At 36.0% G+C, this 115,343-nt stretch carries 101 protein-coding genes and 6 tRNA genes (2 of these 107 cut by a window edge); 50 read left to right on the plus strand and 57 right to left on the minus strand.

Annotated elements, in window-relative coordinates:
- The 5 genes from EV197_RS03015 to EV197_RS03035 form a co-directional block, all read left to right on the plus strand.
- A protein-coding gene (locus tag EV197_RS03015) for a tryptophan 2,3-dioxygenase family protein (protein ID WP_130285258.1) crosses the window boundary here: on the plus strand, window positions 1-17 show its 3' portion. Its footprint begins 949 nt before the window's first position; only the last 17 of its 966 coding nucleotides appear in the window; its start codon lies off the left edge, out of view; it ends in the stop codon at window positions 15-17.
- Window positions 18-25: 8 nt separating this feature from the next.
- Entirely contained in the window at window positions 26-1,273 is a 1,248-nt protein-coding gene (locus tag EV197_RS03020; RefSeq protein WP_242610683.1) for a peptidoglycan DD-metalloendopeptidase family protein, read from the plus strand.
- A 1-nt stretch (window position 1,274) separates the two neighbouring features.
- Window positions 1,275-2,912, plus strand: coding sequence for a glucose-6-phosphate isomerase (gene pgi, locus EV197_RS03025; RefSeq protein ID WP_130285259.1), 1,638 nt, complete (start codon window positions 1,275-1,277; stop codon window positions 2,910-2,912).
- Window positions 2,913-3,088: 176 nt separating this feature from the next.
- Window positions 3,089-5,692: a TonB-dependent receptor gene (locus EV197_RS03030; protein WP_130285260.1), complete on the plus strand. Its 2,604-nt coding sequence runs from the start codon at window positions 3,089-3,091 to the stop codon at window positions 5,690-5,692.
- A 100-nt stretch (window positions 5,693-5,792) separates the two neighbouring features.
- Window positions 5,793-6,233, plus strand: a complete 441-nt coding sequence (locus tag EV197_RS03035) for a hypothetical protein (RefSeq protein WP_130285261.1) — start codon at window positions 5,793-5,795, stop codon at window positions 6,231-6,233.
- Here the strand turns inward: EV197_RS03035 and EV197_RS03040 are convergent.
- Window positions 6,230-6,652 carry a secondary thiamine-phosphate synthase enzyme YjbQ gene (locus EV197_RS03040; RefSeq protein ID WP_130285262.1) on the minus strand — a complete coding sequence of 141 codons (423 nt, stop codon included), beginning with the start codon at window positions 6,650-6,652 and terminating at the stop codon, window positions 6,230-6,232. The genes EV197_RS03035 and EV197_RS03040 overlap by 4 nt on opposite strands.
- 109 nt (window positions 6,653-6,761) lie before the next feature.
- On the opposite strand from EV197_RS03040, the gene EV197_RS03045 reads away from it, so the two are divergent.
- Window positions 6,762-7,568: an HAD family hydrolase gene (locus EV197_RS03045; RefSeq protein ID WP_130285263.1), complete on the plus strand. Its 807-nt coding sequence runs from the start codon at window positions 6,762-6,764 to the stop codon at window positions 7,566-7,568.
- On the opposite strand, the gene EV197_RS03050 is transcribed toward EV197_RS03045, so the two are convergent.
- Window positions 7,563-8,930, minus strand: a complete 1,368-nt coding sequence (locus EV197_RS03050) for a carboxypeptidase-like regulatory domain-containing protein (RefSeq protein WP_165388985.1) — start codon at window positions 8,928-8,930, stop codon at window positions 7,563-7,565. The genes EV197_RS03045 and EV197_RS03050 overlap by 6 nt on opposite strands.
- Before the next feature lie 89 nt (window positions 8,931-9,019).
- Window positions 9,020-10,816, minus strand: coding sequence for a translation elongation factor 4 (gene lepA / locus EV197_RS03055; RefSeq protein WP_130285265.1), 1,797 nt, complete (start codon window positions 10,814-10,816; stop codon window positions 9,020-9,022).
- Between the two features lie 264 nt (window positions 10,817-11,080).
- On the opposite strand from lepA, the gene dusB reads away from it, so the two are divergent.
- Window positions 11,081-12,073: a tRNA dihydrouridine synthase DusB gene (gene dusB, locus EV197_RS03060; protein ID WP_130285266.1), complete on the plus strand. Its 993-nt coding sequence runs from the start codon at window positions 11,081-11,083 to the stop codon at window positions 12,071-12,073.
- 92 nt (window positions 12,074-12,165) lie between these two features.
- On the opposite strand, the gene EV197_RS03065 is transcribed toward dusB, so the two are convergent.
- Entirely contained in the window at window positions 12,166-13,374 is a 1,209-nt protein-coding gene (locus tag EV197_RS03065; RefSeq protein ID WP_130285267.1) for an ABC transporter permease, read from the minus strand.
- 58 nt (window positions 13,375-13,432) lie between these two features.
- Window positions 13,433-13,825 (minus strand): 30S ribosome-binding factor RbfA, encoded by a 393-nt coding sequence (gene rbfA, locus EV197_RS03070; protein ID WP_130285268.1) that lies wholly within the window; start codon window positions 13,823-13,825, stop codon window positions 13,433-13,435.
- 109 nt (window positions 13,826-13,934) lie between these two features.
- Here rbfA and mce point away from each other — a divergent pair, with 109 nt between their 5' ends.
- Entirely contained in the window at window positions 13,935-14,336 is a 402-nt protein-coding gene (mce, locus tag EV197_RS03075; RefSeq protein ID WP_130286179.1) for a methylmalonyl-CoA epimerase, read from the plus strand.
- A 2-nt stretch (window positions 14,337-14,338) separates the two neighbouring features.
- Here the strand turns inward: mce and EV197_RS03080 are convergent, their stop codons facing one another.
- The 23 genes from EV197_RS03080 to EV197_RS03190 form a co-directional block, all read right to left on the minus strand.
- Window positions 14,339-14,581, minus strand: coding sequence for a hypothetical protein (locus EV197_RS03080; protein WP_130285269.1), 243 nt, complete (start codon window positions 14,579-14,581; stop codon window positions 14,339-14,341).
- A gap of 65 nt (window positions 14,582-14,646) precedes the next feature.
- Entirely contained in the window at window positions 14,647-15,510 is an 864-nt protein-coding gene (locus EV197_RS03085) for a thiopeptide-type bacteriocin biosynthesis protein (RefSeq protein WP_130285270.1), read from the minus strand.
- Complete coding sequence (locus EV197_RS03090) at window positions 15,500-17,683, minus strand: lantibiotic dehydratase family protein (protein ID WP_165388986.1); 2,184 nt, start codon at window positions 17,681-17,683, stop codon at window positions 15,500-15,502. The genes EV197_RS03085 and EV197_RS03090 overlap by 11 nt, the downstream gene beginning before the upstream one ends.
- A 110-nt stretch (window positions 17,684-17,793) precedes the next feature.
- Window positions 17,794-18,279 (minus strand): hypothetical protein, encoded by a 486-nt coding sequence (locus tag EV197_RS03095; protein ID WP_130285272.1) that lies wholly within the window; start codon window positions 18,277-18,279, stop codon window positions 17,794-17,796.
- A gap of 123 nt (window positions 18,280-18,402) precedes the next feature.
- Complete coding sequence (locus EV197_RS03100) at window positions 18,403-19,587, minus strand: hypothetical protein (protein ID WP_130285273.1); 1,185 nt, start codon at window positions 19,585-19,587, stop codon at window positions 18,403-18,405.
- 72 nt (window positions 19,588-19,659) lie between these two features.
- Window positions 19,660-21,219 (minus strand): type 2 lanthipeptide synthetase LanM, encoded by a 1,560-nt coding sequence (gene lanM / locus EV197_RS03105; protein WP_130285274.1) that lies wholly within the window; start codon window positions 21,217-21,219, stop codon window positions 19,660-19,662.
- A 112-nt stretch (window positions 21,220-21,331) separates the two neighbouring features.
- Window positions 21,332-21,511, minus strand: a complete 180-nt coding sequence (locus EV197_RS03110) for a hypothetical protein (RefSeq protein WP_242610684.1) — start codon at window positions 21,509-21,511, stop codon at window positions 21,332-21,334.
- 107 nt (window positions 21,512-21,618) lie between these two features.
- Complete coding sequence (locus tag EV197_RS03115) at window positions 21,619-21,975, minus strand: class IIb bacteriocin, lactobin A/cerein 7B family (protein ID WP_130285275.1); 357 nt, start codon at window positions 21,973-21,975, stop codon at window positions 21,619-21,621.
- Window positions 21,976-22,005: 30 nt separating this feature from the next.
- Window positions 22,006-22,347, minus strand: a complete 342-nt coding sequence (locus EV197_RS03120) for a class IIb bacteriocin, lactobin A/cerein 7B family (protein WP_130285276.1) — start codon at window positions 22,345-22,347, stop codon at window positions 22,006-22,008.
- Between the two features lie 89 nt (window positions 22,348-22,436).
- Window positions 22,437-22,787, minus strand: a complete 351-nt coding sequence (locus tag EV197_RS03125; protein WP_130285277.1) for an NHLP leader peptide family RiPP precursor — start codon at window positions 22,785-22,787, stop codon at window positions 22,437-22,439.
- Window positions 22,788-22,827: 40 nt separating this feature from the next.
- Window positions 22,828-23,178, minus strand: coding sequence for an NHLP leader peptide family RiPP precursor (locus tag EV197_RS03130; RefSeq protein ID WP_130285278.1), 351 nt, complete (start codon window positions 23,176-23,178; stop codon window positions 22,828-22,830).
- 114 nt (window positions 23,179-23,292) lie between these two features.
- Entirely contained in the window at window positions 23,293-23,493 is a 201-nt protein-coding gene (locus tag EV197_RS03135; protein ID WP_130285279.1) for a bacteriocin, read from the minus strand.
- Window positions 23,494-23,638: 145 nt separating this feature from the next.
- Window positions 23,639-25,642, minus strand: a complete 2,004-nt coding sequence (locus tag EV197_RS03140; RefSeq protein ID WP_130285280.1) for an adenylate/guanylate cyclase domain-containing protein — start codon at window positions 25,640-25,642, stop codon at window positions 23,639-23,641.
- 48 nt (window positions 25,643-25,690) lie between these two features.
- The gene (locus EV197_RS03145) at window positions 25,691-25,984 is read right to left on the minus strand and encodes a TOMM propeptide domain-containing protein (RefSeq protein WP_130285281.1); all 294 of its coding nucleotides are present in this window, start codon (window positions 25,982-25,984) and stop codon (window positions 25,691-25,693) included.
- Between the two features lie 121 nt (window positions 25,985-26,105).
- Window positions 26,106-28,253 (minus strand): adenylate/guanylate cyclase domain-containing protein, encoded by a 2,148-nt coding sequence (locus EV197_RS03150; protein WP_130285282.1) that lies wholly within the window; start codon window positions 28,251-28,253, stop codon window positions 26,106-26,108.
- Window positions 28,250-29,401, minus strand: a complete 1,152-nt coding sequence (locus tag EV197_RS03155; RefSeq protein ID WP_130285283.1) for a DUF7005 family protein — start codon at window positions 29,399-29,401, stop codon at window positions 28,250-28,252. The genes EV197_RS03150 and EV197_RS03155 overlap by 4 nt, the downstream gene beginning before the upstream one ends.
- A gap of 13 nt (window positions 29,402-29,414) precedes the next feature.
- On the minus strand, window positions 29,415-32,327 hold the full coding sequence (locus tag EV197_RS03160; RefSeq protein ID WP_130285284.1) for an NHLP bacteriocin export ABC transporter permease/ATPase subunit: 2,913 nt from the start codon (window positions 32,325-32,327) through the stop codon (window positions 29,415-29,417).
- 10 nt (window positions 32,328-32,337) lie between these two features.
- Entirely contained in the window at window positions 32,338-34,566 is a 2,229-nt protein-coding gene (locus EV197_RS03165; protein WP_130285285.1) for an NHLP family bacteriocin export ABC transporter peptidase/permease/ATPase subunit, read from the minus strand.
- Between the two features lie 17 nt (window positions 34,567-34,583).
- Window positions 34,584-35,846, minus strand: coding sequence for an NHLP bacteriocin system secretion protein (locus EV197_RS03170; protein WP_130285286.1), 1,263 nt, complete (start codon window positions 35,844-35,846; stop codon window positions 34,584-34,586).
- Window positions 35,847-35,867: 21 nt separating this feature from the next.
- Window positions 35,868-37,448 carry a TolC family protein gene (locus EV197_RS03175; protein WP_130285287.1) on the minus strand — a complete coding sequence of 527 codons (1,581 nt, stop codon included), beginning with the start codon at window positions 37,446-37,448 and terminating at the stop codon, window positions 35,868-35,870.
- Between the two features lie 10 nt (window positions 37,449-37,458).
- Entirely contained in the window at window positions 37,459-37,971 is a 513-nt protein-coding gene (locus tag EV197_RS03180) for a cyclic nucleotide-binding domain-containing protein (RefSeq protein ID WP_130285288.1), read from the minus strand.
- 287 nt (window positions 37,972-38,258) lie between these two features.
- Window positions 38,259-38,636 (minus strand): NHLP leader peptide family RiPP precursor, encoded by a 378-nt coding sequence (locus tag EV197_RS03185; protein ID WP_130285289.1) that lies wholly within the window; start codon window positions 38,634-38,636, stop codon window positions 38,259-38,261.
- Between the two features lie 182 nt (window positions 38,637-38,818).
- A complete protein-coding gene (locus EV197_RS03190) occupies window positions 38,819-39,502 on the minus strand; it encodes a helix-turn-helix domain-containing protein (RefSeq protein WP_130285290.1) in 684 nt (227 codons plus the stop codon).
- Between the two features lie 413 nt (window positions 39,503-39,915).
- On the opposite strand from EV197_RS03190, the gene EV197_RS03195 reads away from it, so the two are divergent.
- The 19 genes from EV197_RS03195 to EV197_RS03265 all read left to right on the plus strand — a co-directional run bounded on the left by EV197_RS03195 (window position 39,916) and on the right by EV197_RS03265 (window position 57,767).
- Window positions 39,916-41,664: a helix-turn-helix domain-containing protein gene (locus tag EV197_RS03195; RefSeq protein ID WP_130285291.1), complete on the plus strand. Its 1,749-nt coding sequence runs from the start codon at window positions 39,916-39,918 to the stop codon at window positions 41,662-41,664.
- A gap of 133 nt (window positions 41,665-41,797) precedes the next feature.
- A complete protein-coding gene (locus EV197_RS16975; RefSeq protein WP_165388987.1) occupies window positions 41,798-41,968 on the plus strand; it encodes a hypothetical protein in 171 nt (56 codons plus the stop codon).
- Between the two features lie 71 nt (window positions 41,969-42,039).
- On the plus strand, window positions 42,040-44,190 hold the full coding sequence (locus EV197_RS03200) for a prolyl oligopeptidase family serine peptidase (RefSeq protein ID WP_130285292.1): 2,151 nt from the start codon (window positions 42,040-42,042) through the stop codon (window positions 44,188-44,190).
- Window positions 44,191-44,575: 385 nt separating this feature from the next.
- Window positions 44,576-46,180, plus strand: a complete 1,605-nt coding sequence (locus tag EV197_RS03205) for a helix-turn-helix domain-containing protein (RefSeq protein WP_165388988.1) — start codon at window positions 44,576-44,578, stop codon at window positions 46,178-46,180.
- A gap of 203 nt (window positions 46,181-46,383) precedes the next feature.
- Window positions 46,384-46,866 carry a hypothetical protein gene (locus tag EV197_RS03210; RefSeq protein WP_130285294.1) on the plus strand — a complete coding sequence of 161 codons (483 nt, stop codon included), beginning with the start codon at window positions 46,384-46,386 and terminating at the stop codon, window positions 46,864-46,866.
- Between the two features lie 396 nt (window positions 46,867-47,262).
- Window positions 47,263-47,820: an RNA polymerase sigma factor gene (locus tag EV197_RS03215; RefSeq protein WP_130285295.1), complete on the plus strand. Its 558-nt coding sequence runs from the start codon at window positions 47,263-47,265 to the stop codon at window positions 47,818-47,820.
- 459 nt (window positions 47,821-48,279) lie between these two features.
- Window positions 48,280-49,017 (plus strand): hypothetical protein, encoded by a 738-nt coding sequence (locus tag EV197_RS03220; protein ID WP_130285296.1) that lies wholly within the window; start codon window positions 48,280-48,282, stop codon window positions 49,015-49,017.
- A 340-nt stretch (window positions 49,018-49,357) separates the two neighbouring features.
- Window positions 49,358-49,837 (plus strand): hypothetical protein, encoded by a 480-nt coding sequence (locus tag EV197_RS03225; RefSeq protein ID WP_130285297.1) that lies wholly within the window; start codon window positions 49,358-49,360, stop codon window positions 49,835-49,837.
- Between the two features lie 776 nt (window positions 49,838-50,613).
- A tRNA-Lys gene (locus EV197_RS03230) sits at window positions 50,614-50,687 on the plus strand.
- A 6-nt stretch (window positions 50,688-50,693) separates the two neighbouring features.
- Window positions 50,694-50,780 (plus strand) — tRNA-Ser (locus EV197_RS16980).
- 4 nt (window positions 50,781-50,784) lie between these two features.
- Window positions 50,785-50,874: transfer RNA gene (locus EV197_RS16985), tRNA-Ser, on the plus strand.
- Between the two features lie 166 nt (window positions 50,875-51,040).
- Window positions 51,041-51,114 (plus strand) — tRNA-Leu (locus EV197_RS03235).
- Between the two features lie 142 nt (window positions 51,115-51,256).
- Window positions 51,257-51,327: transfer RNA gene (locus EV197_RS03240), tRNA-Gln, on the plus strand.
- A 70-nt stretch (window positions 51,328-51,397) separates the two neighbouring features.
- Window positions 51,398-51,568 carry a hypothetical protein gene (locus EV197_RS16990; RefSeq protein WP_165388989.1) on the plus strand — a complete coding sequence of 57 codons (171 nt, stop codon included), beginning with the start codon at window positions 51,398-51,400 and terminating at the stop codon, window positions 51,566-51,568.
- 1,317 nt (window positions 51,569-52,885) lie between these two features.
- Window positions 52,886-53,986, plus strand: a complete 1,101-nt coding sequence (locus EV197_RS03245; protein ID WP_130285298.1) for a slipin family protein — start codon at window positions 52,886-52,888, stop codon at window positions 53,984-53,986.
- 139 nt (window positions 53,987-54,125) lie between these two features.
- Entirely contained in the window at window positions 54,126-55,169 is a 1,044-nt protein-coding gene (locus tag EV197_RS03250; RefSeq protein ID WP_130285299.1) for a sensor histidine kinase, read from the plus strand.
- Window positions 55,166-55,888: a LytR/AlgR family response regulator transcription factor gene (locus EV197_RS03255; RefSeq protein WP_130285300.1), complete on the plus strand. Its 723-nt coding sequence runs from the start codon at window positions 55,166-55,168 to the stop codon at window positions 55,886-55,888. Before EV197_RS03250 ends, EV197_RS03255 begins: the two co-directional genes overlap by 4 nt.
- Before the next feature lie 90 nt (window positions 55,889-55,978).
- Window positions 55,979-57,310, plus strand: coding sequence for a PD40 domain-containing protein (locus tag EV197_RS03260; RefSeq protein WP_130285301.1), 1,332 nt, complete (start codon window positions 55,979-55,981; stop codon window positions 57,308-57,310).
- A 1-nt stretch (window position 57,311) separates the two neighbouring features.
- Window positions 57,312-57,767 (plus strand): toxin-antitoxin system YwqK family antitoxin, encoded by a 456-nt coding sequence (locus EV197_RS03265; protein WP_130285302.1) that lies wholly within the window; start codon window positions 57,312-57,314, stop codon window positions 57,765-57,767.
- A gap of 71 nt (window positions 57,768-57,838) precedes the next feature.
- Here EV197_RS03265 and EV197_RS03270 read toward each other — a convergent pair whose 3' ends face one another.
- The 20 genes from EV197_RS03270 to EV197_RS03365 all read right to left on the minus strand — a co-directional run bounded on the left by EV197_RS03270 (window position 57,839) and on the right by EV197_RS03365 (window position 85,380).
- Window positions 57,839-58,591 carry a hypothetical protein gene (locus tag EV197_RS03270; RefSeq protein WP_130285303.1) on the minus strand — a complete coding sequence of 251 codons (753 nt, stop codon included), beginning with the start codon at window positions 58,589-58,591 and terminating at the stop codon, window positions 57,839-57,841.
- Between the two features lie 2 nt (window positions 58,592-58,593).
- On the minus strand, window positions 58,594-59,415 hold the full coding sequence (locus EV197_RS03275; RefSeq protein WP_130285304.1) for a HEAT repeat domain-containing protein: 822 nt from the start codon (window positions 59,413-59,415) through the stop codon (window positions 58,594-58,596).
- A 426-nt stretch (window positions 59,416-59,841) separates the two neighbouring features.
- On the minus strand, window positions 59,842-60,153 hold the full coding sequence (locus tag EV197_RS03280) for a GIY-YIG nuclease family protein (protein ID WP_130285305.1): 312 nt from the start codon (window positions 60,151-60,153) through the stop codon (window positions 59,842-59,844).
- Between the two features lie 109 nt (window positions 60,154-60,262).
- Window positions 60,263-60,652: a GIY-YIG nuclease family protein gene (locus tag EV197_RS03285; protein WP_242610685.1), complete on the minus strand. Its 390-nt coding sequence runs from the start codon at window positions 60,650-60,652 to the stop codon at window positions 60,263-60,265.
- Window positions 60,629-60,702: transfer RNA gene (locus EV197_RS03290), tRNA-Ile, on the minus strand. The genes EV197_RS03285 and EV197_RS03290 overlap by 24 nt, the downstream gene beginning before the upstream one ends.
- A gap of 161 nt (window positions 60,703-60,863) precedes the next feature.
- Entirely contained in the window at window positions 60,864-63,215 is a 2,352-nt protein-coding gene (locus tag EV197_RS03295; protein WP_130285307.1) for a T9SS type A sorting domain-containing protein, read from the minus strand.
- Window positions 63,216-63,370: 155 nt separating this feature from the next.
- On the minus strand, window positions 63,371-65,686 hold the full coding sequence (gene bglX / locus EV197_RS03300) for a beta-glucosidase BglX (protein WP_130285308.1): 2,316 nt from the start codon (window positions 65,684-65,686) through the stop codon (window positions 63,371-63,373).
- 41 nt (window positions 65,687-65,727) lie between these two features.
- Complete coding sequence (locus EV197_RS03305; protein WP_165388990.1) at window positions 65,728-67,362, minus strand: family 16 glycosylhydrolase; 1,635 nt, start codon at window positions 67,360-67,362, stop codon at window positions 65,728-65,730.
- Between the two features lie 10 nt (window positions 67,363-67,372).
- Window positions 67,373-69,511, minus strand: a complete 2,139-nt coding sequence (locus tag EV197_RS03310) for a hypothetical protein (RefSeq protein ID WP_207224189.1) — start codon at window positions 69,509-69,511, stop codon at window positions 67,373-67,375.
- Window positions 69,512-69,520: 9 nt separating this feature from the next.
- Window positions 69,521-70,978 (minus strand): RagB/SusD family nutrient uptake outer membrane protein, encoded by a 1,458-nt coding sequence (locus tag EV197_RS03315; protein ID WP_130285310.1) that lies wholly within the window; start codon window positions 70,976-70,978, stop codon window positions 69,521-69,523.
- A 16-nt stretch (window positions 70,979-70,994) separates the two neighbouring features.
- Entirely contained in the window at window positions 70,995-74,012 is a 3,018-nt protein-coding gene (locus EV197_RS03320) for a SusC/RagA family TonB-linked outer membrane protein (protein WP_130285311.1), read from the minus strand.
- A 253-nt stretch (window positions 74,013-74,265) separates the two neighbouring features.
- A complete protein-coding gene (locus EV197_RS03325) occupies window positions 74,266-77,076 on the minus strand; it encodes a helix-turn-helix and ligand-binding sensor domain-containing protein (protein WP_130285312.1) in 2,811 nt (936 codons plus the stop codon).
- A gap of 283 nt (window positions 77,077-77,359) precedes the next feature.
- Complete coding sequence (locus EV197_RS03330; protein ID WP_130285313.1) at window positions 77,360-77,902, minus strand: tetratricopeptide repeat protein; 543 nt, start codon at window positions 77,900-77,902, stop codon at window positions 77,360-77,362.
- A 7-nt stretch (window positions 77,903-77,909) separates the two neighbouring features.
- Window positions 77,910-78,602 carry a peptide chain release factor H gene (prfH, locus tag EV197_RS03335; protein WP_130285314.1) on the minus strand — a complete coding sequence of 231 codons (693 nt, stop codon included), beginning with the start codon at window positions 78,600-78,602 and terminating at the stop codon, window positions 77,910-77,912.
- A 239-nt stretch (window positions 78,603-78,841) separates the two neighbouring features.
- Window positions 78,842-80,233 (minus strand): RtcB family protein, encoded by a 1,392-nt coding sequence (locus EV197_RS03340; protein ID WP_130285315.1) that lies wholly within the window; start codon window positions 80,231-80,233, stop codon window positions 78,842-78,844.
- 891 nt (window positions 80,234-81,124) lie between these two features.
- Entirely contained in the window at window positions 81,125-81,994 is an 870-nt protein-coding gene (locus EV197_RS03345) for an aldose 1-epimerase family protein (protein ID WP_130285316.1), read from the minus strand.
- 13 nt (window positions 81,995-82,007) lie between these two features.
- The gene (locus EV197_RS03350; protein ID WP_130285317.1) at window positions 82,008-82,946 is read right to left on the minus strand and encodes a hypothetical protein; all 939 of its coding nucleotides are present in this window, start codon (window positions 82,944-82,946) and stop codon (window positions 82,008-82,010) included.
- A complete protein-coding gene (locus EV197_RS03355) occupies window positions 82,895-84,274 on the minus strand; it encodes an RtcB family protein (RefSeq protein WP_130285318.1) in 1,380 nt (459 codons plus the stop codon). The genes EV197_RS03350 and EV197_RS03355 overlap by 52 nt, the downstream gene beginning before the upstream one ends.
- A gap of 1 nt (window position 84,275) precedes the next feature.
- Window positions 84,276-84,584: a DUF6331 family protein gene (locus EV197_RS03360; protein ID WP_130285319.1), complete on the minus strand. Its 309-nt coding sequence runs from the start codon at window positions 84,582-84,584 to the stop codon at window positions 84,276-84,278.
- Between the two features lie 172 nt (window positions 84,585-84,756).
- Window positions 84,757-85,380: a hypothetical protein gene (locus EV197_RS03365; RefSeq protein WP_130285320.1), complete on the minus strand. Its 624-nt coding sequence runs from the start codon at window positions 85,378-85,380 to the stop codon at window positions 84,757-84,759.
- Window positions 85,381-85,575: 195 nt separating this feature from the next.
- Here EV197_RS03365 and EV197_RS03370 point away from each other — a divergent pair, with 195 nt between their 5' ends.
- The 5 genes from EV197_RS03370 (at window position 85,576) to EV197_RS16995 (ending at window position 89,572) form a co-directional block, all read left to right on the plus strand.
- Window positions 85,576-86,595 (plus strand): helix-turn-helix transcriptional regulator, encoded by a 1,020-nt coding sequence (locus EV197_RS03370; protein ID WP_130285321.1) that lies wholly within the window; start codon window positions 85,576-85,578, stop codon window positions 86,593-86,595.
- An 89-nt stretch (window positions 86,596-86,684) separates the two neighbouring features.
- The gene (locus tag EV197_RS03375) at window positions 86,685-87,950 is read left to right on the plus strand and encodes a phosphatidylserine decarboxylase (protein ID WP_130285322.1); all 1,266 of its coding nucleotides are present in this window, start codon (window positions 86,685-86,687) and stop codon (window positions 87,948-87,950) included.
- A gap of 172 nt (window positions 87,951-88,122) precedes the next feature.
- Window positions 88,123-88,824, plus strand: coding sequence for a GTP cyclohydrolase I FolE (gene folE / locus EV197_RS03380; RefSeq protein WP_130285323.1), 702 nt, complete (start codon window positions 88,123-88,125; stop codon window positions 88,822-88,824).
- A 21-nt stretch (window positions 88,825-88,845) separates the two neighbouring features.
- Complete coding sequence (locus EV197_RS03385) at window positions 88,846-89,289, plus strand: hypothetical protein (RefSeq protein ID WP_130285324.1); 444 nt, start codon at window positions 88,846-88,848, stop codon at window positions 89,287-89,289.
- Between the two features lie 127 nt (window positions 89,290-89,416).
- Window positions 89,417-89,572: a hypothetical protein gene (locus EV197_RS16995; protein WP_165388992.1), complete on the plus strand. Its 156-nt coding sequence runs from the start codon at window positions 89,417-89,419 to the stop codon at window positions 89,570-89,572.
- Window positions 89,573-89,585: 13 nt separating this feature from the next.
- On the opposite strand, the gene EV197_RS03390 is transcribed toward EV197_RS16995, so the two are convergent.
- Window positions 89,586-90,173, minus strand: a complete 588-nt coding sequence (locus tag EV197_RS03390) for a riboflavin synthase (RefSeq protein WP_130285325.1) — start codon at window positions 90,171-90,173, stop codon at window positions 89,586-89,588.
- Between the two features lie 86 nt (window positions 90,174-90,259).
- On the opposite strand from EV197_RS03390, the gene pdxA reads away from it, so the two are divergent.
- The 10 genes from pdxA to EV197_RS03440 all read left to right on the plus strand — a co-directional run bounded on the left by pdxA (window position 90,260) and on the right by EV197_RS03440 (window position 100,063).
- The gene (pdxA, locus tag EV197_RS03395) at window positions 90,260-91,324 is read left to right on the plus strand and encodes a 4-hydroxythreonine-4-phosphate dehydrogenase PdxA (RefSeq protein WP_130285326.1); all 1,065 of its coding nucleotides are present in this window, start codon (window positions 90,260-90,262) and stop codon (window positions 91,322-91,324) included.
- Between the two features lie 255 nt (window positions 91,325-91,579).
- Window positions 91,580-92,119, plus strand: coding sequence for a YceD family protein (locus EV197_RS03400; protein ID WP_130285327.1), 540 nt, complete (start codon window positions 91,580-91,582; stop codon window positions 92,117-92,119).
- 10 nt (window positions 92,120-92,129) lie between these two features.
- Window positions 92,130-92,327, plus strand: coding sequence for a 50S ribosomal protein L32 (gene rpmF / locus EV197_RS03405; RefSeq protein WP_024768393.1), 198 nt, complete (start codon window positions 92,130-92,132; stop codon window positions 92,325-92,327).
- A 170-nt stretch (window positions 92,328-92,497) separates the two neighbouring features.
- Window positions 92,498-93,496, plus strand: a complete 999-nt coding sequence (locus EV197_RS03410; protein WP_130285328.1) for a beta-ketoacyl-ACP synthase III — start codon at window positions 92,498-92,500, stop codon at window positions 93,494-93,496.
- A 32-nt stretch (window positions 93,497-93,528) separates the two neighbouring features.
- A complete protein-coding gene (gene accB / locus EV197_RS03415) occupies window positions 93,529-94,038 on the plus strand; it encodes an acetyl-CoA carboxylase biotin carboxyl carrier protein (RefSeq protein WP_130285329.1) in 510 nt (169 codons plus the stop codon).
- An 81-nt stretch (window positions 94,039-94,119) separates the two neighbouring features.
- On the plus strand, window positions 94,120-95,469 hold the full coding sequence (gene accC, locus EV197_RS03420) for an acetyl-CoA carboxylase biotin carboxylase subunit (RefSeq protein WP_130285330.1): 1,350 nt from the start codon (window positions 94,120-94,122) through the stop codon (window positions 95,467-95,469).
- A 66-nt stretch (window positions 95,470-95,535) separates the two neighbouring features.
- The gene (locus EV197_RS03425; protein WP_130285331.1) at window positions 95,536-96,651 is read left to right on the plus strand and encodes an NAD(P)/FAD-dependent oxidoreductase; all 1,116 of its coding nucleotides are present in this window, start codon (window positions 95,536-95,538) and stop codon (window positions 96,649-96,651) included.
- A gap of 467 nt (window positions 96,652-97,118) precedes the next feature.
- Window positions 97,119-97,577, plus strand: a complete 459-nt coding sequence (locus EV197_RS03430) for a GreA/GreB family elongation factor (RefSeq protein ID WP_341273009.1) — start codon at window positions 97,119-97,121, stop codon at window positions 97,575-97,577.
- 10 nt (window positions 97,578-97,587) lie between these two features.
- A complete protein-coding gene (locus EV197_RS03435; protein ID WP_130285332.1) occupies window positions 97,588-98,679 on the plus strand; it encodes a helix-turn-helix domain-containing protein in 1,092 nt (363 codons plus the stop codon).
- Between the two features lie 73 nt (window positions 98,680-98,752).
- Window positions 98,753-100,063: an amidohydrolase family protein gene (locus EV197_RS03440; RefSeq protein WP_130285333.1), complete on the plus strand. Its 1,311-nt coding sequence runs from the start codon at window positions 98,753-98,755 to the stop codon at window positions 100,061-100,063.
- 94 nt (window positions 100,064-100,157) lie between these two features.
- On the opposite strand, the gene EV197_RS03445 is transcribed toward EV197_RS03440, so the two are convergent.
- The gene (locus tag EV197_RS03445; protein WP_130285334.1) at window positions 100,158-100,508 is read right to left on the minus strand and encodes a DUF6686 family protein; all 351 of its coding nucleotides are present in this window, start codon (window positions 100,506-100,508) and stop codon (window positions 100,158-100,160) included.
- 56 nt (window positions 100,509-100,564) lie between these two features.
- On the minus strand, window positions 100,565-102,253 hold the full coding sequence (recJ, locus tag EV197_RS03450) for a single-stranded-DNA-specific exonuclease RecJ (RefSeq protein WP_130285335.1): 1,689 nt from the start codon (window positions 102,251-102,253) through the stop codon (window positions 100,565-100,567).
- 141 nt (window positions 102,254-102,394) lie between these two features.
- On the opposite strand from recJ, the gene EV197_RS03455 reads away from it, so the two are divergent.
- Complete coding sequence (locus EV197_RS03455; RefSeq protein WP_130285336.1) at window positions 102,395-102,985, plus strand: carboxymuconolactone decarboxylase family protein; 591 nt, start codon at window positions 102,395-102,397, stop codon at window positions 102,983-102,985.
- Between the two features lie 6 nt (window positions 102,986-102,991).
- The gene (locus EV197_RS03460) at window positions 102,992-103,537 is read left to right on the plus strand and encodes a Yip1 family protein (RefSeq protein WP_130285337.1); all 546 of its coding nucleotides are present in this window, start codon (window positions 102,992-102,994) and stop codon (window positions 103,535-103,537) included.
- Between the two features lie 422 nt (window positions 103,538-103,959).
- Here EV197_RS03460 and EV197_RS03465 read toward each other — a convergent pair whose 3' ends face one another.
- From EV197_RS03465 to EV197_RS03475, 3 genes are read right to left on the minus strand one after another with little or no spacing between them, the layout of a single operon-like run.
- Window positions 103,960-104,661, minus strand: coding sequence for a M50 family metallopeptidase (locus EV197_RS03465; protein WP_130285338.1), 702 nt, complete (start codon window positions 104,659-104,661; stop codon window positions 103,960-103,962).
- A gap of 27 nt (window positions 104,662-104,688) precedes the next feature.
- Window positions 104,689-105,360 (minus strand): 16S rRNA (cytidine(1402)-2'-O)-methyltransferase, encoded by a 672-nt coding sequence (rsmI, locus tag EV197_RS03470; protein WP_130285339.1) that lies wholly within the window; start codon window positions 105,358-105,360, stop codon window positions 104,689-104,691.
- 7 nt (window positions 105,361-105,367) lie between these two features.
- On the minus strand, window positions 105,368-106,093 hold the full coding sequence (locus tag EV197_RS03475; protein WP_130285340.1) for a hypothetical protein: 726 nt from the start codon (window positions 106,091-106,093) through the stop codon (window positions 105,368-105,370).
- A gap of 104 nt (window positions 106,094-106,197) precedes the next feature.
- On the opposite strand from EV197_RS03475, the gene EV197_RS03480 reads away from it, so the two are divergent.
- From EV197_RS03480 to EV197_RS03505, 6 genes are all read left to right on the plus strand, one after another.
- Window positions 106,198-106,860 carry a thymidine kinase gene (locus tag EV197_RS03480; protein ID WP_130286182.1) on the plus strand — a complete coding sequence of 221 codons (663 nt, stop codon included), beginning with the start codon at window positions 106,198-106,200 and terminating at the stop codon, window positions 106,858-106,860.
- Window positions 106,853-107,962: an alanine racemase gene (gene alr, locus EV197_RS03485; protein ID WP_130285341.1), complete on the plus strand. Its 1,110-nt coding sequence runs from the start codon at window positions 106,853-106,855 to the stop codon at window positions 107,960-107,962. The genes EV197_RS03480 and alr overlap by 8 nt, the downstream gene beginning before the upstream one ends.
- A gap of 106 nt (window positions 107,963-108,068) precedes the next feature.
- Window positions 108,069-108,482: a large-conductance mechanosensitive channel protein MscL gene (gene mscL, locus EV197_RS03490; RefSeq protein ID WP_130285342.1), complete on the plus strand. Its 414-nt coding sequence runs from the start codon at window positions 108,069-108,071 to the stop codon at window positions 108,480-108,482.
- A 233-nt stretch (window positions 108,483-108,715) separates the two neighbouring features.
- Window positions 108,716-109,708 carry an aspartate-semialdehyde dehydrogenase gene (locus EV197_RS03495; RefSeq protein ID WP_130285343.1) on the plus strand — a complete coding sequence of 331 codons (993 nt, stop codon included), beginning with the start codon at window positions 108,716-108,718 and terminating at the stop codon, window positions 109,706-109,708.
- Window positions 109,709-109,928: 220 nt separating this feature from the next.
- Window positions 109,929-112,097 carry a prolyl oligopeptidase family serine peptidase gene (locus EV197_RS03500; RefSeq protein WP_130285344.1) on the plus strand — a complete coding sequence of 723 codons (2,169 nt, stop codon included), beginning with the start codon at window positions 109,929-109,931 and terminating at the stop codon, window positions 112,095-112,097.
- Between the two features lie 75 nt (window positions 112,098-112,172).
- Entirely contained in the window at window positions 112,173-113,138 is a 966-nt protein-coding gene (locus EV197_RS03505) for an ABC transporter ATP-binding protein (RefSeq protein ID WP_130285345.1), read from the plus strand.
- A gap of 22 nt (window positions 113,139-113,160) precedes the next feature.
- Here EV197_RS03505 and EV197_RS03510 read toward each other — a convergent pair whose 3' ends face one another.
- The 3 genes in view from EV197_RS03510 to EV197_RS03520 are tightly spaced (each overlapping or abutting the next) and all read right to left on the minus strand, a layout consistent with a single transcriptional unit that may run on beyond the window.
- A complete protein-coding gene (locus EV197_RS03510; protein ID WP_130285346.1) occupies window positions 113,161-114,072 on the minus strand; it encodes a YARHG domain-containing protein in 912 nt (303 codons plus the stop codon).
- Window positions 114,069-114,701 carry a DUF2306 domain-containing protein gene (locus tag EV197_RS03515; RefSeq protein ID WP_130285347.1) on the minus strand — a complete coding sequence of 211 codons (633 nt, stop codon included), beginning with the start codon at window positions 114,699-114,701 and terminating at the stop codon, window positions 114,069-114,071. Before EV197_RS03515 ends, EV197_RS03510 begins: the two co-directional genes overlap by 4 nt.
- Window positions 114,698-115,343, minus strand: partial view of a UDP-2,3-diacylglucosamine diphosphatase gene (locus EV197_RS03520; protein ID WP_130285348.1) — the 3' portion only. 110 nt of this gene lie beyond the right edge of the window; the window shows 646 of its 756 coding nt (coding positions 111-756); the start codon falls outside the window, past its right edge; the stop codon is at window positions 114,698-114,700. Before EV197_RS03520 ends, EV197_RS03515 begins: the two co-directional genes overlap by 4 nt.

A 115,343-nucleotide genomic window follows, 5' to 3' on the forward strand; every position in this document is an offset into this window, starting at 1 on the left:
TTAACACCACAAAATAATTGATCAGTTGAAGAAAATTGGTTTCCTACTACTTGTAGTAGTATTGTTTTCGTGTCAGAAAGAAAAAGAAAAAAAGAAAGTTGAACCCTCACCTAAAGTGGAACAGCCAAAACCACCTGTAGTAAAGGAGTTTGGTTTTAATGTGGATGATTTTACCGTGGTAAAAGACACAATAAAACCTGGCGATAGTTTTGGGGAAATCCTAGACAATCACGGGGTTAGTAGAGGTAAAGTTTTTGAAATAGCTACTAAAATTAAAGATACGTTTAATGTAACCCGTATCCAGGCAGGAAAACCTTACGTGCTTTTTAAATCTAAAGACACTTCTCAGACTGCACAGATATTTGTTTACCAGGATAATGAAATTGATTATACCGTAGTTGATTTTAGAGATAGCATTATAGCCACTAAAAATAAGAAGCCAGTAACACTTGTTGAAAAGGTAGCTTCAGGTGTCATAGAGAGTAGTTTGTTGCAAACTTTTGATGATATTGATGTCAATAGTTTAGTAGCTTATCGAATGGCTGATATTTACGCTTGGACGATTGATTTTACACGGTTAGAATCTGGGGATGAATTTAAAGTTATTTATACCGAGAAGTATATCGAAGATACGATCCCTGCTGGTATCGATCAGATCAAAGCTACCTATTTTAAGCATAGAGGCAAGCCTATTTATGCCTTTAGGTTTGAACACGATTCTTTAGATCAAGGATTTGATTTTTATGATCATGAGGCGGATAATCTCCGAAGAGCATTTTTAAGAGCACCAGTTAAGTTTAGTAGAATATCATCCAGGTATAATCTAAGGAGGCGGATTAAATATTATGGCAATAGAATTAGACCCCATAAAGGAACTGATTTTGCAGCCCCTATAGGTACGCCAATATTGGCTACCGCAGATGGAATTGTCACCAAATCCGAGCGTAAGGGAGGTAATGGTAAATATGTGAAGATAAGGCATAATGCTACTTATGATACACAGTATCTTCATATGAGTAGGCAGGCTGTAAAAGTAGGTCAATACGTTCGTCAAGGTGATGTCATAGGCTATATTGGAATGACTGGAAATACTAGTGGACCCCACGTTTGTTATCGCTTTTGGAAAAACGGAAGGCAAGTAGATCCATTTAAACAGGACTTACCGGCATCGAAACCCTTGTCCGAAAAATTAAAACCAGAATTCTTTGAAATGATAAAACCTATTCGCCAAAAATTGGATAGTATACAACTCAAAAAACAAGAAATTTTATAACATGGCATTACCAACTATAAACCCAACCACCACCAAAGCCTGGAAAAAATTATCAGACCACCACGAGATAATAAAAAGGAAACACCTCAAAGAACTTTTTGAAACCAACCCACAGCGAGCAGAGCAATTATCCATTTCTTGGAATGATTTCTATGTAGATTTTTCAAAAAATCGAATAGACAATACAACTATGGAATTGTTGCTTCAATTGGCCGAAGAAACCAAGCTAAAAGAAGCAATGACAACTTATTTCGGTGGAGAAACTATTAACCAGACCGAAGGAAGAGCTGTTATGCATACTGCCTTACGAAATAGTACAGCTCAAGAAGTTTTGATAGAAGAAATTAATGTGATTCCTGAGGTAGCACAGGTAAAGCAAAAAATTAAAACCTTTAGCGAGCAAATTATCAATGGTGAACTAAAAGGACATACCGGTAAAGCCTTTACAGATATTGTTAATATTGGAATTGGAGGTTCGGATTTAGGACCAGCGATGGTAACCGAAGCCTTGGAGTTTTATAAAAATCATTTGAACGTACACTTCATCTCTAACGTAGATGGGGACCATGTGCATCAAAATTTAAAAAAGTTAAATACAGAAACTACCTTGTTTATTGTCGTTTCTAAAAGCTTTGGTACTCAAGAAACCTTATCTAATGCCATCACTGCAAGAAATTGGTTCATCGATAAAGTATCAAAGGATGCTGTAGGAAAGCATTTTGTTGCGGTGTCTAGTAATATACAGAAGGTTGTAGATTTTGGAATTGAAGAGGATAATATATTTCCCTTATGGGATTGGGTAGGTGGACGATTTTCATTGTGGAGCGCCGTTGGATTGTCAATTAGTATTTCATTAGGCTACGATAATTTTGAAAAACTGCTAGAGGGGGCATACCAAATGGATGTTCATTTTAAGGATACTCCTTTTAAAGAAAACATCCCAGTTGTACTGGCTTTATTGAGTATATGGTATAATAATTTCTTCGAAGCAGAAAGCGAAGCCATAATTCCGTATTCTCAATACTTACATCGATTGCCGGCATACTTGCAGCAGGGAATTATGGAAAGCAATGGTAAAAGTGTAGACCGCAACGGAGATAGGGTCGATTACCAAACCGGTACCATTATTTGGGGCGAACCAGGTACAAACGCACAGCACGCTTTTTTTCAGCTAATTCACCAAGGAACTAAATTGATACCTGCAGAATTTATTGGCTTTAAAAAGTCGCTTTTTGGCGATCAAGAACATCAGGATAAGTTAATGGCTAACTTTTTTGCTCAAACCGAAGCCTTGATGAACGGCAAGTCAAAAAAAGAAGTATTGGCTGAACTCGAAACAAAAAATCTTTCCCAAGAAAAGATAGAACAACTGCTCCCGTTTAAAGTTTTTGACGGTAACAAACCCACCACTACCTTGTTAATAGATCAACTTACTCCAGAATCTTTGGGTGCCTTAATTGCGATGTACGAGCAACGCATTTTTGTACAGGGTATAATCTGGAATATTTTTAGCTATGACCAATGGGGCGTAGAATTGGGCAAACAATTGGCAGATACCATCCTTAATGAAGTTGATAAAAAGGAATTAGGCAAACATGATGATTCTACAATAAATCTGTTAAAATATTATCTAAGCTAAAATAAATCGGTTAATAACTTTTTGATAACAACAAAATGCTTAAAATCAATTAAGTATATAGAAATTGTAATTTTATACCCTCAAATGTTTACGTTAAAATTTTAACGTTAAGATAAAGTATAATTGCACAAAGATTTGTTCTTTTGCGGCGAAATTATTAACTCAATAACTATATAATGAAGAAAATTACACTTCTATTAACTGTAATTCTAATGGCATCGGTTGCACAGACCTTTGCGCAAGGAACAGTAACAGGAATCGTATTAGATGGTGAGTCCAATGCTCCTCTTCCTGGTGCTAACATCAAACAAATTCGTACAGCAAACGGTACGGCAACTGATTTTGATGGTAAGTTCTCTCTTAAAGTAGACCAACCAACAGGTACGATCAATATCTCTTATGTTGGATTTGGATCAAAAAACATTCCTTTTAACGTAACCAACGGAGATCAGGATTTAGGAACTATTGTACTTAATTTAGATAACTCTTTAGAAGAAGTTGTTATTGTTGGTACAGGTATTATCGACTTAGCTGAGGACAGAAAAACTCCAATTGCTGTGTCTACTATCAAAGGAGATGATATTCAATTAAAAACAGCAGGTAACGTAGAATTTACGGAGTCTATGAGTAATACGCCATCGGTTTATGTTGCAAACCAAGCAGGTGGTTTTGGAGACAGCCAGATTTTCTTAAGAGGTTTTGACGATACTAATACAGCATATCTATTAAATGGTCAGCCAATCAATGGTCAGGAAGATGGAAGAATGTACTGGTCTAACTGGGCAGGTATGGCAGATGTTGCCAATGCAGTACAGGTTCAGAGAGGTTTAGGTTCTTCTAAATTAGCGATCTCTTCTGTAGGTGGTACGGTAAACATCATTTCTAAGTCTACTGAACAAACTGAAGGTGGATGGGCGAGATTAATGGGTGGTAATGATAGCTTCGGAAAAGCGACAGTAAGCTATAACACAGGTCTAAGCGATAGTGGATGGGCTTTTTCTGTATTGATAGACCACTGGCAAGCACATAGAAAATATTCTGAAGGAACTGCAGGACAAGGACAGAATTATTTGTTCTCAGTAGGATATAATCCTAATGAGCAGCACTCATTCAACTTTTTAATCACAGGTGCACCACAATGGCACGATCAAAATTTTTCTCAAGACTTAGAAGTTTATCAAAGATTTGGAGAAAAGCATAATAGAAACTCTGGTTTCTTAGATGGTGAGCGTTATACTGAAAGAAGAAACTATTACCATAAACCAGTTGCTAACTTGAACTGGGATTTTGATATCAATGAAGGCATGGAATTGTCAACTGTACTTTATGCTTCTTGGGGTCGTGGTGGAGGAACCGGAGGACTTGGAAGAGGAAGAATACGTGTGGACAATGATAATGATAGAGAAATCGATTTTGACGCAATCGTTGAAAACAACATTGCAAATGCAGATAGCAATGGATATGCTGGATTCGGAAATTCTTATATCAGAAGATCTTCTGTAAATAACCATAACTGGTATGGATTATTATCAAATATTAACATTACTTCAGTTGAAAACTGGACATTCAACTTAGGATTTGATAGTAGATTATATCACGGAGATCACTTTAGACAAGTAAATGATCTATTAGGATTAAATGGTTTTACTGATAACTTTAGAACTGATAGACCAAGTGATTATGTATTTACACAAGAGTATGAAGCAGATCCTTGGGCTGCAATTTTTGATTTTGCAGACGAAGCTAATAGAACACAATTTGATTATTCAGAAGATATCAATTATCTAGGTGGGTTTGGTCAGGCCGAATATGCTACTGATAAGTTTTCTGTTTTTGTTCAGGGAGCTGTATCAACTCAATCTTTCCAAAGAGAAGGACGTTTCGTAGGTACTGGAAATGGTCTTGGAAAATCAGAAAAACTAAACAAAACTGGATACAATGTAAAAGGTGGTTTTTCTTATAACCTTACAGAACAGCACCAGGTATTTGTTAATGCTGGTTTCTTCTCTCGTCAGCCTTTCTTAGATAATATCTTTAGAGACATAAGAAACTCTAATGATTTAGCTGAACCAGAAGTAGATAATGAAGAAATTACTTCTTTTGAAGGAGGATATAGATTTAGAGGGGGTAACTTTGCGTTGAGTATCGATGTTTACAGAACGGAGTGGGCTAACAGATTCCTTTCTACTTTTGGTCCAGAATTACCAAACGGTGACTTCACAACTTACAGATTAACAGATGTAGCTCAGGTACACCAAGGTGTTGAATATGATTTTGAATACAGACCAGATGGTGGAAAATGGAGGTTACGTGGTTTTGGATCTATTGGAAATTGGGAATTTGATGGAAGAACTCCATATACCTTAGCCAATAATCAAACAGCTACGATCATAGAAGAAGGTAATATCGATATTTCTGGTACTAAAATCGGTAGAGCTGCTCAAACATCATTTGGATTTGGTGGTTTTGTGAAACTTTTACCAAATTTGACTGTTGACGCAGATTATAATATTTATACTGATCTTTATGGTTTAGTTGATCCAGAAGATGTTGTTCAGGCAAGACTTGATGGAGAAACATACCAAGCAGAAAGATTACCGGCTTATGATCTAGTAAATGCAGGTCTTACCTATAAGTTTAATTTTGGTGAGCAGCGATTTACACTAAGAGGAAACGTACGTAATTTATTTAATTCTTCTTACATCAGCCAGAGAGATGCTTTTGGTTATTACTTAGGTATCGGAAGAACTTGGAACGCATCTTTACGTTATAATTTCTAAGAAAACTTAGTTTTTAAGATATAGAAAACCTCATCTAGTTATAGATGAGGTTTTTTTATGGAATATGATTACCTTTGAGAATACTTAAACACACTAAAATATGTACGAAGCAATTCAAATCGTTCACTCTTACTGGGCTTATCTGGTAGTACTTATCGTAACTTTAGCAACACTAAATGGAGTTTTTGGTTTTTTTACAAAAAAAGAATATGCGCCAAAGGATTTTAGAATTTCTTTATTTGCCCTGATTGTAACGCATTTGCAATTATTGATTGGGATCATTATTTTTTTCGTCTCCCCAAAGGTAGTGTGGTTTACTGAGGGTATTGCGGTCAAAGACATAATGGGAGACCCTTTGTTACGATTATATAATGTAGAGCACCCCACCACGATGATCTTAATGGTGGTGTTTATTACCATGGGTTACTCCAAGCACAAAAAGAAACTGACTTCTACGCCAAAATTTAAGAGAATAGCCATTTTCTATACACTTGCCTGGATTTTAATGCTGAGCAGAATTCCTTGGGCAGAATGGTTTTAAATCCCATAAGCGGTTAATACCAATTTTCTAGACCCTCCGTTGTCTCTGTGTTCGCATACATAAACACCTTGCCATGTACCGAGGTTTAATTGTCCATTGGTTATGGGGATGAGTACAGAATTACCCAATAGCGAAGCTTTAATGTGGGCAGGCATATCGTCAGGGCCTTCGTAGGTATGAATATAATAGGGGGCATCCTCTGGTACGTAGGTATTAAAATGACTTTCAAAATCGGTTCTTACCGTTGGGTCTGCATTTTCATTTATGGTTACACTAGCAGAAGTGTGTTTGATAAAAATCTGTAATTGTCCAATCTGTATATTGTTGATCTCAGGAAATGCAGATATTATGGTTTCTGTAATTAAATGAAATCCTCTTTTGAAAGGTTGTAGTTGTACTTCTCTTTGGAAAAATTTCATGTGCAGCTTAATTATTGTATACAAGACACGAAATTAAACTAAATTTTACGTTTTATATAAGCACTATTCTCTTTTGTACGGTTACCTTTGTCACTTATAAGAGGGAAAAATGGATTTATCAAAGGTTAAATTGGTTGCTACCGATATGGATGGAACCTTGCTTAATGGGCAAGGTAGAGTGAGCGAACAGTTTTTTGAACAATTTAAAGAATTAAAGCGATTAGGAGTGAACTTCGTGGCAGCTAGTGGCAGGCAATACTACAGTATCATTCATAAATTAGACCGAATTAAAAATGACATCTACGTCATTGCCGAAAACGGAGCTTTGACCATGCAGAAGGAAAAAGAACTACAAAAGACAGCGATCGATAGAGCGATGTATCTGGAGTTGTTATCCCTCACTAAAGGCTTAGCAGGATCGCAGGTTATACTTTGCGGCAGGAAAAAGGGTTATATTGAAGATTATGGACAGGAGTTCATCAACATGTTTAGTGAATACTATAACCGTTATGAGGTTGTTGACAGATTGGAGGATGTGGTTGATGATTCATATTTAAAACTAGCCATTTGTAACCGCAATGGCTCAGAGGAACACTTGTATCCAGCACTTAAGCATCTCGAAGATCGTTTAAAGGTAAAGGTGTCCGGAGAAATCTGGCTGGATTTATCACATCTCGAGGCTAACAAAGGTAATGCTTTAAGCAAAATACAAACAGAACTGAATATTACCCCACAGGAAACTTTGGTGTTTGGCGACTATAATAACGATTTAGAAATGTTATCTATGGCAACGTACAGCTTCGCGATGGAGAATGCACATCCAAATGTTAAAAAGGCTGCGAATTATACTACCAAGAGTAACCAAGAAGCTGGTGTAGAATTTATTCTAGAGAAACTAATTCAAAGTAAATTATAATTCTACGAATAATTTAATTTTGGTTTTACTTAATTGATCCAGTTTAATCCGAAACATCTCAGCAGTGGGTTCTTTAGAAATAGCATCTTCATTATAACCACCCAAAACATAAAGGGAATCCTTAAAATAATGCATGGTTGCACCCTCAATGAAAAGATCAATTACATATTCTCGAAAAATTGAATTTTTGATATTATACATATATAAGTTGCCATTCCCTAAAAAATAAATATGCGTGTCAGAACTTGCTATTGCAGGATTAATTAATTCATCAGGTAGCTCACCTTTACTTGACCACTTACCGGTTTGCAGATCAAATAAATGTAAATAACTTTTATAGTTGTTAGTTCGTGATGCTTTTTCGATAATATATAAGACATTCTTGATACGTTCAACCTTCATTTCTCCTTTAAAAGGCATTTTGCCAATTTCATACCATAGTCCGGTTGTAAGGTTTAAACTATGAATTTTATCCGAGTAGGTTTTGTACCCGTTACTTTTAATTTTTGTGGATCCTCCTAATAAAATAATACGATCTTTATATAAGATTGCCCCAGGATTAACTGCTTGATGTGGATTCGTATCATCAATTGCTATTGAATTATCGGTTAAATCGACGATTTCTATTTTCGATTCGAGATATTCATATCTTTCGTTGGCAGCTAATCGCTTACCACCAATAATAAATAGTTTGTTTTGATAACCAAGGAGAGTATGATAGGCCCTTTTTCTTAAATCAATAGGAATATTGATCCATTTTTTTTGTTTAATATCAAAGGCTCTCAGGTCGTCCTTGTAGCCTTTAATGTTTGAGGCAACGTATCTAGAACGTTGTAGTATCTGTTGAAACGTGGGTTCTAAATTCATAAAGCCTGCATTAAGCTCAAAGGTCTTTAGAAACTGATCATTTTCAACAGAATAGTCACCACCAGATATATATATTTTATCATTTATAACAGCAGATCCAAACGCATAAATAGTAGCTCCAATATTTGGTAAGCGCTCAAATACTATTTTGGGACTAAGTTTCTTTTCTTTGATAACACTTACATTATCAAGCTCTTCAACCTTTGGAGTAAGCTCTATCGTAATTTTTTTACCATCGAATGCTGATAAACTTATCTTTTTTTGATGATATCCTATATGTGATAGATATATAGTATCATTTCCGTGCAGTTTATCAAGTACTAATGAAAATTTTCCTCTGAAATCGGAAACAGTTCCTTTTTTGGGCTCTACAGTATAAACATTGGCACCTTCAACGGGTTGTTTGGAATCTTTGCTTATAATAACACCCTTTATGGATTGTGCCGAGGATAAAGAACAAAAGAAAATGAAAACTAGTATAGCAAAAAATCTCATGTGAATAACGTTGAATTTAATCATTAAGTTACTACATAAATGCTTCCTAAAATAACACCTTAACCTGTCTTTAACTTATGTTTATGGTGCTAATCATTCAGCTTCAGTACAGCCATAAAAGCTTCCTGCGGGATTTCTACGTTACCCACCTGGCGCATGCGCTTTTTACCTTTTTTCTGTTTTTCTAGTAACTTACGCTTTCTAGAGATATCACCACCATAACACTTAGCCGTTACATCTTTTCGGAGTGCTTTAACGGTTTCTCTGGCAATAATTTTAGCGCCGATGGCTGCCTGGATCGGAATATCAAACTGTTGACGAGGAATCAGTTCCTTTAACTTTTCGCACATCTTTTTACCGATGTCGTAGGCATTGTCCTGGTGTAGTAAGGCAGACAAGGCGTCTACCGTGTTTCCATTAAGTAACACATCAACTTTAACTAACTTTGATGCTCGCATTCCGATTGGTGCATAGTCAAATGAAGCATAACCTTTAGACACTGTTTTTAAACGATCATAAAAGTCAAAAACAATCTCCGCTAGTGGCATATCAAAAGACAATTCTACCCGCTCTGTAGTTAGGTAGGTTTGATTGGTAATTTCCCCTCTTTTCTCGATACATAAAGACATTACCGGACCTACGAAATCCGACTTGGTAATGATAGTAGCTTTGATAAACGGTTCTTCTACCCGATTCATGGTAGAAGGATCAGGTAAATCCGAAGGATTATTTACGATAATAATCTCATCGGGTTCTTTATTGGTAAAAGCGTGGTAAGATACGTTAGGTACTGTAGTAATTACGGTCATATCAAACTCGCGTTCTAAACGCTCCTGAATGATTTCCATATGTAACATACCTAAGAAACCACATCTAAAACCAAATCCAAGCGCAGCTGAACTCTCCGGAGTAAATACCAATGAGGCGTCATTAAGTTGCAACTTTTCCATGGAGGCTCTTAGTTCTTCATAATCCTCAGTATCTACAGGATAGATCCCCGCAAATACCATAGGCTTTACATCTTCAAAACCGCCGATGGCATTTTTGGTAGGTTCTTTAGCATCCGTGATCGTGTCACCTACTTTAACCTCTCTGGCATCTTTAATACCTGTTATCAGATATCCCACATCACCGGTTTTGATGACTTGCTTCGGTACCTGCTTTAGCTTTAATGTACCAATTTCGTCAGCATAATAGGTTTTACCAGTATTTACAAATTTGATGTGCTGTCCTTTTCTGATTTCTCCGTTAACCACTCTAAAATAGGTTTCAACACCTCTAAATGAGTTATATACAGAATCAAATATCAGGGCCTGTAAGGGTTCATCTTCTACTCCTTTTGGAGGAGGAATACGTTCGATGATAGCCGTAAGAATGTCCTCAATACCAATTCCTGTTTTAGCACTAGCTGGTATTACATCTTCGGGATCGCAACCCAAAAGATCTACGATATCATCCGTAACTTCTTCGGGATTTGCACTGGGTAAATCTACCTTGTTTAAAACCGGAATAATTTCCAGATCATTTTCTAAGGCTAAATATAGGTTAGAAATGGTTTGTGCCTGTATACTCTGTGCCGCATCAACTACCAACAGAGCTCCTTCGCAAGCGGCGATAGATCGAGACACCTCGTATGAAAAATCAACGTGTCCCGGAGTGTCAATTAAATTAAGGGTATACTGCTCACCATTATGCATATAATCCATCTGTATCGCGTGACTTTTTATTGTAATGCCACGCTCGCGCTCCAAGTCCATATTATCCAGTAATTGCGCCTGCTTTTCTCTATCCGTTACCGATCCCGTAGAGTCCAATAGACGATCAGCCAGGGTACTTTTACCGTGGTCAATATGAGCAATGATACAAAAGTTGCGTATGTTCTTCATTCTAATTCATTTATACTTATGGGCGTGTCCCTTCGGGTCGGGCTATCCGCGCTACAAGGTAGCCAGCTACTATCCCTCACGCACACCAATAGTAATCTTACTAATTTAGGTGATTACTGTTTTATTTGACTTGCAAATATAGTTGATTTTATATCCATTATATCATCTGCGAACTTTATTTTTAGCGATAATTTTATTTCAAACTAAGGTACGTATGTCGCTGTTGGTTAAGAATTTGTATTTTTGCAAAAAATACTTTGTGCTGTGGCAAAAATTGGAGACATAGATGTAGGAGATTTTCCATTACTATTAGCCCCAATGGAAGATGTAAGTGATCCTCCATTTAGGGCGTTATGTAAGGAGCAAGGAGCGGATGTGGTATATACAGAATTCATATCTAGCGAAGGATTAATACGCGATGCGGCAAAAAGCGTAATGAAGCTGGATATTTATGAAAAGGAGCGGCCTGTAGGTATACAGATCTTTGGAGCTAACCTAGACTCGATGCTTAAGTCGGTTGAGATTGTTGAAGCGTCAGGACCAGATATTATCGATATCAACTTTGGGTGTCCTGTAAAAAAAGTGGTAAGCAAAGGAGCTGGAGCAGGGATATTGAAAGATATTGATTTGATGGTTTCTTTAACGGAGGCTATGGTAAAACATACCAAACTACCCGTAACGGTTAAAACCAGATTAGGCTGGGATCATGATTCCATTAAGATTGTAGAGGTCGCAGAGCGATTGCAAGATGTAGGTTGCAAAGCAATTTCTATTCACGGACGTACTAGAGCACAGATGTATAAGGGCTCAGCAGACTGGAGACCCATAGCCAAGGTAAAAAATAACCCAAGAATGCATATTCCTGTCTTTGGTAATGGGGATGTGGATACACCAGAACGTGCTGTAGAAATGCGAGATCAATACGGATTAGATGGTGCAATGATTGGTAGGGCTAGTATTGGCTATCCTTGGTTTTTTAAGGAAGTTAAGCATTATTTTAAAACCGGAGCACATTTACCACCACCAACAATTGAAGAACGAGTAGACGCTGCTCGTAGACATTTACAAATGTCTATTGATTGGAAGGGCGAAAAACTAGGTGTATTTGAAACACGCAGGCATTATACCAATTATTTTAAAGGAATTCCACATTTTAAAGAATATCGAACCAAAATGGTGACGAGTGATGATTCCAAAGATGTATTTGCCGCTTTTGATGAGGTTTTAGATAAATTCGCAGGCTATCAGTTTGTGTAAGTAATCTGGTTATATTTTATAGTTTCGCGTTAGGGATAGGAGCAAGCTACCTTGTAGCGCGGATAGCCCGACCTGTTAAGGTAACGCCCTAGTTACTTTTCGGTGATCAAACTTTCGCCAATTCTACTGGAGGCTAATAAGGATGCCACAAAACCAATGGTGGTTATTGTTAAAAATACAATGATAAAACTCCAAGCTGTGATACGGGTAGGATACGCTAATGTTGAGGTGATCATCAGCAGATTATAGTGTTGTTGCAGTAAAATTAGGGTTAATCCAAGTGCTAGTCCAAAAATGGTACCAAGCAGGGTCATTAAGGAGCCTTGTAATAAAAATACCCTACGGATCTTGTTGAGATTGGCTCCCAAGCTGTATAACGTCCGTATGTTCTCTTTTTTATCAATAATCATCATAATAATAGCTCCAGCTACATTAAACAGTGCAATGATGGCAATTAATGTAATGACTAGATAGGATACCAAATTTTCGGTATTGAGCATTTTATAAAGCGTATCGTTTAATTGTACCCTGTTTTTTATGATGATGTTATTATCGAAAATCTGTTGTAGTTTTTTGCTAACGTCTGCTTCATCGGCATCTGGTGCTAACTTAAGCTCTATATTGGTTACCGCATCTTTGGGTAATTTTAATAATTTTCGAGTAAGGTGTATGGATGAAAAGATGTATTTGTGGTTCAGCTCTTCATTGATGTTATAAATCCCTACATTAACCACCGATTCCTTAGAAAAAGCTTTGTTTATATTACTAGGTATTCCTTTACCAGGTCTGGGTACATAAATGTTGAGCAGGCTTACATAGGTTTGCTCAACCCCCATACTAAGCTCTCTACTTATAGCGTTCCCTGCTACCACATGAAAGTCGTTATTGCTCAGCCAATCACCATACACTAAAATACTGTCGGTATAGATCACTTTGGGATAATTGGCATCTACACCCTTAATGTAAGCTGTTTTTTGTTTGTCTTTATACTCCAAAAAAACGCGCTCCTCAATAATTTCCGAAAATTCTGCTACTCCGTCTAATTCTTGGAGCTTTTCTTTTTGAGCAGGGGTGAAGGTGAAGGTTTTACCTTCGGTTGGAAAAATTTTTAAATCTGGATCAAAATAGTTTGAAAATTTTAAGCTAAAGTCTTTTAACCCTGCAAAACCCGAGAGCACAACAAATAAAGACATGGCGCCAATAACCACTCCGGCTGCCGCAATACCTGCTATAATATTAATAGCGTTACTGCTGCCTGGAGAAAATAGATAACGTTTAGCGATGTAAAGTGAAAAACTCAAGGTCTACGTTCTGTGGGTTATTGGGTTTTAAATATACTAACATTTAGTACATCCCAAGCTATTTTTTCTTTCTTCTTTCTAATAAATCAGGATTGTCTACAGGATTTTCCTTTCCTTTCAGGGCTTTGTCGATATTATCAATGTACTCTAATGAGTCATCGATATAATAGCTTACCTCTGGCATTCGCCTAAGTTGATTCTTGGTTTTTTGTGCTACGAGGTGTTTAATTCTTGATTTAACGGCATTCACCTCTTCTAAAATTCGCTTACCCTGATCGTGTGGAAAAACGCTAAGGTATACCTTAGCGATGGACAGGTCTGAGGTAACATTTACTTTAGTTACAGAAACTAATATACCCGTAACTCCTGCTTCTCTTAAGGCTAATTGAATAACATCCGCAACATCTTTTTGCAGTACACCGGCTATTTTTTTTTGTCTGTTTGTTTCCATGGGTACAAAAATAGGCAATTATAGTATGTTGTTATTTAGTTTTGGACAAAAACCTTTGTCAAACTATTTGTAATTTAGCATTTCATAATGTAAACATCTCATGGATCATATTAAAAAGATTGAACACCTTGGTATAGCAGTTAAGGATATTGATGCGGCCAATAAGTTATATGAACAACTGCTTGGCGTACCAGCTTATAAACAAGAGGAGGTAAAAAGCGAATCGGTCATTACTTCTTTTTTTAAAGTTGGAGAAAGTAAGATTGAATTACTGGCAAGTACAGATGAAGAAGGACCTATAGGTAAGTTTATTGCTAAAAAAGGAGAGGGGATTCATCATATTGCTTTTGATGTGGAGGACATCTATAAGGAATTGGCTAGGCTTGAAGCAGAAGGTTTTCAGCTTATCAATAAAGAACCCAAAAGCGGTGCAGACAATAAACTAGTGGCTTTTGTGCACCCAAAAACTACAAATGGGGTTCTGGTAGAACTTTGCCAGGATAAGAAGTAGTCTTAAAGGCTCAAAACTTTAGAAAAATACGAAAAATAAGGTTCAGGTGTTTTTAAAGACAGGGAAAACGTCTTTTGATCCGTACAAAAATCAAAGTGCATATCATCTAACCCGTCCCAACCATTTTTATCCATTTCTAAGAGGATAAAGCGGGTTATTTTTTGTCTAAAATCAAATTCTAATTGAATTAAATCTTCGGTGAAGCTGGTTGTGCTATTCTGTTTATCTAACCAAGATACGTTCATTACTATGGGAAAATATGTTACTACAAAAGTAGTCAAATTTACAATTTCGAAACACAAAATTTACATTAAGTTTTCTTTGAAGTGTACTTCAAAGATTTGTAATGTTTTAGCAAGAAGTCATAGCAAACCAATTCAAAAAAACGTTGCTTTGACCTAAAAGCCCTATTGACCAACATATGCACATAGCTTGCTAATAAACTATCTTTAGCTTGCGTATTGGGCTTTTCAAGATATGCCTTACAATCATCAATGGCGTGTACCGTGTTTTCACTTTTAGTGCGCAGTAGATTGTCCAGTGGTGCTAATTCTACAACTTGTGTGGTCAAAAATTCGGTAAATGCTGTGTTATGTGCTCTGTATTTTTTATCCAGTTGTTTAGTCAATTGTTTGTTGCCTTTGAATTCACGCCAAAAAGCATCACGATTCGTGCTGGCAAATTTGATTTTCTCCTCTAAACGATACGAAAAATCATTTAATAGCGTGTCAATAGCCTTTAGTATGAAGTTAAAATACAAGGCATCGTCCTCTACTAAACCCATGGCTTGTACGAGCATATTACTTTCGTGATAAAAAAGCGTTTCAGAAGTTTCGATATTTTCTGCACCGTAGCGTTCTAATTCTCTATTATAAGTGTCTGTTTGAATTTTATAAATGATATCTTCTTCAAGATAGGGTGACATAGCATTTTGAAATCCAATCATTAGGTCTCCGAGCCTATTGATATCTGCTAACAAAAACCGAACGCGTAAATGAAAATCCGGGTCAGTATACCGAATAAAAAACCATTTGTTGATGATACCTTGTTTAACTAATTGCTGTGCAAAAGGTAAAATCGAATCCGTTAATACACGATCAGAGGTTCTGGCTCCACAGTATATTTTGTAATATACCCACTCTTGTCCTGGTATATATATTCTTTTAGTTGTCATACTGCTTCAATTTTTCTTGATTGTAGAAGCTGATTACAATTTGATTGGAAAATCCTTTGTTATTTTGAGTAACTAAGCTGTCTTCAGTAAACAAAAACTCTTCAAGTATAATTTGTTTTTTGTGTTTAATGGTATCCAACCACATTTTTATGGACAAAAGGTTTTTAAAATCAATTAGTAAGGTATTATCCCCTTCCACTAACTGTGCTAGGTTAGGAATGTTTAGTTCAGTACTCCAATCAGTGATTGATGCTATAAGATCTTCATCGGATAATTTTAAGAACGCTTTTATGTTTTTTTGAGGAATTATCCATCGCGCTTTAGCGAGTATAAAATCTTTATAAATGACTCTGGGTAAAAAGGGTCGTTTTTGTAATATAGGACCCCAGCTAAAGGCAAGTCCTGATCGTAGGTTCTGATGTTGTAAATCACATAAAAAATGGTAAATAGGTAAGGATTTAGCACTGTAATTATGCGCATTACTCAGTCGTGGTAGTATCCGTTTGTTTAGTTTTTTGGAACGCAGTATGATGGTATTACCTCGTACAGCAATCATTAGATCTTCAATTGGGATTTGTTTTGTATTCGCTACGCTAGACTTGCCCAAGTAGGGAATCTCATATGCTCTAAGATTCGCTCTGCGAATGACATTTCCTGTTCTGGATTCTGGGAGATGAATAATTTCCGCGAGGATACTATCAGGATTCATGTGTTGTTCTTTCTCCGTAATGTCTCGTACTAAACTGTAGATATCATCAGCACCAGTGGTAAAACGCCCTAATAAATTGGCCGCAGAGGACCCTCCGATAGATTCACATACCATTTTTTCTTCTCCATTTATAGTTACCAGTTCTGTCATCGTAGCCATAGTATCGGGTAGATCAGACCAGTCTGCTTCAAAATCAATCAGGTCTTCATCGGTTAACTCCAAAATTAGGTCTGCATCTTCGAGTTTTTTATATAATAATTCGTGAAATAAATTGGCCTGATACTGCTCACTAGTTGAAGGTGAAAAAGGAATATTAAGCCCCTGAAGAAAAGGAGTAGAATCCGATGCCTCCTGGTGCTGTAAATACCCGATTCCAATTTCGGTATCTAGGGCAGTCGTAAGTGGAACCTCTCTGGTTTCATACCGCTTGGTAAATGCCGAACGAAATCGGTCTATGTTTTTATCTTTAGAAGGGAATGTGATCTTATTTAATGCTGTAAGTAACCGCTGCGTTTTATATCCCCATTTTTGATCTAGTTGGTTGTTGATCGCTTTAGGGTAAAGATCGGCTTGAAATAAAAACTTTGGTTCGTAATCAATGCCTTTATCGGTAATGATTTTATTTGTTGTCAAATATTTTTCAATTGGATTTCCTATGGTACTGTCTATATCCTGTATAGCGCCATTGAGATCTTTTATAAAAGTTACATACGCATCCGTACCTTCTAACTGGTTAAGCGTGGTCTGTATTTGCATTAAAAAATCCTCACCAGTTAAGGTGGGTTCTAATTGACTTACCAAAATTTGATTATCGATGAGTTGGTCGATAAACTGCAATGCATCGTCTAAGGTAATCTCATCATCAACCAATAAGTCCGCCAATTCATTTACAGTAGTACCATTTTGTGCATTTTCAATAATTTTTTGCAGGTAGGGAGTGTGCGTAACAGCTTCGAGCGAATGCTCCCTACGATTGTGCTTGGTATAGGTGTATTCTACATAGCGATATTGGTCTCCGATTTTGTATAAACTATTGTTGGGATACCAGTGTAATTGCTTTTTAATATCTGGCTCTTTGGCCAATTGTTGTGCCCAGGCTACTACAAAATGCATATCGAATCGTGTTTGTCGATTATACCCCTTTACAGTAGCAAGTTTTAGGCTAGTTTCTTTAGAAAATTGTCCAACCGAACAGCCTGCGAACAGTCCAAAGGGGGTGCAACGATTGGTGATTCTAAGGATATACTTTAGTAAAGCATAACGCAATGATGCGTTCAATTTGTTTTGATCTAACCCCTTTTCAACTTCAGCATATAACTCAGGAGATGCTAAGTATAACGCTTCTTTAAAAACAGGATGCTGCCAATAGGTTTCGATGGTATGTTCAAGGGAACGATCTAATGGTAATGTAGGAGTTCGTAATACGTAAGAAGGGAAAAACGAATATGGGTTATTAGATTTCAAAATTAGCCTTTGTGAAAATAAAAATGGTTAACAGTGTGAAGCCGCAGTTTACAATTTTTTTTTAAAGGCTGCTAATTTTTATTTTGCCAAAATACAGTTACAAAAGGCATTTAAAAATTTAAAATAGCAAAACTTCCGGTAGCTGGATCCTTTTTTAAGGGATGGTATTCTGATAGATATCGTAACATGTAGGATTCTTCCGGTTTGTTTTTAAAAACATCTTTTAGATTAGGCTTGTTTAATTTAATGGCTTCGAGCGGATTGTATTTTGACTTAAAATAGTAAGAACTGAAAATTTTCCATTTCGGTAGATAACGATTATGTTCTCTATAAATATGAAGTTTATGATTACAGCCGACAAGTTCACAAAAGTTACCATTTGGCAGGATACTTATCTGAAACGGATCAATATCGATATCTCCGGCAAAGGGAGTCGTTTCCATTAATGCGTTATTATCATCAATATGTATAGGATTAGAGGCGTAGAATAAAAAGGTCTCTAATTTAGAAAGTATATCAAAGGCTTGTGCTTTATCGAGCCCGTAGAATTGCTTAACTATTTTTAAAAGAGTTTTATTGGTGTTTTTATATTTCATAGCATATTTCCGTATTGTGTTGTTACAAATGTATTATGCTAAGGGAATGTGTTTCTGACAAAAAATCGGTTAAAAGGGACCGTTTATTAAATAGGTTGTAATTTTTTAAAATTTTACTCTGGTTTAATTAATCGCATAGTCAATTACTTCTTTCATATCAAAAGTGGACATCGTATTTTCTATTTCGATTCGCAATTTTTCGATCATTTTATCATCTACTAATCTGCTTTGTTCAAATTGGTTTACTTTTTCAATAAAAATGTCCCAGTAATTGGGATTATCATCTGGATGAGGTATATGACCAGAAACACCTAGTTGTTGCAATCGTTGTGCTATATCTTCGCGATCATAGCATTGTGTTCCTATTGTTAATGAGGCTTTACCATTCATTATTGGGTAATGATACATACCAGAACCACATTGATGAAATACTAAATCTGATATACTGCATATGTAATGTAAAGGAAGAAGTTTATTAAAAAATACTGAATCTGGATAGGATTGATTAATTTCAGTATTGCAGGTTGTAATCACTGCATATCCTCTTTCTACAAAATGCTTAATAAAACTAGCAATAGGTGTTTTATCGACAGTACCAGTGGTAATAAATACGATTGGCTTATTTTTGTTGATCCTTAAAAAGCTATTAAGCCGAGTTGATAAACTTTTTGAAGGCTTGTCCATAACAATTAAAGGACCAGAGTAAAAATAGGAATCTTTATCTGCAATGTTATAAGGTAAACACTCTATTGATGGAATACCTGGAATTATTTTGACTTTTGGTTTATTATAGTTTTTGAGAAATTCAGAATCACTATTAATTGATCTTTCTGAGTTTAAATTATTTGTTATTGTAAAAACATCGGATTTATCGGTAAACCCTCCTTTTTGCAAAGAATGTACGTGCAATTGATTTCTATACTTTTTATCGATAGATCTAAAAATACCGGTGCGCTGTATTGAAATTCTTGGTATACCTTTTTTTTCAGCAATCAATGGGGAACTCGTTGCAGTATCTTCAATAATTAGATCTGGTTGAACTTTTTGGAATGCTTCCTCTTGCTTTGTTAAAAGATATTTTCTCATAAGCTCTTGGTCCTCTGTAAATAACAAGGAATCTTTTCCATCAAAATAATCCATTGAAACACATTCTACTCCCTGGTGTCTAAGAAAGTTTTGTAGATTATTACTTACAAAAAATTGATTTTTTATTTGCTTATCTTTTTTAATGTACTTATGGTGTAATACATAAAGAGGGATTAAATGAGAAAGTCCGCCAGCAAAATAAGGGATATTTAAAATGTTCATTTGATTCGTATTAGTTAACTATTTTAATAACAACAGATAAAAAAATTCTATTAAGAAAAATTATACAAAGCACTACTTTAACATTTTTATTGCCAACCAATTATGGATATATTCAATTTGCTCATTTTTATGCTTTGTTGATAAACTAGCAATTCGATTTTTTATATTTTCAATACAATTATTTTTGAAAATTTGAACTTCTTTTACTTCTCCTAGATGATAATCTTTACTATTCAAATCAAATAATGGAATATCCCCGTTTAGCATTTGTTCCATTTCAAAATTTAATATGAATTTATATGCTTTTGCACTTTCTTTTTTATAGGCCTTTGACATCAAATTATATAATTTGGTGTTATAGGTTTCAAAACTTGTAAGAAATTCTGGTTTACGCATATATTTTAATATTCTGAAATAGATAAATGTTGGTCTCCAAACATAGCGAATGGTATTATTGTCAAAAAAAGTTAAAGGTGAATCAGAGCCTAATAATTCCTCTTTAGCATTTATGAATGAATCATATGCTGAGGAGAAACCCTTAATAAAATCATCCTTGAATTTATTAGTAAAAACAGGGGCTTCTTTTAAAATAGGTATATTGTTTTTTATGTGTTTATTAGTTATAAAGCGGGTTGTTCTTTTAGAATCAATGGTGTTATGATTGGTAAACCTGGCTTCGTAACTTATACTTTCGATGTTACCTTCTATACCAAACCCTACACATTCTAAAAGAGCTCCAGTATCTCTATTGACGATAAGCATGCTTTCTAAGGTAGAGAAATAAGGAATTTTATGTTGTCCGTCCCAGGTGCGAATGGAGTGATCGTTAAGCACTGGTTGTATAATGGTTTCGTGATCAATTAGTACTGGATTTTTACCTGAAGCAATCACATTTTCACTATGGCAGTCTTTACTTCCTAATAATAAAGTGACTGCTAGGAGAATACCTGCCTTATGGTAATATTCTTTTAGCTCTTCCTTACACTCCACGGCTTGATAAGCAACAAATTCTAACCAGCCATAATGATCTCTACTTAGGCATTTAATTGTTTTTAGCGTTACATCAAGTTTTTTGTTGATCCATTCAATAAATGAATTGTAAGCGATTGAGGTTTCTATATTCCTTGGTTTGTATATAAGTTTTGATCCATCATCTAAGGTTATTAATGCTGTACTTTCACCTCCGTGTCCATCACCAAGACTCGTATCGATATCTTTGATGAATAAGGTACCATTGTTTTTTAAATCAAAAGTTTCAACAAGTACGTTAATATCGTTATAAAAATTCGTATATATTTTTTGAATATGTGCTGCATAATTGTTGACAATTCTTTTAAGAATATGGTCAAGGACTGGATATTTATAAGCTAAGGATAAACTAGTTATTTCAACAAAAGTGTCATATGAATTATTTCCATCAGCAATAAAATTCTCTAATTCATTTTGCAAAGCTATCTCCGCAGCATCACTTAATTCGTGCAAGAGAGAATACTGTAACTTGTCTTTTAATTCCAATGAGTGACACCTGTTTTCGATAATATCTAAGAAATATGTAGTGTAAGGTAGAATTATATCAATATAGGGAATAGTGTCAAACTTAGCTTTTGACGAACTAGTGGTAGAATTATTCATATAGGTAACGTTTAATAACCTTTGCAAAGCAAAGATTTATAAGACAAGAAGTACAATGCGAAAAAAAAAGTCAGATAGTTGATCTTTATTTAAATCATCATAAAAAGAAAAACTACTTGGCTTTTTTCTTTTTAAACAGTAGAAACAAGGAAACAATAAAAACTATGATATAAACGATATCTAACCATAAATTCTTAAAGGTTAGCGTGTTAAAATTAAAATCTTTAAATATCGCCACACCTAAAATAATTGCTATAATAAGTAATGGAAAACTTAAATATTTTTTATTCATAATTTTTTTCTTAGAAGTTTCTAAATGTAACAAAAAATCTTGAATAACAGCCACTCGAAAATTTTTGAGTGGCTGTTATTAAGAAATTTATATTCTCGATTGGAGTATTAGTCGTTGATATACTCATCAACAAGCCAGCATACCCCAACTCCAACTGCAACACCTGCCACGTAAGTAACAGTAGGTGTAATACCACCAGCTACTTGCTCAAGTTGTTCTTCAGTTAATTCCAACTCGTCCATATTTGGTTTTGCAGGAAGGTTGATGTATACTACATCTTCACTAGTTTGATCTGTTACCACAACTTTTTTACCCTTAAGATCTGACAAATCTTTTCCTGTAAACTCTTCAATGGTTGCAACTGGATCGTTGATTAATCTGTTTTTAAATTCTTCACTTTCCCACGCTTTTTGGGTTAAACTTTGTAAGAATTCTGCTCCTTTTTCTTGTTTCTCTAAATTCATGATTATTGTTTTTTGATTAATGATATTTATTTAGTCTGATGATGTAGCGGCGTATACAGCAACTCCTGCCATAAATCCATATCCAAATGCTATGAAAGTTGGTGTAATACCTCCTGCAACCATTTCTAATTGCTCTTCGGTAAGCTGTAAGCTATCTACATCAATTTTTCTTGGGATATTTAAATAGATTTTTGAGTCGTCTGATTGATCTTCTACTACTAGCTTCTCACCTTCTGGGATATTGATTTTTTGACCAATTTCAGCTTCTATAGTTTCAACTGGATTTGCAATTAAGTTTCTTTTAAAATCTGCATCGTTCCAAGCTCTTTCAATTACTTGAGCGTGTAACTGTTCTTCACGTGTTAATTCCATGATTTTGAATTGTTTTGATTAATGAATTAGTTTAATTTTTTGTGTCCTTATTTAACTCTTTACTGAATGAAGTATTTGATTAGTAAGACTTATTTAGGTCTATCTTCACCCGCTGGTATTGGAAAGCAATCGATTATAGGTAAGGTTAATTCACCAAAATCTATTATAGTTCCAACTCCGCCAGAAACCGCCTCAAGTTGCTCCTCGTTAAGCTCCATGTCATCTATACCTGGATTGGTAGGAATGTTTAGAAAAAGTTTAGAGGTGTCTGTTTGATCTCGTACTACAATTTGTTTACCTTCAGGAATATCCAATTCAATACCGCTAAAATTTTTGATTGCTTGTTTAGGATTGTTGATTAGCTCCTTTTTGAAGCTTTCATCATCCTGAGCTTTGGCGATTAAATTGTAAATCAAATTTTGTTGTTCTTCAAGTCTCATAAGGCGATTTTTAATGTTTTTGATTGATGATGATTATTGTTTATATAAATGGATCATCTATAGGAAATGTTGGAAAACATCCTTCTGGTGGGAATTTAGGTAAGATCAATTGATTATGTATTGAAGTACCCCCTGCAACGGCTTCTAATTGTTCTTCATTTAATTCCACATCATCTACCTCTTGTTTTACAGGAATGTTTATAAATAAAGTGCTATCATCACTTTGATCTCGTACTACTAGAGTTTTTCCTTCAGCTAAATTTAATTTAGCTCCGGTTAAGTTTTCAATTGTTGCTACTGGATTTGCCATCAACTCTTGCTTAAAAGCGGCATCTTCCCAAGCTTTTTCAATCACTGATTGAAATAATTGTTGTTCTTTAGTAAGTTCCATAATTAATTTGTTTAAGATTATTATTGTTATGAATTTCTTGAGGTAAAACTAGTTGGATATTAGTTGATAAAATTGCCAAAAAACCTGACGTTTTTGGTTTTCTACGTAATTTTTCTAATCACCAAATAAATCATCTACAGTGTCTACAATTTTTTGTGCGGCCAGTGATGCAAAAAGTCCAAGTTGAATTTCCCAGGCACCAGTGAAGCCTCCAGTAACTTTTCTAAGCTCCTTGTCATTTAGTACTGCATTCTCAAGTAACTCCTTATTAAGGTTACTTAATTTTTGATTGTTGATGTTTTTGTTGTTTTTCATAATGTTTTTGATTTAAATAGTTAATCATTAAAAAGCTTTGTAAAAAACTCTTTAGTAGTTGATTTTTAGTTTTTTAAAAGTAAATCGATTACATCTGAGAAATTTGCCAAAAGAACTGACAATTAGTATGTTAAAGAGGGGAGTGCTAAACTAATTCCTTTTTTCGATTAGTGTAGGTAAGTGGCACACTGGCTTTTCTGGCAACAAAATACATTTCCATCCCTCCTTTACCCTTCACACTAATCTTTCCTCTATGTTCAAAGGTAAAGTTGGGATCGTACATTACCATTTGATAGGTGTTTTCGCTAATATTAACCTTACCTACTTCACTATTACTTTCCATACGGCTGGCAATATTTACGGTATCTCCCCAGACATCATACTGAAATTTCTTTACGCCAACAATACCTGCAACTATTGGACCTACGTGTATACCAACACGCATCTCAAACGCTGGTTTTTTTAGCGATTTGTTTTCAATATTTCTTTTTACCATAAATTCTTGCATTTCTAATCCGGCCAGGATTGTTTTCTTAACCGCTGTTGCATCTGGTTTTGGTAATCCCCCTGCAGCCATATACGCATCACCAATGGTTTTTATTTTTTCAATTCCGTATTTTTCCATAATGGCATCAAAAGCTTTGAAACAGGCATTTATTTCTTGTACCAGTGCTTTGGGACTAAGCTTTGATGCAGTCTCTGTAAAAGACTTAAAGTCTGTAAAAAGGATGGAGGCTTTTTCAAAGTCCTGCGCGTCGACATAGCCTTTTTCTTTTAATTCGTCTGCAACTTCCACAGGTAAAATATTGTGTAACAAATGTTCTGAGCGATCTTTTTCAAGTTGTAATATAGCCTTTGATTTTTTGACATAGTTTAAGCGACTAAAAATGGCAACTGCGATAAGTATTGCAAAACAAACAGCAATGATAAAGATATTGCGTTGGGTTTCTTTTCGCTTGACTTCTTCACGATGCTTTAATTTAAGAACTCTTTCTTTTTCTGCAGTAGCAATACTGTCTAAAAGTTGCTCGCGTTCAAACTCCATACTTAGTAGTTTATCAGAGGTTGTTTTGAGATTTAAGCTATCTTTTAAAACATAATGTTGTTCATTAAAAAGCAATGCTTTTATAGGATTGTTAGCTTTTTTATAGGCAAGGTATAAACATTCGCAAGCCTCTTTTTGTTGAGATATTGAGCTAATTGTTTTTGCAATATTTAGTCCTTTTTCGCATAGTTGGATAGCCTGTTGCAAGAATCCTTTTTTATGTTGTATTTGCCCCAGAGCAATAAGTGCAGAGCTCTGGTGTCTACTACTTTTAACTTTTTTAGCAATAGTTAAGGATTGTTGGTAGTGTAAGGATGATTTTTTTAAATTTTGCTGGGCTTCAAACAACTTACCTAAGTTAAAAAGCACCTCAGCCTCGGTTTGCTTTACGTCATTATCTTTGGCAAGTTGTAATGATTTTTCTAAGTAGTGTAATGCTTTCGTATAGTTTTTTGTTTTAAGTTCTATATCTCCTAAACTACTTAGTACTAATGAAAGCGATTTATTATTGGCAGTTTTTAGATAAATATTTTCTGCTTTGACGTAATATTGTTTTGCTTTGGTATATTCTTTTAGAATTAAATAGATATTACCAATGTTTTGGGTAGTACCAGCTGCTTTTGCTTCATTATTCAATTCTTCGTGTAATTTTAATGCGATTTTATAATGGTCTAATGCCTTTGAATAGTTGCCGAGGTAATAGTGTATAGCACCTTTGTTGTTGGTTGAAGATGCCATGCCATTTTTAAAATTGGCTTTTTTATAAAAAGAGTTACTGTTTTCAAAATTTGCTAGGGCATCATAATAACTGCCTTGATAAAAGTAGATGGTGGCAATTTGATTAAAACAATCAGCAATGGATTTATCGATATTTATAGTCTGTGCTTCCGACAACCCTTTTTTTACTAAAAGCATAGCGCTCGAATAATTCCCCTTTTTGACTTCTGCCTTGCTTGCAGTAATTAAGCTATCAATAACTTCTTTTTTGGTTTCCACCTGTTGATGTTGACCTAAAAAAGTTGCTGATAAAAAAAGAAAAAAGAGAAACAATATGCTATTTTGCTTCTCTTTTTTTAGATAGGGTATGTTTGTAATTACATTCACTATATTTTAGTTTTATTAATTGCGAGCAAAACTTTGTAATTCATTAGTTTACTCTTGAATTATGGCGCCAGGATCCCCTCCTCCTGAAATAAAATCAAGCTGCTCTTCATTCAATTCCATATCTTCAATAGATGGTGTAGCAGGAATTTCAATTTCTATTGTTGAATTATCTGCAGGGTTCGTTAATACTAAGATTTTACGTTCAGTTAGCTTCAATTGCTCGCCCGTAAAATTTTCTATAGTTGGTACGGGTTGATTTATTAGTTTTTCCTTAAATGAAGAATCATTCATTGCTTTTTTGGCAATTTTCTGAAACAATTCTTCTACTTTGCGTGACTCCATTGTTTTTTGTTTTTAAGTAATTATTTGATTAAATATAAATTTTTATTCACTGTTAAAATTGTCATTTGTACTGACAAAACTTATGAATTGCTTGGGTGATTCGTCTATATTCTTAGCGTTATTATCCTGCAGGGATTGTTTTTTTTATGAAGGCTTCACAGCGTTTTATAAAAAGTTGGGTCGGACCATCTTGTGGCTGAAGGTCATACGCTTTTTTAAAGTTTTGTGATGCTTTTTCATAATACTTATTTTTATATGCCTTTAATCCAGCAGAAAAATAAGTGTTAAAGTCAGCAATGTCCTTACTTAATGCTTTTGTTTTGCGACTGTATACTGTATAGATCTTAACAGGAATTTGTTTCCCTTTGACCTGTAGTGTATCAATTTCTCTACAGTGAAAGCTTGATTTTACCTGGTTGTAGGTTTCTTCGCATATTAAAAGATCTACATTGTATATTTTGGTAGCACTTTCTAATCGGGCAGCAAGGTTTACAGCATCGCCAATCACGGTATATTCAAACCGCTTTTCAGATCCTACATTACCGGAAACTACATTGCCGGTACTAATGCCAATTCCTATATTTAGGATAGGTTGCTTTTCATTTTTTACATTAAGTTTCCTCAACATTTCAAACATATCCAACGCACTATGGATCGCGTTTGCAGGATCTTTTTGACCTGGATAAGGAATACCAAAAACCGCCATAATAGCATCTCCTATAAACTTGTCTAAAATTCCGTCGTATTTATAAACGGAAGTGATCATTGCATTGAAATACTTATTGAGTAATTCTACGATTTGTATAGCCCCTAGTTCCTCGGTTAAAGAAGTGAAATTTCGGATATCAGAAAATAAAATAGTAGATTTTCCATATTTACCCTTTAACATGGATAATTCATCTTTATTGATTACCTCATTAACCAAATGGTTAGGAATATATCTACTAAGGTTAGCACGAATTCTTTTTTCTTTAGAAATGTCTTGAAACACCTGAATAGCTCCGATGATATTTCCATTTAGATCCTGCATAGGCAGCACACTTAAATTAACAACTACATTTTTGGATGCGATTGTTTGTATCTCAATCTCGTCTTGATATTCTTTTTTACCAGTTGATATCGTATTTATATAATGCTTAAATAATGGGCTCAGCGAAGTGTGAAGTTCTTTAACGTGTTTATTAATAACATTTTCTGAACTATCCAAACCAAACATAGTATAAAAAGTCTGGTTGACCGTTTTAATGTGTCCGGATAGATCTACAGTAACTATAGCGTTGTCAAGATTTTGTACTAAAACATCTAAGTAATTTTTTACGTTATGAACTTCGTCAAATAGTTTAGCATTTTCAATGGCAATACGTATTTGACTAGCAAACCCCTGAAGTATGGACAGGTCTCTTTTATCAAAGTTTCCATCAAGCTTATTAATGACTTGAATTACCCCTAAGATTTCATTGTTTGCCTGAAACACCGGAACGCTTAATATAGACCGGGTAGTATATCCGGTTTTTTTATCAATAGCAGGGTTAAACAATGGGTTGCTGTATGGCTCATTAACAATAAGCGCTTTTTTCTCTTTGGCTACCTGGGCTACAATACCCTTTTTGGTTCTCACTACCTTTTTCTCAAGTCCTTTGGCATAAACGGTCCAAAGCTCTCCTGTGGTATGATCCATAAAAAATAGCGAGCTGCGGTCAGCTCCGGTAATCTCTGCAGCCTTTGCCATAATTAAAGGTATTAAGCTGTCTAATTCTAGTTCAGACGAAATAGCCCCAAATACATCCAGGAGTGTAGAAAAGTTGTTTTTTAGTTGTTCACTGGCGTGATATAATTGTTTGTTTTTTATGACTAAAGATAATGTAGAGGCAAACCCCTGTAATATCTTTAAATCTTTTAAGTCAAACGCTCCTTTTTTCTTATTAATACATTGAATTACGCCAATACACTTCTCTGATTTGTTGTACACAGGAACGCTTATGATAGATCTAGTGATAAACTGTAATTGTTTATCAGAGGAGTTGTCAAATGCCTTACTCTGCTTAGTATTGTTAACTATTTGATATTTACCTGTGCTAAACGTTTTACCAACCACTCCTTTATGAGATGGTATCGAAATCACGATGTTGTCTATGCCCTGTGCAACAAAGCTCTCCAAGGTTTGTTTTTGCGCATTGTATAAAAATATTGAGCTTCTTTCTGCATCCAATGCATTCGAAATATTTCCCAGGATATCCTGAACCTCTTGTAATAACCTTTCGTTCTTCATACTTGATTATAAGTTAGATGGTGAAGTTTTTCATAAGTTGACTGTAGTAGCTTTGGTCCTCGGTTAGACGATAAAGCTATCAGGTCTGTTGAACATAAGGTTTTAAGAACTCGGATCATTTCTTTATCAGAAAGATCTGTGCCTAAGGTTTGGTCAAAGGCGGATAAATTATCTATGGCATTTTTTAGTAAAGTTTGAAGAATTTCAAATGCTTTATCGGACAAGGGTGGAATCCCGAGGTAATTTTCCAGACGAGCACCTTTTCTATAGTTGGGATATTCTTCTAAGCCAATAAACTGTAAAAGCCATTGTTTTTTAAAGGAACCAATACTTCTACGAATACCATAATAGTCCGCTATTAGTTCATCGTGCATATTATTGGCCATAGTTCCATACTCTTTAAGAGTAAACAAGTGAAAGCATTCGTGGTATAGCCGTATATTAATAGAGTGTGTTATCCATTCTTTTTCTTTTAGGTTAAACGCTTCTGCTTTACAATTACTATATGGTTTGGTACTTAATACAATTACTTTATCTTTATAAAGATCTGTTTTAGGGACAATATGTTTTTTAAAATAGTGCCCCCAGCTCCCTGTTAAGTTTGTTGTTTCCCACTCACGTTTTAATTCAACAATACGTTTCCAATTGATGATACCTTTAATCATAGCTGCCCCCATGGAATCTGGAATTTTTACCGGTTCATTTTTATGACATAAGGCACGAATAACTGTCTTAAAGTCTTCGCTATCGGGTACGGTTACAATGGAAACCTTACCTCCTATACTCTGGTATGTAGAAAGCTTAAGTTGTTCAGGTGCATTTAATTGTAATCCAGTCGCTATTGAAAGGCTTTCAACCGGAATCCCTTTTAGCGTAGCATCCTTGTATTCAGGATGTTTGGAAATATTTTTTTGTATAGGAAAATGAAACTTTACCCAATTGGATTTTAAATGTTTAAAAACTGATGTTGTTTTTTTTATATCTAACCCAATATTTGACTCCGACAGCAATTCTTTACAGTTGTTAGAACCATAATTACGATCATCTTGGATAAACTTGTTATGTGTATACCTAACTAATTCATCAATAATATTATTATCATTGGTGTATGTTTTTAAAACATCATATGTATTGATTTTTATACACATATTAATTTAGCTATTAAGCATTAGCAATTTGTCTTTTTGCAAGGTTATAGAATACCCCTCTTTGATCCATTAATTCATCATAGTTTCCAGCTTCTACAATTGTACCCTTATCCATTACAAATATTTTGTCTGCGTTTACCACAGTACTTAAACGATGTGCAATTACAATGCGCGTAGCTTGTAACTTATCCAAGCTCTCTGATACTATGTTTTGCGTTCTATTATCTAAAGCACTGGTCGCTTCATCCATAAATAGTAATCTTGGTTTATGCGCAATAGCTCTGGCAATCATAAGACGCTGTCGTTGTCCACCAGAAAAGGTTCCAGCTCCTTCACTAATAAATGTGTGCATTTCCATAGGCATTTGCTTAATATCGTCTTCCATACCAGCCATTCGGGCTGCTTCCCAGGCATCTTCTAAGGTTAATTCAGAGTTTCCAACGATATTTTTGTAAATACTTCCAGACATTAAAGCACCATTTTGTAGTACTACACCGATTTGTCTTCTTACCAGATCTTTATTCATAGCATCAAAAGCTTGTCCATCATAATATATAGATCCAACTTCAGGTTCTTCAAAACCTAATAATAATCGCATTACGGTGGATTTACCGCTTCCTGAAGTTCCGACAAAGGCTACCATTTCTCCTGGTTTGATATGAAATGAAATATCATTAAGTATCAGTGGTTGTTCACTGTGATATCTAAATGAGACAGAGTTCATCTCAATTTCACCAGATAACTCACCAGGATCTGTAGTTCCTTCCGTTGACTCTGTTTCTTCATTGAGTATAGGTTTAACTCGTTCATATAGACTTACCATATTTAAGGAGGAAATTAAGGCCATACTCATTTTTAAACAGTCATTTAAGAATTGATTGAAAGCACTTATGAACGCCATGAATGCACCAACAGAGAGCATGGTCGTTGCTGTGGTTGCATTGATAACCGTGTAGTAAATGAATGAGAAAAAGAAAATATTGGTTACCAAAGGATAGGAACCATTAAATGTCTCTACAAAGTTTTGGTAGCTTCCGGATTTAAACCCTAAATATTTCAATTTAGAAAAACGGTCCGCCCATAGGGTAAATACTCTTCGTTCTGCACCAGTTATTCTAATTTTTGTAATACCAGATAAGAATTCGAATAAAAAACCTTGAATTTCTCCTTGATGATCGGAGATTTCTCGGTCATATTTTAATTTTAACCAGCCTAATCCTGTTATGACCACTACTGCTAATAAGGCTAAACCAACACCGATCCATGCTAAACTAGATTCATAATAAAACAAAAGACCTAAATTCACTACAGAAAATGCTCCGCTTAATATGGTCATCAAAACGGTGTTGGATAAGATTTGCCTTATACTATTTATACTTAGTGCTCGATTCGTAAGATCTCCTGATGTATATTTTTTGTAAAAGGTCACAGGTAACCTCAATAAATGATCCATAACACCGGCCTGTAGATTGATACTGGATTTTGTTTCCACACGTAATTGAAGCACTCCGCGTATTAATTGTAATCCAGCTGTTACAACCCCAACCATAACCATAATAATAAAGACTTCAACTAACATTGATCGATCTGCAGTAGGGATTACATCATCAAAAAGAACTCCAGACAATACGGGTACTAATAACCCCAATATACTGCCCGATAAAGCAGCTAGAAGCAAAAATCGGCCATCATTTTTTAATCCTTTTAAGGCAAATCCCAATATTTTTTTAATAGAATTCATACTGCCGGTAAATCCGTAAAAGAACATATAGCTAATTGGATCCAATTGGTTCGCTATCTCTGACGTAACCGGTATTTCTTCACCTGTTGTAGGGTTTTTTAATATGTATTTTTGATTGCTTTTTTGAATTAAAGCAACAGGTGTTTTTTCATCTTTTAAAAAACCAAGTAAGTGTCCATTTTCCTCTTTCCACCAAGTACCTCTTAAAATAATTTTACGAGCTCTAACATTTGATGCCTGTGCTATTGAAAATAATTGATTTGTAGTATTGGTATTAAAATCATCTGTAAAAGATGGTGGCTTAAAGTCAAATCCTATTTCGTTACCAATAAATTGACAAGCTTTAAATAAAGGATTATCACTACTTTTTTCAGTAAACGATACATCAATATGTTTTTTAGGATCTCCACTGACAATAGACTTTAATTTTTGTAGTGATGAGGTTAATCGTTCATCTTCTAGCTTTACTTTTTGTTTAATTCTTTCATGTAAGTTATTTCTTTGTGTTTCGTCCTTATACAGTAGTTTAGAATAGAAAAAATTCTGTAGCTCTTGTAATGATAACATAAAGAAAATTTCATCTTCTAACACCTTTATAGTGTCCATTACCATTACGTTTGCTTTTTTATCAGTTGTTTTGATCCAAAGATTGCTAGAAACAACAAAAGGGTATTTTTTCTCGCTTTGATCTTCTGCTAGTGAACCGTTAAATTTTAGTACTTCTCCTTCTTCAACAATACACCATTTTAATCCTTTTGATGGGTAAGCAATTTTACTTTTTTCAATAAGAACCGAGCTGTTGTGGTCTAATGTCTCATAAACTCTAGGCGCATTATGATTGAGTAATGCAAAAGATGTTTTTAATATCCACTTATCAATTAATTGTTGTAAAAAGATTTTATTGATATCAAATAGCTTATTCTTGTTGATAGCTAGCAAGCTTGCTTTAGGGCTACTAAGAATAAACCTCATATCTTCAGATTGCTCAGTGGTAATCAAATTAAAGATGAGTTCGCCTTGTTTTGCTCTGTAAAAATGTTGAAGATTGGTTTTATATGAACCATCATAAGCAACTCGGGTATAATATATATCTACTTCTCCTGAGGTCACCATCCAAAATCTATCGAATTCATTTAGAACCATAGATTTATTAACTCCTAACTGTATTTTCTCTTTTTCGAACATAGTAGTAGATTTATTTTGCGTCGATTAGTTTTGTATACACACCATTAAGGTTAATAAGTTCCTGGTGTGATCCTCGTTCTACAATTTTTCCATATTCCATTACAATGATTTCATCACAATCTAATATGGTACTTAGTCTATGTGCTACAATCAGACAAGTAGCACCTCTTCTTTTAATGTTATCCATAACCATTTTTTCTGACTTAGGATCTAATGCACTAGTTGCTTCGTCCATTATTAAAATAGAAGGATTTAATGATAGTGCTCTGGCAATTTCTAGGCGTTGTCGTTGACCACCGCTAAAGTTAGCGCCTCGCTCCATGACCTCGCTATCATAGGCATTCGCTCGGGATGCAATGACATCGTGTATGGCCGCGTCTCTTGCTGATTGTATGATGTCGTGTTCAGGTATTCGATCATCCCAAAAGGAGATGTTTTCCTTAATATTTCCTTTAAACATCAGTACTTCTTGGTCAATAACGGCTAAGGACTCGGTGAGAACGTGTCTGGGGATTTTTTTTCTGGGTCGACCATCAAATAATACCTCACCACTCCAGGGCTGAAAAAGACCAGAAGCTAATTTGGCAACAGTAGACTTACCACTTCCTGAACCGCCCACTAAAGCAACTCGGCTACCGGGTTTCAATGTTAAATTGAAATCTTCAATTAAAGCAGGCATAGTTGTATTGTACCCAAAGGTGATGTTTTTCATTTCAAAGTATCCCGTAAGCTTATCAGCTATAGGTACGTTATCAATCGCTTTTTGTAGCTCTTCACTTGAGGGAACATTATTGTCTTCAATTAACTCATCTACTGCTTGCTCTACATCAAATTCCTCTGAGGTTTCATAATTCAATACATCATCAATTTTATTCATATCCCCTTCAGTTTCTTGTAATGTACTACCCACAGTTACCAATTGGTTTACTGGCCGCATAAAGTTGTTCATTAGATATAGAAAGGCTACCAGCATTCCTAGCGTCATTTGTCCATCCATAACACGAACGGCACCAAAGACCATTATGATTGTTGTAGTAAGGGACATTAATAGAGGAGGAATTACATTGAGTCTTGTAGTTAACCAACCTAGCTCTTGTTGTGCATTCATTACTTTGGCTAAGTATCCGGTCCAGGTAGTAAAGAAATCACTTTCTCTACCTGAGGCTTTTAGGGTTTCGATCATACTAATACCAGAGGTTGTAGTACCTAATAATTTTCCACTTTCATTGACCATTCTTCGATTACCATCCTTGCGTGCTCTCGATACTAATTGTAGCGCTACAATATTAATTGCAGCCATAGTAATTCCAATAAGTGTTAATAAGACATCATAGGAAAACATTAACATAGCATAGAAAACTACCACAATTACATTTAGCGCTGCATTGGCAAGATCTCCACTAAGCAATCTGGCTACTTTGTCATTTAAACTTACTCTACTGGCAACTTCGCCACTGTATCGTTGCGTAAAAAACGCTATAGGTAAATGAAAGATATGCCATAAAAATTTACTTGATGTGGTTAAGGCTAGTTTGGTTTCTAATCGCAGCAGGTAGTATTGTTGTAAATAAGTCAATACCGCATTAACTATTAAAATACATCCCATTATCAATAATAATGGCATTACAAATCCACTTACTCCATTAACCAGGTATTTATCTATAAATATTTTGGTAAATGAGGGTATTACAAGTCCAGGAATGACCAAAAATAAGCTTGCCAAAATAATGTAAGTTAGGCTTAATTTAGAATTAGAAATTCTCGATCCTAATGAAGCCATCAATCCTTTTTTCTCATTTCCTTTTATGAAATGTTCATCCGGTTCAAGTATCAATACCACACCGGTATAGGCATCATCGAATTCGTCGTGACTAACATGATATCTACCCTGTGCTGGATCGGATAGGTATACTTTGTTTTTCGAAAACCCTTCGAGCACTAAAAAGTGATTGAAGTTCCAAAATATTATGGCAGGAACCTTCATTTCTTTGAGTTTATCTAAAGATTTGGCATATCCTTTTGCTTTTAAACCAAATTCTCTTGCTGCTTTTAAAACATTGGTGGCCTTTAGCCCATCTCTAGAGACACCACAGGCAATTCTTAACTTTTCAAGCGGAACAAATTTTCCGTGGTATCCTAGGATAATACTCAATGCAGCTGCTCCACACTCTACGGCTTCCATCTGCAATACCGTAGGGGTTTTAACTGGTTTTATTTTTATGTCTTTCTTTTCGCTCATTTTTCCTGGTCTTTTGTTTAGTATAGATCGAAGAATTTCTTCAAGGCGGGTACAACGATAGTTGCAGGAGGTTCTTTATCCACCGTTATTTTACCCATACAAGATGTTCCTTCGTTAATGGCTATTTGAGGGCCTTCTGCTGAAGTCCATTTAAAACCACTGGGAGAATTAGGATCTTTTTCAAATTCTACATAAACCTCGAAAGGTGCTCCCATAGAAAGTAAACTTCTAACCAATTGATCATTTTTTACCGAAGTCATCATTCCTTGTTGAGTAACAGGAAAATCAGATACGTAGGTTACTTTTCCTTTCATAAAACCGTATTCTTGTGGTTGTACTGTCGAAGGAACGACTAAAGCTTCCATGCCTACTTTTATCTTTTTACCATCTTGTGAGGGGATATAAAGTACCCCATGTAGTTTATCACCGGTAATGCTATTTTGGTTTTTAAGTTTAAATAAAGGAGTTCCCTGACCGACAACGATACCTTTGTCAGTAAGTAATTCTACTACCTGACCGCTATATGAACTTCGGATATTGGTTTGAATATCATAGCGTTCTTCAAGGTGTTTTTGTCTTCTTACAGTTTCGGCTATGCGCTGTTTACTAATGTTAATACGTTGTTCTAAATCAAATCCAAGATTCAATTTTTGGCTAGAGGTTTGTACACGCTGTGCTTTTAAGCTTTCAATACTATTTTTTGCGCTTTCAATTTGCTGTTCAGTGTTCATAATTTGAGACCGTGTGATTAGTCCTTTTTCTAGCAGATCATTTTCTGTTTGTAATTGATTCTTTAAAAAGTTTAAATTCTTTTTATTAGTCTCTATTTGTAAATCGATGCTGGTGCGCTGTTGTTCTATGAACTCAGTTTGCAGACGTGTATCTTGATTACCGAAGGATAATAATTGCTCTAATTCAAGTTTACGCTCTTTTAAAGTTGCTTTGACTGCTTCAATTTCTTGTTGTAGTTCTGGTTGTTCAATTACGGCAACAACATCTCCTTCTTGTATCTCTTGACCTATGTTTACTTTAAGATCTACTAATTGTCCTTGAGAGGTAGAAACGACTTCGTGTATTTCTCCACCGAGTAAAACTCCTGTTACATTTAGTTTGGTTTTAACCGTGCCTAAAAAGGCCCATCCAATACCTGTACATAATAAAAGGGCAATAGTTGTTAATGCAATCCAGGCTTTAGGTCCTGTGATTTTAATCAGTTGATCTAACTTCTCTGGTGTGGAAAGCTTTTCTAATGCTGCTTTTCTAAAAAATCCTGCTGCCATGACTATATGTTTTTATGATAATTAATTGTTGATGTTATTTGGAATGTTGTAAAAAATGGTTTTATCAATAGTTGATATTGTACGATCTTCATCTATATTGATTAATGTGCCGGTTTCATATCGTAGATTGGCTATAGAAGAAGCAAACTGTTGCTGAGCTTGTAAATAATCGCGTTGTGCAAAAGTCAACCGTTCCTGAAATAGAATAAGATTCAATAAGGTAGTCAATCCATTCTGAAACTTTATTTGCTCATTCTTAAATACATTTTGCGAATAGTCCAAGGTTTCTTTAGCCTTTGTCAAGGTCAATACGTTATTTTTAAGGTTATTGACAGCAATGCTGACATTTAGGTTAATATTACGCAGTAAGTTATCATAGGCAATTTCTTGATCCTCTAAAGCCGTTTTACTAATAATGTAATTACCACGAGCCAGGTTGTTGTTTACTGGAAATGCAAAGTTTAAGCGTACCCCCACACCATAATTTCTACCCTCGCGATCACTAAAAGCATTAAAAGCCTGGTTTAATCCATTACCGGTATTTAATCCTCCATAAGAGGCAAATCCAGTTAGATCCAGTTGAGGTTTCAGTTCATTATTTGCTAAATGAAGTCTTAATTCTAATGCCTCTTTAATATTGTCAAAAGCAGTAAGATCCTTTCTGTTTTCCTTGGCTAACGCAAGCATTTGTTGGGTACTCAAGTTTTCAGTAAAGCCTGAGCCATCAATAGTAGGAAAAGAGTTAATCGGGTCACCAATATTCTTACTTTCTTCGTCACTTAATCCAATTGCCCTGCCCAGATTTAATTTTGCATTGTAAAAATTTTGTGTCGCTAATGTTGTTAGCCGCTCTTGATTTGCTAAATCCGCTTGAATTTGTACTAGGTCTCCAGCAGGTTTTTTGTCAGCCTTTACTAGTTCTTCTGTAATATTCAATACGTTTCTTACACGAGCTTCGTTTTCTTTGAAGATTTTTAAGTTTTCAAAAGCTGCAAGATATTGCCAATAGGAATTAGCGGTTTGTAGTAACTCAAAAGAAGTGTTTAATTCAAAATTATTCTCGCTACTTTCTACCTCTAATTTAGAGCCTTCTTCTAGCGCTGTATTGACTTTATATCCACCGCCTCTAAATAAGGGTTGTGTTAATGAAAATGTAGCGCCTACAGTGTGGTCAGATACATCAGGGCCGGTATTGATATTTAGCTGATTAAACGGAAAATTATTAGAAATCTGATCATAATCTAAACTTACTGAGGCTAACAATCCAAACCTAAACTTTCGTTGTACTCCTAACGAAAAACTTGAACTGTTAGTAGCAATGGCATCATCATCAAATAAACTCGTTCTGGGATCAGCTGCAAAGAGATAACTTTTATTGTTGGACAAGGAAAGACTAGAGAATAAATTAAAATCAAATGCACTACGTTGTACGCGTACGTTTCCTGTAGCATTTTGAATAACCAATTCATTTCTTTGGATTAATGGACTTTTATCCAACGTTAATTTAGTCAATTCTACTAAGTCTCCACTGAATTGATTTTGACAATAACTATTAATAGCGCTAAGAAACACTACACTAAAAAAGACTATCTTTTGGTTCATAGATTAAGTATTATACTTCTGAAAATTTGTTTAGTATTTGACTAAAACGAGCACCTGCCTGGGCTACACCATCTAATACATTGGTGTCTATCATATCTTCTTCATCAGGAGATTCAAACCCTAATTTATTGGTCGTTTTTCGAAGCCTGTTGGATAAAAACAATGCCAGGGAGTAGTAAAAGTTGGATCTAAATTCAAGATCCGTATCTAGCTTTTCATTCATTACGGCCCTGGAAATACTGTATACTACGGTTTCTTCTGCAGCTATCACAGAAACAGAAGGAGCACGGGATTCCAAAAAGGACATTTCTCCTACAATTTCGCCCGGACCGATGGCTGCAATTTCTTGTTTTCCATCAGTTATAGAAAGTTTACCAGATAGGATGATATATATGTTTTCTATTTCTTCACCCTTACTGATCAGCTCTTCGTGATTTTTCAGGTTTTTCTTGCTTCCATTATGGATCATCCATTCAATGTCCAAATCCGTTAAGTGTCCTAATAGAAAGAGTACTTTTTTCATGTTGTTATGTTTTTAAGTTGTAAGGATCATTGTTACTAATTTCTAGTAAGCTAAGATATTTGACTAGCCTTATGTAAAACTGCCATCTACTCAGCCAGAACTGACAATTCGGTGGTGTAGAAACAAAAAAGCGATTGCATTATTGGCACAATCGCTTTATGACAGAAACTTTAAGATATATCTTACTGTTAACAAGCTTCTGAGATACAAATCAAACGTGTCAACAATTCACGCTACTCTTGTATACTATTTATTCTTTCTTTTATAGGCTTTATGATATATGTTTATTAATTACCACCAATGCTTTCTCCTAAACTAACACCAAACGCTACTGCAGAGGCAATCGCTCCAGCAATCCATTCTTCAACTGGCCCAACTGCTTGCATTGTGCCACCACCTGATACCATATCTAGTTGATCCTCACTTAACTCCAGGTCATCAATATTTGGTTTCTTGGGGATGTTTATATACGTTGTATTATCATCGGTTTGATCAATAACTACAATGTTTTCCGTATCGATTTTAAGGGCTCCTTTGGTGTGTTTTGTAATTACTTCCATAGGGTTATTAATTAAAGATTGTTTAAAGTTTTCATCTTCCCATGCCTTGGCAATTATATCTACCAGATACTGGTTTACTTTTTGTTGATTTTGTGAAAGTTCCATAATGATATGTTTATTAATTTATTGCAAATTACTTAGGTTATTATTGTTAAAACTGCCAATACTACTGCCGCATTTGACACTATAAAAAAACACCCGGGTCACCGGGTGTTTTAAGCAACACTGCTTTTTTTTGCTATATAACTCAACACAATAGTAGATAATATGCAGTTTGCTGATTTCTTTTATGCTTTTGCTGCTAGCATTTTTTTTGGGACAGTACCATATTGCTTATAAAATAATTTAGAAAAATAATGGGTATCAAAATAGCCAACCGCATAGGCGATCTCCGAGATAGTATCATAACTATATTGATCAATAAATTCCTTAGCCCAGTGCAATCTCAATATCCTTATATATTTATTGGGTGTTAATCCTAGCAGGGTTTTGCATTTGCGATGTAGTTGCCGTTCACTTATCGCCAGATCATATGATAAATCAGATAAACTAAGCTGTCCTTTTTTTATTTGATCTAAGACTATCTGTTCAAAATTGAAGAGCCACAGTTGATCGGGTTTGGATATTTTAGAGGGATCAATCCCATTTTTTTTGCATTGGGATTGTATAAAATCATTTTTTTTGCAGATTTTAAAAATGACCGGTATGTTTTTTTCTGCAATTTTTACAGATTTTGATTGTGCTGCCTGCACTACTTCTTTTATTAAGTCTGAGAGTTCTTTGGTATTAGATATCAAAATCTCAGTTGTGTTGTCAGTCGTTTGTTCAACGTTGATGTCTTCAGCTCTACGTTGTCTTAAAATCTTATGACTTGCCTCTACAATAGATTTGATTGGGCTTTCCAAATGTGTTGCGATTTGCATTAAAATGTCTGGAGAATTCCAGTCCAGCGTTTGATTGTTGATGTCCATTATGAGTTCGTTTTTTGATTTGTGATTGATGAAAAGCCTGGGTTATATTAACAGAATGCGTAATACCATATGTTAACTATCGGCTTGTAGGATAATTCATGATCTTACATAACTTTTGTTTTTGATTGAAATACATAACTGCCCTTTTTTTGATGTGACCAGATGATTTATGAACCACTATTAAGTTTAGATTAAATATGTATTTAGATTGTAAAGACTAAATGCCACTTGATAAAACCTGTAGTGAATTGTTCGTTTTTTGATATCTCAAATATAGCGGCAGAATTAGGCGAAAAACAAGTCGATATTTTTGAAATTTATAAATTCAAGCTTTAGATTTATAAATTTAAAGTTGTGCATAAAGTGTTAGTTTTGTGCGCAGAAAGTAGTACTTTTGACAAATTTCCCTTGTAATGTCAGTCAGTCAGTTAAGTTTATTCTTAGATAGAAAATACGCTAAGCTAGTTATGTATATGCTTGTTTTCTTTTTGCTTGCCATTACGGTTAAAGCACAAGATCAGGAGCAAAAAACATCCGGATCAGTCAATGGGGCTATTGAAGAATTGATCAAAAAGGAAACCGATCGACAGCGAAAAATACAACTTGCCCATCAATACACCACTGCGATCAAAAAAGATAATGATCCCATAGCCCTGGCAGACACCTACCTTTTCTTAACAGAAGCATTTACGCACTCCAAGCGGGCGGTGGCTTATGCGGACAGCATTATACAAGTTACTAAGGATTTAAAAGACAATACAATCTATCCTGCAGAGGGGTATTTGCAAAAGGGGATACAATTGTATTATACTGCTGATTACGATAGGGCTCTAGAGAATTATTTAATAGCAGATAATTATTATAAAAATCAAGAGAACTTTTTTAAACAATTAGTTATCCGGCATTATGTTGGAATTTTAAAAAATAATACTAATGAGTTTAATGAGGCATTTTTGATTTTTAAGGAAAACATCAAGTTTTTTGAGGAGGAAAAAAATAAAAAAAGATATAAAAAGCAATATCTTAAGTCGTTATATGCTCTTGCAAATGGTTTTATTTTATTAGAAAAGTTGGATTCTGCTGAGCACTATAGTAGGTTAGGATTAAAAGCCAGTATAGATAGTGATAAGTATTTGTACCCACATTTTCTTTTGGCCTTTAGTGGAACCAAAATTTTGCAAAAAAAATATAAAACTGCATTGGACAGTCTTTTAAAATGTGAAAAAGTAATACCTGATAATAAAAAAATTTCATTGTGTCGAAACTACCAACGAATTAGTTATGTGTATGATTCTCTAAATATTGAAGATAAATCTTTGAAGTACTTATATAAAATCGATTCCGTATACCAAAAAGAACCCCAGGTTATTTTACAAGCGGAGACAGCATATCAAATACTATTAAAAAAGTATCAGAATAAGGGAAATAAGGACAAACAACTAGAGATTATTGAAAAGCTCTTAGTTGTAGATAGTATAATAAAACGACGACCAAAAAATCTCAGTAGAAAAATAGTGGAGCAATATGAAACTCCAAAGTTACTAGGTCAAAAAGAAAAATTAATAAAGGAATTAGAAGAAGATCAGAGCTTAAGCAACACTACCATTTCTATTTTGGGATTATTTTCCTTAGCCTTAGTATTGGGTGTTTTCTATTTTGCCCGTAAAAATATTGTCAATAAAAAGCGCTATCAGGCCTTGATTGCCCAACAACCAAAAGATATTCAAGAAAGCAAAATTGAAGTTGAAGTAGCACCAGAAACTAAAGAAGTAATTAAAAAAGCTACTGATTTACCAGAGGATTTGGTGAACACTATTTTAGAACGCTTAGCCCATTTTGAGGCGTCTAAAAAGTTTATCAATAAACAGTATACGCTTAGCTCGCTGGCTAAAGAATTGAATACCAATAGTGCTTACCTCTCAAAAATTATCAATGCGGAAAAACAAACTTCTTTTGCGCATTATATTAATAAGCTGAGAGTGGATTATGCAGTGGCAAAGTTAAAAGAAGATTCAGTTTTACGCTCCTACACCATCAAGGCTATTGCCAGTGAATTTGGATTCAATACGGCCCAATCCTTCTCCAATGCCTTTTATAAGCAAACCGGTATTTATCCATCCTTCTTTATCAAGCAGTTGGAAAAAAATACTGGTAATCAATAGGTTATACTTGCTTTTTTAAGAATGTAAAGTGCTTGAAATTTATAAATTTGAAGAATCTCTCTCTTTTTTTTATCAATTTTAAGAGTACTTTAGCAGTCATACAAATCAAACAAATCACTTAAATTTTTACGTTATGAAAAAAGCAGTCAACAAACTCACGCTTCACAAAATTCAGGTCACCGAATTAACCAATACTTCTGCAATTAAAGGCGGATATTACGGTTATTGCGCTAATACAGGTAATGGGGATGATGATGATACTACTATTGACCCGACTCAAACTAAAACGCATCGGTTTAAGTAAATCTCCTGAACTATTAATATATGCCATTTGTTTATATTTATCAGCAAATGGCATATTTTATTATATCGTAAATGAATCATAAGCTAAGTATACTCCTACTATCTCTGTTATTTATTCAATGTAATCAAAGATCTCAACCCTTAAACACCTCTAATATTGTGGACGACTATTATGGGCAACAGATTACAGATCCCTATCGCTGGATGGAAAATTTGAAAGATTCCACTGTCATTGAATGGCTTAAACTACAAAAGAAGACTGCAGAGCAAACGTTAAAAGAGAATCCAGGTTTTACTAAGCTCTTTCAAAGTATCAAAAAGCATAGCAATGAGGGTGAGCCGATACTATCTAAAGTAAATATTACAGATCAGGACCAGTACTTTTACTTAAAGCGTTTACCTGATGAAAAGACAGCGAAACTCTATACCAGAAACACGTTTACAGGTGAAGAACGTTTGTTGTATGATCCAAAAGCATACCAACCCGAATCTCCAGATTCCTATACCATAAATTATATACAGCCCAATTGGGATGGTAGTAAAATAGTGTTAGGCTTTACCAAAAATGATAAAGAATACGCAGATTTGCTTGTACTGGATGTGGCCTCCAAAAAACTAATGCCGGGAATAGCAAAGAACGCTTTACCGAATAGTTTCGGCGGCGTTGAATGGTTACCAGATAATTATGGATTCATTTATACATATAGTGCAATAACGGACACCAATCATAAGAGTCACGGTTTAAATAGAGAGCTGAGACTAAATTCTATTAATAAAGGGTTTTTGGGGGGACAGGATTTTTTTTCTGGGGAGATTAATAAATCAGACTTACCGATACCCTATTTTACAAATCAAAATAATAAATATATACTAGCTGCAATAGCTAAAGTTGATGCCTATCGAGACACTTATTATTTAAAAATTGGAAATTTTTATAATAAGATTAGAAATTGGAAGAAGCTTTTTAGTAAAGAGGACAAAATCAAGGAATTCTTACTATTTGGTAGTGATTTATACTTTCGTACCGCAAAGGATGCTTCTAACTTTAAATTGTGTAAAACCAATTTAGATGATCCAGATTTTGAAAACCCACAAATATTAGTGGATGAAGATAAAGAAAGGGTGATTTCTGATTTTGCTGTAACTAAAGAGGGAGTGTATTATGTAAAAACCAAAAATGGGGTTGAAGCACGATTATTTTTTAAATCGCATCATAAAGAGAATAGTATTGAAATCAACCTCCCTAAACCCGCAGGCGCTATAAACTTATCTTCTAAAGGAATTGATTATTCTGAGGTATGGGTGGAGCTGGAGGGCTGGACAAGCTATGAGGAGCGGTATCTATATGATTTTACTACGCTAAAATTCATACCTCAAAATATGGTTCCAGTAAGCAGTTATAAGGTGTTAGATGATGTGAGGGTGGAAGAAATTGAAGTACCCTCACATGATGGCGTCTTGGTACCCTTATCCATTATTTATAAAGAAGGTACTAAACTAAATGGCAAAAACCGTGTGTTGATCAATGCCTATGGAGGTTTTAAATGGTCAAACTCACCGTATTTATATCCCTATTTATTGTATTGGCTGCAGGAAGGTGGAATTTATGCCATTGCACACGTGCGCGGTGGAGGCGAAAAGGGAGATGATTGGCATAAAGGGGGGTATAAGACTACCAAACCTAATTCCTGGAAGGACTTAATTGCCTGTACAGAACATCTAATTGCCAAGGATTATACTACCCACGATAAAATAGCTTTATGGGGAGCCAGCGCAGGAGGGATCACTATAGGACGAGCTATTACAGAACGCTCTGAGTTATTTAAAGCAGCCTTTATAAGAGTTGGAGTTTTAAATACTTTGCGTAATGAATTTGGACCTAGTGGTAAAAGTCATATAAAAGAATTTGGAACGGTCAAGGATTCTACAGAATTTAAAGGCTTATTAGCTATGGATGCCTATCATCATATTAAAGAAAGAGCAAAATATCCTGCTCTATACCTTACTGCAGGGATGAATGATGTACGAGTTCCAGCTTGGCAACCCGCCAAGTTTGCTGCTCGATTGATCAATGAAGGGCATCCAGATAATATTGTATTATTAGATACCGATTTCGAAGGCGGGCATGGTTTTGAAGCTTCCCCTGACAAGGCCAATTTAGAATTGGCTAAAGTCATGACCTTTTTACTATGGCAAACCGGGCATCCGGAATATCAGCCGTAGTTAGAGTCTTGGAGGGCCTGAGTTGGTGAGAGGTGAGGTTTCTAAGGATTAGGAAAGCGTCTATCAACAAGTTCCGTCATCCTGTCCCGAGACTTCGGGAGTTTCAGGATCTTATCTTTTAATTATTTAGGCAGAAAGTGCTAGATAAAAAACGTTCAGGTTTAAAGTAAAAAGCTTATAGTGTGCCATTTCATACCCTAAAAGTTACTTTGTTAATTATTTCTTAAACAGAAGAAAAACTTTATCTTTAAGAACAAAAACTTCTTTTGTGTACAGGGTCATATTTCAGCATATTTTCTGGTTTAAGCTTGTGAACTTTAAGTACTACTTTAGTCATATCATAATTATGAGTTTGACTATGCTTGCCTCTGCAAATAGTCTGGCTATGTCCACACAAATGGATAAGAATAGTAAAGCTGCGATTACTGAGGAAACGGATATTGAAAAAAGAAAACGTTTAGCAAATCAATACATCCAATCCATAAAATCCAAACAAGATACCATAGCATTGGCAGATGCTTATCTTTTTTTATCGGAAGCATTTTCGCATTCCACAAAAGCCGTAAGCTATGCGGACAGTATCATACAACTTACAAAACACCTAAAAGATAATCCAACCTACCCAGCAGAAGGGTATTTGCAAAAAGGGATTCAATTATATTATACTGCCAACTACGACTCAGCTTTAAAAAATTATTTATTAGCGGATGCCTATTATAAAAATGAAAAAAATGAGCTTAAGCAACTCATTATCAAGCATTACATTGGGTTATTAAAAAACAATACTAATGAGAGAGATGAGGCTCTTTTAATTTTCAAAGAAAACATAAAATTTTTTGACTCAGAAGAGAATAGGAGGCAACATAAAAGGCAATATCTCAAATCGTTATATGCTCTTGCAACCGCTTATGTATTCTCAAAGGAATTAGATTCTGCTGTATATTTTAGTAAAACAGGTATTAATGAAAGTCTACAACAGACGGATAGATATCTTTATCCTCATTTTTTATTTGCTTATGGAGGAGCTTTATTTTGGCAAAAGCACTATAAAGCATCGATAGATAGTTTTGCAAAGGGATTGTCTTTAATTCCAAACAAAAAAATTTCTGTTTGTATGGTTTATATAAATATTAGTACAGCATATGATTCCTTAGGCAATCAATCCAAAACATTTGAATATCTCCATAAAGTCGATTCTATATATCACGAAGAACCACAGGTAGTCCTTCAAGCAGAAGAAGCTTATCAAACACTTTTAAAGAAATATCAGCAGTCAGGGAATACCAAAAAGCAACTAGAAATCATCAACAAACTCTTAGCGGTTGAACGGGTTATTAAAAAAAGACCAAAAAACTTAAGTAGAAAGATTGTTGAACACTATGAAACACCTCGGCTTTTAGAAGAAAAAGAACGTTTAATCTCGGTACTGAAAAAAGAGAATGACCGTTCTATGACGTATATTGCCATATCCGGTACAATGGGGGTAGCGTTGTTCTTATTGTTTATAAGGTACTATCAACGGGATAAAAGAAATAAACGCCGTTTTGAGGAGTTAATGCAAACTACAAATACCGGCACAACTCAGAATACAATAAATCCAGATCAATCCGTATTGGATATTTCTGAGACTGTAGTAAAGGATGTGCTACACAAGCTACGGAAGTTTGAACAAGACAAAGGATTTTTAGATCCGGGTTTAACTGCAGTACAACTAGCTGCTCACCTAGATACCAACTCAAAATACTTGACCAAGATCATAAAATACCATAAAAAACAAAGTTTTATTTACTACATCAATAACTTAAGAATTGATACTATCGTAGTGCAATTGAAAGAGAATCCTAAGCTCAGAAATTATACGTTGAAGGCGCTTGCTGAGGAAGCTGGGTTTAATTCTACAGATGTATTTTCTAAATATTTTAATAAGCGCACAGGGATTTCTCCTTCCTATTTTATTAAACAGTTGCGTACAGCCAAAAAAATCAGCTAAGAAACATAACTATCTTATTTTTAAATAGTTATTATGCTATTATGTACCTTAAATTCTAGAATTTCGATACCGTAATTCTAGAATTTGGGTATACTTCCTTTGCTTTTACCGCATACACGCTGCTATATTTGTCCCGATCCAAAACAACAAGTGCACTTTTCTAAAGCAGGATCTTTTTACTCATTTTTTAAAAAGCATATCACATGGCATTAGAGAATTTAATAAGTATCAATTTTACAGAAGAGGAGCTAACACAGTTGGACGATCATTTATTAGCAATCCGCCAAATCCTTACCGGAAAAACTATAAACTTAACTCCAGAGCAGCGCCAGCAATATGGTCGTATTGCGAACCAAAATAAACTGATTGTAGACAAGGCTAAAAATTATATGGAACAACACCCCGATTGGGTACCTCGTTTTGTAGACAAAGCTGAGTTTGACCGGGATTATACCGCAAGACAACAAGTAGAGAGTCGTGTGCAACTATTAGAAAATTTATCGACTCAGCTCATCGATACCAAAACCTTATTAGACCACGATAATTATAATAATGCACTGAGCTTTTATCGTATGATACGTTACCTGGCTGGGGAGAATGAACCGGGCGCTAAATCAGTTTATGAGGATATGCGCGTCCTTTTTAACCGCACCGGTACCTCAAACAACACAGATACTGAAGCATAATTGGGTTAGCCAACCTCATATTTGGATCACATTACCCCATATATAGACCTAAGACAGGGGTCAGAGGCCTTTGTCTAAGGGGGTACCCCCTTAATAAAGTCTAAATTTAGGATGAAGCGATCAAAATTTAGAGAATCAATTGGGGGCAACCCCCTTGATAGAGCCAAAATATTGCGTTCGATCATCTAAATATGGGCTACTTAGTGCTAAATATGGATTCCACTAATTCCTGGTTTGTCTACCAGCAGACCCTTGTGAACATCTACTTATGTTTTTAATAGTCTTTGAGTTTGTAAGAATGGGAGTTAGTGAGTAGGTGACTGTTTGAGGGATTAGGGGCAAGGAAGAGATTAGTATAAAGTAAAAAGGGAAGGGAATTCAACCTAAGAAAAAAACATGAAAACACAACAACAAAAAATAACAGGAATACTTAAAGGAGATCCAGTAACGCTCAATTCCTTTTACACCAAAAACTTTCCAGCTGTTAAGGCTTATGTAGTACTTAATAAAGGGAAAGTGGAAGATGCAGAAGACATTTTTCAGGAAGCTTTGTTATTGATTTATGAAAAATTAAGTACAGAAGAGCTCAGTCTGTACGCTTCAATAGACGCATACTGCTATGGAGTGTGTAAAAATTTATGGAGAAATCGATTACGAAATAATAAGCTGGTATGCTGTGATATGTCAGCATTATGTAATGACCCTACAGCGGTTTCGTTTGTAGAAGAGATGGACCGTATTGCTCGAGAAGGCTTGTATAGCAAATATTTTCAAAAATTAACTACTACATCCAGAGAGTTATGGAAGCTGTTCTTTGAGGGCAATACTACCAGAGAGGTTGCTAACCGTCTGGGCATGAAAGAGGGATGCGTACGCAAAAAGAAATTTGATGCTAAAAAACAACTTGTACAAATGATAACAAAAGACCCAATGTATGCGGAGCTAAGCGCGTGAGATAGTACTAAGGGGAGCTTGAAAGTGGCATCAAATAGGTAGTACCTATTACAAATAACAAAAAATTAATAACAAATAACAATACAACTATTGCGCAATGCAGGCGGAAACCGAAAAGCCTTTAATAGAGTAGGTATAATTAAAATTTAATAATCAGGGTCGTGAAATTTTTTGTTGGAAAAAATAGGTGGACTTAAAAGTAACTCTATATTTTTATACTGTATTTCTAGTAAGAATATTTTTTTCAACACATTTCAATCTATTTAAAAACCTAAAATCAAAACACTATGTATTTATCTTTTTCATTTCCCGTTTTACTTTGGCAATTGCTTAATGTGCTGTTTTTTATCGGAGTAATCTTCTTTGTGTATAAGACTTATATCATGATTAAAAAGATCTACAAAAAAGTAGTTGAAGACGAAAGTTAAAATTCACACAAACACTTAATTAGAAATCACAATGAAAAAAATATTCTTTTTGGCGACACTCGTTGCCTGGACGCTTATATCCTGTTCCAAAGAACCGGTAATTACAGATGAAGAAAGCTTAAGATTAGAACTAGGTCTAAAGAATCAAACCTTATCTACTGAGGCGATACAGCAAATACAATCTACCACAAAGCCCATACATTTTGAAAGTTTAGAAGACGCCAAACGGTTTTTATCCGGAGCAGTAACATTTTCTTCAGCAAACTTTTATGACAAATTCAAGCTTGCTAAAGATGGTAAACCGAATAGTTATCCTATGCTATTAGTGGATGGTGATAATATATTGAAAATGTCTTGCCCTCCTATAATATTAGAACCAGTAGAAGGATGTAATACTTCTGGTGGCGGGGGTGGTGGTAATTGTGGATCAGGTTCTGCCACTTTTACAGTACGACAAAATGGTGTGTTGAATTATAATGTGTCTATAAACTACAATAGCGAAACCGGAGAGGTTGAAGTTAGTGGAATTTCATCTTATATATCTGGAGTGACTTTGGGTGTTAGTTGGACACAGCATAATACAAACACAAGTGTTAATGATAATACTATTGAATTTGAGGTAAATGGTACCCTCAATTATAATATAGTATTTGAAGGTATTGGCACTGTATATCGACAAGATACCACCATTCGAGGAGCATATAATCCGTGTGCCAATGACGGAGCAGGTAGAGGAGGAATAGAAGAGTTTTTACAAGTAGCCAATTAAAAAAATAGTGTTAGCCTCTACTAAGATGCTATATGTTGAGGTAGAGGCAAGCATTAAGCTGAAAATTGTTTGAAAAACACCTCTAAAGCATTCTATATAACAAAAACATAAGTGAATCTATTTTAACATCTTTATGGTTAATTACCCACTTGAAGAGCTTGTTAGAGAGAATAGTATATAGGTTTTGCTTTTTTTGAAGTCAGAATATTAGAAGAGATATATTTAGTAGGCTAGTACCTGTCTATACTTCCTAATCCGATTAAGAATAAAGGACTATAGACATAAGTCTGTTCAAATAATCATTGCCTACTAATAAGGAAATGATCAAGTATTACAAGCAATGAAACAAAATTACAAACAACTCTATAAAATAGTAACCCAGTTTGAAGGCATGCCAAAGATTGAAGTATTTGATATCCTCCATAAAATAGAGGTCTTGTTATACTATGCTCCTGGCCCTTTAACCCGGACTACCATTAAAAACTTATTGGATGCTGAGGTTGTAACTGATCAGGAAATAGACCCTTTTCATTTTACGATTTTGCCTAATGGTAATTTTTGCGAGTTTATAGACTCCAATAGCTGGCTTCATATCTATAAAGAACAAAAACGAGGCCTATGGCGATTACCGGTATTTGATACGTACTATTTTAAGACCAGGTACGCTCCTCTGGAGCTGGTGCAGCTCACCCGTAACAACCTGATTACCCATTTGGAAAACAAATGGGAGGAAACTTCGGTCAGAGCGTTTTTAGACAAGCATCATCCTACGGATAGGGATAAGCATACTGGTAAATTTTTGGTGTTGCGGGTGAAGTAGGATTAGAAGCAATGTCCTTTTAATCGTATAGCTTAAAATAGTAATTAAATAAAAATTTGATTTTAATACATTATAATTTCATATTTGCATCATTAAATGAGACAAATCAAATTACATATCGAACCGACATCACGCTTTAGTCAGTGTGATTATCGATGGATAAATGAATTATCCACTCGAAAAAGGACGTTATGTAATTATTTTTAATCATTTTATGCTGTAGCATACAATAAAAGCTAGATATAATTATGAGCGTCCAAGAAATTGGACGCTTTTTTTATGAATTTTTTTAATCAAATGAATCGCATTTAAGTAGTACATAAAAAATAGGAATTGGAAAGTAAGCATCAGGGAGACAGACGATTGCCAAAATATCCAAAATTCGTTAAGTGACGAACAGGAATTGCTATGTCTAATTTTAAACATAACTATTTGATTATCAATAAAATAAATTAAAAAATTAGTTGGAAATTTAAATAAAGTTTAGATCTTTGCATCGCAATCGAAACAAAATAATATTAATCATGATTGCAATAGTTTAATAAAATTTAAAACGCATAAAAATGATACCGAATAGTTCGCAACATAGTTTAAATCGCCTCTTTAGAAAGCAAAGAGAATATTGTTCTGATGTGAACATAAAAGGTGTCTATTTTATAGAAAGGATGGTTATAAGAATATAGCTTATACAAACATCAAGATATATAAGAAGACGCCAGGACAAGGCGTCTTTTTTTATGCAAAAAGTTCATTGACATTTTGAAAACCAAACACATTGACGTGTAGCTTAATTGGATAAAGCACTCGGCTTTTAACCGGGGTGATGTAGGTTTAAGTCCTACTACGTCAACTTAATGGAAGGACAAGCCAATAGGTGGTGGCCGCAGTCTTGAAAACTGTTAGGAGATAATGACTCGTGTGGGTTCGATTCCCACTCCTTCCGCTTAGGAGAGTAGGTAAATACTGGTTTGTTACGCTCGCCTGCTAAGTGAGTTTACGTATAGTACGTGATGAAGGTTCGATTCCTTTGCTCTCCGCAATAAAAGTACTGTAGCTTAATGGTAGCGCTGGGAGCTGCTTCCCAGAAAATATTACTTTGTTCGAATAGGAGTTTTTTACAGCTGAATTTTTTCAGGAAATAGGGGTTCGGTTGCCCTACTGAGTACAAAATGGGGTATAATTAAAAACTTTAGCACATCAAATGCAGGGGTGACGGAACTGGTATACGTGCCTGATTTAGAATGAGGATTTTGAGAGTTCGAATCTCTCTCCCTGTACAATTTTTTATAAAACGAACTACAGCCACACCATATCTCGGTGTTTGTGGGTAATAGCGCTCACGGTTTTACCGAAGCACCAAGGCCAGGAACCTTGAAGTGGAGCTTCTCCCGAAGCCTAAAGACTATTGAGTCTAAAAATTGACCTGTGATGTAACGGCAGCATCCAAGACTTTGACTCTTGGTGTAAAGGTTCGAATCCTTTCGGGTCAACAATAAGATATCCAGAATACTACCAGAAACTAGTATAAAGCAACATTATTTAACCAAAACAACAAATAGTATGGAAACTCAAGTAACTATAGGCAGCAAAAAGAGCGTAAGATCCTTAATCACCCAACTCCTTATACAATGGATTGCAAATTATGTAAACGCGATGAGTCGTGCGTTGTATCCTATGAACAGTAGTGATATACCAAGTACATACGATAAATATCGAATTATGTTTAAATGATTTGAAACCGTTGCGCAAAATTATTACGTAGTAGATGTTCACCTTTGTGGTGTTCTTAAAACAAACCTTCTTATAAAAGGGGTAATTGGAGGTTTGTTGTAGTGCCCTGCTATACGGGGGAAGATAGCAGGGCTTGGATTAAAGAGCCTCTTTAGCTCAAAGGGAAGAGCTGTGGTAAAAGACCTTTAGATCGTAACCACGAAGTGATTGGATGAGGTTGTTAATGGCGCGCCTATTAACGAATAGAATTTGCAGAAGCACCGAAATGATATACTAAAGTAGGGAAGCGCATTTGGAGCCAATCTGTCTGCAAAAAGCGGAAGTATCAGTTCGAATCTGATAAGAGGTACAAAATAATAAGTGAATAAAAATATCAAGTGAGTCTTGTAGTGTGTTTCTGTATAGCACCATTGTATGAGGGATTGCCGATGTGGTATCACCCTCTCATATTCAACTTGACTTGAAGGTTGGACTATGACCAAAAATAGTCACCACACTATGTGTCGCGGGTTCGATTCCCGTCTTTAGCTTGGAGTATAGCTCCATTGGCTTAAGTAGCTCAGTTGGTTAGAGCAATAGTTTTTTCTTGTGGGTTCGAGTCCCACTCCCTGGTACAGGGATGGCGGAATTGGTAAACGCACTAGATTAGAGATCTAGCGAAATAGACACTCAAAATGTCTTTTTTAACTGCACAGGTTCGAATCCTGTTCCCAAGAAATTGGGGTAGCTCAGCGAAAGAGCACTACACTGTTAATGTAGGTTACAAGCTGATCATCTTATCAAACTGATCACCAGCTAGCCAAGCTGTAATGTATGGTAAAAACTGTGTAAGCAGATCGGTTGTTGTGGCATACATACCACACCAACAATCTTAAATGCGCCTTGAAATAGTAGCCTTGTGATAAGTGAAAACAGTTATTTTTTGGGTTTTTAGATTTAAGCAGTAAGCTACCTTTTTAGGTCATTCATGCTTGTATCGTATTCCTTAAAACTAGTTGTTTAAAGTATGACAAACTATTAATTCCGCACATGAGGGATGATTTGCTTTCACCGTTTTTTTAGCACAAATAATTGCGTAAGGGATAGCAGTGGTTACCCCGCAGTGCTACGCTAATAATTCTATTTCATTATATAGAGATAAAGCACTGCGGCGTAAAAACGAATAGCCCGACCTCTTTTTTGCAAGGCGAAAAAGGGGATACGCCCTCAAAAATATACTTTATGATCATACCAAACCCGTAGGTGTATCGCAAAGTAGACAAGGTCTCCGTTACAGGATTTGTCATCAAATGAATGTTTAATTTAAATGAAAAAAAAATGAAAAGAGTAAGAATTAATGCGGGCAAAGTAGGTTTGGTTTTCAAAAAAGGAGATTACCGCAGGGTAATTACTAAAGGAATCCATTGGTTAGGCTTTAATGAACGCGTACTGCAGTATGATATGACAAAGCCTTTTTCAGCACCAATAGCCATTGCACTCTTACTACAGGACAAAAAGTTGGAGGCTTTGCTACACACCATTGAAGTAATGGATAATGAGATGGTATTAGTGTACGAGAACGGTAACTTTAAAACCGTACTGGTTGCTGGTCAATATGCCTACTGGAAAGGTTTGATCAATTATAATTTTGTTTCTGTAGATGTAGGTAAGATTTACATCACCGAGCAACTAGATAAGGCTTTATTCAACCAGATGGCATTGGCAAAGTACATCAGAACATTTGAAGTAGGTGCAACAGAAAAGGCGGTGTTAATTGTTGATGATGTGTATACCAAAACTTTAGCTAGTGGAGTATATCGTTTTTGGAGAAATGATACAGCGATCCAGGTTATAAAAGTGGATTTGCGTCAGCAGCAGCTTGAGGTTGCTGGTCAGGAATTATTGACCAAGGACAAAGCCGCTGTTCGTATCACGTTTTATACCCAGTATAAAGTTGTAGCTATTGAAAAAGCTTTACTAGATAACAAAGGTTACGAGCAACAATTGTATACTGGGATGCAATTAGCGCTAAGAGCTTTTGTAGGGAATTACACCTTGGATGAATTGTTGGAGCGCAAAGACAATATCGCTGCCGCAGTGATGGAAAAGGCAAAAGGTCTTGCAACTACACTAGGAGTCCGCGTGCTAGATTGTGGTATCCGAGATATTATCTTGCCTGGAGATATGAAAGAAATCATGAATCAGGTGCTGGTTGCACAGAAAAAGGCTCAGGCTAATGTCATCACCCGGAGAGAAGAGACCGCTTCAACCCGTAGTTTACTTAATACGGCGAAGCTGATGGAGGAGAATGAAATGCTGTATAAGCTCAAAGAGATGGAGTATGTAGAAAAGATTGCAGACAAAATCGGTGAGATCAGTGTTTCAGGAAATGGAGGTATGGTCACCCAACTAAAAGAAATATTCGCTGTAAGTAAATAGCTATTTATAAAATGCGTTGATAATAAATTATCAGCGCATTTTTCTTTTAAGGACTTTTGAATCATCCAATTGACCGAAACCAAGAAAACGATTTACTATCTTTATCAGATCAAATCAACTAGTGGTGGTGCAAAAGCTAATGGACATAAAAAGAAAACCCATCTTAAAGTTTATACTGTTCTATTGTATTGCCGCAGTTTTCCACTATACGGCTACCTGGATTTATTATGGGGCATTTCAAGAGGGGCATCCACCCTACTTCCACATAGAGGAGTTTTTTTCTGCTGCAGGATGCAGATTTCTGTATTCTTTACTGTTAACTATTCCTATTTGGTATATCGTAGTCAATATTATTTATCCTAAAAGTGTTTTAATAGCGTACTTAAGTCATCTACTATTTTTACCTCTTTTTACTATTGGTGTTTATCAGATGCTGGCCTTTACAAAAAGTTACTTCGGCTGGGTTTTTATCTGGAATCGTACAGGTACCGTATGGACCATTTACTTGATCGCTGTTTTTTATCTTTTACAATTTGTGGTGATTCATGCGTACCAGTATCACCAGGCATACAAAATAGCTTTACAGGAAAAAGCGGAGTTAAAACAAGCAGCACTGCAAAGTCAGGTGACCGCATTAAAAGCGCAACTGAACCCACACTTTTTACACAACCTTTTTAATTCTATTAACCTGAGTATCCCGCAAGAGAATGAACATACACGTGAGTTGATCATTGCGTTATCGGATCTATTTAGATATCAGAATAAAGCTAGTCAAAAGGATTTAGTATTGCTAAGAGATGAACTGGAGTTTATCCAAAACTATCTCAACCTGATTAAAATACGATTAAAGGAGCGATTGGAATTTGAGGTATCTGTACATGAAGAATTATTGGATGCTAAAATACCGCCTATGATTCTGCAACCCTTAGTAGAAAATGCAATAACCCACGGCATTGCTCCAAAGGTGGGAACTAGTAAGTTGTCTATTGCTATTAGTAAGAGCAATGCAAAGTTGCACTTTGAGATTGCAGATACTGGTAAGGGTATTAAAGAAGGTATCGATTTTTGGAACAAGGGTCTGGGTTTAAAGAATACCAGACTTCGCCTTAAACAATTGTATAATGCGGATTTATCGGTACTGCCCAATACGCCTACCGGAACTAAAGTTTCTTTTGTAATATGAAAACGGTAGTAATCATAGACGACGAAAAGGATGCTCGCGATTTGATCAAGCAATATTTGACGCACCACCCAAATTATAAGCTGGTCGGCGAAGCGCAAAATGGTCTGGATGCAGTGCAAAAAATAAATGAACTGAAACCAGAGTTGATTTTTCTGGATATACAAATGCCGGGAATGAATGGTTTTGAGGTATTAACAAAGCTGCAGGTACTACCCGAAGTTATTTTTAGTACTGCCTATGACGACTATGCCCTTGAGGCTTTTAAAGTGAAGGCATTGGATTATTTACTGAAACCGTATGGAAAGAAGCGCTTTGAAGAGGCTATACAGCGGATAGATAAAAACACTGAAAAGGTACAGCAACTGGCAGAAAAATTACTTAAAGAGCAAAGTAACACACTTGAAAAAATTATAGTTCACAGCGGTGTCAAACGATTGATTATTGACGTAACTGATATTCATTATCTGGAAGCGTATGGTGACTACACCAAAATATTTACCAAAAGAGAATCTTTTCTTTCCACTACGGGTATTTCTTCCATACTAGAAAAATTAAAAGATAGTGATTTTATACGTATACACCGATCACACGTGGTGAATTTAAGCCATATACTACACTTGATTAAAGATGGGCGTTATTACTATCTCCATTTAACCTCAGGTACAAAGCTTAAAGTGTCAGAGACTTACTTGCGGGATTTAAAAGCGCTACAGCTTTAACGGTTTCATAGCATTATTTACGGTTTCGTAGTTTTTTTGTTCCTATCCGCACACCTCTTAGCTACCTTAGGGTAAATTAAAATTCAACCCATGAAATTTCCATTTCTTTTGCTGGTACTTTGTGGTACATTGTCGTATGGACAATTACAATTTTCGTCTGCTAAAATTACCGATTCCGGGGATACACCTGAAAACTATACAGGAATAGTTGTTGAAAATTATGCTGATGGTCACCCTAAATTATGGAGACAGGAAAAGAATGGAAAGGCTGACGGTTTATGGCAGGAGTGGTATCCAAACGGAAAGCTGCGTTATCGTGCCTGGTGGAAAAATGGTTTGGGCAATGGGAAGTGGGAATATTTTTATCCTAACGGTCAACTGAGGTCAGCGTCTTTTTACATTAAGGATATTGCTCAGGGGATAATGACAAGTTATCACGAAAATGGACAGATTGCGCAACAATCTGTGTATATAGACGGGCGACTGGATGGGATTGTGTATGACTATGATGCTAATGGGATCATACTTTCGAGAAAACGGTATGCAAACGGGTCCCAAATTATTGATGAACCTGTATTATTTCAACCCGGTGTGATCGCTACAGAAACAGCTAATGAATGGGATATTACCTTTACGCCTGATGGGAATAAAGCCTATTTTACACGAAGGCTTTTAGACAATACCCCTCAAAAAATTTATCAAACTGTAAAAGATAGTCAAGGCAACTGGTCAACTCCAATTATTGCATCCTTTTCTACGGATCGGGATGAAGGTGCCTTTATCACTCCAAATGGTCAATATTTCTTTTTTGCCAGTTGTAGACCTATGGATAAAAAAGCCCCGGATAACACATTAGATATGAATATATGGATGATGACCAAAACTGCTATCGGTTGGTCATCACCAAAACCGTTACCGGATACAATCAATAAACGACGCACAGTGGAGGATGCCTGGCCAAAGCACTACGAAGCAGGGCCAAGTATGGATAGAAATGGCCATCTTTTTTATTGGACAAAAAGTAGTGTTGCAGATGTTGCCAATTTATATCAAACCATCATGCAGAGGAACAGTACCTTTAGTCAACCCTTGGAGCTCATCCCTCCTTCTCAAAATAATGGTTATGATAGTGGTCCTGTTGTTTCTCCGGATGGAAATTTATTATTCTTTGTCTCTTCAAATCGCTCAGAAAGTTATGGTCGGGAGGATTTGTACTTTTCAAGATTAAAGGAAGGAATCTGGTCTGAGCCTAAAAACCTGGGACCTGTTGTCAACTCCGATCATAATGAAGGAACTCCGCGGTTTTCACCAGATGGAAAATACTTTTTCTTTAGTAGTGATCGTGGAGATAACTTCGATAGTTCCGGGGAGCGTATCTGGAGTATTTATTTTATGGAAACACAATTTTTAATTTTAGATTAATATGAAAAAAGTGGTTACTCTTTCTATGATGTGGTCATTATGCACCTGCAGCCAAACTTCAAGTGAAATTGATACGGTTGGTCAGTCAATGATCCCAATGTCCGATACTTATCAGAAAGCTGCTCCGGTATATGGCAATCAATATTTTGAGAATGGAAAAAAGAAACCTTACACAGGAATTCTTTATGGAAAATACGATAATGGCCAGTTGATGACCTTACAGGAATATACTGATGGTATAGGCAATGGAACGTGGGTTCAATTTAATCCTGACGGTACAAAGCAGGAACAAGGAACCTATAAAGAAAACCGGGTAGAAGGTCCCGTTACACAATATTGGGAAGATGGTAGTGTCAAAGCAAAGGGCTACTACAGGCATTGGAAACAACCCATTGGCAAATGGACGTATTACGATCGTAAAGGTAATATTGTTCATACCATGACTTATACTAGATGAAAAACAAAAATGCTTTCCTGAAATATTAGTTCTTCAGGAAAGCATTTTTGTTACTAACTCAACTAAATGTCTTAGATATTAAATCCAGGATTGGTATTAAATGCATTGTTCTGTACCGCTCTGGCTCGGTTTCTAGCCATATTACGGATCGCGCTGGTTGTTCTCGTACCATCAACTGCAAACCACCATAGGTACAATACTTCGTACATATTAGATCCCTGGTACGACCAATTGGTATCACACGAGGCACCTCTTGGACAACCACTACCTCCATTATGACTTTTACCCCCGTTATGACGTGCTTCGTGCAGTAAGGTTCCTGCTCGCATCACCACATCAAAGTTATAAAAATAAGGTAAGTATAATTCTACACGGTTTCCATATGCCCAACCAGCCCATTGACCTGGCGTAGAGCCTGGCTTGTAACATAAAGCCTGTAGTCTACCGGTATTGTTAGCAGTATACGGATAGGCCCAACGAAGTGCATTACCACTATAATCGCCAGTGTTGGTGGCATAATCCTCTGCAGAATATGTTAATAAGTACATCGCAGCAAAAGTTCTTGCTAATGGTCTGCTTAGGTTACAAGGATCAAAAAATCCAAATCCACTATCCCAATCTGATTTGCGCATATTAAACACACTCCACCAATGATCCACTCTGGCCTGGTTACACAATCCAGATGCGTATACAGAGGTACCATCGGCTACATTATCATGTGGCGGCACTGAACAGGTTTGCTGTGCTTGGGTTTGTAATGACACCATGACAAAGATGATCAAGGCGACGAATAGGTTACTTTTATTGAATTTATATAGTTTCATGATTATCTGATTTTTGGTGTTTCTTTGGTTTCGTTTAGTTTAATCTCAAATTCTTCAGGCATGTCTGGATGCTCTACTTTTCTAATGTCTGTAGCTTTAGTAGTGATGTACCAATGCTCGTTTTTAGGCAATCTTTCATAAAGCATCTCCATTTTTTCTTCAACATTACCTAAAGGTGATTGTAGATAATTACGGGTAGCCATTTGGCGTACGGTTAAATCTTCGTGTGTGGTTAATCGAAACAGCATTTTCTCTGCTACTTCATTTTTGTTTTTAGCTAAAATCCCTAGTCCTTCCACAGCGGTGATGCGGATAATGATCTCATCTAATCGCGTATCAATTTCTGGGTTTTCAGGGGCGGTATCTCTGGGAATATTTAATGAAGCAATTTCATATAGAAACTCCAACGCCTCTTCGGTACGTAGCTCTTTTAAGGTTTCGATGAGCATCGTACGATATAGGTAGTTTTGGTCCGGTATTTTTTGGTACAACATGGCGATGCTTTCAGCAAGATTTTTTTGATCTCGTAGTCGGTGTAAAGACCATAAGTAGCGCTCTTCAGCATCTTTACCCGAACCCACTGCTAATTGTAAGTGTTCTTGAATAAGTTTTCCATTAGGAACGCTGGCAAAAAATCCATCCAAGGATAATACCGAGGACTCATCAAAAGATAGTTCAGAAGAATACTCCGTAGCTTTTGTAGTCACCTCAATGGCGTTGGTTTCTTCTGAGTTTTCTGGGACGTCGTTTTCACAACTTTGTACAATACTTAGTACCATCGCTAATGCACACAAGGCTACTAAGGTTTTGATAGTGTTTTTCATAATAATGAATTAGTTTATTTGTAATTAGTGTTTTGTATGGCAGCAAAAGTAGGAGTGAGATCTCTCTCAAGTAAGAGTGCATGACCTGAATACCGAAGGGGTAAACCTCCTTTTTTAATAGGGGTGGTTTTACCTGTTTCTGGCAAAACGCATTTATATTCAAGCGATAAAACCAGTTATGATGTTATTACTTGATCTATTTAGAAGTAGTGGATTAATAGTGAAAGTTGAGGTTTTAGTTTTGCAAAAATTGATTTTGAAGAAAAACTATTTCAAATGATCTTAATATAGCAACCGATTTCTTTTTCTGTGGACATAAACTTATATATAAAAAAAGCTACTTCTATACAAGAAACAGCTTTATTTGAAGGTGGTCCCACATGGGCTCGAACCATGGACCCCCTGTCCCGATAGCTATCGGGAGTGTCAGGTGCTTGATGTTTTTAACATCAGCTTTTCTACCATTTCAGGATATTTCTTTAAGTTTTGGATATAGGTTCTGCTTTTCATAGCCTTTATTTTTTGTTCAATAGCAATGGCCTGAGTGTAGGTTTTGGTGGGTATAAATAGGTATAAAGTCCAATCATTGGTAATGCTGGTATATGATTTTTTACCGTAAAAGGAAGTGTTGTGTTTTTGAATTCTTTGGTTAAGATTTTCCTGGCAAGCTCCAATATAGTATTTGTTTATTTTTTGGCTGGATAGGATATAGCAACCGATTTCTTTTTCTGTGGACATATACTTATAAATAAAAAAAGCTGCTTCTATACAAGAAACAGCTTTATTTGAAGGTGGTCCCACATGGGCTCGAACCATTGACCCCCTGTCCCGATAGCTATGGGGAGTGTCAGGTGCTTGATGTTTTTAACATCAGCTTTTCTACCATTTCAGGATATTTCTTTAAGTTTTGGATATAGGTTCTGCTTTTCATAGCCTTTATTTTTTGTTCAATAGCAATGGCCTGAGTGTAGGTTTTGGTGGGTATAAATAGGTATAAAGTCCAATCATTGGTAATGCTGGTATATGATTTTTTACCGTAAAAGGAAGTGTTGTGTTTTTGAATTCTTTGGTTAAGATTTTCCTGGCAAGCTCCAATATAGAACTTGTTTATTTTTTGGCTGGATAGGATATAGCAACCGATTTCTTTTTCTGTGGACATAAACTTATATATAAAAAAAGCTGCTTCTATACAAGAAACAGCTTTATTTAAAGGTGGTCCCACATGGGCTCGAACCATGGACCCCCTGATTATGAGTCAGGTGCTCTAACCAGCTGAGCTATGGGACCTGAAATGGACGGCAAATTTAAGCAATAGAATTATTGCACCAAACTTTTTTATAAAATATTTCTTTATTTTTTATGTTACTATTTATGGATTCGATTAGAAAGTACTGAAGCGTAAAGCAATTTTAAAACGAAGCTTATTTGATAAGATTCTAAATGGTTGACTACTGTTTCACTACTTTGAGCATTTGTTCTTTTCCAGAATTAAGCTCTATTTTTAAAATGTAAATTCCGGCGGCAAGCTTATGGGTATCCATTTTTAAAGTAGAAACATCCTTTTGTCTTGTTTTTTGCAATACCATTTTTCCCTGAGTATCAAATAATTTAACCTGATTGACTTGATACGCTGCATTGATTAACAACTCCTGATTAAAAGGATTGGGATAAAATGAAATGGATTTTGGTCTTTTAGTGCCCTTTTTGGTGATGATGCAATCGCCTGCTATAAAATCCATCTTATTGTTCATCGAATTATTTTCTCCACCTGCTGATAGACTATAGGTGTAATAGAAATAAATGCGTTGTCCGGATCTACTATTTATTTTATATGGAACACCAGCTTCAACGAAATATCCAGGAAAAACGGTATTATTATTTGTACTATAGTACAAAATGACCAGACTATCTCCAATTCCTGTTTTTTGTGGTATAAACGTAAGATAAGTCCCTGTGCCATCTTCCATAATTTCTGCAATAAAATCTCCATTAGCTGCAGTAAGGATGCAACCTTCTAAGTTTTCTTCTATCACCAGGGTATAGGTAACTGAGCTTATCGCCCCACAATTATTGGTGTATGATGCCGTATAGCTACCAGCTTGTTCAAGTTGAATATTGTTGAACGTAATTTCACTTTGATTTGAGGTAAATCCATTGGGTCCGGTCCAACTCCAATTCCCCTCAGTTTCGGCGTCTACCCTATATTTAAGGTTATCTCCTTCAACCACAGTAATTGATGTACCTGAGCTCGGATTACCGTCATTAATGGTATAGGAGGTGCTGATCACGGAGGGTTCGCAAGTATTGGTGTTTCCATCATCCCAAATTATATCATCAATTGCAAATTCAAAAGGGGTGGACGGTATGGCTCCATCGTTGCCGATTCTAAATACATAAGACATATCCTGGAATGCTAGGAGACCCGAAAAGTCCTTAATAGGAATACTTATCTGTCCCCATTCCCCATTTCTAATTAGTCCATATTTGTTTTCCCCTGCCGGAAAACTGATATCAGCAGCATTGGTATAATTGTCATTGAGACCAATGATAAAAGATACATCAGCCGGAATTTTAATTTTAAATTTCAGGAAGCCATTTTCTACATAATTGGACATGTTTTTTCCGAACAAGGAAGTAATTCCCGCTCCGAACCAACCTTTAGAAGGGTCATTAGTAAACGCCAATACATTTTCTCCTTCATATGGAGCTTCGTCTGATGCCGTTAGGGTTTCTCCAAAAACATAAAATTCAGCGTCTGTACCAAAGGTTAATTGATTATTAACCGGCGTTTCATCCGTATATACTCCAAAACCACCTTGCTCAGGAGGGGTAGTACCGTCTGATAGGGTTACTTCACCGTGTCCATTCCATTGATAAACCCTAACATAATCAACATACATTTTACCAGGTAATGGTGCCGTGACCTGATTGTTATTTAGCGTACCAGGGAGTGTTCCCCCCACGGCCAAATTCAATAACATATAGAAAGGTTTGGTGAAAGGGGCAGTAGTACTATTGTTAGCATCTATTGGGAAGGGATTTTCATAAAGATCATATTCCTCACCATTATCGATTACAGTAAATCGAATTTGTGTAGGTTCCCAATATACTCTGTATTTTACAAATCGGTCATTTAGTGGAGTAGTAGCCACATAGGGTTTATTGTAATTGACGTCATAGGCGATATTACCAACACCACCGTCGGGCAGTGGAAAAAAAGTATTGGCCCCTACGTAAGTGTTAACGGTGGATTCTGGTTCTTGTTGAAAGGCTCTTCCTTCATCGCTAAAGCCCATTTCCATCATATCAATTTCCCCTATGGCGGGCCAGTTTAGATTGGCAGTGCCCAAGAACCAAACTGCGGGCCATAACCCTTGTTTAAGGTCAGGAACACGCACTCGAGCTTCGATCATTCCATACTTAATAGCTACTTTATCTTTGGTAGTTACTTTGCCCGAGGTAAATGCTCTATTACCAGCATTTTGTCGCTTAGCTTCTAATACCAGTGCTTTATTACCTTCTTCTCCGGGGATATCTTCGATAAATACGTTGTCTTCTTGATAAGATTGTAATTCTTGATTACCCCAACCGCATAGGTTAGGACAGCCATCGCCGATATCTTTGTTCCAGTGCTCTGTAGTGAAGGAATTAAAATTGTCTTCCCAAAGTATTTCACCAATCTGTGCCTGCGCACTGTAAAAGGATAGTAAAAATAGAAATACGATTTTGTGATAGACTAAATTTCTAAGGAAAAAGATTGACTTAAGAAAAGAATTTTTTGGTTGGAAATAAGAGTTCATAATTTGTGTGCTTGTGTGAATGGAAATATTTGTTACATAGATTAATTCATTTAAAAAAATAAACCCCAACCCAATTGCATAGGTCGGGGTTCTGAAATGATCGAATTATTAAAAATTATAAAAAGCTAATGGTTCGATCTTAGCTTTATATTCGATTAATTTAATTCAAAATTGGCTTCCTTTGTGGTGTCAGAACTACCACCTACAAAAACGCTAAACATCCCTGGCTCTATCATATAATTACCAGTATTGTCATAAAACCCTAACTGTTCAGTAGTAAGCTTAAAACGTATTGTTTTTTGTTCTCCCGGTGCTAGGGAAACCATTTCAAAGCCTTTTAATTCTTTAACAGGTCTTGTTATACTTGCAAAATGATCTCTGATATAAAGTTGCACCACTTCTTTACCAGCCATAGTTCCCGTGTTGGTAAGATTTACTGAAACTTCAACTATCGGTTCTTTAGCATTAGCGCTTATCATTTTAACATTTACATCATCATATTGAAAAGTAGTATAACTTAATCCATAACCAAAAGCATAAAGGGGTGTATTTTTTTCATCGGAATAATGCGACCAGAATACAATATCTGGACCATCTGATGAAGGTCTACCTGTATTTTTATAATTATAATATAATGGAGATTGGCCAACAGACCTTGGGAATGACATAGGCAATTTTCCACTAGGATTATAATCACCATATAATACCTGTGCAATGGCATTACCACTTTGAGATCCTAGATGCCAAGCTTCTACTATAGCTGGGATATGTTCATCTGCCCAAGTAATGGTTAACGGTCTACCGTTATTTAGAACTAAGACGATATTTTTATTTACCTTATACACTTCTTCAAGTAGTTGCTGCTGTACTCCTGGTAAGCCTAGATTTGCTCGGCTCCGCGCTTCTCCGCTTTGAAAACCGACTTCTCCAAGCACCATAATGACAACATCATTCTTTTTTGCCACACTAATTGCCTCAGCAAAACCACTGGTGTCATCCTTATTTATTTTTACTTCATTAACAAAGGTGGTAGCACCCAAAGAAACATCCGCTCCCTTGGCATAGGTAACTGTATTGCCTTTGTAGTTTTCTAATCCCTCAAGTACCGAAATTGCAGTATTGTCTTTAGCAGCAATTCTCCAGCTTCCTAAAGGGCTGTTTTTATCTGCTGCCAGTGCACCAATTACTGCTATTTTCTTTCCTTGTTTCGGCAAAGGAAGAAGATTATTTTCATTTTTTAGAAGTACGATAGATTTTTTAGCTATATCCAATACGACTTCGTGATTTTCTTTACTTCCTATAACTTCTTTTTCTCTAGCTTCATTGCAGTATTTGTATGGATCTTCAAAAAGTCCTAACTCAAATTTTACCCTTAATATTCTTCGGGCTGCATCGTCAATATAGGCTTCTTTAACTTTTCCTTCTTTTACTAACTCAGCTAGATGCGCTACATAAAGATACGATTCCATATCCATATCGGAGCCTGCATTGATGGCTAACTCGGCTGCAGTTTTACCGTCTTTGGACAGGCCGTGGTTTATGGTTTCTTTAATGGAACCCCAGTCAGAAACAATAAATCCGTCAAAACCCCAATCTTGTTTTAGAATATCCCTTTGCAACTCTCTATGGGTAGTTGCAGGTATACCATTGAGTTCATTGAAAGCATTCATAAAAGTACGTACTCCAGCATTTTTAGCCGCAATGAACGGAGGAAAAATTATATTATGTAGGGTAGAAGTTCCTACATCTACTGTGTTGTAATCTCTACCTGATTCTGCAAAACCATACCCAGCAAAATGCTTCGCACAGGCCGCGATGGTATTATATTTAGAAAGATCATCACCTTGAAAGCCATTAACCCTAGCTACGGCTATTTTAGACCCTAAAAAGGGATCTTCTCCTGCTCCTTCCATAACTCTACCCCACCTAGCATCTCTGGAGATGTCTACCATAGGTGCAAATGTCCAATTAATTCCTGCGGCAGCAGCTTCTTTTGCTGCAATCCTTGCAGAATTTTTAATGGCTTCTAAATCCCAACTTGCAGATTCTGCTAGTGGAATAGGACTCATGGTCTCATAGCCATGAATGACATCAAAACCTATAATTAAAGGTATACCTAATCGGGTTTCTTCTACTGCTATCTTTTGGACAGCTCGTACATCTTTAACACCTCTAACGTTAAGCATGGAACCAACCCAACCTTTGCGTAGGTGTTCAAACTTTTTAGCCGCATCACCTTCTTTGGGAGAAGGTCCAGTAACGTTCCAAAACCCATTGTACTGGTTCATCTGGCCTATTTTTTCCTCTAATGTCATTAGCGCCAATAACGAATCCACCTTGGCTTCGATTACAGGGTTTTGTTCGGTGGTAAACGTGCTTTTTTGCACCTCTTTTTCTGTAGAAGAAGAGGTACAATTAAGCGTAAGCAATCCTAGGACTACTCCTATAAAAAGAGCATTCAGCTTTTTCATGAATATTTATTTTTTCCGATTTCTTTTGTTTCAGCAATAGCTTATTGATATACTCTTACATAATCAATTTCCATGGTAGAGCTGGTAAAGCCCGGATCAATTGTACCACCAAAATTTCCTCCCATAGCCACATTTAGAATCAAAAAGAAATCGTCATTAAAGGGTAGTTCTGCATTATTCGTAAACGTATGGAATACTTGACCATCTATGGAGAAGCTGATTTCACTTGGTGACCAAACTACTTCATAAATATGAAAGGTATCCGAAACATCACCGTCTATAGTACCTTCAGTTACCGCATCACCTCCGGAATTACCCGGAAAGTGAAGCGATGAAAACACTGTATTTTGTTGGTTACCTACGTGTTCCATAATGTCTATTTCACCACAATTTGGCCAACCAATGGATTCGAAGTTTGAACCAAGCATCCATATTGCTGGCCAAGTACCCCCACCTGAGGGCAGCTTGGCTCTAACCTCTACACGACCGTAAGTAAAATCAAATAATCCTTGAGATTTTAGTCTTGAAGAAGTATATCCTCCATTTTCTGCTCTTGCAGTGATTTTTAAAAGACCGTTTTCCACAATCACATTACTAGGATCATCAGTATACGTCTGAGATTCATTATTACCCCATCCGTTTTGCCCTGTTCCTAAATCATACGTCCAGTTAGAAGCATTTGGCGCTCCATCGGTGTCAAATTCGTCAGCCCAAATTTGATTTTCAAAAGGAGGCTCGTTAGCATCATTACCACCGGGTTCACCAGGAGTGATTAAAAACCACCAGTCAAATTCGTTATTTCCATCTGTAGATCGTAAAACTAAATCGTTTGATGCCTGTTGTGGATCGTATCCAAATAATTCATAAGAATGATTACCTCCAATATAATACCCGATAAATCCAATACCAGTAAGGTTTAAGGTTACAACTCCTCCTGGAGCGGTAATTGACCAAGAACCGATATAATCACTATAAGGATAATTTTCGATATCTGCACCATTTTGTGTTCCTGAACCTGGACCATTTAATTCATTGATAAGATTTTCTCTTCCAAAAACAGTTCCTGAAGGATCTTCTGTTGGATCGTCATTGGTGTTATCTACAATGTGCGTAAAGGTTCCATCTGCATTAAAGATATAACGGTCATCATACATACCTACACCAGCTTTATCATTAGCAGGAGCGGCAAAGAATTCACCAAAAACTTCTCCGCCTACTGGACCTAATCCAAAATGGCCATTGGCTTCACTCTTAATACGAAATGGAGCACTGGTAAGAAGATTTACCAATTCAATAGGTGGCTCATACAATACTAATACCTCAACTTGTACGGTAGTACTCGTTGATAACCCGCCTGTTCCATTGGCTATAACGGTTACATCATAAATAAAAGTTCCTGTTCTTGAAAAATTATATACTTTTTGCCCGGATGGAGCTGCTTCTAAAGTACCATTGAAAAGGTAAGAGTAAGAAACTGCGTCATCAGCCTGAGCATTAAATGTAACTTCTCCGCTTCCGTCTCCAAATGGATTATCGGCATCGGCTCCTGTAATATCAATAGCTACATTAAGGTTAGACGGTGCTTTAATTTCTCCAATGGAGATGTCATCGTCTTGGCAGCTACTGCTCCATAGGATTAGGACCAGTAGCATTCCTATATATTTAAATATTTTCATAGTCATATTTTTAGTTCGTTAAAAAGATATCATCAAAATAGAATGTTTCACCGGCTCCCATATTTCCAAAATCAGGGAAGATGATTACATTATAATAAGAAATATCTGTGCTAAATCCATTGAAACTAGTTAAATCAAAGGTTATTTCCTCCCAGCTATTAGCCACTGTTGTAGAGGATTGAACCTCTACAAATACTGTTGGGTTGCCGTTACCATCAGGAGGAGACGTTGTATCTTCCATTTTAAATAAAATAGGAACTCCGGCTCTTGGCGACCATACTTTTAAAGATATGGTGGTTCCGTTGGAAAAATCAACTGGCCCATCTAAGGCTAGACTAGCACCAGCCCAGACCTGTGAACCTGTTGGTTTTTGGATTTCTGTTACAGTAGCACTTGTATTTAATCCAGTTTGATCAGGATTTGTTGCTGTAGCAGCTGGTATAGGTCCAAAATTAGGATCTCCAAATCCAGCCCAAGTGTAAGTTAACGTACTTACTTCAAAATTTAAAGGAAGTTTTAGTGAAGCAATTTCAATATCATCAAAGTAGAAAGCTTCTCCTGCGCCCATGTTTCCGAAGTCTGGGAAGATAATTACATTGCTGTAAGGGATAGAAGTACTGAATCCATTATAGCTAGTAAGATCAAAAGATAATTCCTCCCACGCATTTGCTACAGTTGTTGTAGCTTGAACTTCAACAAAGACAGACGGATTACCGTTTCCATCAGGTGCTGAAGTTTGATCTTCCATTTTAAATAATACAGGAACCCCTGCTCGTGGCGACCATACTTTCATAGTTACTGTAGTTCCATTAGAAAAGTCTGCGGTACCTGATAGATTCATACTTGCTCCTGCCCATACCTGTGCCCCAGCTGGTTTTTGGATTTCAACTACTGTATTACTAAAATTCATACCTGAAGGATCCGGATTATTTACTGTACTCGCCGGAATCGGACCAAAATCTGCGTTACCAAAACCACTCCAAGTATATGTAAGATTATTAGATTCAAAATTAATCGGGAAATTAATTACCTCAGTAGGGGCTCTATAAAAGTAAATATTATCAATGAATACTGTACCTGCTGCCCAAGGATCTCCAACAAATTTTAGCTGATGTATATCCGCAACTGTAAATCCATTTTGATCGGTATATGCTGAAATTGGAATATCTATACTGGTCCATTCACCTGCGGTTAAATCGCTCCACACTGGTCTTTCTCCGTTAGAAACACTAATTAAAGAAGTTTCTATTCTAGATACATCCCCGGATGTCCATACATCCAGGTGGATGAATTCCATATTTGATACATCGACAGGAGATCCAAATTGGATACCTTGGTAGCTCAGATTAATATACTGTAGCATTTCATCACCATTAAGGTCAAATGAACTCCAGCTACTTCCTTGACTACCTTGTCCCCAATCTGGGAAATAATCAGTACCTGCTACGTCATCGTAAGCCGCACTAAATATTGATATTACATCTTGTGTAGATCTTGCCGGTGGTGCGGGTGCAGATGCTACGGGTTGTAGAATCTCAGTTACCGTAAATTCCTCAGTGTATTCTGTAGTTTCGATAGCTCCACCTCTGGCAACAACTCGGATTGTATAGGTGCCTGCATTTTCGTAAATATAGGATACGGTATCACCAATATTTGCAGAAACAGGAGTGTCATCAGCGTTTTCGCCAAAATATACATCATAAGATACTGCAAACTCAGCCGTAGCTGTTACATTTACCTGTTTTGATACTGCAGCATCATTTTCTATTAAGACCTCTAAATTTTGAGGTGGATTAAATGAAACAACTAGCGGTTGTACGGCTTCAGTGGTTTTGCCTGATACACTTTTACCTACGATTCTTAGTTCATAAGAACCTTCTTCATAAATGTGCTCCGCTTTTTCTCCTGGAGTTACATTAACGGGTTCTAAAGTGCCATCACCAAAATATACATCAAATGATACTGCTCCCTTACCTGTGGGGATAATAGTAACAAATCCTGTGTTGTCCTGTGTAATATTAACCAAAGCAGTAATATTACTAGGAGCTTCAACAGCATCGAGATATTCGAAGCTGTCATCCTCTTTACAACTAACAATGACTGTTAGTGAAAGGAATAATCCAATTATAATTTTTAAATATTTCATCATAGTAATTTTTTAATACCCTTCATTTTGCGGCCAGCGATCACCTGCTAGCTGTATTTCAATAAGGGGAATGGGGAAAACTTCATTTTTATTGGCTGTAAAGCCATCAATCGCCTGTGCAGCTCTACCAGTTCTTACTAAGTCAAAGAAACGATGTCCTTCGCCCATTAGTTCTACACGTCTTTCTTGGTAGATTGCTTCTGTTAGTGCTGATCCTGTTAAGGTGATATCACCTAATTGTGCTCTATTTCGTACCCGATTAAGGTAAATCTGAGCTTGTGCATCATTAGGTGGATTTTTTCTATTATGTGCCTCTGCAGCCATTAATAATACATCTGCAAAGCGAATTGCTCTATAGTTATTAGGGTTGGTAAGATTAGCATCTCCAGTATTCAAATCACCTTGTCTAGCTATATATTTTCTATTATAATACCCTGTATGCTCAAATCCCTCAACATAAGTAGCTCCTGTTTGAGCAGACCAGGCTACAATATCTAAAACAGCAACATCTCTACGGATATCACCATCTTCAAAAGATTCATAGGCCTCTTGAGTGGGTACGTTGAAACTAAAGCCCGAATCAAATTCAGGACCTGAATAATTACGGATTCCATTGAACCCTACAGCTACATTACCTTCACTACATTGTAAACATCCAAAACCTGCTCCCTCTACATCCGTATACTGAACTTCAAAAACAGATTCAATATTATTTTCACCTTCTTGCTCAAAAATACTGTTGTAGTCGGTTACCAGGTCATAAGGACCAGCAACAACCTGATCCAATACCTGTGCTGCTTCTGTGAACTTATCTTGATATAGATATACTTTACCCAACAGCGCCTGTGCAGCACCCTGAGTAACTCTACCGGTCTCAGCTTGTACAGCTGGCAAATTGTCCGCAGCATAGATTAAATCTGCTTCAATTACTGCATATACGTCTTCTTTTGGAGCTCTATCGATTGAGTTCTCTTCTCCAAAGAGAATTCTACGATCTACCGCTAAAGGCACATCACCGAAGAATTTGACCAACTCAAAATAATAGTAGGCTCTTAGGAATCTCGTTTGAGCAATAACTCCATTTTTACCAGGAAAATCAGTTTTATCCTGAAATTCCATGATATAATTAGCTCTATTGACACCGGCATACATCCAACTCCATATATCTCTCAATTGAGCGTTAACATCTGTATGTGTCATATTATCAATCTCCTGAATTCCAGGAACGTCAGTTGCACTTTCACCACCGGCTAAGGTATTGTCCGAAGCAATTTCCCCTAGCATTACGTTGAGGTAAGTGGATTGTAACAAATCATATGCTCCAATCAGTGCATTTTGATAATCCTCTTCTGAATTAAAATAATCTTCTGAATTCTGATCAGGAGATTCTACATCAACATAATCATCGCTACACGCGATTACCAATGTAGATATCATCAATAAGAGAATGAATTTTATATTGTTTTTCATCGTACTTATTTATTTTTTAAAATTTAAGGTTAACACCTGCTAAATAGGTTCTTGGTACAGGATAAAATCCTTGATCGATACCTCCGCCTATTGGCGCTCCAGAAGATGCAGAAGGATCATATCCACTATACTCTGTAAAGGTATATAAGTTATTTACGGAAAAGTAAATTCTTAATTTATCGATACCCATTGCTTCTGTAAAACGTTCAGATAATGAATAGCCTAGCTGTACATTTTGAATTCTTAAAAACGAACCATCTTCTACATAAAAGTCAGAAAATAAATTGTTTGTATTCGCTGCTGTAGTCACTCTTGGGAATTCATTTGTTGACCCTGGACCAGTCCATCTATCTAAGAAACCAATTCTTCTATTTACAAGGGGCTGATTTCTTTCATAATTTCGTACAATATCATTACCCAATGATGCAAATGAATAACTGGTGAAATCAAAGTTTTTCCAGTTGAAACCAATGTTTAATCCCATAGTAAATTCAGGTATAGGATTACCGATATCTGTTCGGTCGTTAGAATCTATAATTCCATTTCCATCAATATCTACGTAACGCAAATCTCCAGGTGCTGCATTTGGTTGAGCACCGTGTGCCTCCACTTCTGCTTGATTCTGAAAGATTCCATTAGTTTGTAATCCATAGAAATATCCGATGGGTTTACCTGCTTCCATACGAGAAGGGGGGTCCTGACCTACACCAAAACTACCTCCAGGTATAAATCCATTATCGTTATCTACGAATATTACTTCATTGTCTAATGTGGTAAAGTTATAACTGGCATTAAAAGAGAAATTGTCAGAGAATCTTTTGTTATAAGCGATTCTAAATTCAAAACCTGTGTTTTCTACAATACCCGCATTAATAACCGGTGGTGAAGAACCAGGTGCGCCTACACCAAGAATACCTGATACAGGGGCGATTACTAATAAATCTTCAGTTCTTTTCTTGAAGTAATCAAAAGTGATATCAAATTGGTCATTGATAATTCTTGCATCAAAACCAATATCCAAGGTTTTTTGTTTTTCCCATCTTATTTCTGGGTTTGATAGTGCACCTATCGCAGTACCAAAACGCAATTCGTCATCTATAACATAAGCACCTTCTCCGTTAAGAAGGGATACGTATCTATAGGCAGGAATTCTATCATTACCGATAATACCATAACTACCTCTAAGTTTTAAGAAGTTAAGGAATTTTCCGGTATTTACAAAAGATTCGTCTGATATCACCCAACCAGCAGAAGCCGAAGGGAAGTATCCAAATCTATTTTTTGGACCAAAGGCAGTAGAACCATCTCGTCGAACAATAGCGGAGAACAAGTATTTACCTTGATAATCGTATTGTACTCTTGTAAAATAAGAAAGTAACCTGGTGTCGAAGGAGTCACCTCCATTTTGAAAGTTATCGACTACATCAGAAGCATTAGCAATGGACGCATTGGCATAGGAGTTGCCAGCAATATCAAATCCAGTAAAACTACTAAAATCTCCTGAAGTTCTAAATACAGACATACCCAGTAGTGCTTTTAAATTATGATCATCACCAAAAGTATTTTCATATTTAAAAAATGAGTCCCACGTAAAATCTCTAAAAATATTTTTAGATTCAGTTATACTATTTCGATCTACGTTAAAAACCTTGCCAGCACCGTAAAAAACTTCGGGAGAAAAGAATTTACTCTCCACTTCTGAGTAGTTAAATTGAAATCTGGATTCTGCAGTAAAGACATCCCAGAAATTGTATTCTAATCCAAAAGTAGCAGCGATTTTATCAACCCAGGTATCATTAAACGTATTTGCAACTTGTGCAACCGGGTTAATTACCTCGTTTCCTAAGCCTTCAGCTAAAGTAAAATCTCCATTTTCATCGCGTACCGTGAAGGTAGGAGCCATATTTAATGCATTGAATAAAACAGAACCTAAAACATTTTCAGGTAAAGTCTTTCTGCTGGTTTTTGTCCAGATATTAGCGGTAGAAAATTTTAAATTTTCACCGATTTCAAGGGTATAGTTAATTCTTCCAGTAAATCTATCAAAATTAGATTTGCTACCTCCCACAATACCATCTTGATTTAGATAGGCAACGCTGGAGGAGTAAGAAAATTTTTCACCTCCACCTTTAACACTAAAATTTACTTCAGAAATAGGTGCTACTTTAAAAACTTCGTCTTGCCAGTCCGTACCTTCTCCTAAACCAGAAACATCTGGAAAGGGGAGTTGCTCTCCACCTGATGCATAGGCCTCATTGATTATCAAACCATACTCGGTAGCATTTAAAACAGGAATTTCTCTTGTGGTAGTTTGAAAACCTGAATACGTATTGAGTTCAAAAGTCATATCTTGATTTTTACGACCAGATTTAGTGGTAATCAAGATTACCCCATTTGCTGCTCTAACCCCATATATACCCGCGGTAGCATCTTTTAAGATGTTAATGCTTTCGATGTCATTAGGGTTTACGGTACTAAGGTCTTCGATAACGTTACCATCAACTAATATTAATGGGCGGCTGTCCCCGTTAGTAGAAATACCCCTAATCCTAATATTTGATGCACTACCTGGTGACCCGGATGTAGATGTAACGTTTACACCTGCCACTTGTCCTTGTAATGCTTGTTCAACTCGTACGGGGTTGAGATCGGTAATATCATCAGCACCTACTACAGATACGGCACCTGTGATTTCTTTTTTGGTCTGGGTTCCATAACCAATTACGACTACTTGTTCTAAGGATTCAAAATCCTCTTCAAGGGTTACGTTGATCTGTCGATTGTTTCCTATGACAACTTCCTTAGTGGTAAAACCTACATAAGAGAAAACTAGCACTGATGACGATTGTACATTGTTAACAGTATAATTTCCGTCAAAATCAGTAACGGAACCATTATTAGTACCTTTAACAATCACATTTACGCCTGGTAAAGCCATGCCTGAGGCATCTGTTACCTTACCCGTGACTTGAATTTCTTGTGCATAGAATGTTGTTCCTAGAAACACTGCAATTAAGAAATTAATAATTTTCATTAGCTTTTTATTTGGTTCTCTCAAACTTAACCAGTTTTATTAAGAATTTATTAATAACGAACCTCAACAAAAAACATACATCATCATCCAGGAAGTGTATAAAAATAAGGACAAGACGTTCTTAGCGCCCTTGATAAGAGACTTGAGACCCGATGTTAAACTTATGCTAAACGAGCTAAAAAGCCCTAAAAACGGCTTACTCTAACGTTGTAGTATAGGTAATGTTGAGGTAAAATAACATTTTGTTGAGGTATTACACCTCTAATATGTAATTTACTAAATTGTCAGAATGATCTAAATTTAACTTTTTTCTTAAACGATACCTTTTTATTTCGACGCTTCTTACCGAAATATTTAATAATGGCGCAATTTCTTTTGAAGATAAATTAAGTCTTAAAAAGGAACAAAACCGTAAATCATTTGGGGTTAAATCAGGGTGCTTAGCTTTAAGTCTTTTTAGAAAATCTTTGTCAAGGTTATTTAAGGCTTCTTCAAAATGCTTCCAATCATCTTTATTATTTAAATTTTGATCAATAACGCGTTCCACTCCTTTGAGTCCTTTTTGCTGTTTTTCGCTTTTTTGAAGCTCTTTCTTAATGGAGTTTAAAATTTCATTCTTTTTGATGATACTCATGGTATAGGAAGCTAATTCTCGATTTTTACTTTCAATATCCTGTCGTAGCTTTTCATTATTTAGCTCCATTATTGCTTTTTCATTTTCTAATTGCTTAAGCTCTAGTTTCTTTTTATTTTCTTCTACAATTCGTGATTTTTGTTGTGCATAGTATTCTTTGTAGGCTCTATTAATTAATAAAAAGAGTACAATGAGTACAGCCATATACGCTATTATGATTATGGTAGAAGCGTACCAAGGTCGATCGATAGTAAACGCATAACTTAATTCATTGGAGTTAATAACATCTCCTGTTTTTGCTCTTACCTTAAACGTATAGTCACCGGGGGGTAGGTTTTCAAAAATGATGTTAGAATCTGTAGTCCATTTACTCCAGTCTTTATAAAAACCTTCTAAAGTATATTGAAACTCAGGAATGATGTATTTGTCATATTCTGGTATGGTAAATCCAAAGGAAATTGTATTGACTTTGGATGGCAAGGTAAGTTCTTCTTCGGATAAGGCTATGGCTTTGAAATCAGCATCCTTGCTTTTAACTTGAACCTTATCCAAAATTATATCGCGTTCCTTAAATTTAAATTCTGAGACTTCTAAATTAATATATCCTTTTGTTGTACCGATCAGAAAGGTTTCTTCTTGAATATGATTTATGTTTTCAAATCCTAACATTTCTTTTCGTAAAGATTTTGGGATTGGTATTTTATTAATCTTTAATGCTTCAGAAAACTGACTTTCGGTAATTTGACCTAAATAATCCTTTGCAAAAACCCATAAATTTCCTCGGTTATCCTTTATAATTTTACCGGTTAAATCCTCTTTAATCTGTTTAAACCTGCTGTCTTGTACTGTTTTATCGAATGTGTTGTTGTTGGTATTATAAAAATAGGTTTGCTGCTGATTAGTGTACAGTAATTCCTTATCGTAAGTGACAATATTGGAGTTATCTCCTTTTACTATTGAAGTATCTTTTTTTATGGTTTGAATTTTAGATAATTCTTGGTTTAAACTTAATTTATACACACCTCTATACTCGTGATTTACCCAGAGGTAATCTTGATAAAATTCCATATATCGGCAAGAGATATCAAAGCCTTCTATCTTATTCCGTAAAGACCATTGATCGCCATTCTTTTCAAAAACTACGAGACCATTGTAGGTTCCTTGAAGCAGAAGGTTGGGATTACCCGGTATCGTTTTAAAATTCCAGCCTCCTAAAGCATCAGAAATAAGAGTGCTATTTTCTTTGTTTATGATGAAGGTCCCGGAATCGTGCCCACAGAATAGAGTGTTATCGTAAATAAATAAATCCCAAACTTGTCCATTAGTATCCTGAATGAATTCAAAATCCTGATCAGAGGCCAAAGGTTTAAAAAATACACCTTGATTAGAGCCAATGTATAAATACTCATTATAAACGGCTGAGGTATATACCGTTCCTATCTTACCGCGATAATCAGGATAAATTCTTACCGGAGACGTAATATTTATACAATTGATCCCATTGTCTAGCCCTAACCATATGTTGTTATCATGATCTTCAAAAACTGTAAGTACCGTATTGTTACTTAATCCCTTGTATTGATTGAGACTGTATAGAATGGCTCCATTTGGAGAGACTATAAGGATACCTTCTGAGATGGTGCCTAAAACAAAACTTCCGTCAGCTAGGCGAAGTGCACTAAATATGGAGTTTTTTTCTAATGATTTTTCCAAACGCTCAAAAATCTTACTAAAGTTCGCACCAGAAAGTCTGTAAAATCCATTATTTCTTGTGATTAATAAGAGATCATCATCCACTAAAGATAGATGTACAATGATATCGTTATCGATATAACTAAGATCGTTAACTAATACAGGCTCACCATTTTCAATTTTGAATAAACCTTTTTTTGTATTCTGAAAGTAGACGGAGTTATCTACTTTAAAAATTCCAAGAATACCGTGCTTGGTGTCAATAATATCTATGACATCGGTGAGTGTATTATAGATATATATTCGGTTTAAAGACTGAAAGAGAATACGGTCATCTTGGTGAATGATATGCCAAAATTGCTCGTCTTCGACAAGTTGCTCTTTTATTTTGTCGCTAATAGAGGTGTAATTGAGATTACCGAATTCATCCCTTTTCCAAAACCCAAAATTCATATAAAATCCTGTATAAATCTTTTGGTTTACCACTTTTACAGATCGAATCACCGTTTTATTTGGAGTTGGATATAAGGTCCATTTTTTGCCATTAAATTCTAATAGTCCTTTATTATTACCGGCATAGAGATATTTGTTATCACCCTGTGATATGGACCAATTCTGTGATTCCACCTCTGTACTTTCGGGTATAAAGTCTTCTATGGGAGGTAGTTCTTGTCCTAGAACGTAAGGACAATTGGTATAAAAAATAAATAGTAAAAGTAGTAGTCGTAAATAATTCAAGGTATGTAAGGTTTCTTAGCTATGGTTAATATTATACGTAAGCCTTGCAGCCCAAGCTGTATTTATTTCGCTAAGGCTTGGTTTTAATCGTTAAATGAAAATACAATATTTATATTTTATAATATAATGGTTTGGTTTTAAAATTCATTTCACTATTGCTTTTAAAAAGGGTCGCTAAACTCGATTCACATTGATTAAATTACATTAGATTTTTCAATTTATGTTTTTATAAGATTTCAAATTCCGGCCAGTATTAAAGCATCCAACCGGAATTTTTTAGGAATTATTTCTTCTTGTTTTTTCCTTTTTTAGAAGGAACCTTATCCACTTTCTTATTCTTTTTTTTCTTCGGCATCTTATCTTTGATCCGATTTTCTTCTTCTTTTAAATCACTAATAAATGCGTTGTTATATGCATAAGGCTTTGCTAGCTTTAAGATCTTCAAAGCCTTTTTATACTTTCTTTTTTGCTCATATAGCATTGCTTTTTTTAAGTAAATGACCGCTTTGTCCGTACCCTTGACGGTTAATGCATAATCAATTAATTTTTCTGCTTCGGCATAATCTTCATTCCATAATAATACATTGATATATTTTGGATAGATACCAACCGCAGCAATATCTGCTGCTAACGCTTTTTGATAGTATTCTTTCGCTAGCTCATAGTTTTTTAATTGCTCTGCATAAATTTCACCCATTAATCCTAGTGCTGTCGTATTATTTTCATCATAAGCTAAGGCATAGTTTAAGGACTCCACGGCCTCTTCTAAATCATAAGGATAGGCGTCTAACGCCTGAAATAAATATTTATCTAATAAATTGCTCATCTTCTTGTTACTTTATTTGATTACGTAAATCATTCTTTAGCTGGTTTCGTTTATGTTTAAACGAAGTTTCTTTTTTCATTTTTTTAAAATCAGTTCCTTTAAATACTCTCACAGGATTACCGCGTTGTAAATTGAGATGATTCTCCCACTGATCGGTCACAATTTGCTTCACTTTATCCAAATGAGTTTCCCATACTTTTTGCTTTAGGCGTTCTGTAGCTAACTTCTTATTTTGATGTTGAGACCTGCTATCCATAGCAACTACTGTGATGCCAGTAGACATATGCGTAGCGCGTACCGCAGAGTTTACTTTGTTTACATTTTGGCCACCGGGTCCAGAACTGCGAATAGCTTGATACGAAATATCTTTTGTTGCTATTTTTTGATCAACGACTGTGTCCAATTCAAAAACTCCTATGAACCAATTTTTTCGTTTATGATATTTTCTAAAAGTTGAAGTGCCAACCCATTGAATCGTTCCGAGCCATTTCTTAAGGAACGCATCTACATCTGATCCTTTTAGCTTTACAGTAGCAGACTGTAGCGTTGCATTTTCATTGCCGGGCGATCTATGAATCACCTCATAGGACAACCCTATTTCTTGTACTTCTTTTAAAAAATATTTTAATACCTGGGCAACAACCCAGCAGCATTCTGCTGGGCCTCTGCCTGCGGTTATTTGTATTAATTTTTGTTTCATTATTTTTATTTATAAATCGATTTTCACTTTATAGACTCCAGCTTTCGTGGAATGACAAAATGTTTTTAGTGTTCATTTTCTTTGCTTGCCCAAAGAAAACGAACCAAAAGAAAAGGCACTTTTTTCAAGGTGTTTCCAAGCTGCGCAAGGAACCGGATTGTGTTTCCTAAAATCTTTCCAAGGCTTCAAGATTTTTATACGCAAACAAAATCACTACACTGGTGAAAAAAGATGTAATACTACCGATCCATTCTCACAATTTTTGGTGTAAAGGTACCGAGTACTGTTACCAATTCTTTTTGATTAGCCATCACCTTTTGGATGTCTTTATACGCCATTGGTGCTTCATCGATACCACCACCAATCAAGGAGACTTCCTTAGCCTTGAGCTCTTTTTTGATCTCACTTTGGGTCAGCGTTTCTTTACACTTCCGTCTTGATAATACCCTGCCTGCTCCGTGTGAAGCAGACTCCAGGCTTTCTGGATTTCCTAGGCCCTTTACTATAAAACCAGGAGCGGTCATAGAACCGGGAATGATTCCCAGCTCTCCTTTGCCAGCTGGTGTGGCACCTTTGCGATGTACAATACATTCTTCGCCATTGACGCGTTGCTTCCAGGCAAAGTTGTGATGATTTTCTATAGTTACCACAGCTCGCGTGCCTATTTGTTTTGCAATGCGATAATGAATATTGTCATGACACGCTTTTGCATAATCACCAGCTAAATTCATCGCCATCCAGTATTCCTGACCATCGTGTGTATCCAAATCTAACCAGGCCAACTGCTGCACATGTTTTGGTAACGGACATTGCTTAGTGGCGAGGTAAGTATAGTGTTTAGCAATATTAGCACCCAATCCTCGCGATCCGCTATGCGACAATACAGCTAAATAGTGACCCGCAGGTAATTTCCACTCACGCTCTGGTGTTGAAATGTCTACAATGCCAAACTCCACAAAATGGTTACCACCACCAGAGGTTCCTAGCTGCTTGTAAGCTTTATCCTTAAGTCGCTTTAGCAATGGAATATCCTTAAACTCATTTCTTTCAAAAATTTCGTGATCGTGTTTTACTTTATGGGTCTCTTGCATCCCAAATTTGGTGTGCTCCATTAAGATGTTCTCCAACTGATCTTTTTTTCCTTTTAGATACGATACTGGCATCTCAAAAATGCTTAAACTCATTCTACACCCTATATCCACGCCTACTCCATAGGGGATTACAGCATTTTTAGTCGCCAGCACTCCACCGATAGGCAATCCATAACCGGAGTGTGCATCGGGCATTAAAGCACCGGCCACACTGATCGGTAATTTTAGCGCATCAAATAATTGATATTTGGCCTGCGCTTCAATTTCATTTTCGCCATAAATCCTAAAAGGTGCTCTGGTAGTCTTGAGTGTTTGCCTTTTGACTACTACTGGGTCCAGAAGGCTTTCAGCGATTTTACCCCAGACGCCATCTCCTTTATAATTTTCAGGATGTTGTAACACTTTTTTTGCTTCTGTGAGTAGTTGTTCTTTTTTTACTTTTTTATGATATCTATTAGTCTGACCCAGGGTCACGTTGATACTATTGTTTTTTGGAAATCCTAATTTGATTAGGTCCTTTCCGCTTAATTTCTTTCCCATGATTTTATACTTTGGGCGTTACCCCGAGTACTCGGGGTCGGGTTTTCTGCTGTATCTTTTACAGAATCGCTTCGGAATCCTCAGCGGACTGTAAAAGGATGTCGCGGCAACCCCTAACGCAAAATTTTATGACAAACGAACATCAAGGGTAGCTGCACAACAAGTAGTATATAGTTGTGAATGCCTACAATAATGTCCGAAACTTAGGGCTCCGGACTTCATAGCATCTAAATAGGGTAGTTACTTAGTAGTGAAGTCCCGAAGCGTACTCAAATACAGACCTTGTCCTTTTTGAGTTTTTGAATGTGCTTGTATAAAAGTCATTGTACTTCGGTATTATGGTTTATTATTTAATACTTAATTGTCTATACCTCGCCGGAGCTTGTCCTGAACTTGCCGAAGGGCTCGGTATGACAGTTTAACTTATTAAGTTTGCGGTGCAAATATGTAACGGGTTTTTTAAATATGCAACTAAAAAATCAATTTATTTTATTGGTAATCAATTGGTTACATTGAAAATTAGGCATTAAGGGTCTTGTCCGTAACGTGTTGGTTACCGATATTTTACGCAATGATTTGATTCACTGTGTTTTAGCATTTAGGCGTATGCAAATTGTTTTTCAGGCATTATTTAAATTTTTTTGTCATTTTTCTTTCCTTTTAAACTCTCCATAAAAAAAGCGCCCAATTTCTTGGACGCTTTCTCAATATGTTGATGTTAAAACCTGACTACTTATTACATAGCTGGCTCAGTGAGCGTCCTTTTTTATGTGATATGAAGTACATCATGGTTTTATAAATGGTTTTTCTTGTTCGTATAATCGAGTACAAAAGTAGTGTAATATTTCAAGTTTCCTAATCAAAAACGCTATTTAGAAGCGTTTTAGCCTATCAATATACAGTAATAGTATAAGAACTATGATGAATTTCTTTAGCAGGTAATTGTTGAATACCTTCTTTTTCTTCCAGGTTTTGATTGGTATTTTCTACGTCCGCATAGCCCAACCAGGGTTCGATACATACGTAAGGGGCATTTGGTTTTGCCCAAATCCCCAAATCCGGAAAATCCTTGAAGTCTACAGATAGTATAGGTCCTTTGTTATTGTGACTTAATGTTGCTTTACCAGCATTGATCTGTTTAAAAATCAAGGCATCGTTATCAAATAGGTTAGGAGTGAGCTTAATTTTATCATCTTCAAAGATCGCAATGGTTTGGTTACTAATTAACCCTTCCTTGTTCAGCACATGGCTTTTGGCACCTGTTCCGTTTTGCAACTGAATATAATAATCGGTATAGACTTCATCTTCATAGAGCGGACAATTAAATGCTGGATGCCCGCCGACACTAAAATACATAGTAGTGTTTCCTCTATTTGTAATTTGATGAGATACCTTGAGTTGATTTTCTATGAGCTCGTAAGTAACCTCAAATCGAAAATGAAAAGGATAAATTTTTAGGGTTTCTGCTGAATCCTGTAATGAAAAAGTTACTTTCGTTTCTGCGGGTTGATCGACGACCAAATCTTCATTGTATCGTATAAACCCATGTTTGGGCAATTCATATGATTGCCCTTTATATGCATAAGTACCCTCTTTTAAGCCACCAATAATAGGAAACAATACCGGAGCTCTACTTGCCCAGATATCAGGATCTCCCTGCCACAGGTATTCGGTAGTGTTCTTTTTATTATAGATACTATGGAGTTCAGCCCCAATAGAATTGATCTTAACTTTTAAAAATTCGTTTTCCAGGGTGTGCATGTTTTAATACGTGTTAATTCTTTTTCGAAGTTTTTTGTTTTCTTATTAAAAGATAAGATATCTGCGCTACATAATAAAGTCCTGTTAGGGTTAAACCAGAACCTAATAAAATTAGAATATAGACATATGAGATTTCTTTTTGACTTGAAACACCCAAAATTCCTGCAATTAATAAAGGAATCCCTACGGTAAGATATGTTAACCCTAAAGGGAATAAGTGCTGAAAGGCTTTATTTCGAGCTTCTGAATAAATGTGATCAATCAAATTTTTATCATAAACAAATGCACCTATATATTTTAAAGTATTTTTCTTAGACTCTATGTTGAGAATTCTATTTTTTGCGTATTCTACCAAATCATTAGAACTGATGTTCTGCATTTCTGTAGAATGATATTTTTCTCTATTCAATGATAGGAACAACAATTGATGTTTTTGCTGTTCATTTTCAAACTTGTCTAAATAAAATCTAGCAAAGGATTTCACTTCTTTCAAAAATTCTTTCTCGGAATTTAAGCCATAACCTTCTTTAATATATCCATACTCTTCGTAAAAAGAATTAAATCTAATTAAAGTATCATATTCATAATAATATTGATAATTATAATCTGATAGGCTATAAAGGATATTAATTGTAGATTCGATATCATCCTGTGATAAAATTCCTAGACAATATAACTTGATTAAGTGCGCTAAGAACTCTTCTTCAGAATATATTTTAAGAATTATTTTTTGAAGTAGTGATTTCCAATCACGGTCATTATAGTTAATAGCAATCAACTCTGCTATAAAATCATCTTCAGCGATTTTATCGATATAGCAAGGCTGATAGAGATCTTTTTCAAAATCAGCCTTGCTCATATTTCCGGTAAGGACTTTAAATATACTACGTTCTAGATTGTTCATTTTCTTCTTCTTTTCTTTTTCCTTCTCCAGGGTGCATTTTTCTGCCAATCTCCGGCCATAATACACCCATAAGGCATTACTTCATCTTCCACGGTTCCTAATCCGTAGGTTGCCATTTGTTTACGCACCGAATCTGCGTTTTTATAGGCAGTAGGTAACTCTGTAATATCGATTTCTTTAGAGAAAAAACGCACATCTAGTCCTTTTGTTTCTTCTGCAAATACTTGCTCAAAAGTTTTTCCTTCTTTGCTTTTTCGATGTTGCGTTCTGCTCATATTACGTCCTGCTCCGTGTGGTGCAAAACCAAGGTTGTTATCCGTAGTCTCACCGCTTACAATCAATACCGGTTCTGACATATTCAACGGAATCAAGCGCGGTCCTGTAATATCTGGCATAAATTTACTGTCCAGCGGTGTCGCCCCTTTAGCGTGGTAAAACAAGTCCTGATCTTTAAATACAAAGTTATGCTCATTCCAATATCGATCCCATCCGTCGCTATGTAACGCTTGCAGTGTGGCATTATGAATCACCTCGTGATTGGCTTTTGTCCATTTTCTGATGATCTGTAACGCTTGCCAATACAACTGACCTTCTTCTGTATCATATGGAATCCAGGCGTTTTGCTTCAAGGTTTCAGGAGACAACTCTTTTCTGAACCGTTCTGCAATTTTCATTCCTTGTGTGTAAAGATTCGCTCCCACACCTCTAGAACCATGATGGGTGATCATCATGGTATTACCAGTTTCCTTAGATATTCCAACAAACAAAAAGTGATTTCCATCTCCTTGAGTCCCTAGATGCGATCGCGCTGCCTGAATCATCTTTTCGTTATTTAGCATATAATTGCTTTCAAAATCTTTTAATAATTCTTCCGGAAATCGGTATTGCGTGTCTCGATCTCTACCTCCAGGTCCAAAATGGGTGTTTTGATGTGCAGCATCCAATACTTTTTTAGGATCCATTTTACCAAAATCTGTCAACATCACCGAGCAACAAATATCTGCACTATGCATCCCTGGATGTATCGCATTTTTAGCAACAGCCACTCCACCAACAGGTATTGTTCCTGTAGGCCCAGTAGGGCAGGCATCGGGCATAATGGCTCCATTGACCAAAGTTGGCGTTTTCATCAGCGTTTCCATAGTGGCTACTACGCTATTCACATTGCTCTGCTCTAACTCATTTTCTGCTTCGATATTGATGGCAAAATCAGCAGCTTTTTGATGCAAATCAATGGTCGGCGGAGATTTAAATTGCTCCAGATAATTCAGCATTTCTTTACCTTGTAACTGCTGGGCATTGATATGTGCAATTGCTTCAGGAAACCATTTTCCGGATTTGAAGCCTAAATCGATAAGTGTTTTTCCTGTAATCATTTTAGTTTAATATATTTTGTTTAATTTCTTTGATTATTTTTAAAAATGCTTCTTTCCTTAAATACGCATTGAATATACTGCTGGAAGCGTCTTTAAACTTTGATGATTGAATTTCTTCTATTAAGATATCCAAGTTGGTAATAATTTCCTCTTTATCATAATAGGAAATAGTTTCCTGTATTACCTCTTTTGAAAAATCAAAAGCATCAATACCGCAGCATTCAGCAACACAAAATATTTCCAAATCTTGCCAGAACTCTTTATTTAGTTCTAAATGGATATCTGCAGAATAACTCTTTTGTAGACTCATAATTTTTCTTTTGAAGCTTTGCCGACTCGTTGTTCAGCAGAGCAATTACATAACCAATGTTTTAATATTTATTCTGAAGCAAAAATGTTTGTATACTACGCAACTATTTTGCGTAATAAAAAAAGGCAAGAAGTATCTTGCCTTTGGATCGTATATTTTTAAGTGATATTATCTACTTTCTTAGATAAACCTGCACTTCATCACTTTTTTGCAAGGCATAGGACAATGTTTTGTCGTGGAATGATTTTTCTGGACTGTGATTGGCCAGGGATAATACTTTTGGCAAAGCCATTCCCCAGGAACCTGATCTTTTTGGCTCTCCCGGTAGCACCATCACTACATGACCGTAGGATTGAGAAGTGTCTACAATCAATGCAAGTCCATCATCATTGGCGTGTGCAACTGCTTTGTTCAGGTTGTTTTCATCAATTGGTCCCAGGTTTTCCCACTTTGCAGATCGTTCAATAATAGGCCGAATGCTATCGTAGACCACATATCCTTTCTCTTTATCTACAAATTCTTCAATATTGAAAGATTGCGATACTACTTTAGTAATTGAATTTCTGCATTCATTTCGTGTAGTTGATGCCTTTTTGCACGTAATAAAGTTCTTAACTTCAGCCGCTAAATCGGGTTTTGAAAAGGAAGCAATATTTTTTTCTTCACTATCATTTACAGCTTTTTCTGATTTTTCTTCTGTCTTATCGATGGCCTTGTCATCTTTTTTCGAATTTTCATTTTTACAAGAAAGAAGCGTAATGACTACGAAAAGGCTTGATGTAATTTTTTTGATCATTTCTGATATTTTGGGGGTTATTAGTTGCGTAAAGAAACAAATTCGTGCGATAAAACCCAAAAAGTTGCGATTAGACTATAGCTATTGGTTTGAAATGTGACCTAATATAATGGATTGAGAAAAATGAGGTAGGGTTTTTAATTACGCAAATAAATTGCGTAATTGAACATTTCTTTTGGTATTTACAATTAAACTATGGCACAAAATAAAAATGCGCTGATTCGGTATAAAACAATTGATAGGTGTTTACAGAATTACAATCGTCATTGGACCCTTGAGGACCTGATAGAAGCATGTTCTGATGCGTTGTATGACTATGAAGGTAGAGATATTAATGTTAGCAAACGGACTGTTCAATTAGATATACAGATGATGCGCAGTGATAAATTAGGCTACAATGCACCGATAGAAGTATATGATCGCAAATATTATCGCTATGCAGATCCTGAATATTCCATCACGGATATTCCTTTAACAGAAAACGATATGAATGTGCTGTCTGAAACTGTTGAGATGTTGAAACAGTTTAAGGACTTTTCTTTATTTACGGAGTTAGGTGGTATAATACAGCGTTTAGAAGATAAGGTCTATAGTGAAAAAACACATCAATCCGCTGTTATTCATTTGGATAAGAATGAAAATTTAAAAGGGTTAGAACACCTGGATACGCTTTATCAAGCCATATTAAAAAAGATCGTTTTAAAATTAAAGTACCAGTCTTTTACCGCAAGAAATCCTTCAGATTTTGTATTTCATCCGTTTATCTTAAAAGAATTTAATAACCGATGGTTCTTAGTCGGGAAACCGAACACGAAAAAAAATCAACCTATTATTACTTTGGCGTTAGATAGAATTGTTTCTATCGATTATGATTTGGATATCCCTTATGACAATACGGGATTTAATGGGGATGAGTATTATAAAAATACGATTGGAGTAACCGTACTGCCCGAGGATCAGGTGCAGGAAGTACAGCTAAAAATTGACCGTAGTAATGCCCCCTATGTGGTTACAAAACCTTTTCATCATTCACAGCGTGTGTTAGAAACAAGAGAAGACGGGGCTATTGTAGTTACCCTACAAGTACATATCAATTATGAATTGGAACGTCTAATACTAGGTTTTGGGGATGCTATTGAAGTTCAACAACCAGCTGCGTTGCGCAAGCGTATTCGAAAAAAATTATTGAGAGCTATAGCGAAGTACAACAGATAGATTTACAGTTATTTAGGTATAAATACGGGTTGCTGTTCTGTAGATATTCAGTTACCTTAGAGAAGAAATCTCTTAAACCTAATATTCACATGGAAACTTCCGCAAAAACAGTTAAAAACTTTACAGATTTAGAACAGGTAACTACATCTTATGACGCCGTAGAAGTGTTGCGACACAAACTTCAACAAGACAAACACTTAAGTACATTGCTTAATAAATCCATTGTTCAAGCAAAGATAATTGCTGCCAAGACACTGGATTCAGCGCTGTTTCAAGCATTGCAATGGCCGATGAATAACGAAGAATATTTAGAATATTTAACCTGGTTCGCCCGATGGACACCCAACCAAAGTGGATCCGAAGCGTGGAAAAGACCTGGTCATTACGATCAAAACCAGGAAGTATATGATCGGTTATGTCATTTTTATTGGCTAATCGACCAAGAAGTTTCGGATACTGGTAGTAAGCTACAAGTTGAGGTGCAAAATAGTCCGTGGTTTAGTAAATGGTTAGTGGTCTACGCTAATTTGTGGGGTAGCTTTTTAGATACTCCAGCCTCATTTAATGACAAAATTTTAGAATCATTTATAAAAAACTCTCCACAATACAATGTTGAAGACTCAATGATTACCGATTCGTATACTGGTAAAAAACGGCCAAATGCTCCAAGTGGTTGGTTGACCTTTAATCAATTTTTTGCCAGAGAATTAAATCCAGGATTGCGTCCTATCAACGTGCCTAATGATAATACCATAATTACCGCTCCAGCAGACTGTACATATAAAGCTACCTATCCTATTGATGCCAATTCTGAGATTAAACAAATTACCATAAAACAAACGCATAGTTACGGTAGTATTGAACAGTTATTGGATAATAGCCCATATAAAGATGATTTTGCTAACGGTACTTTTGTACACTACTTCTTAGGTCCCTATGATTATCACAGGTTCCACACTCCGGTAGCCGGAGAAGTATTAGAATGTAGAGCGGTACGTGGAAAAACATACCTAAACGTAGACATTACAGATCAACAGTTTGATGCGCCCGATGGAGCAGAAGATGGCTACGAGTTTTATCAGGCTCGCGGTATTGTAGTCATAGATACCAAGAACTCGCCTTCAGGAGATATTGGTAAAGTAGCAATAATACCTGTAGGTATGTGCCAGGTTTCTTCTGTGAATATGATAGCGCAACAGCATACTGAATTATTGAAAGGAGATGAATTTGGTTACTTCTTGTTTGGTGGTTCCGATATTATTATGCTATTTCAAGAGGGTATCAATCTGCAATTAAATAAGAAACCTATACATCACAACTATGGAACAAAAGTGGGTGTCTGCACCACTAAGTAGGTTATATAAAAGCCAGTCTAGCACTGGCTTTTTAAAGTTTTAATAAAAGCTTAAGGATTTGCAATCCTTTTTTTGTTTAATTTTATTTCAAAATTGTTAAACAATATAATTGTTTTGCTAACGATAGATGAAGTTGGTATAGGAATTACAATTATTGGAATAAAACCCAGCTATGATAGAAGAAAAAATTTTGCCTCAAAAAAAAATTAATGGTAATCATTTAGAAAATTTTACGATCAATGAAATAGGAGATGATCATTTATATACTTCACTAGAAACCCCGATGCGGAGCGACGCTTTTAAACTTACTAATGATGAGAAAAAGGAAAGAATTGCATCCCTATTTGGTGAGATTATGGATGTTTTAGGATTAGATCGTTCAGATGATTCCTTGCAAGGAACACCAGATAGAGTAGCAAAAATGTATGTAGAAGAAATTTTCTCTGGTCTTGATCCAGCGAATAAACCCAAAATTGCGTTATTTGATAATAAGTATCAATACAACCAAATGTTGGTGGAGAAGAATATTACTTTTTACTCCAATTGCGAACATCATTTTGTCCCTATTATTGGAAAGGCTCACGTAGCTTACATTTCTTCAGGAAAAGTAATAGGATTGTCTAAATTAAATCGAATGGTACAGTATTATGCTAAGCGACCTCAAGTGCAGGAAAGATTGACCAATCAGATTGCCAAAGCATTAGAGGAAATTCTAGAGACAAAAGATATTGCGGTTATTATTGATGCCAAACATTTATGCGTTGCATCACGTGGAGTAAAAGATGACACTTCTTCGACCGTAACAACGTATTATGGTGGCGCATTTAATACGCCCGAAAAAATTACGGAATTACAGAATTATATAAAGGAATAATAGGCTGTAAAGTGATTTGATATGGCCACACTTCTTTTCTTAAGAGTGCTTGTTGATTTTGGCTTAGTGGTATTAGCTTGGTTGGTTCAATTGGTTATTTATCCCTCATTTAGGTATTATGCCGTTGCTGATTTATTACAATGGCATAGTAAATATATGACACGTATATCCATTGTTGTCATACCGCTTATGACATTGCAATTGGTATTCGCTATATACTTTTTAATCCAATTGTATAACGTGCTAAACCTTATCAACTTAGTGCTAATTTTCCTTATTTGGTTGAGTACATTTTTACAGGCAGTACCGCTACATAAAAATATAAGTTTAAAAATTATGCCCCATGCTTCCGCTATAAAACTGGTAAAAATCAATTGGATAAGAACGATATTGTGGACAGTGCTGTGTATTGTTAATAGCTTGACTTACATGGGGTATACCAGCTTTTTTGTTAATAACTGCTAATAATTATTTTTTCATTTTATCCAGATCAGTAGTACATTTAATTTATGATATGCTAACGATTGGTACGTTTTTTGGGGAAAGAAGTTACAATCGTATTAAACAGGGAAAAAACTAAATACTGAATGTTATGCAGTACAAAGTGATTGACGCCAAAAGCCAATACTTTGGCAAAATTTTAGACTTTGCTTCTATTTCAGAATTAACAGATTTAGGCGGAGTGCTATTAAAAATTGAAAAAGATAAAGTTTCACTCTTTAAATTTAATGAGGTAGAATTGGTGTAAAGCCAATTCTACTTTACTTTAGTGCTGTTAACCTGGTCACGTACTTACCGATCACATCAAATTCTAAATTCACTTCCGTACCTACTTTAAAGGTATGAAAGTTAGTATGCTTGTATGTATAGGGTATAATCGCTACACTAAATCCATCTTTTTTAGAATTAACAACAGTTAAGCTAACGCCGTTGACTGTTATAGAACCTTTTTCGATAGTGATATTATGTAAACCTGGATCATAAGCAAAACTAAAGTACCAACTACCATCCACTTCTTCGATTTTGGTACAGGTTGCAGTTTGGTCCACATGACCCTGAACGATGTGTCCATCTAAACGGTCATCGAGTTTCATTCCACGCTCCAGATTGACCAGATCACCTTGCTTTAATTGTTTGAGATTGGTCTTTTCTAGGGTCTCTTTTATGGCAGTTACTGTATATTGATTACCATCAATGGCCACAACTGTAAGACAAACACCATTGTGCGAAACACTTTGGTCGATTTTTAACTCATCAGTAAATTGTGCTTCGACGGTAATGTCAAGGTTTTCTTGCAATGAGATAAGTGAAATTATTTTTCCTTGTTCTTCTATGATACCGGTAAACATAAATGCAAATTATTTAATTAAATTTGTGATCTTAACGTCTAAGGTTTATACTGGGCATCAAAAATACTGATTAAGTAGCACAAATAATGAAGAAGGAAGAAAAATTAAGATTAGGGATTTCCATAGGGGACTTAAATGGAATAGGCAGTGAGGTTGTATTAAAAACCTTTGAGGACAGTCGCATGACAGAGTTTTGCACCCCGGTGATATTTGCGTCGGTAAAAATTCTATCTTTTCTAAAAAGACATTATAAGCTAAGCATTAACTTTCACGGTATAGATAAAACTTCTCAGATCCTGGATGGCAAAGTTAATGTCCTCAATGTTTGGAAAGAACCTGTAGATATTAATTTTGGCAATGAAGACCCCAAGATTGGAGGATATGCTATTAAATCGTTTAAAGCCGCGACTGAAGCTTTAAAGAATGATGAAATTGATGTGTTGGTAACTGCTCCTATTAATAAAAACAGTATCCAAGCAGATGATTTTAAGTTTCCGGGTCATACCGATTACTTAGATCAGCAGCTACAGGGCAATAGCCTTATGTTTATGGTCACTGATGAGCTCAAGGTTGGCTTACTCACAGACCACGTAGCTTTGAAAGATATTGCAAACACCATAACACCTCAATTAATTAAACAAAAGATAGAAACGATTAGTTTAACTTTAAAACAGGATTTTAGAGTTTCAAGACCCAAAATCGCAGTGTTGGGGATTAATCCCCACAGTGGAGATAACGGAGTGATTGGCAAAGAGGATGAAGAAGTTTTAAAACCAACTATTAAAGAACTTAACGAAAGCGGCATACTTGTTTATGGTCCTTATGCAGCCGATAGTTTTTTTGGTTCTGATACTTACAAAAGTTTTGATGCTGTTGTGGCTTCCTACCACGATCAAGGATTGATACCGTTTAAGACGCTTTCTTTTGGTAAAGGCGTAAATTTTACCGCGGGGTTGGATAAAATCAGAACATCGCCAGATCACGGTACAGCTTTTGAAATTGCAGGTCAGAATAAAGCAGATTACAGTTCTTTTGAAGAAGCTGTTTTCACCGCTTTAGAGATTTATAAAAACAGGAGTGAATATAAAAAATTGACGAAAAATCCTTTAAAGAAACAACCCAGAAGAATACAGAAGCGAGAAGAATCTTAATAAATAACCTTATTTGGGCGTATCCCTTTAGTGATACTAAAGGGTCAGGCTTTTTGCTATATCCCTGATAAATCAGGGGATGCCGCTTCAATCCTTTACGCAGATTCGGTGAAATGGCTTTAAAAAGCAGTAATAAATTCATCCTCACTAACTTTCTGGTATAATTTTAATTACAAATAGGCATTAGTAACTATTTTTTGTTATCTTTGCACCCGCCTTTTACCAAATCGGTGGGCAACTGGAAGCATAGAAGAAATGAAACAACTAAAAGAGTACACCATACCCTTTGTTGGACTGAAGCAAGGAATACACCAGTTTGAGTATACGATTGATAATTCGTTCTTTGAACATTTTGAGTATGATGAATTTAACGCCGCTGACGTATCCTTGGTGATTGAATTCAACAAAAAAGCAACGATGTTGGAGCTTTTGTTTAAAGCAAGTGGTACAGTAAATGTCAATTGCGATAAAACAAATGAACCCTACGATCAAAGCATTGAAAGTGAATTGTTTTTAGTGATTAAATTTGGAGACGAGTTTAATGATGAAAACGAAGATCTGCTGATTCTGCCTCACGGAGAATTTGAAGTAAATGTAGCGCAATACGTTTATGAGTTAATTGTTTTGGCCGTTCCATCAAAGCGAATCCATCCAGGAGTCAAAGACGGAACATTGCAATCAGATATACTCAAAAAATTAGAAGAACTCAGTCCAAAGGAAAAGAAAAATGATGACCAGAATGAGGAAACAGATCCTCGCTGGGATAAATTAAAAAATTTATTAAACGATAAATAATAGCTAAGCAATGGCACATCCTAAAAGAAAAATCTCAAAAACGAGAAGAGATAAAAGAAGAACACATTACAAGGCGTCTGTACCTCAAATAGCTACAGATCCAACAACAGGAGAGGCTCATTTATACCATAGAGCACACTGGCACGAAGGTAAATTATACTATCGTGGACAGATTGTAATTGATAATACTGAGGAAGAAGTAGCCTAAGTATTCTGTTAAAATTTAAGAAGAGCTCTCACAGTTTGTGAGAGTTTTTTTGTTTTTAGTTGAATATGTGTCAAAATCCGATTATTTTGCGCCATATTTGTATATAATTTAGTAATTTCAACGAATTTTCAAGCAATTTTTTGCTCCATTCGTGGAACTAAAACAACAATATGAGTAAAATCACAGCAGCTATAACCGCTGTAGGCGCTTATGTGCCAGACTACGTATTAACCAATAAGATTCTTGAAACAATGGTTGATACAAACGACGAGTGGATTACGACTCGCACAGGTATCAAGGAAAGAAGAATTCTTAAGGAAGAGGGCAAAGGGGCATCTTTTTTAGGTATCAAAGCCGCCGAAGACTTGATTAAAAAAGCGAACTTGGATCCTAAGGATATTGATATGGTGATTTTTGCGACAGCAACACCTGATATGCCTGTAGCTGCTTCGGCTGCCTATGCTGCTACTGAGATAGGAGCGGTTAATGCATTTTCATATGATTTACAAGCAGCTTGCTCTAGCTTTCTTTATGGAATGTCTACAGCAGCGCGATATATAGAATCTGGTAGGTATAAAAAAGTACTACTAATAGGAGCAGATAAAATGTCTTCTATAATTGATTATACGGATCGTGCAACCTGTATCATTTTTGGAGATGGAGGCGGAGCCGTATTATTTGAACCTAACGAAGACGGTTTAGGCTTACAGGATGAATATTTGCGAACTGATGCCGTTGGGCGAGAGTTCCTTAAAATTGAAGCTGGAGGGTCTATATTACCAGCGTCCCATGAAACCGTAGATAAAAAGCAACATTTTGTGCAACAAGATGGGAAATCCGTATTTAAATACGCGGTTTCTAATATGGCAGAAGCAAGTGCCAAGATAATGGAGCGTAATGATCTTACCTCTGATGATGTGGATTGGTTAGTAGCGCATCAAGCAAACAAAAGAATTATTGACGCTACTGCCAATAGGATGGGATTAAAGGACGACGATAAAGTTTTAATCAATATCCATAGATATGGTAATACAACTTCAGCAACCTTACCATTATTACTTAGTGATTACGAAAAACAACTTAAAAAAGGAGATAATATCATCTTTGCCTCTTTTGGAGGAGGTTTTACCTGGGGTGCCATTTATTTAAAATGGGCCTATAATTCTTAGAAACAACTAAACACACACAATACCGCAATATTATGGATTTAAAGGAAATTCAGAATTTAATTAAATTCGTTGCTAAGTCTGGAGCCAGCGAAGTAAAATTAGAGATGGATGATGTTAAAATCACCATTAAAACTGGGTCAGACGAAGGTAAAGAAACAACAATCGTACAGCAAATACCAGTGGGAGGAAACGTTGCGCCACAGCAAATGGTTCCTACCCAGACTGCACCAACCCCAGCAGCAACACCTGAGCCCGCAGCGCCAGCTAAATCAGCTGATAGTGCTACTGAGGATGATTCAAAATACATAACTGTAAAGTCACCTATCATAGGAACTTTCTATAGAAAGCCTTCTCCAGATAAGCCAACTTTTGTTGAGGTAGGAGATAAAATTAAGGAGGGTGATGTGCTTTGTATTATCGAAGCCATGAAACTTTTTAATGAGATCGAGAGTGAAGTATCAGGAACGGTAGTAAAAGTTCTTGTAGATGATTCTTCTCCTGTAGAGTTTGATCAACCATTATTTTTAGTTGATCCTTCATAATTAATCACAAAATTTCAAATCCAGGTTTCGGAACTAATTTTCCGAAAGTTGTTTTTTGGATATTGTAAATTTTAAGAAGTTATGTTTAAAAAAATTCTAATTGCTAACAGAGGAGAAATAGCGATGCGAGTGATTCGTACCTGTAAGGAAATGGGTATCAAAACCGTCGCCGTATATTCTACCGCTGATAGAGATAGTTTACACGTACGCTTTGCAGATGAAGCCGTATGTATAGGTCCAGCACCCAGTTCCGAGTCTTATCTTAAAATGGCGAATATCATTGCTGCAGCAGAAATCACTAATGCAGATGCCATACATCCAGGTTATGGATTCTTATCAGAAAATGCTAAATTTTCTAAGATTTGTCAGGAGCACGAGATAAAATTTATCGGTGCAAGCCCTGAGATGATTGAAAAAATGGGAGACAAGGCTACTGCGAAGGCTACCATGAAAGAAGCCGGAGTACCTTGTGTACCGGGGAGTGATGGCATAATTCCTGATTTTGATACCTGTAAAAAAGTAGCTAAAGAAACAGGCTACCCAGTAATGCTTAAAGCTAGTGCTGGTGGTGGTGGAAAAGGTATGCGCGCGGTTTGGAAAGAAGAAGATTTACAAGCGGCTTGGGAATCGGCCAGAAAAGAAAGTAAAGCTGCCTTTGGTAACGATGATATGTATATGGAAAAGCTCATTGAAGAGCCACGCCATATTGAGATTCAAATCGTAGGCGATAGTAATGGTACTGCTTGTCATCTATCTGAGCGAGATTGTTCAGTACAGCGTAGACACCAAAAACTTACCGAAGAGACACCTTCACCATTTATGACTGATGAACTTAGAGAAAAAATGGGTGAAGCTGCAGTAAAAGCTGCAGAGTATATCAAGTATGAAGGAGCCGGAACGGTGGAATTTTTAGTGGATAAGCACCGAAACTTCTACTTTATGGAGATGAACACTCGTATCCAAGTAGAGCATCCAATTACAGAACAAGTTGTGGATTACGATTTGATTCGTGAGCAAATTCTTGTAGCTGCTGGTGTGCCTATTTCAGGAAAAAATTATTATCCGCAATTGCATTCTATTGAGTGTCGAATCAATGCAGAGGATCCTTATAAAGACTTTAGGCCTTCGCCTGGTAGAATTACCAATCTACATTTGCCAGGAGGTCACGGTGTTCGTGTAGATACGCACGTATACAGTGGGTATATTATACCACCAAATTATGATTCTATGATTGCGAAGTTGATCACCACAGCGCAAACTAGAGAAGAAGCGATTAACAAGATGAAGCGAGCACTTGATGAATTTGTAATTGAAGGTATTAAAACTACCGTACCGTTCCATAGACAATTGATGGACCATCCAGATTATATCTCTGGTAATTATACCACCAAATTTATGGAGGACTTCAAAATGGAAGATCCAGAAGATTAATGATAAAGCCTCTGAAAAGAGGCTTTTTTATTATAAACTTCCGTCGTTTAATACCTAGATAAATTCATGAATTTAAGTTATTGGGAATATAAATCCTGGCTATCTCATATCGATTTTACCATCATTGGTAGCGGAATAACCGGATTGTCTTGTGCGCTGCAATTAAGAAATAAACATCCTAAGGCTAATATCCTAATTTTGGAAAAAGGAATGTTACCCAATGGCGCAAGTACAAAAAATGCTGGGTTTGCTTGTTTTGGTAGTATTTCAGAAATACTTGATGACCTTAAGAGACATACAGAACAAGAAGTAATCGATTTAGTCACTAAACGCGTACAAGGGCTTCAATTGCTACGCCACAGTTTAGGAGACGACGCAATAGACTATCAGCAACACGGGGGATTTGAATATTTTTTAGAAAAAGAAGAAGAATTATATGCTAAATGTTTGGAGCGTCAACCCTATGTCAATGCTTTACTACAGTCTATTTTTAAGGATGATGTTTTTGCGACAGTGTCTGATGCTTTTGGTTTTAAGAAAGTAAAAAACCAAGCGATTTATAATCGTTTTGAAGGTCAAATCGATACAGGTCGGATGATGGAAGCGTTGTTAAAAAAGGCACAAGCTCAGCATATTAAAATTCTAAATTGTTGTCAAGTTACCGATATTGAGGATACTGCGGGTGGGGTAGCTGTAAAGACCAGTCATTTTGATTTTAAATCCGATAAGGTGTTTATAGCTACTAATGGTTTTGCCGCTAATTTAGGTATAAAAGATACCAAACCAGCTCGGGCTCAAGTGTTAATAACTACTCCAATCAAAGATTTACATATCAAAGGAACCTTTCATTTGGATGAGGGCTATTACTACTTTCGTAATATCGAAAATAGGATACTATTCGGAGGCGGTAGAAATTTAGATTTTAAAGCAGAAGAAACAACTTCACTGCAGCAAACCCCATTGATACAAGATAAGTTAGAAGAGATTTTAAAAGAGGTGATATTACCAAATCATTCTTTTAATATACCACATAGATGGAGCGGTATCATGGGTGTTGGCGATCAAAAAAGACCAATACTAAAACAGCTAAGTGCTAATGTGTACTGCGGAGTACGACTAGGAGGTATGGGTGTAGCCATTGGTAGTTTGGTAGGTAAGGAATTGGCCGATCAGTTGGATTAACTCTATTTTCTATTTATTTAAGGATCTTTCTCTGTTTTAAAATTAAGAAATCACGGAAAACCGTTAGGCTATTTTAATTCATGACGTTTATTTTTAAAATCAAACAAAAGCACCAAAGCGGATGCTTTTCGTGATAATGATTAATTTAAATTCTTAAAACTATGATCAAATCAATCTTAAATTTAGAAGGGGTTAAAAAACTAAACAAGCGAGAAAAGCTAACAGTAAATGGAGGTGATAGAACGGACTATGAAATTTGTCTTTCAACTTGCGCAGGAACTTGTAATATTTTTGGTAGATGTTTTTACCATATTAAATAATTTCTTTTTAAAAAGAAGAGTTTGTAAAAGGAGGTGATTTTTCATCTCCTTTTTTTGATCCTATTACAGGTTATAAATTTTCGATTTCCTTCAAAACAAAGCTTAAAAATAGTACATTACCTTCCTATTAATTTTGCACTGTATACTTTGGACTGTAGAGAAATCAAAACATATCTAAAAACCTATTGCCAGGAGCATATTGACCAACGTATGTTGCGTATACAAAAGACTATTGCAGATATACAGGAGTCTTTGAGCTCAGAAACCAAAAGTTCTGCAGGGGACAAACACGAAACTGGTAGAGCAATGTTGCAATTAGAACGTGAAAAAGCGGGAACTCAACTGGCAGAGATAGAAAAACTCCAAGAGGCACTTCATAAAGTAGATACGTCTAAAACCTATCAAACGGTTGGACTGGGTAGTATAGTTAACTGTAGTACAGCTACTTATTTTATAAGTATATCTGTAGGTAAGATCGATTGCAATTCCCAAATATACTATGCGATTGCACCTAATACTCCCATGGGTAAGCTCCTTTTAGGAAAAAAAGTCAAGGACAGTATCGTTTTTAATGGTAATGAAATAGTGATTGAGGAGATTTTTTAATTTGTAGCCAATGACACTTAGCTTTGTAGATATTATCAATATTGTGGGAATCACGCTAAGCTTTGTACTTGCACTTCTAATTCTATTTTCTAAGTTTTTTAGATCGACCACGAACCAGTATCTCGGATTTACAATTTTAATTATTGCAATCATTGGCCTTAATAATTGGTTTTGGGATATTAATAAGCATCCTAAGATAATTTCACTATTGGACATTCCACTTTGGCAATTTTTGTATCCAGTTACGCTTTTTATGTTCTTTTATAAAAGTGCTAAAGGAAATTGGATCGCTAGCTCCTGGTACAAATTATTGTTTATACCGTTTGTTGTTTTAAGCTTGCTTAATGGTATCATTACCTTTCAAAATATTTTTAAACTTTACAGTTTGCCCATCCTGACACAAGAAGTGGTAACCACATTTTATAAAGGAATAAGTTTACTAACGGCAATATTTCCGATAACAATGATGTTGTTGTCAGTACCCTTAGTCTTTTCTAAAGTAAAAAGAGATGCTGCAAAATGGTTGCGGTGGATATGGACAGGGATGACATTTTTGATAGTTTATGGACTTTTTTTAGAGGCAGGGCGCTTCTTTACGAACCAAAAAATGTCACTACAAGTACTTTGGGTTTTTGTAACCCTGTTTATTAGTTGGATGTCTTATTTAGGACTATATAAATTCAAGTTGTCAAACGATAGATATCAGATCCGATTATTGCATCGATCCGAATCTCAAAAACAGACTAAGAAAGGCAATTCCTATTTCAATGAAATAATTCGATTGTTGTCGGAGGATAAACTTTATAGAGACCCAAATTTGACAAGAGATACACTCGCTGAGCGATTAGGAATAAGTGCGGGTTATGTATCACAAATCATTACTGCAGAGACTAAAGATAATTTTACTTCATTGATCAACCAGTATAGAATTGAAGATGTGCAATACATGCTTACCAATCCAGAGTTTGATCAATACAGTATTGTAGCCATTGGTTTAGAAGCAGGTTTTAGTTCAAAAACTACTTTTTTTCAGGCGTTTAAAAAAGCAACTGGATATACACCTAATGCGTACAAAAAAGAACAAAGAGGTTCGGATTTGTAAAAAGCTAACATTCCCGAACTTTCAAAATAGCTGATGATCATAGGTTTGTAGCAAATCATTAAAACTACACCAAATGATCACATGTATTAAAACTTTTCAAACCCTTACATTATTATTACTTACTTTTTTTGGTTCCTACGCACAGACGGTGGCTATCGATAATGTGAATATTATTACGATGCATACTGAAAAAGTCTTAGAGCGGCAACGTATCATTATTGAAGATGGTATAATTGTAGCCATTGAGCCATCGACTAATCCAACAAAAATAAAAGTAGATCAAGTTATCAACGGGGATAATAACTACTTGATACCCGGACTTGCTGAAACGCATTACCACTTGCAAAATGGAATAGAGCGCGAGAGTAAGTTGATGTTAGCTAATGGTATCACCACCGTGGTTAATATGGCAGAAGAACCACAATATGATCAAATCGATATAAGAGAAAAAGCCAATTCCGGTCGTTTTTTGGCACCTCATTACTATACTACAGGACCGTATTTAATGGCTTCAAATTTAGACACTAAGAGTAAGATCGATTCTATAATTACCAATCATAAAAACAGAGGTTATGATTTTTTGAAACTTGCAGATAATCTTCCTCAGCAATTGTATTCGTATCTTTTGCAACAAGTGGATATCCAAGGAATACCTGTCATAGGGCACGGCCAACGCAAATTACCGCTTCGATATTCTTTGCGTATGAAAAATATTGCTCACATAGAGGAGTTTATGAATATCTTCACCAAAGCCCAAAGAAATGACGATAACTACTTGCAAAAGGTTGCTCTACAAATACGGCAAAGTGGCGTATATGTTTCTCCAACCCTAGGTGTTTTTGAAATGATAATGAATTATGCCGACGATCAAAAGCTAGAAAGCTATAAGCAAAGAGAAGAGTTAAAATATTTGCCTGTAGCGTATTTCAATTTCTGGACATCAGACACTATAAAGTTTCGAAAAAGCAAATGGTTTACGGCGCCTGAATCGTTACAGCGATTAGAAGCGGAATTAGCGTGGCAGCAACATTTTACTCATATTTTAAATAAAGCAGGTGTTCATCTATTAGCTGGTAGTGATACTTATGGTTTGTTTTTACCAGGATTCACGATACATCACGAACTTCAACTGATGGTCGATGCTGGATTGACTCCTTACGAAGCACTATTAACTGCTACCGTAAATCCGGCCAGATATTTAGGTAAATACGCTGTTAGTGGAACTATAGAAGTAGGAAAAAAAGCCGATTTGGTTATGCTAAGAAACAACCCTTTGGAGGCTATTGAAAACACTAAAACTATTGCAGGATTGTTTTTTAAAGGAAAATGGTTTGATAGACCAAGGTTAGATGCCTTGTTGGATGAGGTGGAAAAAAGTAGATAACTATTATCTCCTCTTATTTGAATTTGGTTTGGTAACTATTTTATATAGGTCCTCCAAGTAATGCTAGTGCAATTAATTCTAATAAGAGGAGTTTTTAATTCGGACAAATTGAAGAAAACCATTTTTTTAGTTGTACAGCCATAATCGTTTGATTGATTAATTCTTGGATGTCAACTAATTCTTGCTTATTTACAGCCAAATCAATTTTTGAAGAAGGAGTTCTTAGTAATAAATTTCTACACTGGTCACTATGTTTACAATGCTCGCAACCTGTAGTGGATAACACTTGTACACAATAACTAGAAAATTCTTGCAGCTCAGCAAGGGTTAATAAAAATCCGGTATCTCTAAATACCAACTGTACTTTGTCCTTGACTTCAGTATGTTGATTCCAGAAAAAGGAAATGCCGATTGCGTTACTATAAATTTTTTGAAATGTACTCATCAGACTATTTTAGCTCAAAAATAAAAATTATTTAGAATAAATCTAAATAAAAATTACTAAGCTTTTATATCTTTTAATTTCAATTGAAGATTCTTGCGACCATTCCATACATTTTCATCTATGGTATACGCGATATTGAAGCGATTGTTGTTTTGAATAAGATTACTTTTGGCTCCTAAATTAAAACCAATGGCATCGATAGCGGTTCCATTTTTTTCAATTTTACATTTTAGATGCTTACCATCTTCTCCTACACCTTTACCATAGCCGGTATCTTTAACACTTTCAGTAGCAAAAACAGGAGTCATATTGCCTGGACCAAACGGGGCAAATTGGGATAGGATTCTATACAGTTTATCAGTGATTTGCCAGGGTTCTATGACCATATCTATGGTAACTTCTGGTGTTAATAAAGCCTTGTCAATGGTTGAAGATACCACTTCTTCAAATTTTTGTTTAAAATCCGGAAATTGCTGCTCGGTCAAGGTCAAGCCAGCTGCATATTTATGCCCACCAAATTGTAGGATATGGTCAGCACACGCCTCCAGCGCATTATACACATCAAATCCCTTTACGGATCGTGCTGAAGCAGCTAGTTTATCACCACTTTTAGTAAACACCAAGGTGGGTCTATAATAGGTTTCTGTTAACCGCGAAGCTACAATTCCTATAACACCTTTGTGCCAATCTTCTTGATAGACCACCGTAGTAAAACAATCTGTTTCTTTGTTCGTTTCAATTTGTATTAAAGCTTCCTGGGTTATGGTTTTATCAGCATCTTTTCGATCGCTATTATAAAGTTCAATTTCTGACGCGTATTGCAATGCAATAGCGGGGTCGGTTTCTGTAAGTAAGTCCACAGCGTGTTGACCGTGCTTCATTCGACCTGCAGCATTAATCCTGGGGGCTATGATAAAAACGACATCTGTGATTGTCAAAAATTCTTTTTTTACCTGGGTAAGCATGGCTTTGAACCCCATTCTTGGCGCGGTATTTATTACCTGTAATCCGTGATACGCCAATACCCTGTTTTCATCTGTTATCGGAACAATATCAGCTCCTATAGCTGTGGCAACTAAATCAAGATAAGGCAACAGGTCTTGTATAGTTAACTTAAAATGTGGCGCTAAGGCTTGAATGAGTTTAAACCCAACACCACATCCGCATAGCTCTTTATACGGATAAGAACAATCCTCTTGCTTGGGATCCAACACCGCAACTGCATCTGGGATAATGGCACCCGGTCTGTGATGATCGCAGATGATAAAATCAATATTTTTTTCATTGGCATAGGCTACCTTGTCCACGGCTTTAATTCCGCAGTCTAATGCTATGATAAGTGAAATGTTATTGTCGTCAGCATAATCTATTCCTTGATACGAAACCCCATACCCCTCTGCATAACGGTCTGGTATGTAGGTAGCTATATGTGGTGAAAGTGTTTTTAAAAAAGAGGATAATAAAGCTACGGAAGTGGTACCATCCACATCATAATCTCCATACACTAAGATGTTTTCTTCTGCACTAATCGCTTTTAAAATTCGAGACACTGCCTTATCCATATCTTTCATCAAATAAGGATCATACAGATCGTCTAGCGAAGGTCTAAAAAAGTGTTTTGCTTCTTTAAAGGTCTCTATACCACGTTGTACTAATAATGAGGCAATGATTTGATCAACGCCTAAAGCTTTAGACAAATCACTGACCTTGTTGGAATCTGGTTTGGGTTTTATAGTCCACCGCATATACGCAATGTAAGTGTTTTGGAAATGATTCGACAATATATAAAATTCTCATCGCAGTACTTGAATGAAAATTGACATACAAACTACATAATTAATTAGTATTTTACCACCTCAAAGTTGATATAAATTATAATATTCAATATGCCATTAGTAACTCCATTATCCGCAGATCACGATCAGGAAACCAAAGAACTTGCAGAATTTTTTAATGAAACGCTTGGGTTCTGTCCCAATTCGGTATTAACGATGCAACGCAGACCAGCGATATCAAAAGCGTTTATTAACCTAAATAAAGCCGTAATGGCCAATGAGGGTCGTGTTACTTCTGCGCTAAAACGAATGATTGCCTGGGTAAGTAGTAATGCGACAGGATGTCGTTATTGTCAGGCCCACGCGATACGAGCTGCGGAGCGTTATGGTGCAGAGCAGGAGCAATTGGATAATATCTGGGAATATAAGACCCATCCTGCCTTTAGTGATGCCGAGCGTGCCGCTCTTGATTTTTCGTTAGCCGCTTCTATGGTGCCTAATGCGGTTGACGAAAAGATAAAAGAAGAACTCTATAAGTATTGGGACGAAGGTGAAATTGTTGAAATGCTAGGGGTGATCTCTTTATTTGGTTATCTCAATCGCTGGAATGACTCTATGGGAACCACCGTGGAAGAAGGCGCTATTGAATCCGGAGAAAAATATTTGGGTAAACACGGCTGGGAAAAAGGGAAGCACGTTTAGAAAAAAATGAAATCTATACTATTTACATTATTTCAAACTAAAAAAGGACTTGAATTACTCGATGAGGAGTTTGAAGATGACCTACGAAGAAAAAGCACTATTATTTTTGCTTTATATGCAGTAGTTGTTTTCTTTTTTCAGTTTTCTGTCGAAAACGAATCGAATGGTTTCGCCCTAAATTTTGTAGGGTTGCTATTTACTGTTTTTATTTCAATTCTACTATGCATGCTGGTAGCCTTAATTATTCATAAAATCGGCAAATTATTAGGTGGCAAAGCGAATTATGTAGAGGTAAGTTCCCTTTTAGCTTATGCGATGATTCCAACAATATTAGGTATACTTATTTTAGGCATTTTTAATAAAACTGATATACTGGTGTATGATGTAAACAATGTTTATTTTAGAAGTTTTATACTATTGCTTAGTTGGTCCTTTTCGTTGAAAATTCTTATTCAAGGATTGTTGAAGTTTAATCAATATGATTTAGGTAAAGCATTATTGACTATAAGCCCATTCATTATTAGTATTCTAATAGTAAACGTTGTTTATTAATTTGCTTAAAATGAGGCATAAAAAACTAAAAATCTATCGTCTACGAACAGTAAGAGCTATCGTGCTTTTGATTTTAGGTGTACTGTTTCTGGGGCTTGGCTATTTGGATCTGTTGGATGTGCTGTCTGATAATACTCAAAATATATGTGCACTCTTAGGCCATTCTATACTTTTATTTCCATTATTAGAACTAGTGTCTTGGAAAAACAGGGTGACATATAGCTCCAAATGGCTCTCTTTTACATTGAACGATTGGAAGAGTCACCGAATCAGCTTGCAAAACATTTCGGCTATCGAATTTTTTAACGGGACGCTTTTTGTTCATATGCACAATAACTCAGTAATTCAAATCAACTTAGAAGACTATTAGGAGTAATGATGTGCAGGAATTAATCGATATACTAGAGCGCAAAGAAGTAGAATCAACGACTTAAATAATACCGATAACTTCGATACAACACCCATATACTGCTTATCAAGATCAATAGCCCCCACATCCAATACGTTCCAAAAAGATGCGATGCGATAACCTGGGTATCAGAATATTGGATTTGTCCGCCGCGCTCAAATTGTTTGGTAAACAAATACCCGATTTGTAAATAGGAGCTGAACGCACATTGTGTTCCTAAAAATAATAAGGTTAAGGCTGTAGCATTTTTCTTTTTTAGCAGGATCATGATAATTAGCATAGCGGTGATGAGGGCTAGCACAATCCAAGCCACCAAACTTTTGATCCAGATGAGTAGGGAAAGTATTAGCACACTTACTAATACCCAGAGTACAATGTAGGAGCTGCGCGTATGTTTTGCAGCTACAATAAGTAAGGCGCCCGCAATAGTAGGCCCTAATAATCCTCCCGCAGCGGTTAAGGCAGCCGCAGTGGATTGGGATAGATAACTGTTACTTAAGTCAGAATAAGCAATACCACCACCGTTTTCATAAATCTCCAGGTATAAAAAATCGCCTCCTACAAATAGTGCAGTCATTCCGTGACCCATTTCATGGAACCAGGTACCTAAAAGCAATAGGGGATATCTTATGATATGTAGCGAAGGTAAATTCCAGATCAGCAGCACCAGGAGGCTAATTGAAATAATGATAAGGAGTTGTTTGTGTTTTTGCAATTGATCGTACGATAAAATGAATTTAACTTATTTCTTACCCCCTACAATAACCACAATTTCTCCTTTAGGAGGTTTGTTTTCGTAATGCGCTAATACCTCTTCTGCAGTACCACGCACAGTTTCCTCGTGTAGTTTAGATAACTCGCGCGAAACAGATACTAAGCGATCAGCACCAAAATACTCCACAAAATGACCTAATGTTTTGATCAATTTATGTGGGGATTCATAAAAAATCATCGTTCTTGTCTCTTCAGCTAATAGGGTTAATCGCGTTTGGCGTCCTTTTTTAACAGGCAAAAATCCTTCAAAAATAAACTTGTCATTAGGCAAACCACTGTTAACCAGTGCAGGTACAAAGGCAGTAGCCCCTGGTAGGCAATCCACTTCTATATCGTGTTCAATACAAGCTCTGGTCAGTAAAAATCCAGGATCACTAATTGCCGGGGTGCCCGCATCGCTGATTAAGGCAACGGTGGTACCCGATTTAATCTTTTGTACGATGTGATCCACGGTTTTATGCTCGTTGTGCATATGATGACTTTGCATAGGAGTTCCAATCTCAAAATGCTTCATCAATTTACCGCTGGTACGGGTGTCTTCGGCCAGGATGAGATCAGCTGCTTTGAGCACTTTGATAGCTCTAAACGTCATATCTTCGAGATTGCCGATGGGAGTGGGAACGATGTATAATTTAGACATGATTGGGTTACTTATCAAATTTGCGAATTACCAAGGTGGTAAATCTTTTTTCATACTCTTCTTTACCCTGCCAATTATAATCAGGTTTCACCATTTGTCGTATAAAAGCACCCGCTTCTTCTTTGGTGTCAATGGTATTCAATTGCGAAATTACTCTATTGTAATCATTAGGGTTACCTTCAAATAAATGTTTGATAAATGCCAATCGATCATTAAGCCCTATTTGTATTCCTTTCTTAAGACGATCATTCAATGATTTGGGTTTTTCTTCCTGGCTACCAATTAACTTTGCTTTTTCAATATCCAAGGTACTTGGTGTAACTTCTTCCTTATCATTTTTAAAAAAAGAAGGTTGACCGCCAATCATAGTACTCTCGGATTGCTTTTCTGAGGCAGGCACAAAAATGTCTTCGGTGACCTTAGCATTAATTTCTTCGATGATAATCTCAGGTCTGTCATCTTGTTTTTCAAGATGTTTTCTTTCTGAGTCTTTCGTAGCGGTTACTTCTTCAGTGATAGTAGGCTCTTGTTGAGCTTCAACCTTAGTTGGGGGTATTGGTGCAGATGAAGCTTGTAGTTCAGTACTTTTTTGTGCTTCTAAATATTCAAGAATAGTAAAATTTTCGTGTAATTGTCTGGATAATTCTTTTAACTCCGTAATGGAGGAAGTATTTTTTAATTGTAAAATCTTATGCGCAATACTTATTAAATCTGCTTCCAATTTCTTCTTCATAACTTTATGTTTCCAATAAACAATCCTTATTGTTTTTTAATAAATTTACATCATCTTTAATGATAGGTGAAGGGATTTGTGTAATTGACGCTGAAAAATACAAAATGTTTCTTGAAAATACGGTAAATCACAAAGAGCAATTTGGTTGGATAGAAGTTATCTGTGGGTCTATGTTTTCTGGTAAGACGGAAGAGTTGATACGCAGGCTGAAGAGAGCTAAGTTTGCAAAGCAGAAGGTAGAAATTTTTAAACCGGCTATAGACGTGCGCTATGACGATCAAATGGTGGTCTCTCATGATGCTAATGAAATACGTTCTACACCGGTGCCAGCGGCTGCAAACATTCGTATTTTAGCAGATGGGTGCGATGTGATTGGGATTGATGAAGCTCAGTTTTTTGATGATGAAATTGTAGCGGTGTGTAATGATTTGGCAAATAGAGGTATTCGTGTAATTGTGGCAGGGTTGGATATGGATTTTAAGGGTAATCCATTCGGTCCAATGCCAGCACTGATGGCCACTGCAGAATATGTAACCAAAGTACATGCAGTATGTACCCGTACCGGTAACTTAGCCCAATTTAGCTATAGAAAATCAACCAAAGATGATTTGGTATTGTTAGGAGAAACGGAAGAATATGAACCTTTAAGCCGTGCTGCTTATTACAAGGCAATGTTAAAAGAAAAAGTAAAAGGGATGGAAGTAACCGATGTAGAAGAGTTATCTGAGCAAACTTCCAAAGATAAATCAAAGAAAGATAATGAGTGAAGCTGTCAGAGAGAGTGTATTGGAAGTAAACCTATCCAACCTCGCTCATAATTTTAATTATCTTAAAAGCAAAGTTAAGAACGGGATAAAAATGCTTTGTGTGGTTAAGGCGAATAGTTACGGATCTGATGCTATCGCAATTGCCAAAAAACTTCACGATTTAGGAGCAGATTATCTGGCAGTTGCCTATGCTCCAGAAGGAAAATTGTTACGCGAAAATGGAATTACACTTCCTATACTAGTCTTGCACCCCCAGCCAGTTAACTTTGATCTAGTAATCGACTTTAATCTTGAGCCAAGTCTATATAGTTCTAGGGTACTGCAGGAATTTATACGGGTAGCAACAAAGCGTCAAAAAACAAACTATCCTGTACATATAAAGTTTAATTCAGGTCTTAATAGAATTGGTTTTTGGGAGCAAGATGTGGATCACATCGCAGAAAAATTAGCTGCATCTAAAGCAGTACACGTAGTTTCAATTTTATCGCATCTCGCTGCAAGTGAAGATCATAACGAAAGAGAATTTACACTAAGACAGATCGATTCTTTTACAATATCCGCAAATCAATTAATTCAAAAATTAGGATATCAACCGATATTACATCAATCTAATACCTCGGGTATTTTGAATTATCCCGAAGCACATTTTGATATGGTACGTACCGGTATAGGACTCTACGGTTATGGTAATGAAGCACGTTATGATAAGGATTTAAAACCTATCGCTTCGCTAAAATCAGTGATATCACAGCTGCATAAATTAGAACCCGGAGAATCGGTAGGGTATAATAGAGCTTTTAAAGCAAAGGATTATATGACTTCTGCAACTATTCCTTTAGGTCACGCAGACGGAATCAACCGTATTTATGGTAAGGGTCGTGGGTTTGTGTATATCCACGGAGAAAAAGCGCCTATTATTGGTAATGTATGTATGGATATGATTATGGTCGATGTAACGCATATCGATTGCCAGGAAGGTGATGAGGTTGTGGTTTTTGACGAACATACTTCTGCATCAAAATTAGCAGAGCACGCGGGTACCATATCTTATGAACTTATAACCGCAATATCTCCAAGGGTTAAGAGGGTTGTAATTTCTTAAACAAAAACGAACTGTTCTAAGTGAATTTGTAGTGTATTAGCAACTAGGTCTTTTGCTATTAATTTTTTTGTTAAATTGAAACACTAATCATCTAATTTTAAAAAGTATGGGATTTTTTAAAGATTTCAAAGCATTCCTTTTAAAAGGGGATATTGTTAACCTTGCTACAGCCGTTATCGTTGGTGGAGCTTTTGGTAAAATTGTAACTTCGTTTACTAAAGATGTTTTAATGCCACCGATTGGCCTCGCCTTGGGTGGAGTAGATTTTACAGAACTGAAGCTGGTGCTCAAAGAAGCTACCACAAATGCTGCTGGAGAAGCTATTGAGGCGGTATCCATCAATTATGGATCCTTTGTACAAACAGTTCTTGATTTTATAATCATCGGTTTTTGTATCTTTATGGTGCTGAAAGCTTATGAAAAATCGAAAAAGAAAGAAGAGGAAAAGCCAGCAGCACCAAAAGGACCTTCGCAAGAAGAACTTTTAACAGAAATACGAGATCTGCTAAAGAAGCAATAAGTGTAAATTATCTATAGCGACCGCTATACTACATATTCTAACTAAACCGCCCCTCGAGGGCGGTTCTTTTTGTTTATTATTTAACGAATTGTATAAATTGATATTTTTTTGTTATAAATGGCCACTGTGATAATTTTTATGTTCACATTTGCAGCTATTTTAAACAGATGTACGATTTTTGTACTACGTCTAGTAAACGGATCAATTACAAATTAAATAATTAAAGAAAAGGTATGAGAGTTGCAGTTGTAGGTGCTACCGGATTAGTGGGTACTGTAATGTTAAAAGTGTTGGCAGAAAGACAATTTCCTGTTACGGAACTGATTCCCGTAGCTTCAGAGCGATCAGTGGGTAAAAAAGTAACGTTTAATAAACAGGAGTATAAGGTGGTAGGACTAGCGGCTGCTATTGCGATGAAGCCAGACGTAGCTTTGTTTTCAGCAGGAGGGTCTACCTCAACCACCTGGGCTCCAAAGTTTGCAGAAGCAGGTATTACGGTTATTGATAACTCGTCTGCCTGGAGAATGGATCCTTCTAAAAAATTAGTGGTTCCAGAAATCAACGCAACAGCATTAACTGAAAACGATAAAATAATTGCCAACCCAAACTGCTCAACTATTCAGATGGTGGTTGCACTAGCACCGTTGCACAAGAAATATGGTATCAAACGTATTGTCGTTTCTACCTATCAATCTATTACAGGTACTGGAGTTAAAGCTGTACAGCAATTAGAAAATGAGTACAATGGCGAAAAAGGCGAAATGGCGTATCCTTATCCTATCCATAAAAATGCCATACCGCACTGCGATGTTTTTTTAGATAATGGCTACACCAAAGAAGAAATGAAATTGGTTAATGAGACTCAAAAAATATTAGATGATAGAACCATTGCTGTAACTGCAACTGCGATACGGATTCCGGTAGTAGGTGGGCATAGCGAAAGTGTTAACGTTCAGTTTGAACGTGAGTTTGATGAAAGTGAAGTTCGTAAACTCTTAAGTGAAACGCCTGGTATTAAAGTACAGGATAATACAGATACCAATACCTATCCAATGCCTATATATGCGGAAGGAAAAGATGAGGTGTTTGTTGGCAGAATTCGAAGAGATCACTCTACAGAAAATGCTTTAAATATGTGGATTGTGGCTGATAATTTAAGAAAAGGAGCTGCAACCAACGCTGTTCAAATAGCCGAATACCTGGCAGAACATCAGTTAATAGGATAACTCAGCACGATATTTACTAATGTTAAACGCAATCCTCTTGGTCTAGGCCAAGGGGATTTTATCATAAAAGTAATGATAAGTTTATGCAGTTTAGTGGAGTGGTATCCTTGAGGTATGGTTATAGGTTCTAATGTTTTAATATACAGCCTATTTTATAGTTTCTTTAGCATTATCACAAGCTTCTTTTAATAGATTTGTGGATCAACATACATAATTCATCATGAAAAAATTAATTATATCGCTAAGTGTATTTGCATCTTTACTTGCTTGTAAGCAAGAAGCTAAAGATGAAATGGCTAAAAACAAAATTGATTTGAACTATCCTGAAACAAAAAAAGTCGATACTGTAGACACCTATTTTGGTACAGAAGTAAAAGATCCCTACCGGTGGTTGGAGGATGATCGTAGTGAAGAAACAGAGTCCTGGGTAAAAGCGCAGAACGAAGTTACTTTTGACTACCTAAACAAAATACCGTTTAGAGAAGACCTGAAAAAAAGGCTTTCTGATTTGTGGAATTATGAAAAAGTAGGGGCTCCATTTAAGGAAGGAGACTACACCTATTTTTATAAAAACGATGGGTTGCAAAATCAGTATGTACTTTATCGTTTTAAAAACGAAGGGGATGAACCCGAAGTATTTTTAGACCCCAATACGTTTAGTGAAGATGGGACAACCTCATTAGGTGGATTGAGTTTTTCCAAAAATGGAAAATTAGCCGCTTATGCAATTTCTGAAGGAGGTAGTGACTGGAGAAAGGTGATTGTAAAAGATGCTGAGACTAAAGAAATTGTAGAAGATACTTTGGTGGATATTAAGTTTTCTGGAGTATCTTGGTATGGCAACGAAGGTTTTTATTATTCAAGTTATGATAAGCCCAAAGGAAGTGAACTATCAGCAATGACAGACCAGCATAAGGTGTACTATCACAAATTAGGTACTCCACAAAAGGAGGATCAATTAATATTTGGAGGTACTCCTGAAGAAAAACATCGATACATAGGCGCTTCAGCAACCGAGGATGATAAGTATTTGGTAATTTCAGCAAGTGTTTCTACCTCAGGGAATAAATTGTTTATTAAAGATTTAAATAAGCCCAATAGTAAATTAGTCACGATTTTAGATCACACCGATAGTGATAGCTATATCATCGAAAATGAAGGGTCTAAACTGTATATTGTAACTAATCTCAATGCACCTAATCAAAAAATTGTTACTGTAGATGCCTCCAATCCAACACCAGAGAATTGGAAGGATTTTATACCAGAAACGGAAAACGTGTTAAGCCCTAATAAAGGAGGAGGCTATTTCTTTGCAGAATATATGGTAGATGCTGTATCCAAAGTATTGCAATATGATTACGACGGTACATTGATTAGAGAAGTAGAGCTTCCTGGAGTAGGTAATGCAGGAGGTTTTGGAGCAAAGAAAGAAGATAAGCACCTATATTACAGCTTTACTAATTATAAGACACCAAGTAGTATCTATAAATATAATATCGCAACTGGATCTTCTGAGTTATATCGTAAACCTGAAATCGACTTCAACCCTGATTTGTATGAGAGCACGCAGGTTTTCTATGAATCTAAAGATGGTACTAAAATTCCTATGATTTTAACGCATAAGCAGGGACTTAAACTCGACGGTAAAAATCCAACTATCTTATACGGGTATGGAGGGTTTAATATTAGTTTGACACCTTCCTTTAGTATAGCCAATGCAGTGTGGATGGAACAAGGTGGTATCTATGCAGTACCAAACTTGCGAGGCGGAGGAGAATATGGAAAAAAATGGCACGATGCCGGTACTAAAATGCAAAAGCAAAATGTATTTGATGATTTTATTGCTGCTGCAGAATATTTAATCGAAAAAAAGTATACCTCCAGTGAATACCTTGCTATTCGTGGTGGATCAAATGGAGGATTACTGGTTGGAGCAACGATGACACAACGACCAGATTTGATGAAGGTAGCCCTACCTGCGGTAGGGGTGTTAGATATGTTACGCTATCATACCTTTACAGCCGGTGCTGGCTGGGCTTATGATTATGGAACTGCTGAGGATAATGCAGAGATGTTTGCTTATCTCAAAGGGTATTCTCCCGTACATAATGTAAAAGAAGGTGTTTCCTATCCAGCTACCTTAGTGACTACCGGTGATCACGACGATCGTGTGGTACCAGCGCACTCTTTTAAATTCGCTGCAGAATTGCAGGATAAACAAGCAGGAAGCAATCCTACATTGATTCGGATAGAAACTAATGCAGGTCATGGAGCAGGAACACCTGTAAGTAAGACCATAGAACAGTATGCTGATATTTTTGGCTTTACATTATTTAATATGGGGTACGAAGTGTTACCAGAAAAAGTAACAGAGGACATTAAAGGTTAATTTTTAAACTAATTCCTTAAAAATCCGCTTACGACTAAGCGGATTTTTTTATGGAAGTGTTTTATCTTTGGTATTATGCTAAGAGTAGAAAACCTCACATTTGCTTATGATAAGCTACCAGTGTTAAAAGATATCAGTTTTACCATAGATAAAGGGCAGCACGTAGCGCTTATTGGAGCAAGCGGTTGTGGTAAAAGTACCTTGTTAAAATTAATTTACGGGCTATTACACGCTGAACAAGGCAACTTGTTTTGGGAGCATCGACAATTGATGGGTCCACTTTTTAACCTGGTACCCGGTGAGGAGAATATGAAATATTTATCACAGGGTTTTGAATTACAAGCCTTCAGGACTGTTGCTGAAAATATTGGAGAGTTTCTGTCGAATACCGATCAGGAATCTAAGAAAGATCGTGTAGACGAACTGCTAGCAATTGTAGAGATGGAAGAGTTGGCTGATGTTAAAATAGAACGACTTAGCGGCGGACAAAAACAGCGGGTAGCATTGGCTAAAGCTTTAGCAAAAAAGCCACAACTTCTGCTTTTGGATGAGCCTTTTCATAATATCGATAACTTTCGCCGAAGTGCGCTCAGAAGAAATTTATTTCGATTTTTAAAACGACATAATATTACTAGTATCACAGCAACGCATGATAAAACAGATATACTCTCTTTTACTGATCAAACATTGGTGATTAAACAGGGCGAATTAATCGCGCAACAACCAACGGTGCAATTATATCAAAACCCTAAAGATTACTACATCGCCTCCTTATTTGGAGAGGTTAACAAAATTCAGTTAGCTGCCTTTGGGCAAGGAGATGACAAAAGATATGTATTGATCTATCCCGACGAAATCAAAGTTGATCCTGATGCTCAACTTCAGGTTAGGGTGAAAAATTCCTATTTTAACGGAAGTCATTATTTAATCGAAGCGGTATTGGATAATCAAATTATCTTTTTTAATGCATCTCAAGAATATCAAGCTCCAGAACTAGTAGGGATAGCTATTGCAGAGGAAATACTTAACTTAAGAAAATGAATTGCAACCGATGAATTGCAATTTACCTTCCAAAATAATCGTAATAGCGCTCAGCATGCTGCTCATATCTCTTTATCAGCGCTATGTTATTGACCTCTAAAGCAGTAAGTTTATCTCTTATGTCTGTATACATAGGGATATACCAGTCTACATAGCTGTCAAAGAAATATCGCATTTTTCGATTTTTAAACGAATACCCATGTCTGGCATAGATAGCATTTCGAATAATTTCTAAATCTCCTTTGTACAGATTTTCTACATCTTCTTTTGTTAATTCGGTATTTGATGCGTTGATTTTGACCGCTTCCATAGTTGCATATTCTTCACCTTCTTCATTAAATTCTGTTGAATAGAGCTCCGCAAAGTAATCCATAAAATCATCACTATCTTCAAAATGTTTTTTATCTATTAAATAGCGATCTGGGTTATATGTATACACTGTTTTCTTTAGCTCAAAAGAGCGCACTGTTACTGCTAAGTTTTGATCGTAAGCAACCCAGAATCCTTCTATTTTCTCCTTAGCAGGGATAAATGAAAAATTAAAATGGCCGTCATATTTATCATCCCCAGGTTCTGATACACTAGCACTATATTCATCATCCTTAAAAATCAGCTCTCCTGAAAACGGTCTGGAGTTGCCTGCCACAACACTATGACCATATACGCTGTCATTTGTTATAGAGTCTATAGTGATATTTATTTTGTTGCTATACGAAGGCTTTTTTTTAGGATCATACGTTTTAGCGTGAAACTGACCAACATAAATACCTTTTAAGATCAAAATATCTTTAATTTTGGTAGGTTTAGTAGTTTCCATGGTAGCTTCAGAAGTATTTTCTTCAGTGACCGTAGAAACAATGTTCTCATTCTTTTTCTCTTTAGTGTCACAAGAGATATTACATATGGCTAATAGTAGGATTAGAGTTGGTTTCATTTTTTTGATTTATAAATTATTATTTCGGCTATCACTAAATTCAACACCCACCCTAGCCAAGCAACAACTATGTATACATCCATAGGTCTGGGGTGAAAAAGTGCAACTAATATAAATTTCCAGGCTCTTAATGTTATTGCGGATAACGTTAAAGCAAAGCTTCTGATCATAAAATTTCTATGACGAGCTATATTTCTTTTTTTGATTGCTGTGAAGGCGCTAAAGGTAAAATAAAACCATAATAACGACAATACACAAAATGCAATTTGCGAAGATAGTCCTCCGTTTGCATAAACTCCTATAATAAAACCAGTGGGTGCAGCAAAAACTAAAATAGATACCATATAAATGTAACCCAGACTTCTATGAAGTGAAGGATATGAAGCCAGGATATTTTTCGAAAACTGGGTAAAACCAGCTAGCAAGGCAAAGATGGAGAAAAAAACGTGTATAAAAAACGCCATGGTATAATGGCTGTAGACTATATAATCTTGCTTAATTCTTAGAAAGGCAACATCAGTATCTATAGGAATGTATTGAAAAGTTATTTTGAGCATTAAGTAAAAAAAGAAGCAATAGCCTCCGATTAATGCATAGGTTAAAATTTGTTTTAGGGATAAAGATTTCATTCAAATTTTTCTAACTTCAATTCGGTTCCATCAAAGACTGCATAGGTATAATGAATAATCCAATCGCCGAGATTTATATATTTTGAAGTATTATTTAATTTAATCTCCATAGGTAAATGGCGGTGTCCAAAAACAAAGTAATCACGATGCTTATCCTCTAATTTTCGTTTACAATATTGTACTAGCCACTCGTTTTCCTCTCCTAAAAAAGTAACGTCTTCATCACCAGAGATCAGTTTGTTTTTTACTGATAGGTACTGTGCTAATCTAACGCCTAAATCTGGATGTAACCATCGAAAAAACCATTTGGATACAGGATTAGTAAACACTTTTTTCATGCGTTTGTATCCCTTGTCACCAGGTCCTAAACCATCGCCATGACCAATAAAAAAAGCAGTATTGTTAAAAGTGAATTCTTGTGGGTTATGATAAACGGGTATATTTAGCTCTTCTTCAAAATAGCCGTTCATCCATAAATCGTGATTGCCGACAAAGTAATAAACAGGAATTCCTGAATCCGTGATTTCAGCTAGTTTTCCAAAGGTTCGGGTAAAACCTTTAGGAATCACTGTTTTATATTCAAACCAAAAATCAAATAAATCCCCTAATAAGAATATAGCCGCTGCATCTTTTTTTACTGTA

It is taken from the genome of Aquimarina brevivitae, assembly GCF_004216895.1.
Lineage (GTDB): Bacteria > Bacteroidota > Bacteroidia > Flavobacteriales > Flavobacteriaceae > Aquimarina > Aquimarina brevivitae.

Bases quoted from the DNA above. Each gene is read 5' to 3' on its own strand.
- pgi (WP_130285259.1), top strand. From the start codon at position 1,275: ATGGCATTACCAACTATAAACCCAACCACCACCAAAGCCTGGAAAAAA.
- EV197_RS03030 (WP_130285260.1), top strand. From the start codon at position 3,089: ATGAAGAAAATTACACTTCTATTAACTGTAATTCTAATGGCATCGGTT.
- EV197_RS03035 (WP_130285261.1), top strand. From the start codon at position 5,793: ATGTACGAAGCAATTCAAATCGTTCACTCTTACTGGGCTTATCTGGTA.
- EV197_RS03040 (WP_130285262.1), bottom strand. From the start codon at position 6,652: ATGAAATTTTTCCAAAGAGAAGTACAACTACAACCTTTCAAAAGAGGA.
- EV197_RS03045 (WP_130285263.1), top strand. From the start codon at position 6,762: ATGGATTTATCAAAGGTTAAATTGGTTGCTACCGATATGGATGGAACC.
- EV197_RS03050 (WP_165388985.1), bottom strand. From the start codon at position 8,930: ATGAGATTTTTTGCTATACTAGTTTTCATTTTCTTTTGTTCTTTATCC.
- lepA (WP_130285265.1), bottom strand. From the start codon at position 10,816: ATGAAGAACATACGCAACTTTTGTATCATTGCTCATATTGACCACGGT.
- rbfA (WP_130285268.1), bottom strand. From the start codon at position 13,825: ATGGAAACAAACAGACAAAAAAAAATAGCCGGTGTACTGCAAAAAGAT.
- EV197_RS03080 (WP_130285269.1), bottom strand. From the start codon at position 14,581: ATGAACGTATCTTGGTTAGATAAACAGAATAGCACAACCAGCTTCACC.
- EV197_RS03085 (WP_130285270.1), bottom strand. From the start codon at position 15,510: ATGACAACTAAAAGAATATATATACCAGGACAAGAGTGGGTATATTAC.
- EV197_RS03095 (WP_130285272.1), bottom strand. From the start codon at position 18,279: ATGAAATATAAAAACACCAATAAAACTCTTTTAAAAATAGTTAAGCAA.
- EV197_RS03100 (WP_130285273.1), bottom strand. From the start codon at position 19,587: ATGAACATTTTAAATATCCCTTATTTTGCTGGCGGACTTTCTCATTTA.
- lanM (WP_130285274.1), bottom strand. From the start codon at position 21,219: ATGAATAATTCTACCACTAGTTCGTCAAAAGCTAAGTTTGACACTATT.
- EV197_RS03110 (WP_242610684.1), bottom strand. From the start codon at position 21,511: ATGAATAAAAAATATTTAAGTTTTCCATTACTTATTATAGCAATTATT.
- EV197_RS03115 (WP_130285275.1), bottom strand. From the start codon at position 21,975: ATGAATTTAGAGAAACAAGAAAAAGGAGCAGAATTCTTACAAAGTTTA.
- EV197_RS03120 (WP_130285276.1), bottom strand. From the start codon at position 22,347: ATGGAATTAACACGTGAAGAACAGTTACACGCTCAAGTAATTGAAAGA.
- EV197_RS03125 (WP_130285277.1), bottom strand. From the start codon at position 22,787: ATGAGACTTGAAGAACAACAAAATTTGATTTACAATTTAATCGCCAAA.
- EV197_RS03130 (WP_130285278.1), bottom strand. From the start codon at position 23,178: ATGGAACTTACTAAAGAACAACAATTATTTCAATCAGTGATTGAAAAA.
- EV197_RS03135 (WP_130285279.1), bottom strand. From the start codon at position 23,493: ATGAAAAACAACAAAAACATCAACAATCAAAAATTAAGTAACCTTAAT.
- EV197_RS03145 (WP_130285281.1), bottom strand. From the start codon at position 25,984: ATGGAGTCACGCAAAGTAGAAGAATTGTTTCAGAAAATTGCCAAAAAA.
- EV197_RS03150 (WP_130285282.1), bottom strand. From the start codon at position 28,253: ATGAAGAACGAAAGGTTATTACAAGAGGTTCAGGATATCCTGGGAAAT.
- EV197_RS03155 (WP_130285283.1), bottom strand. From the start codon at position 29,401: ATGTGTATAAAAATCAATACATATGATGTTTTAAAAACATACACCAAT.
- EV197_RS03160 (WP_130285284.1), bottom strand. From the start codon at position 32,327: ATGTTCGAAAAAGAGAAAATACAGTTAGGAGTTAATAAATCTATGGTT.
- EV197_RS03165 (WP_130285285.1), bottom strand. From the start codon at position 34,566: ATGAGCGAAAAGAAAGACATAAAAATAAAACCAGTTAAAACCCCTACG.
- EV197_RS03170 (WP_130285286.1), bottom strand. From the start codon at position 35,846: ATGGCAGCAGGATTTTTTAGAAAAGCAGCATTAGAAAAGCTTTCCACA.
- EV197_RS03175 (WP_130285287.1), bottom strand. From the start codon at position 37,448: ATGAACCAAAAGATAGTCTTTTTTAGTGTAGTGTTTCTTAGCGCTATT.
- EV197_RS03180 (WP_130285288.1), bottom strand. From the start codon at position 37,971: ATGAAAAAAGTACTCTTTCTATTAGGACACTTAACGGATTTGGACATT.
- EV197_RS03185 (WP_130285289.1), bottom strand. From the start codon at position 38,636: ATGGAACTTTCACAAAATCAACAAAAAGTAAACCAGTATCTGGTAGAT.
- EV197_RS03190 (WP_130285290.1), bottom strand. From the start codon at position 39,502: ATGGACATCAACAATCAAACGCTGGACTGGAATTCTCCAGACATTTTA.
- EV197_RS03195 (WP_130285291.1), top strand. From the start codon at position 39,916: ATGTCAGTCAGTCAGTTAAGTTTATTCTTAGATAGAAAATACGCTAAG.
- EV197_RS16975 (WP_165388987.1), top strand. From the start codon at position 41,798: ATGAAAAAAGCAGTCAACAAACTCACGCTTCACAAAATTCAGGTCACC.
- EV197_RS03200 (WP_130285292.1), top strand. From the start codon at position 42,040: ATGAATCATAAGCTAAGTATACTCCTACTATCTCTGTTATTTATTCAA.
- EV197_RS03205 (WP_165388988.1), top strand. From the start codon at position 44,576: ATGTCCACACAAATGGATAAGAATAGTAAAGCTGCGATTACTGAGGAA.
- EV197_RS03210 (WP_130285294.1), top strand. From the start codon at position 46,384: ATGGCATTAGAGAATTTAATAAGTATCAATTTTACAGAAGAGGAGCTA.
- EV197_RS03215 (WP_130285295.1), top strand. From the start codon at position 47,263: ATGAAAACACAACAACAAAAAATAACAGGAATACTTAAAGGAGATCCA.
- EV197_RS03220 (WP_130285296.1), top strand. From the start codon at position 48,280: ATGAAAAAAATATTCTTTTTGGCGACACTCGTTGCCTGGACGCTTATA.
- EV197_RS03225 (WP_130285297.1), top strand. From the start codon at position 49,358: ATGAAACAAAATTACAAACAACTCTATAAAATAGTAACCCAGTTTGAA.
- EV197_RS16990 (WP_165388989.1), top strand. From the start codon at position 51,398: ATGGAAACTCAAGTAACTATAGGCAGCAAAAAGAGCGTAAGATCCTTA.
- EV197_RS03245 (WP_130285298.1), top strand. From the start codon at position 52,886: ATGAAAAGAGTAAGAATTAATGCGGGCAAAGTAGGTTTGGTTTTCAAA.
- EV197_RS03250 (WP_130285299.1), top strand. From the start codon at position 54,126: ATGGACATAAAAAGAAAACCCATCTTAAAGTTTATACTGTTCTATTGT.
- EV197_RS03255 (WP_130285300.1), top strand. From the start codon at position 55,166: ATGAAAACGGTAGTAATCATAGACGACGAAAAGGATGCTCGCGATTTG.
- EV197_RS03260 (WP_130285301.1), top strand. From the start codon at position 55,979: ATGAAATTTCCATTTCTTTTGCTGGTACTTTGTGGTACATTGTCGTAT.
- EV197_RS03265 (WP_130285302.1), top strand. From the start codon at position 57,312: ATGAAAAAAGTGGTTACTCTTTCTATGATGTGGTCATTATGCACCTGC.
- EV197_RS03270 (WP_130285303.1), bottom strand. From the start codon at position 58,591: ATGAAACTATATAAATTCAATAAAAGTAACCTATTCGTCGCCTTGATC.
- EV197_RS03275 (WP_130285304.1), bottom strand. From the start codon at position 59,415: ATGAAAAACACTATCAAAACCTTAGTAGCCTTGTGTGCATTAGCGATG.
- EV197_RS03280 (WP_130285305.1), bottom strand. From the start codon at position 60,153: ATGTCCACAGAAAAAGAAATCGGTTGCTATATCCTATCCAGCCAAAAA.
- EV197_RS03285 (WP_242610685.1), bottom strand. From the start codon at position 60,652: ATGGTTCGAGCCCATGTGGGACCACCTTTAAATAAAGCTGTTTCTTGT.
- EV197_RS03295 (WP_130285307.1), bottom strand. From the start codon at position 63,215: ATGAACTCTTATTTCCAACCAAAAAATTCTTTTCTTAAGTCAATCTTT.
- bglX (WP_130285308.1), bottom strand. From the start codon at position 65,686: ATGAAAAAGCTGAATGCTCTTTTTATAGGAGTAGTCCTAGGATTGCTT.
- EV197_RS03305 (WP_165388990.1), bottom strand. From the start codon at position 67,362: ATGAAAATATTTAAATATATAGGAATGCTACTGGTCCTAATCCTATGG.
- EV197_RS03310 (WP_207224189.1), bottom strand. From the start codon at position 69,511: ATGATGAAATATTTAAAAATTATAATTGGATTATTCCTTTCACTAACA.
- EV197_RS03315 (WP_130285310.1), bottom strand. From the start codon at position 70,978: ATGAAAAACAATATAAAATTCATTCTCTTATTGATGATATCTACATTG.
- EV197_RS03320 (WP_130285311.1), bottom strand. From the start codon at position 74,012: ATGAAAATTATTAATTTCTTAATTGCAGTGTTTCTAGGAACAACATTC.
- EV197_RS03330 (WP_130285313.1), bottom strand. From the start codon at position 77,902: ATGAGCAATTTATTAGATAAATATTTATTTCAGGCGTTAGACGCCTAT.
- prfH (WP_130285314.1), bottom strand. From the start codon at position 78,602: ATGAAACAAAAATTAATACAAATAACCGCAGGCAGAGGCCCAGCAGAA.
- EV197_RS03340 (WP_130285315.1), bottom strand. From the start codon at position 80,233: ATGGGAAAGAAATTAAGCGGAAAGGACCTAATCAAATTAGGATTTCCA.
- EV197_RS03345 (WP_130285316.1), bottom strand. From the start codon at position 81,994: ATGCACACCCTGGAAAACGAATTTTTAAAAGTTAAGATCAATTCTATT.
- EV197_RS03355 (WP_130285318.1), bottom strand. From the start codon at position 84,274: ATGATTACAGGAAAAACACTTATCGATTTAGGCTTCAAATCCGGAAAA.
- EV197_RS03360 (WP_130285319.1), bottom strand. From the start codon at position 84,584: ATGAGTCTACAAAAGAGTTATTCTGCAGATATCCATTTAGAACTAAAT.
- EV197_RS03365 (WP_130285320.1), bottom strand. From the start codon at position 85,380: ATGATCAAAAAAATTACATCAAGCCTTTTCGTAGTCATTACGCTTCTT.
- EV197_RS03370 (WP_130285321.1), top strand. From the start codon at position 85,576: ATGGCACAAAATAAAAATGCGCTGATTCGGTATAAAACAATTGATAGG.
- EV197_RS03375 (WP_130285322.1), top strand. From the start codon at position 86,685: ATGGAAACTTCCGCAAAAACAGTTAAAAACTTTACAGATTTAGAACAG.
- folE (WP_130285323.1), top strand. From the start codon at position 88,123: ATGATAGAAGAAAAAATTTTGCCTCAAAAAAAAATTAATGGTAATCAT.
- EV197_RS03385 (WP_130285324.1), top strand. From the start codon at position 88,846: ATGGCCACACTTCTTTTCTTAAGAGTGCTTGTTGATTTTGGCTTAGTG.
- EV197_RS16995 (WP_165388992.1), top strand. From the start codon at position 89,417: ATGCAGTACAAAGTGATTGACGCCAAAAGCCAATACTTTGGCAAAATT.
- EV197_RS03390 (WP_130285325.1), bottom strand. From the start codon at position 90,173: ATGTTTACCGGTATCATAGAAGAACAAGGAAAAATAATTTCACTTATC.
- pdxA (WP_130285326.1), top strand. From the start codon at position 90,260: ATGAAGAAGGAAGAAAAATTAAGATTAGGGATTTCCATAGGGGACTTA.
- EV197_RS03400 (WP_130285327.1), top strand. From the start codon at position 91,580: ATGAAACAACTAAAAGAGTACACCATACCCTTTGTTGGACTGAAGCAA.
- rpmF (WP_024768393.1), top strand. From the start codon at position 92,130: ATGGCACATCCTAAAAGAAAAATCTCAAAAACGAGAAGAGATAAAAGA.
- EV197_RS03410 (WP_130285328.1), top strand. From the start codon at position 92,498: ATGAGTAAAATCACAGCAGCTATAACCGCTGTAGGCGCTTATGTGCCA.
- accB (WP_130285329.1), top strand. From the start codon at position 93,529: ATGGATTTAAAGGAAATTCAGAATTTAATTAAATTCGTTGCTAAGTCT.
- accC (WP_130285330.1), top strand. From the start codon at position 94,120: ATGTTTAAAAAAATTCTAATTGCTAACAGAGGAGAAATAGCGATGCGA.
- EV197_RS03425 (WP_130285331.1), top strand. From the start codon at position 95,536: ATGAATTTAAGTTATTGGGAATATAAATCCTGGCTATCTCATATCGAT.
- EV197_RS03435 (WP_130285332.1), top strand. From the start codon at position 97,588: ATGACACTTAGCTTTGTAGATATTATCAATATTGTGGGAATCACGCTA.
- EV197_RS03440 (WP_130285333.1), top strand. From the start codon at position 98,753: ATGATCACATGTATTAAAACTTTTCAAACCCTTACATTATTATTACTT.
- EV197_RS03445 (WP_130285334.1), bottom strand. From the start codon at position 100,508: ATGAGTACATTTCAAAAAATTTATAGTAACGCAATCGGCATTTCCTTT.
- recJ (WP_130285335.1), bottom strand. From the start codon at position 102,253: ATGCGGTGGACTATAAAACCCAAACCAGATTCCAACAAGGTCAGTGAT.
- EV197_RS03455 (WP_130285336.1), top strand. From the start codon at position 102,395: ATGCCATTAGTAACTCCATTATCCGCAGATCACGATCAGGAAACCAAA.
- EV197_RS03460 (WP_130285337.1), top strand. From the start codon at position 102,992: ATGAAATCTATACTATTTACATTATTTCAAACTAAAAAAGGACTTGAA.
- rsmI (WP_130285339.1), bottom strand. From the start codon at position 105,360: ATGTCTAAATTATACATCGTTCCCACTCCCATCGGCAATCTCGAAGAT.
- EV197_RS03475 (WP_130285340.1), bottom strand. From the start codon at position 106,093: ATGAAGAAGAAATTGGAAGCAGATTTAATAAGTATTGCGCATAAGATT.
- EV197_RS03480 (WP_130286182.1), top strand. From the start codon at position 106,198: ATGTTTCTTGAAAATACGGTAAATCACAAAGAGCAATTTGGTTGGATA.
- alr (WP_130285341.1), top strand. From the start codon at position 106,853: ATGAGTGAAGCTGTCAGAGAGAGTGTATTGGAAGTAAACCTATCCAAC.
- mscL (WP_130285342.1), top strand. From the start codon at position 108,069: ATGGGATTTTTTAAAGATTTCAAAGCATTCCTTTTAAAAGGGGATATT.
- EV197_RS03495 (WP_130285343.1), top strand. From the start codon at position 108,716: ATGAGAGTTGCAGTTGTAGGTGCTACCGGATTAGTGGGTACTGTAATG.
- EV197_RS03500 (WP_130285344.1), top strand. From the start codon at position 109,929: ATGAAAAAATTAATTATATCGCTAAGTGTATTTGCATCTTTACTTGCT.
- EV197_RS03505 (WP_130285345.1), top strand. From the start codon at position 112,173: ATGCTAAGAGTAGAAAACCTCACATTTGCTTATGATAAGCTACCAGTG.
- EV197_RS03510 (WP_130285346.1), bottom strand. From the start codon at position 114,072: ATGAAACCAACTCTAATCCTACTATTAGCCATATGTAATATCTCTTGT.
- EV197_RS03515 (WP_130285347.1), bottom strand. From the start codon at position 114,701: ATGAAATCTTTATCCCTAAAACAAATTTTAACCTATGCATTAATCGGA.